Below are 113,060 nucleotides of genomic sequence, written 5' to 3' on the forward strand. Positions count from 1 at the left end.
TTCTTCAACATGTCCCAATAAATCATAAACCCCTAGCTCACGCCAGGGGTTTGTCAGCAGTCTGAGGGCGGGAAAATCCCGCCGTTGTTTTGTAAGGTCTAGGCTATCAGTAGTTATTTGGCTGCCAGCCAATATCGGCCTTGTCCCAGTCTTCCGCAGCCGAGCCGACGCTAATGTCGCCGAGTGTGCGGAAGGCGAGGCGGGCATTGATCGACCAGTCATTTGCCGCCTCGCGCACGGTGCTGAGGTTACCCTCATCCGAGTAGCTGACGGTAAAGATCGTGCACTCGTCCTGATAGAGAACACCGATACGGCGCTCGCTCGAGAACTTGTTGTTCAAATCGTAGTTGATCGCGCCGAACAGAGCCCAATTGTCGTCGAGGCGGATCTTGCCCGACGTCTGGATGATGTCACGATCACGGTCATAGCCGTAATTCGGCTGTGCCTTGACCTGCGTATAGCTGACCTTGCCGGTAAAACGGTTGTCCGTGTAGTGGACGCTGTTCTCCATCCGGTTGATCTCGAAGTTATCCTTGTCGAGACGCAGGCTGTTGGAGAAGGACAGACCGATCGGCGCATCGATCGCCGCCATCGTCACGTAGTCGGAGCGGTCTGATTCCAGACCGGAATCGGCACCGGCATTGACGAGATCCGGTGACGCGAAAGAATTCTCGCCGGCCAGATGGAAGGATTGACCCGCAATCGCGCGGATGCCGTAGCCATTGTCGAACGTGCCGTTATAGCGGAAGCCGAGATTGGCACGCGTGCCGCCTTCGACACGGTCGAAGCCCGTGAACTTGTCGCGCTCGAACAGGTTGGTCGCATCGAAGACGAAGGCCTGCGAATCTTCGTTTGGAAGGCGACCGGCGAATTGCTCATCCGGACGCACGAATACCTGAGCGATCGGTTCGATCACGTGGCTGCTGTTCTGCGCCGTGAACAAAATCGGGTAGCGTGCTTCGAGACCAAGCGTCGCCATGCCGCGGAAGGCCGCGTCATCGGCGATCGAACTGCCATAGGTGAGACCCTGCGTCGCCATATCGGTGGAGAAGATGTCTCCACGAAGGGCGCCGAGCGGTGTCAGCTGAAGGCCGCTATCGAAGGTGTAGGTTCTCTTCCACTCGGCTTCCGTCGTCAGGCGCGTATAGGTGCCTTCAAGACCCGGGAATCGGTTGGAGGTTCCGAGCGCATAGGCATCCTGATTGCGGCGCGTCAGGCTGGTGAGGTTCGTCGTCAGCGAAAGCTCGCCGCCGTAGACGGGATCGGGAAGGAAGTAGCGATAGTCAACGGCTGGATGGACGATCGCCTGCCTGCGCTCTTCCAACTCGAAGTCGTCCTTGTCCTGGACGTTGAAGTAGTAGGCATTGGCATCGAAGCTGTTACGATCACCGAGGCCGGAGAGGTAAAGCTTGTTCGTCTGGGTTTCGCTCTTATAGCCCTTGAGGTCATAGGTGCGGGCGAAGTTGTTGTCGGACTGCACCATGACGTCCCAGCCGAATGACCAGCGGGGATTGATCTTGAAGTCACCCCGGCTGGCAACCATGCCACGCCGGTCGTTCAGCGCGTCGCTGGTGCCAGGGTCGAATCGTTCTGGGTCGCGCTGGTCGATGCCGGCAAATGTCAGCGTGTGCGTTCCCATCTCGAAACGGTTGCGCAGTTCACCGTGAAGCAGAAGCCCCTGGGCCGTGTAGAAGGTCGGTGTGACCGTCAGATCCGCGCTATCGCCAAGCACCTGATAATAGGGCACGCCGATACCGAAACCGAGCTTGTCGGTTATGCTCATCTGCGGGAACAAAAAGCCCGACTTGCGCTTTACCCGATTGTCGGGAACGGTGATGAACGGAAGATAGGCGATCGGCTTGCCGAACAGCTCGAAACGAGCCTTCTCCAATCGAACCGTCTGGCTCTTGCCGTCCTGAATGACGCGCTCGGCCTTGACCTGCCAAAGCGGCGGCTTGTCCGGACGCTCGGCGCAGGGAAGGCAGGCCGTATAAACGCCGTTGTTGAGGATCATAACATCCTCATTGACGCGTTCAGCACTTTCGCCGGCAATGCGCGTGTTGTCGGTCGTTTCCACGCGCAGAGCATTCACGAAGCCCTGCGAGAAATTGTCGGTCACGTCCAACTCATCGGCGTAGATGCGGTTGCCGCTTGGCTCGATGAGTTCGATGTTTCCGCGGGCAACGACGCGACCGGTGCCCTGATTATATTCAATGCGTTGGGCCACCATGCGGTAGCCCGAATATTTCAAGCGCACGCCACCCGTCGCGATCACTTCTTGCGCGTCACGATTATAGGTGAGTTCATTTGCTGTAAGCAGGAGTTTTGATTGGTCTTGAGCGTCGCCCACAATCACCCCGTCATCAGCAAAAGCGCTGGATGCGGTAGCTACGTATGCGCACACAGAAGCCCCTGTCAGAAGGGCTGCCGCAAGCCGTCTGATATTCCCGCGGTCAAATACCGCCACTAGCCGTCCTCCTGATGAAGCAGAATGGTTGCCCCCAATGCCAACGCTACGACGACTGGAATCCAGACCGCAACGAAGGGCGGAACAACGCCGCTACTCCCGAATGCCCTTACGAGCACGGTTACCACATAAAGCACGAAGCCGGAAAGGATTCCACCCAGAATCACTGAACGGGACTGTGCAAAACGGCTGAACTTTAGAGAAACAGTTGCCGCAATGAACGTCATCGCCACCAGCAGAAATGGCATGGAGAGCAGGAAGTGATATTGCGTCTCGAGTGCCTTGGATGACAGGCCGAAGGATTTCGCCACTTCGATTTTTCGAGAAAGATCAAAGAAAGCAACGGTTTCCGGCTGAGTCAGACGCTCTTGAACGAATTCCTGTCTCAAATTGGTACTGATTCTGGCCGTCGCCTGATGAGTGGGGACGTGACCCGGTCGAATCTCCGAAACGTTGTTAAGAAGCCAGTAACCATCTTCCAACTTCGCCGAGGCGGCGTCCTGTCGGAAAAGGATGTTGCCGTTCTTGTCGAGGTGAATCAGCACCACGTCTTTCAGCAGCGCGCCGTTATCCTCGAAGCTCTTTGCTCCGATGATCGTGTCCTCTCCACCGCTGCTTTGGCGCAGCCATGGAATCACCTGCTGCTGACGCGGGCCGCTCCCATCGTTACGCCATCCCGCCTCGACGGAGAGCGACTTGCTTTCGCCCCAGGCGGCGAGCGGATTGAGCGCCGCGACGCAAAGGATGCCGAGCAGAATCGCGCCGGTGATGAAGGGCAGCATGAACTGCCAGACGGAAATGCCTGCCGCGCGCGTCACCACAAGCTCGTAGCGGCGGTTCAGCGAGATCAGCGTCGTCATGCCGACGAAGAGGGCAACGAAAGGAACCGTCTGCTGCAGGATAAGCGGCAGTCGAAGTGCCGTCAGTCCCAGTGCAGCCGGCACAGAATATCCGGGAAGGCCGGACATGCGTCGCGCAGTTTCGCTAAAATCGGCCAGAAAGATGATCGACGAGACGCCAAGCAGAAACCAGAAGGTTGTCATGGCATAGCGACGAAGAAAATAGCGGGCGAGTGTGCCGAAGATCATGCGCTCTGTCCCCCGTTACCGTTCGCCTTTGGCCGGCTGACCCGACGCTGGAGCGCTTGGGTTGCGGTATGAAGGAAGGACGGCATATGCAGCTTGCGGCCGGTCGCCAGCAGATAGGCGGCAATGAGGCCGCTGACCACCGGAACGGCATAGACGAAGGGAATGAAGGCAGCGCTCTGCTTCACCTGATTGGTGAAATAGAAGCCCAGCCAGCGCAGCATGAAGGCCGTAACCAGCGCAACCACCATGGGATGTAGCCGTGCCTCGCGGTGAGAGCGTGCATCCCCTGCGACGACCAGCGAGATCAAAGCGAACACGAAGGGGAACATCCAGTCGACGAGACGCCGGTGCAGTTCCGAACGGAAGCTTCCAGGATTTTTCTTGTAGCTTTCCAGGTTCTCGTCCGGAGACAGCAGGAAGGTCAGGCTGGCATCGCTGGCAGACAGCGACGGCTCATTGTCGGATTTCTCCGACATGGTCGAGAGATCGAAAGCGTAGGACAGGAACTTGACAACCGAAACCTTGCCGTCAGGCGTCTTCTGCTGAACCTCGCCGTCGCGCATGGTGAGCGAGGTACCACCTTCGTCGATCATGCCTTCCTTGGCATAATAAATAAGGTCGTAGTTCGGATCGCGACGGTCGGCAACGAAGAGCCCACGAAGGATTCGGCCCTGGCGCTGGCCGATTTGCACATAAAGTCCATCCTGAATAGTGCGGAAGGTCTTCTCTTCGATCACTGAGGAGAGCAGATCGGCATAGGCTGCAGCGACCATCTGGCGCGCAGCGGCACGTGCCGGCGGCTCGGCAAAATTGGTGATGCCGAAGGAGACGAGGCTCAGCACCGCGCCGAGAATGAGAACAGGCTTGTAGATGATCGTGCGGCGCGCGCCCGATGCATCGATGATGGCGAGCTCCGAGTCGGTGTTCATCGCGGTTAGCGTCTGCGTCACGCCAATGACAAGCGCAAAGGGTAGAACGACGGGAATGAGCGTCGGCAACAGCATGGTTGCGAGCGTCATGAACGAGCCCATGGACTGGCCGCTATCCGTGACGAGGTTGATTCTTTGCAGAACCTGGATCGTCCAGATGATTGCCAGCACGGGCATCAGCGCGACGAGAACCATCTGCGTCGTGCGTCGCAATATGTACCGTTCGAGAAGCGCCATTTAGTCCCTGGTAACGTTTTTCATTCTTTTTTCCCGTGCAGGGAACCGGCCCTATGTAATCGCATCGATCCCGCTTGGCGACTCTCGATGGACGACAAATTTCTTTCGCGCAGTCATTTTTCCTGCGGCTGTGGCTTTTTGTGGAGAGCTGGCAAAAAAACTTTTCGTCGAACCTTAGTCGTTGCTGTGACCATCCACAAATTTGACACTGCGAGTCGCCATGCCGGGGTTGCGTCGCGGGCGGAAAGGCCCATGATCCGCACACCCTTAAAAAACAGCAAGATGAGCATCAAGATGTCCGCCAGTTTCGATATTTCCTTCGCCGCTTCCGCCTCATGTGAAAATGCCACGGCCATTCTTCTGCGCGCTTCCGGCGACGAAGGGGCGGCGAGTCAGGCGCATGTGGATCCGGCTGGCGTGCTCGAAAAGGCCTCCAAGGTCGCAGGCTTTTCGGCAAAGTCGATGAGCGTTCTCGATGTTCTGACGCCCCAGGGTTCTGAGGCAGATCGCATCACGGTCATCGGCCTTGGCAAGGCCACGAAGCTCACAGCGCATGATTGGCTGAGGGCAGGCGGCACCGCTGCCGCCAATTTCAAAAAGGCGGAAAAGGTCGTCGTCTATCTCGATGTTCCGGGCCTTGATGTGAATGGCAAGACCGCTGCCGACTTCGCCCTTGGGCTCCTGCTGCGCGCCTATAGTTTCGATGCCTACAAGACCAAGAAGCCGTCCGACGAAGAGAAGAAGCCCAAACGTGTCGATGTTACGATCGTGACGGTTGGCCATAAGGAGGCAGAAAAGGCGTTCGAGGCTGCTCAGGCCGTCGCCGATGGCGTCATTCTGGCGCGCGATCTCGTCAATCTGCCGCCGAATGTGCTTGGTCCGGTCGAATTTGCCGAGAAGGCAGAGGGCTTGAAGAAACTCGGCGTAGAGGTTGAAATCCTTGGCGAAAAGGAAATGAAGAAGCTCGGCATGGGCGCACTTCTCGGCGTGGCCCAAGGCTCTGTTCGCCCGCCACGGCTTGCCATCATGCAATGGAATGGCGGCTCCAAGAAAGACGAGCCGATCGCCTTCATCGGCAAGGGCGTGGTGTTCGACACGGGCGGTATTTCTCTGAAGCCAGGTGCCGGCATGGAAGACATGAAGGGCGACATGGGCGGCGCTGCTGCCGTGACCGGTCTCATGCACACGCTTGCGGCCCGCAAGGCAAAGGCCAATGTGATCGGCGTTATCGGGCTCGTCGAAAACATGCCGGATGGCAATGCCCAGCGGCCTGGCGATATCGTCACCTCCATGTCCGGCCAGACCATCGAGATCATCAATACCGACGCCGAAGGTCGCCTCGTTCTGGCGGATGCGCTCTGGTACACGAACGATCGCTTCAAGCCGAAATTCATGATCAATCTTGCCACGCTCACCGGTGCAATCACAGTTGCGCTTGGCAATCTTCAGGCAGGCCTCTTTTCCAATGACGATGAACTGGCCGGTCAATTGGTCGAGGCGGGCGACACGACGCAGGAGAAGCTGTGGCGCATGCCGCTTGGCAAGGACTACGACAAGATCATCGATTCGAAGTTTGCCGACATGAAGAACAGCGCTGGCCGCTTGGCGGGCTCGGTCACGGCGGCCCAGTTCCTCAAGCGCTTCGTCGGTGAGACGCCATGGGCGCATTTGGATATTGCCGGTACGGCCATGGGCTCGCCTCTGACCGAGATCAACCAGTCGTGGGGCTCCGGCTATGGCGTTCGCCTTCTGGACGAACTGGTTCGCGCGCACTACGAGGATTGAGGTAGAAGCAAGAAGGCGGCAATCTCCCGATGACGGAAGTCCTGTTTTATCATCTGACGGAATCCAAGCTGGAGGATGCCTTACCGCCGCTTTTGGAGAAATCGCTGGAGCGCGGCTGGAAGGTCGCGGTCCAGACGGGAAGTGATGAGAAGCGCGATACGCTCGACGTCCTTCTCTGGACGTTCCGCGACGACAGCTTTCTGCCGCACGCCACTGATGCCGCCGCAACATCTGCGCAACAGCCGGTGCTGCTCACCTCAAGCGATGGCAATGCCAATGAGGCGACGGTGCGCTTTCTCGTCGATGGCGCGGAGCCGCCGGCACTCGATGCCTATGAGCGCATCGTCTTCATGTTCGATGGCTATGACGCCGGGCAGCTGGAAGCGGCACGCGCGCAGTGGAAGAAGCTGAAAGGCGAGGGCCATGCACTGACCTATTGGCAGCAATCGCCTGAAGGCCGCTGGCAGAAAAAGGCGTGAGCCTCCAGCGCATCAACGACGAAAACGAAAACCGGCAAAGCCGGTCGTCTTCGTCGGGATCATCCACACACCGCCCGATGATGGCGCCTTCTGCAACCGCTCGTCGGACATGTTGTGACGGTGGGACGTCAGGAAAAGCGTGCTGAAGTCCGACCCACCGAAGCAGCCCATGGTGGGGTGCGGGACAGGCGCCGCAATCGCACCGAGATGCACGCCGTCGGGCGAAAACGCGTTGATCAGTCCAGCCGAAACGCCAGCGCTCCAGTAAACGCCGGAACGATCGACGCAGCCACCGTCGGGCCTGCCCGTTTCCTCTGTCATCTGCGCAACCAGAATGCCTTCATCGAAGGTCCCTCGGCTCTTGTCGAATGTGCGGCGACGGATCCATCTTTGGACGGAATCACTCTGCCACATGACCGAACCATCTTGCGAGAAGGCAAGCCCGTTGGGGCAGGTGAGGCCGATCTGCATCCGTTCGGCACCACTTGCCGTGACGCGCCAAAGCTCGCCGCGCGGTTCCATCTGCGGCAATGGAACGTTATGCATCGTGCCGACCCAGAAGGCACCATCGGGCCCGATGCGTCCATCATTCAGCCGGAAAGGACCACCCTCTGGCGCAGGAATGCTGCAGAGCGTATGGGTGGCGCCACTCTCCGGATCGAGGACAACGATATCCATGCCACAGGCGACGATGAGGTCACCGTTGTCACAAAGTCCGAGGCTGGACACTGTGCTTGGGAAAGACCATTCACGATACTGACCGGGCGTGAGCGCGGCACAGCGAACCGTCTTGCCGAGAATATCGCACCAGAACAGCACTTGGCGCTTTTCGTCCCAAACGGGTGATTCCGCCAGCGTGCTGATTGTGTCGCAGAGGAGTGTTGCCTCTGACATGCCGAGCGTTTCGGCAGGCAGCAGCCCGTAGTGTGCAGTGGTCATGGTTGGGATCCGTTGTCGATGGTACCGCAGATTTACTCGAAATAGTCCTGATGGTTGGCGAAGACCTGCGCCAGAATCCCGAGCACGCGGCGCAGATGCTTACGCAACTCGTCCGCCGCAAGCGTCTCGTTGCCGTCCTTTATCGCGGCATAGACCGCCTCGTGTTCGGCAAGCAGCCCAGCCATATGCGCCTCATCGGTAATGGCGAGAGCCCGAAGGCGGTCAAGGCCTGCCTTTTCGCGGATGAGCAGCGTTTCCAGCCTGTCCATGCCGGTTGCCGCCGCAAGGGCGCTGTGAAACTGGTCGTCATGCATCCGGAAGGCCTTGCGGTCCCCGCGCTGCATCGCCTTGCGCTGACCGTTCAGCGCATGCTCGATTTCCTGCTCCGCTTCCGCCGACAGGCCGGTCTCACATAGCTTCTCGACCGCTGCGACCTCAAGCGCTTCACGGATGAATTGCGAACTACGGATACTCTTTTCAGAAAGCTTGGAGACGTATGTGCCGCGGCTGGGAAGGGTTACGATCAAGCCGTCGTCTCGTAAACGGCTCAATGCCTCCCGCACCGGCGTACGACTGGAATTGAATGATAGGCCGATCTCATTTTCGGATACCGCCTGCCCGGGAAAAAGCTCCCGCGACAGAATGGCGGACTTTAGCGCCGAGTAAATCTGATCCACTACGGGACGGTTCAGATCCAGCCTCTCCATGGTCGGGACAGAGCCGCCTGTCATCGGGATTTTGGGCATTTTCACTCCAGCGATTTCTAACCGGTATACCGGAACACAAGTCAGTTGACAACCGGCATACCGGTATGCAAATTATGCCGCATTGGGAAGGGAGGCTCCCTAAATGCAGAAGATCAAAACCTGCGTCATCATTGGCGCTGGAATGGTGGCGAAGACCCATGTGCTCGCCTGTGCAGCAAGTCCTGACAAAATTCGGCTGAAGGGTATCGTTGACAGCGGTTCCGGTCGCGCCAAGGCATTGGCCGAGGAAGCGTCGAAGCACGCGGGATATGACGTGACAGTTTATTCCTCGGTGGCTGAGGCGTCGCAGGACAAGGATGTTGATTTCGCCATTATCGCCACGCCGCCGAACGCCCGCCTCGATATCGTCGAAGCCTTCGCCCGTGCCGGCAAGCATATCCTCATGGAAAAGCCGGTTGCCCGGCACACCGATGAGGCCGAGCGTCTGGTTGCTCTGTGTCGGGACGCTGGCGTCACGCTCGGTATCATCTTCCAGCATCGCATGCGCGCGGCTTCACAAAAGGCGCGCGAGCTTGTTGACGGTGGAACGCTTGGAGAACTCGGTCTCTGCGAGATTTCCGTGCCGTGGTGGCGTGCTCAATCCTATTACGACGAACCCGGTCGCGGTACTTTGGCACGTGACGGTGGCGGCGTTCTGATTTCCCAGGCCATTCACACCATCGATCTTGCCCTCAGCCTCACAGGTCCTGTGTCGCGCGTTCAAGCGATGGCGGCAACGACTTGTTTCCATCGCATGGAAACCGAAGATTACGTTGCCGCTGGCCTTCGCTTTGCAAATGGCGCGGTCGGCTCGCTTGTCGCGAGCACGGCCAGTTTTCCAGGCTCGGCTGAATCGATCGTCCTGCACTTCGACAATGCCAGCCTCCGGATCGCTTCCGGTCTCCTGCATGTCGATTGGCGCGACGGACGCCAGGAGGTCTTTGGTGGGGCGGCTTCCGGCACTGGCGGCGGCGCCGATCCGATGGCCTTTACCCATGAATGGCACCAAGGCGTCTTCGAGGATTTCGCAGATAGCATAACCGCAGAACGTCCACCGGTTGTCACGGGCGAAGCGGCTCTTTTGTCTCACAGATTGATCGACGCGATCATTAACTCGGCCGAAACCGGCAAGGAAGTGGAACTGCAACAATGACTAAAGCAATTAAGTTCATCGCTCTGGGCATAGAGCACCGCCACATTTTTGGTATGGCACAGAACCTGATGGACGCCGGCGCGGAGTTCGTCGGCTGGTGGACGGAAGGCGAGCCCGACGTGGTCGAAGGCTTCGTCAAGCGTTTTCCCGACGTGCCGCGTTCGGCCACCAAGGAAGCGCTTCTGGCGGATGACAGCGTTGATATGGTCGTCATTGCCGATATCCCATCCAAGCGCGCAGACCTTGCGGTCGCCTCGATGGAAGCCGGCAAGGATGTCATGACCGACAAGCCAGGCTGCACCACATTCGAACAGCTCGAGCGCATTCGCCAGACGGTCAAGAAGACCAAACGCATCTGGACAGTCGATTTCTCCGAGCGCTTCGAAGTGCCGAGCGTCACCAAGGCTGCCGAGCTGGTCGCCGCAGGCGCCATCGGCCGCGTCGTCCAGACGATCGGCATGGGCCCGCATCGTCTGAACCGCCAGATCCGTCCAAAGTGGTTCTTCGAGCGTGAAGCATACGGCGGCATCATCACCGACATCGCCAGCCACCAGATTGACCAGTTCATGTTCTTCACCGGCTCCACCGAGGTGGAAATCGTGTCTGCTTCGGTTGCCAATTACGCCAACCCGGGCGACCCGGGCCTGCAGGATTTTGGCGAAGTGCTGCTGCGCGGCGACAAGGGCCACGGCTACATCCGCGTCGATTGGTATACGCCGGATGCGCTGCCCACCTGGGGTGATGGCCGCCTGACGATCCTCGGCACCGAGGGCTATATCGAACTGCGCAAATATGTCGATGTCGGCAACAGCGAAGGCACCGACCGCCTGATCCTCGTCAATGGCGATCGCTGCGAATATATCGATGCCTCCGACGCTGGCCTCCCATATTTCGGACGCGTATGCGACGACATCCGCAACCGCACCGAAACGGCGATGACGCAGGAGCATGTCTTCAAGGTTTGCGATCTGTCGCTTCAGGCACAGGCCAAGGCTGAAGGAGCAAAGGCATGATAGGCGTCGCCATTGTCGGTGCCGGTATTGGTGCCGAGCATCTGAAGGGGTATCTCGCTTTGCCGGAGCGGTTCGCCGTCAAGGCGATCTGCGATCTCGACGTGGAACGCGCGCGTGGCGTTGCCAATGGCACGTCCATCCATGTTACCGCCGATCTGGATGAGGTTCTGGCGGATCCGAGCATCCAGCTCATCGACGTCTGCCTGCCGCCGCACTTACATTTCCCAATCACGCTGAAGGCGCACGCCGCTGGCAAGGATGTGGTCTGCGAAAAGCCGCTTGTTCGTTCGCTGGAAGAGGCGAATGCGCTTCTCGAATCCGTCAAGACGACGGGCCGCAGCATCTTCCCCGTCTTCCAGTATCGCTTTGGTCCGGCCATGCGCCAGCTTCGCGCGCTGATCGATGCCGGGCTTGCCGGCAAGGCCTATGTTGCAAGCTCGGAAGTCCATTGGAATCGCGGCAAGGGCTATTACGACATCCCCTGGCGCGGCACCTGGAAAGGCGAGTGCGGTGGCGCGATCCTCGGCCATGCGATCCATGCACATGATCTGATCTGCTACGTGCTCGGCCCGGTCGAAGAAGTCTTCACCATGGCCGATACCCGCGTCAACGCGATCGAAACCGAAGACTGCGCGGCACTCAGCTTCCGCATGAAGAACGGCGCGCTGGTGACAAGCTCGGTTACGCTCGGAGCGGCCGAAGACACATCGCGTCTGCGCTTTTGCTTCGAAGGTTTCACCGCCGAGAGCGGTTCGCTGCCCTATCGCCCGGCGGAAGACAAGTGGCGCTTCATTGCGCGAGCACCGACGACGCAAGCTCAGATCGATGCGGTTCTTGCAACGGTTGGCGAAGGCGAGAACGGCTTCACCGGTTTTGTCGAGGCGATTGCTGACGCCATGGAGGGGCGCGGCGGCAAGGAGGTCACTGTAAGGGACGGTCTGCAATCGATTGAGCTCGTCACGGCCATTTATCGCTCGGCGCGCGGAGGCAAACCGGTACGGCTGGCAGAGGCGGCGGAAGGTCAGTGGATCAAGGGTTGGGCTCCGCAGCCTGCACCCACCGCAGCATCGGCCTGAAGATCGGGATCGATTTTCAGAAAGGCACGATGCGTGATTTGGAAGAGCTAGAGCGTCCTTTGTGCGTCCGAAAGGACGCACGGCGCTCTAGAGCATAATCATCGCCAAAGCATAATCATCGAATGGGAGGAAACCAGATGATCAGACAATACAGCATGGCATTGGCGCTCGCTTTGGGCGCGGCGTCTTTCGCCGGAGGCGCTCAGGCTGCCCAGGAAGTTCGCTTCACATGCGCCTATGACGGCAATGGCTGCGAAATCCTGAAGGACATTCTCGCACGCTATGAAAAGCAGCATCCGGATGTGAAGATCGTTACCGACGTGGTGCCTTATAAGGCGCTGTTGGAAGGTCTGCCCGTTCAGCTCGCGGGCGGCAGCGGTCCGGATTTCGCCACCGTCACCGACCTTGGCGGCCTCAACCGTTATTATCTCGATCTCACGCCCTATGTGGACGCGAAGAACTGGGAAGACAATTTCTCCAACGTGCTGAAGTGGTACCGCAGCGGCCCTGACGACAAGGGCATCTACGGCATGCATACGCAGCTGACCATCACCGGCGCCTTCATCAATCGCACGCTGTTCGATCAGGCCAATGTCGCCGTGCCCGGCAAGGACGCGACGATGGATGATTGGGCAAAGGCGGCGACCGCCGTCGCGAAGGCAACCGGAACACCTTATCCGATGGCAATCGACCGTTCGGGTCACCGTATTGCCGGCCCCGCCATCTCCTATGGCGCCAAGATTTTCGACGCGGAAGGTAAGCCGATCCTGGTCGATGAAGGTTTCACGACCTTCGTGAAGAAGTTCGTCGAGTGGAACAAGGACGGCACCATGGCGCGTGACGTCTGGGCCGGGCAGGGCGGTAATACCTATCGTGACGCCGCGCAGGAATTCATCAACGGCCAACTCGCTTACTACTATTCCGGTAGCTGGCAGACGGCGCGCTTCGATAGCCAGGTAGGCGATGCCTTCGACTGGGAAGTCGTGCCGCAGCCTTGCGGCGGTGCTGCCTGCACCGGCATGCCGGGTGGTACCGGCATTGTCGGCTTCAAGCAGACCAAGAACCCGAAGATCGTGGCCGATATCCTGAACTTCCTTGCCGAAGACGAGAACTATCTCGACTTCACGGTCCGCACCCGCAACGTTCCGGCCAAGAAGTCGGTCGCGGAAAAAGGCGTGACCTATACCGGTGCGACCCCTGCGACGCAGAAGGCCATGAATGCCTGGCTCGACCAGATCCCCGGCATTAGCCCGATTGCTTACGCCTACCAGGGTTACAAGAACAATCGCGCCATGTTCAACATCTCTGTTCAGCGCATCACCCAGACCATCGTCGGCGAATTGACAGTCGATGAAGCGATGGCACGCGCCAAGACGGACGTTGAGGAAATGTTGAAGCAGGCGAAATGATCCATCGCCTTCCGGCGCGACGCATCCCGTGCCGCGCCGGATCGAAGGAGGAGCCCCATGTATAAATTGATTGCGCCAGTGATGGGCATCGTTGAACTGCCGTTCGCCTTCCTGCAGAAGGTTCTCGGGCATCGACGGATTGCCTGGGTGTTTCTCACCCCAAACCTCATTCTCTTTGCTGTTTTCGCATTTCTGCCGATCCTGCTGAACGTTGCCTATTCGGTGACGGGCACCGAGCAGATCATGCTTGCCGATCGCCCCTTCGTCGGCGGCGGGAATTTTCAGGCGCTGATGTCCTGCGGCAATTATCTCGATCCGAATTCCTGTCAGCAGGACCTCTTCTGGCGCTCGGTGTGGAACACGCTCCTCTTCGTCGTGCTTCAGGTGGGCTTCATGGTTGGCTTCTCGCTGATCACGGCCATCATCCTCAACCGCGATATCCGCGCCCGTGGTTTCTTCCGCGCCGTGTTCTTCTTCCCAGTGTTGCTGTCACCCGTCGTCGTGGCGCTGATCTGGAAGTGGATCTTGCAGCGCTTCGGCGTTCTCAATGCCGCGATGGAAGGTATGGGCTTGAGCTCTGTCGACTGGATGCTGGAAGCAAACCTGGCCTTCGGTTGGTCGGTCTTCCTGTCGGTTTGGGCGCATATGGGCTTCTACACGCTCATCCTTCTTGCCGGCCTGCAGGCGATCCCACGTGATGTCTACGAGGCCGCCGAACTCGACAAGGCGAACCCCTGGCGCATCTTCCGCCGCATCACCATGCCGCTTCTGGCGCCGACCATGCTCGTCGTGCTTGTTCTGTCGCTGATCAAGGGCGTACAGACCTTCGACGAAATCTTCGCCTTCACCGGCGGTGGTCCAGGCTCGGCAACGACCTTCATCATTCAATACATCTATCAGACCGGTTTTGCCGGAACGCCCCGCAATTTCGGCCTTGCAGCCGCAGCCTCGCTGCTTCTCGCTGTCGTTCTCGTGGTGCTGACCGCTCTGCAATTCCGGGCAAACAGGAGCAAGGTCGATGGCTAGGATTGGTGCATTTCTAACCCGCACGCGCGGCCGCAATGGCAAGCTGCACTGGACCGACTGGCTGTCCTACGCCTATCTTGGCATGGCCGTTCTGATCATGTTCGGCCCGGTCGTCTGGCTCGTTCTGTCGTCCTTCAAGACGGAAGCGGACCTTCAGCGCTTTCCTCCGCGTTTCCTGCCCTATTCGCAGGAGACCGTCGTTGTGGATGGACAGCAAGCGCCGCTTCCCGTCTATACCACCAAGGACGGTCAGACGGTGGGCATGGTGCGCCGCATCGGCTTGGTAGCGCAGGTCATCGACCCAGCGAAGCCGACCGAAATCCAAAAAATGCCGTTCAACGAGTTGAAGCCGGCTGAGCGCGTGTCTCTGGCGACGGAGAACTACACCGAGCTTTTCCAGCGCTTCAACTTCCCGCTTTATTTCTGGAACTCGGTCTTCATTACGGTAACGTCCACCGTCATCATGCTGATCGTCAATTCCATGGCGGCCTTTGCCCTTTCGAAATATCAGTTCAAGGGCAGGGGTGCCGTTCTAGCCATGGTCGTCGGCACCTTGATGATCCCGCAGACGGTCGTGCTGGTGCCGCTCTTTCTCATCACCAGCCAGCTTGGCATGATCAACAGTCTCTGGGGCGTGATCATTCCCGGTGCCGCCACGCCGACCGGTGTGTTCCTGCTTCGCCAATATATGCTGACGATCCCCGATGAGATCCTCGACGCGGCACGCATGGATAAGGCCAGCGAGTGGAAGATCTACTGGCGCATCATCCTGCCGCTCTCTGCACCGGCACTTGCGGTGCTTGCGATCCTGGCGGTCATGTGGCGCTGGAACGACTTCCTGTGGCCGCTGATCGTGCTGACCCGCAACGATAATTTCACCCTGCAACTGGCACTGAATTCCTTCCAGGGAGAGATGTCGACGGAGTGGAGCAACCTGCTTGCCATGACCGTACTGACGCTCGCGCCCATCGCGCTGGTCTTCATGTTCCTACAAAAATACATCGCCACCGGCATTGCATCGACGGGCGGCAAATAATCCTTCGGGAGGAGACACGACAATGGCAAGTATTGAGCTTCGTCAGGTCAAAAAGACATATGGCGCCCTCGATGTGATCAAGGGTATCGATCTCGATATCAAGCACGGCGAATTCTGCGTATTCGTCGGACCGTCCGGCTGTGGCAAGTCAACGCTTCTGCGCATGATTTCAGGCCTGGAAGCCCTGACCGATGGCGACATCGTCATCGGTGGCGATGTGGTCAACACGGTGCCGGCTGCGGACCGCGGTCTTGCCATGGTGTTCCAGTCCTACGCGCTTTACCCGCATATGACGGTGCGCGAGAACCTCTCCTTCGGCCTTGAAAACATCGGCACGCCGAAGAAGGCGATCGCCGAAAAGATCGCGCAGGTTTCCAAGATGCTGCAGATCGATCAGCTTCTGGAGCGCCGTCCGAAGGATCTGTCGGGCGGACAGCGCCAGCGCGTTGCGATCGGCCGTGCCGTCGTGCGTGAACCGCGCGTCTTCCTTTTCGATGAACCGCTTTCCAACCTCGATGCAGAGCTGCGCGTCGATATGCGCGGCGAAATCTCCGCTCTGCACAAGCGTCTTGGCAACACGATGATCTACGTCACCCACGACCAGGTGGAAGCCATGACCATGGCCGACAAGATCGCCGTGCTGCGCGCCGGCAAGCTGGAGCAGTTCGGCGTCCCGCTCGATCTTTACAATCGCCCTGCCAATCTCTTCGTCGCAGGCTTCATCGGGTCGCCAAAGATGAACTTCTTCGCCGGCGAGGTGATCTCCGGATCGACACCTCTGCTGAAGATCGCGACGGGCGAACTGATCCCGCTGCCGCAGACCGGTTTTTCCTATGCGCCCAGCCAGAAGGTCACGCTCGGCATTCGCCCCAACCATGTGAAGCACGGCAATGAAGGACCGCTCACCATGTCGGTGCGCACAGCCGAACAGCTTGGTGGAGAATCCTATCTCTACGGCAATCTGGGCGATGGTACGCCTGTGACGCTGCATCTGTCCGGGCAGACCTCCACTGCCGCCGGTGAGGTGATCCGCATGGCCGCGCCGCTCGAGCACGTTCATCTTTTCGATACGACGAGCGGTTTGACGCTCAAGCAGGACGTTTGACATGACCGAGAAGAAGCTTCGCTCCGCCCGCTGGTTTGCCCCTGACGACCTGCGCAGTTTCGGCCACCGCTCGCGCATGATGCAGCTTGGCTATTCCGAAGAGGATTTTGCCGGCAAGCCGGTGATCGGCATCCTCAATACGTGGTCGGAGCTCAACACCTGTCACTCGCATTTTCCCGAACGAGTGAAGGACGTGAAGCGCGGCGTTCTTCAGGCTGGCGGCTTCCCCGTTGAGATGCCATCCCTCTCCGTCGATGAGAGCTTTACCAAGCCAACCTCTATGCTTTACCGCAACATGCTGGCGATGGAGACGGAAGAGATGATCCGCTCTCATCCGCTCGATGGCGTCGTGCTGATGGGCGGCTGTGACAAGACCACGCCCGGCCTCGTCATGGGTGCGATCTCCGCTGGCGTTCCGATGATCTATCTGCCCGCCGGCCCGATGCTGAGCGGCAACTATGCCGGCAAGACACTCGGTTCCGGCTCTGATGCCTGGAAATACTGGGACGAACGCCGCGCAGGCAATGTTACCGATGAAGAGTGGAGCGGCGTCCAGGGCGGCATCGCGCGCTCCGCCGGCGTCTGCATGACCATGGGCACGGCCTCCACCATGACCGCGATCACCGATGCGCTCGGTCTGACGCTGCCGGGTGCATCCTCGATCCCTGCCGTGGACTCAGCTCATCTGCGCATGTCGGCTGCCTGCGGCCGTCGCATCGTGGAAATGGTGGCCGAGGATCTGACGCCGAACAAGATTTTGAGTGCGGCAGCCTTCCGCAATGCGGCGATCGTTGCCATGGCAACCGGCTGCTCCACCAATGCGGTCGTGCATCTGATCGCCATGGCACGGCGCGCCGGCGTGCCGATGACGCTGGATGAACTGGATGCGCTCGGCCGCGTCACCCCGCTGATCGCCAATGTCCGCCCCTCGGGCAAAGACTATCTGATGGAGGACTTCTACTTTGCCGGTGGTCTGCGCGCTCTGATGAAGCAGATCGAAAGCCGTCTTGATTGTTCAGCCTTGACGGTGACCGGTCGCAGCATGGGTGAAAACCTGGAAGGCGCCAAGGTCTATAATGACGATGTCATTCGCTCGCTCGACAATCCCGTCTATGCAGAGGGCTCGCTTGCTGTCCTTCGTGGCAATCTTTGCCCGGATGGTGCCGTGATCAAGCCTGCGGCCAGCGATCCCAAGTTCCATGTCCATGAAGGTCCAGCGCTCGTTTTCGATAGCTATCCCGAAATGAAGGCAGCGATCGACGATGAAAATCTTGACGTTACCCCTGATCATGTTCTGGTGTTGCGCAATGCAGGACCACTGGGTGGCCCCGGCTTTCCGGAATGGGGCATGTTGCCCATCCCCAAAGCGCTGATCAAGAAGGGCCACCGCGATATGGTGCGCATTTCCGACGCCCGCATGTCCGGCACGTCCTATGGCGCCTGCGTGCTGCACGTCGCGCCGGAAAGCTTCGTTGGCGGCCCACTCGCCCTTTTGAAGACCGGCGATATCGTCCGCCTTGATCTGCCCGCACGTCGCCTCGATATGCTGGTCAGCGAAGAGGAGATCGAAAGCCGCCGTGCCGCCTGGCAGCCGCCAGCGCCGCGTTATGAGCGTGGCTATGGCTATCTCTTCTCCAAGCACGTGACACAGGCGGATGAGGGCTGCGACTTCGACTTCCTCCAGACGGATTTCGGCCGCAGCGCTGGCGAGCCGGACATCTACTAAAGGATTGGGTCGATGATGAAGCGTTTGCTGATCACAGGTGCCGGCGGCCAGCTTGGCAGAATGCTGCGCGGGCGCCTCGGCCAGGTTGCCGAAATCGTCCGCCTGTCGGATGTGGCGGAGATTGCCGCGCCCGCCGGACCGCACGAGGAAGTGGTGCGCTGCGCGCTGGAGGATGCTGAGGCCGTCCACGATCTGGTGAAGGATTGCGATGGCATCGTTCATCTGGGCGGCATTTCGGTCGAGAAGGCATACGACCCGATCGAGGACGCCAATCTGCGAGGAGTCTACAATCTCTATGAAGCGGCGCGGGCGAACGGCAAGCCACGCATCCTCTTCGCTTCGACCAACCACACGATCGGCTACTATCCCCAAGGGACCAAGCTTACGCCGGATATGCCCTTCCTGCCGGATGGGCTTTACGGCGTGTCGAAGATTTTCGGCGAGGCGATTGCGAGCCTCTATCATTCCAAATTCGGCCAGGAGACGGCGATCGTCCGGATCGGTTCCTGCACCGAGAAGCCGATGGATTGGCGCATGCTCTCCACCTGGCTCAGCCATGACGATTTCGTCTCGCTGATCGAGGCCGTTTTCGGCGTGCGAAAGCTTGGCTGCCCGGTGATCTGGGGTGTGTCTGCCAATGATGATGCCTGGTGGGACAACTCTCATGTCGATTTTCTCGGCTGGCAGCGGCGCGACAATGCCGCGCGGTTCCGCGAGGAAATCGAACGGACCGTGCCGTGCCCTGATCCGGAAGCGGCCATCGCGAAATATCAGGGTGGCGTCTTTATCGACGAACCCATTCACAAGGCGTGAAAAGCCTTCATCCGTCACGACGAGGAGAACACTATGAACAGCGAAACCCGCGAAAAACTATCGACGATTTCCGTCGCGACACTGGCAACGGCGCTTTACAAGCGCGGCCTGCGCAACCAGGTCATCCAGGGTGTGCGCCCGCTTGGCTACAAGGGCAAGAACATGGTGGGCCCGGCCTTCACACTGCGCTACATGCCGGCCCGTGAAGACCGCAATCAGCTCGTCGAATTCCGCAACCCTGCCCATCCGCAGCGCGTGGCGATCGAGACCTGCCCTCCGGGCCATGTGCTGGTCATGGATAGCCGCAAGGACGCGAGTGCTGCCTCCGCTGGCGATATTCTCGTCACCCGTTTGATGGTGCGTGGCGGTGCCGGTATCGTCTCCGACGGCGGCTTCCGCGACGCGGCAACCATTGCCGAGCTGGATATCCCGGCCTACCACACCCGCCCGTCCAGCCCAACGAACCTCACCAAGCATGAAGCAATCGAGATCAACGGTCCGATCGGCTGCGGCGACGCGCCGGTCTTCCCGGGCGACATCATCGTTGGCGATGCGGATTGCGTCATCGTCATCCCCGCCGGTATTGCGGATGAAATTGCGACCGAAGCCGTCGAAATGACCGCTTACGAGGACTTTGTCGTGGAACGCGTCAAGGCAGGCGAAACGATTATCGGCCTCTATCCCTGCACCAAGGACGAGCACCAGACCGCTTTTGCAGCATGGCGCAAGGCAAACGGTCGCTGACCATCGGGCAAGGCCCTACAGCATCGGCCCGAAAATCGAAGCCGATTTTCGGAAAGCACGGCGCTCTAATCAAGATCATTCATAAAGAAAATGGCCGGGTTCGTCCCGGCCATTTGTCCATCGGCTAAACGCGTCGACGACCCGCTATCAGTCGTAGAAGGAATCCACGAACTTGTGGCGACCGAGCAGGAAAGCGTCGGCGACGTGGGTCAGCGGTGCGAGATCGACGTCGGACGTCTTGGCCTTGATGATCTCGGCAAAGCGCTCGTAAAGGGCAGGGTATTCGCGCTCCGGCTCTGCAAATTTCAGTTCGCCATTGATTGAAAGCTTTGCGCCGCCTTCGGAGAGAACCATCTGACCGGCTTCGGTCTCGGCGACGATATCCCAGCTCTGCTTGCCCGTCTGGCGCCAGTCGAACTCGGCATGCACCGGCATCTTCGTCACGTCGGAGAAGTGGATGTCGGCGGCAATCGGTGCGTCGCGGTTTTCCGGGAATTCCAGCGTCGCCTTGGTGATGAACAGTGCGCGCGGCAGGATATGGGTGATGATCGACAGCGCATTGATGCCGGGGTCGAAGACACCGAGGCCGCCGGCCTGCCAGATCCATTCCTGGTTCGGGTGCCAGTGGCGCACATCTTCCTTCCAGATGACGTGAACGCTATTGATCTTGGTGGAGGCCAGGAAGCTCTTTGCTGCTTCGACGGCTGGCGCATAGCGCGAATGCCAGCTTGCAAACAGCGACAGGCCTTTGGAATCCGCCAGGCGAACAAGATCCTGCACTTCCGAAAGGGTTGCGCCGGGTGGCTTTTCAAGGAAGACATGCTTGCCGGCGTTGAGCGCCGTATAGGCTGCCTCGTAGCGATATTGCGGCGGCATGCAGAGCGAAACCGCGGTCACTTCCGGCACGGCAGCGATCAGTTCTTCGATCGTGTGGTGGGAAGGCACGCCTTCCACGGTACCATGACGGCTGGCCGTTGCGACAAGGTCGAAATCCGCATTGGCGGCGATGGCTGGAAGATGCTGGTCGCGAACGATTTTGCCGACGCCGACGATGGCAAGCTTGATGGCTGACATGCTTTTAAGACCCGTGTGATGCTCTAAAAATAATACTTTATGCCTTGTATCAGAAACAGGCCGCCGGGCAAGCCGTTGCTCGGCGCTGTCAGCTCAAAATCAGCTGGCGGATGCAACAAGCAGCGGCTTGTGGGCCGGCTTCTTGTAGACCAGATGCACCACCTTGTAGCCTTCGGCTTTCAACTGGGTCAGAAGTGCTGGCAGCATGGTGGCTGTCCGCTTGTGAATGTCATGCATCAGGATGATACCGCTGCCGCGATGGCGAAGGGCGGCAATGGTGCGCGACGCGACAAGCGCCGGGGTATCGGAGAAATAGTCCTTGGAATCCACCTGGACGTCCATGATGACGAGACCGCGCTCGGACACCATGTGTCGCAGGTTGTGGTTATCCGACAGGTAGGGGAAGCGGAAGAACATCGCATCCGTATCCGTCGCCTTCGCCACGGCCTTTTCACCCTTTGCCACTTCCGCTAGCGCCCGGTCGAAGGTAAGGTTGCGCAGGTTGGGATGGCTGAAGGTGTGGCTGCCGATCGTGTGCCCTTCGGCCACGACCTTCTTGGCGATGTTGGGATAGTGTTGCGCCATTTCGCCAACCATCAGGAAGGTGGCCTTCACGCCGAACTCGTTCAGTGTCGCAAGAATCCGCTCTGTTTTACCCGGCACCGGGCCATCGTCAAAGCTCAGCACGACTTCCTTGTTGGCAAGCGCAATGTCTTTCAGCGATGACACCTCGATGTCGCGACCGGCAAGGCCCATCGGATTGCGAGGACGCATCCATGCCGCTGGCGATAGCGCGATGGGATCATGTGCACCTGCCGCGGGATTGTCGGGCATGGTAGCGGCGAAGGAGCTTTTCAGCGACCCTTCGGCCTGTGGCTTGCCTGCGCAACTGGAAAGGCACAGCGCAATGGCTGCGGACACGAAGAGTGAGGAGAAGCGCATGAAAAGCTCGGCAAATCAGGGGTGACGTTGTTGCCGAGCTTTCTCTGATTATGGTTAACGGCCGGTTACTTCCCGTCCTGGAAAGTAAGGTTTGATTTATCCAGCCATGGCTTCTTCATATTCGCTGGACAACAACAGCCACTGTTCTTCTGCCGCGGAAAGTTTGGCAGCCGCTTCACCGCGCTGCTTGACCTTTTCTGCTGCCTTAGCCGGCGCCTTTTCATACAGCGTCGGATCGGCAAGCTCCGTGTCGAGGGCTTGAATCTGTTTCTCAAGCTTTGCCGTCAAGGATTCGATTTCGTTGATCTTTTTCTTCAGCGGTGCAAGCTGCGCGCGCTTTTCGGCATTGGCTTTGCGCTGATCCGCCTTGGACGCCTGATCGCTTGCGGTTTCGATCTTCTCATCCTTCTTCTTGCCGGAGGCGATGACGATATCGCGATATTCTTCCATATCGCCTTCGAAGCTCGTCACCGTGCCGTTGTTGACCAGCCAGAGACGGTCCACGGTGGCTTCGATGAGATGCCGGTCGTGCGAAATCAGGATCACGGCACCATCGTAATCATTCAGGGCCTCGATGAGCGCGCGACGGCTGTCGATATCGAGATGGTTGGTCGGTTCGTCGAGGATCAGCAGGTTCGGCGCGTGGAAGGCCGCAAGCCCCATCAGCAGGCGTGCCTTTTCTCCACCCGACAAATCCTTGGCAGCGGTCGACATCTTTTCCGTCGCAAGGCCCATCTGGGCAACGCGTGAGCGCACCTGCGCTTCCGCCGCCTGCGGCATCAGCTTGCGCACATGCTCAACCGGCGTTTCGTTGGGCACCAGGTCGTCCAGCTGGTGCTGGGCGAAGAAGCCTATCTTCAGGCCCGGCGCGATACGCAGATCGCCCGCCTGTGCTGGCAGGCGGCCGGAAATGAACTTGGCGAAGGTGGATTTGCCGTTACCGTTGGAGCCGAGCAGGGCGATGCGGTCGTCATTGTCGATGCGGAGGTTCAACCCTTTAAGAATGGGCTTGCCCGGTTCGTAGCCAACGACACCGCTCTGGATCGCGACAATCGGTGACGCAGGCTGCTTTTCCGGCTCTGGAAAGGTGATGGGTTGAACGTGATCCTCGATAACGGCGGCAACGGTGCCCATCCGCTCCAGCGCCTTGATGCGGCTTTGCGCCTGCTTGGCCTTGGAGGCCTTGTAGCGGAAACGGTCGATATAGCTTTGCAGATGCTTGCGCGCCGCATCGCTCTTCACCTTCGCCTTCATCTGCAACTCGTCGGCTTCCGCCTTCTGCCGCTCGAAGGAATCGTATCCGCCGCGATAGAAGGTCAGCTTCTTCTGATCGAGATGGATGATCGAATTGACGGCATTGTTCAAAAGATCGCGGTCGTGGCTGATGATGATGACGGTGTGGGGATAGCGGCGGATATAGTCTTCCAGCCAGAGCGTGCCTTCCAGGTCGAGATAGTTGGTCGGTTCGTCGAGCAGCAGAAGATCGGGCTCGGCGAAGAGAACCGAGGCGAGTGCCACGCGCATGCGCCAGCCGCCGGAGAACGAAGAGGCGGGGCGCAGCTGCGCCTCCTGATCAAAACCGAGACCGGCAAGAATGGCCGATGCGCGCGCCTCTGCCGAATGCGCGTCGATATCGACAAGTCGCATCTGGATTTCCGCAATCCTGTTCGGATCCGTCGCCGTTTCGGATTCCTGCAGCAGCGCTGCCCGCTCCTTGTCAGCCGCAAGCACGATGGAGATCAGCGAATCTTCCGTCCCCGGTGCTTCCTGCGCCACCTGGCCAATGCGCGCATGCTTTGGAATGGTGACGCTGCCGCTTTCAGAACCGAGATCGCCGGTGATGACGCGAAATAGCGTCGATTTCCCAGCGCCATTGCGCCCCACCAGACCGGCCTTCACGCCATCAGGCAGCGAGACGCTGGCATTGTCGAGAAGCAGGCGGCCTGCGATACGGGCGGAAAGGTCGGTAATCGTAATCATGCCAGCCTTTTGGCCGAGTTTCCTGGCGCTTGCAAGATGGGAGAGAGGCAAGCCCCGCGCCATCATGGCCTTCTAGACAGGGGAGGTAGCCATGCCGTCACGAAGAACCCATTCATGAGCCGAATTCTCCAGCCCATCTTGAACCTTGTCAGGCTCGTCCTGTCTCAGGCGATCGTGCTCGGTGGCTTCGTTCTCGTGCAGCGCATGGGCTGGCGGCTACCATTCGGGCTTTTCGAAATCCTGCTGATACAGGGCCTTCTGTCGGCGCTGATCGGGCGGCTCCTTGGCCTCTGGTGGTTCTGGGTGCCGGTGCAAATCCTTCTGCCCTTCGCCGTTGTCTACAATGACGTCGTCCCGGCCTGGGCTTACGGCCTGGCTTTCATCGCCTGCGTGCTGGTCTTCTGGAACGGCGCGAAGGAGCAAGTGCCATTCTACATGACCAATCGCCAGACCTGGAAGGCAATCGGCGATCTTGTGGCACGGGAAAATGCCCGCCGCGTCGCCGACCTGGGCAGTGGTGCCGGCGGTATCGTCACCTTCTTGGCAAAGCATCATCCCACCATTCAAGTGGACGGTTATGAGACCGCACCGCTCCTGACATTGGTCTCCAAGCTCTGGGTAGCGCTCATCCGCCGTCCCAATGCGGCGATCCGCTACAAGAGCCTGTGGGATGCGGATCTTTCCCAATATGATGTGGTCTACTGCTTCCTGTCGCCCGTACCGATGCCCGGCCTTTACGAAAAGGCAAAGGCGGCGATGCGTCCGGGAACGATCCTCGTCTCCAACAGTTTCGAGGTCCCGGGTGTCGCGCCGCTCAACATCCTGGAGGTCGATGATGCTCGTCGCACGAGGCTTTTCCTCTACAGGTTCTGACCTTCGCTTCCTGAGAACAACGTCTCTTCAAACTCCGTGATGGCTGGCATGAAGACTCGTGGTTTGATTTTCGCCGCATCAGCCTGTTCAATGGGGTCAGAAAACAGGAGTGACCATGTCGATTACGCTTTACACGCTCTGCGGCCGTGACATCAGCCGTCCGTTCTCGCCCCATTGCTGGAAGACCGTTTTGTCGCTGGCGCATAAGGGGCTGGATTTCGAAGAGCGTCCGCTCGCCTTCACCGCCATACCCGGCATCGAAAACGGTTTTTCGAAAACCGTGCCTGTCCTGCGTGACGGAGACAGGCTCGTAAAGGATAGCTTCGAAATCGCGGTCTATCTCGATGAGGCCTATCCCGATCAGCCATCGCTGTTCAACGGGGAGGGCGGCAAGGCGTTGTCTCGGTTCGTCGAAAGCTGGTCGCAGACGCAGCTCCATCCGGCGATCGTCAGGATCGCACTTCTCGATATTCACGACATGCTGGATGACCAGGACCAGGCCTATTTCCGCGAGAGCCGGACCAAAGCGCTGGGTGCCGCGCTGGAAGAGGTGATTGCCGAGCGCGAGGCAGAGATTGCTGCGTTTCCTTCTCGCCTTGAACCCATTCGCAAGATGCTCGGCCGCCAGCCGTTCCTTGGTGGTGAAAGCCCGCTCTTTGCCGACTACATCGTCTTCGGCGCGCTTCAGTGGTCGAGGGTCGCAAGCGGCGTTGACCTCTTCGCCGCCAAGGACCCCGTTCGCGACTGGTTCGAGCGTTGCCTTGATCTTCACGGCGCGAAGGGGCGCAGTGTGACAGCGGCGTGAAATGTCGCCCGGCGCATGCCAATTGCGGAAAGCCCCCTTGTTTTCGGGCGTTTGGGCGGGTAAACACCGCCCACTTTCTTTCTATGACAAGGAACCGCAATAATGGCGATTGAACGCACATTCTCGATGATCAAGCCGGACGCAACCAAGCGTAACCTCACTGGCGCCATCACCAAGGTTTTTGAAGAAAACGGCCTGCGCGTTATCGCATCCAAGCGCGTCTGGATGAGCAAGCGCGAAGCAGAAGGCTTCTACGCTGTTCACAAGGAACGTCCTTTCTTCGGCGAACTGGTTGAAGGCATGACCTCCGGCCCGACCATCGTTCAGGTTCTGGAAGGCGAAAACGCCATCCTCAAGAACCGCGAAATCATGGGCGCAACCAACCCTGCGCAGGCTGCCGAAGGCACCATCCGCAAGACCTTCGCTCTCTCCATCGGCGAGAACTCGGTCCACGGTTCGGATGCTCCGGAAACCGCTGCCCAGGAAATCGCTTACTGGTTCGCTGAAACCGAAATCGTCGGCTGATCCTATCGGCTGCGAAGCTGAGTGTTTCTGAAAACGGGGCCCGCAACGGCCCCGTTTTTTTGTTTTCGTTCTCTGCCGCAAATGCTGATTTGCCCAACTCTAGGACGTCGGGCAGTTTTGAACCGGCTTCATGTCCGTCGTGCCGTCACTGTGAAACACCTCTGGGTTTGGGGTATAGAGGGGACCGACCACCAGCGGCTTTGCTGGAAGCAGCGATTGATCCGTGTCGGATGTCACCTTGGTTTCAAGTGTCTGCGTCACATGCCCATCGGGCGCTCTCAAGCGGATCGTCACCTTGTAGGGCCTGTCCTGCCTGACGCATTCCACCGGTGGGCTCTGAAGAACAATCTTCGAATTTTTGGGAAAAAGCCGTTCGGATACCGTCAGTGCATCGCCGCCACGCGGGTTCTCGAACTCCGCCTCTATCACGCTTCCTTCTTCTATCGGTATCTGTGCTTGAAGCGTGACGAGATAGGTTGCCACCGCGACGCGGTAGTTGAAGACGAACATGCGCCCGGAAATTTTTGCGACATCCCTTTGTTCTTCACGCTGGCATCCTGCAAGCGCAAGCAGAATAAAGGGTAGGGCCAACCATCTCATTCTGTGGTCTCCTTCTTGCGCTTATAGTGGCGGCTCGCTTTGCGCCGGTTGCCGCAGACCGCCATGTCGCACCAGATCCGGCTGCGGTTCTTGCTGCGGTCGAGAAACAGCCAGCCGCAATTGGTGCAGATGCGCATGCGACTGCGATCAGGGCCGTGAATTAAGTGCAGCACGGAATGGGCCGTTGCCGCGGCCAGTTCGTCCGCTTTCGCCGTCCTCAGCGCCGTGGCGCAAGCGCTCAGAAGATCGGCAAGCAGCGCATTGTCTTCCGCCCCGGTCGCAATCGCAGTGCGGAAGTAGCGATCCGTCGCCTCCCTCAGATCGATCAGCACATCTTCCGATTCCACAGGCGGCGGTCGTAAGGCAGTGGGCATGCCTCCTCTTTCGGCACACATCGCACCGGCCGCCTCGCAAAAGCTTTCGATTTGCTCGCTGCTGGCGAAACGGTCGATCGAGCGGTCGGCATCACCGCGTAGAATAACGGTGTTGGCGACATCCAGAGCGAGCGCTCCGCCGGAAAATCGATGCGGTGTCCAGGTGAAGGTCATGACATAATTATAACTGGTAAAACAAATTTTACCAGTTAGATTGGCGGTAGGGAGGGCTGAGATGGCCTATTTTCTGCAGCAGATTCTGAACGCCGCTCCGATTGCAGCTCTCTACGCCGCGCTGGCATTCGGCTATGCGATCGCCTTTGCCATCACCAGGCGGGCCGATGTCACCTTCGGGGGAATTTTTGCTTTTGCCGGACTGACCTGTCTGCTCTTTGCCGATTTTGGCTGGAACCGGCTTTGGTTGACCCTTGCTGCCACATTGGCCTTCGGGACGGTCGCTGGTCTCTTCGGCGGACTATGGGCAGGCATTCTGATTGGCCGCGCCGTGATGCGGCCTCTCGCCGGGGCCACGCCCAACGCGGTCACGGTGGCATCGATCGGGGCGCTGATTGCACTGATGGAGAGTGCAAGACTTGCGGCCGACACCCGTTCGCTCTGGTTGCCTCCGCTCTTCAACGATCCCGTCCGGCTCTGGCAACAGGGGGAATTCCTCGTCACGACGACGCCGATGCAGATTTTGAACTCCACCTGCTTTTGCGCTCTGATCGCGGCTGGCTGGCTGTTCCTTCGCTCGTCTCAGTTTGGCAGGCAGTGGAGGGCCGTTTCAGAAGATGCCTTCGCAGCAAAACTAATGGGGGTGAACGCGGGCAGGGTGTTCCTGCTTTCATACTGTGCCGCAGCGCTCGTTGCCTCGGTTTGCGGGGTGCTCGCCACCTTTTATTACGGCAATATGGATTTCGGCGCGGGTCTCACCTTCGGCTTGAAAGTGGTCTTGATCTCGGCTGCCGGCGGATACTCGAGTCCACTGAAATCCGCAGCAGGCGCTGCCGCCGTTGGTGTCGGGGAGACGTTCTGGTCAGCCTACGGAGCCGTCACGTGGCGCGATGCCGGTGTCCTCCTCATGCTGATCCTGTGGCTGATCGCGGCGCGCAGCGAACGTCCTGTATTGTAACAGGGATTATTGCCCAACACAAAAAAGGCCGGCGTCCATTTGGCGCCAGCCTTTTCGAAACCAATTAGATGTCTTGCGTCAGAAGGCGCTGTTGTTGCCGCCGAGGATGCTCTTGGCTATGCCGGCACCGGCAGGGCCACCCGAAAGCAGCTGCTGCAGGAAGGTGAGGTCCTTGCCGCCCGTCGGCGTTGTGCGCGAGATGCTGTCGAAGACCTTTCCGTCCTGAAGCGTGTAGTTCGCCTTCTGGGCAACGACGCCGTTCTTGTCGAAATAGATCGCCAGAATGTTCTGCTCGACGAGCTGCGGCTTCATGAAAGCTGCCCTGCGAACGCGCTTTTGCGAGATGTAGTAGAACACCTCATTGCCGAAGGTTGCCGTCGTCGACGGCGTACCCATGGTCAGCAGCACCTGTTCGCGGCTGGAGCCGACGGGGATCAGCTGCAGCGACTGTTCGTCCAGCACATAGCCATTATGGAAAACGTCCGTGGTGCTGGAGCAGGCTGTCAGCAGGCTCGAGGCAACAACAACGGCGATGGCGGCTTTGCTCAGAAACTTGGTCTTTCCGGCCGACTTCTGCTTGTTCACCTGCGTTTCCCCGACTGCGATCATGAATGGCACCTTCCGGCATTGCGTGTTGTACCGCTTCTGTACACACGATTATGTCAATCCGGGGACAGGAATTCCCCGTTTCACCATGGAATGCAACATGTTTCAGAAACCGGCACCGCCTCCTGGCGCCTATCCTTGACTGTTTCAGCACGATGATGAACGTGACTGACACGGCATTGCAATTCTCGGATGCTTCGGTAAACCAGCTTTGACAATCATGCAACAAGTGCGATGGGCGAGACACGATTTCGTCGGTCGATATTCGGATTTTTCGATGGTTTTTGGGCTTTTCAGAAAGAAAAACAACAATCGCGCCATCGTTGACCGCCAATATTCGATATTGACGCAGGCCGCTCGTCAGCCAGGCTTCTATCTGCACATGGGCGTTCCGGACACGGTCATGGGCCGCTTCGAAATGCTGGCAGTCGTCATGATTCTGTATTTTCGCCGCACCAAAGGCGCATCGGTCAGCGGCCAGGAAATCGCCCAGGAGATCGTTGATGCCTTCTTCCAGGATCTCGACCATTCGATGCGGGAACTGGGGATCGGCGACCAAGGCGTGCCGAAGCGGATGAAGAAATTTGCTGGCATGTTTTATGGCAGGCTGGAATCCTATGCCGCTGCAATCGACGGTGCGGATGCCGATGCACTTGCGGCAGCGCTCCGTCGCAATATATATCCCCAGGCAGATGAGGCCGCGCCGGATATGCGCGCGCTTTCGAAATGGATGATGTCGGCGTCGGAGATGCTGTCTGCGCAGCCGGAAGACGCTGTAGCGACGGGAACTGTCACGCTGCCTTCACCGGATTTGTGAGGTTTTCAATGAAATCGCCCCATGCGGCCAATGATGACGCGCCCTTTTCCTATCCCGTCAAGGTAGGTCATATTTCTGCCAATCCGGTCAGGATTGGTCTCGAGGCAAGCCCGGAAGAGCTGAAGGCGCTGGCAAAATTCTGGGATGTCCTGTCGGTGGATTATCTCAAAAGCGAATTGCAGGTCACCCGTTGGAAAAGGGACGGGATCAGGATCAAGGGTCAGGTGCAGGCCGGTATCACGCAGGCTTGCGTGGTAACGCTTGAGCCCGTCCCGAGCGTGATCGACGAAAAGGTTGAGCAGATTTTCGTGCCGGAAGGTTCGAAGCTCGCGCGCATGACGACGAATGATGACGGTGAGATCGTGCTCGATCCGGACGGTCCGGATATTCCCGATCAGTTTGTCGGTGACACGATCGATGTCGGCGTGGTCGTTGCTGAATTTGCCGCTCTGGCAATTGATCCCTATCCGCGAAAAGACGGTATCGATTTCGACGGATACGGCGAGAAGACGCCGATGGAAGACAAAAAACCTTCGCCCTTCGCGGTGTTGAAAGATTGGAAAAAAGACTGAATGCCTTCGTAAGAAGCGAACAATTCAGTTGTAAGGCTGGGCGGAAACGGTATTTTCGCCCGAAAATTACCGCGCGGCGGTCAGAAGGATCAGGGACGAGTGATCAGAATAGCAATTGACGTCATGGGTGGGGACCACGGCCCTGATGTTGTCATACCTGGTGCTGCAAAGGCACTCGAGCGGCACAACGACGTGACATTCCTGCTCTATGGGCAGAAGAGCAAGTGCGATCCTATTCTGGCGCAATATCCTCGTCTAATGGAGAAGTCCGAGTTCTTCGACTGCGAAGTCTCGGTTGCCATGGATGAAAAGCCTAGCCAGGCACTTCGTCGCGGTCGTTACGTCTCCAGCATGTGGCGCGCCATTGAAGCGGTAAAGGTGGGCGAGGCGGATGTTGCCGTTTCTGCCGGCAACACCGGTGCGCTGATGGCCATGGCGAAATTCTGTTTGCGCACCATGGCGCGGATCGAACGTCCCGCGATTGCCGGAATCTGGCCCACGCTACGCGGCGAAAGCATCGTTCTCGATATCGGCGCGACCATTGGTGCGGACTCCCAGCAGCTTCTGGATTTTGCCCTGATGGGCGGTGCCATGGCGCGTGCGCTGTTCGATGTCGATCGCCCGACGGTCGGCCTCCTCAATGTCGGTGTCGAAGAGGTCAAGGGACAGGAAGAGGTCCGCGAAGCTGGTCGCCTCATTCGTGAAGCTGATCTCGCCACCATCGACTACCGCGGTTTCGTCGAAGGCGACGATATCGGCAAGGGTACGGTCGATGTCGTCGTCACTGAAGGCTTCACCGGCAATATTGCGCTGAAGGCCGCAGAAGGCACCGCACGCCAGATCACGACTTTGCTGCGTGAAGCGATTTCCCGCAGCTTCATCGCGAAGATCGGCTATCTTCTGGCCAAGAGCGCATTCGATGTGCTGCGTGAGAAGATGGATCCCCGCAAGGTCAATGGCGGCGTGTTCCTGGGGCTGAACGGCATTGTCATCAAGAGCCACGGCGGCACGGATGCGCTCGGCTTCGCCTCGGCCATCGATGTCGGCTATGACATGGTGCATAATGGCCTGACCGCCAAGATCGAAAATGATTTGAAAGCATACCACGCAAGAAGACTTCCGCCTCCGGCGCCTGAAGCTCTCGTGGTTGATGAGGAATAACCAATGATCCGCTCTATTGTACGTGGCTTCGGAGCGGCGCTGCCGAAGCGGGTTGTGACGAACCAGGAAATCGAAGGTATCGTCGAGACCTCGGACGAGTGGATCGTTCAGCGCACCGGCATCAAGCAGCGCTACATTGCAGGCGAGGGCGAGACATCGGCGTCACTGGGCGAGGCTGCGGCCCGCGCGGCATTGCAAAATGGCGGGCTGAAGCCCGAAGACATAGATCTCATCATCGTTGCCACATCCACACCGGACAACACGTTTCCCGCGACAGCGGTAAACATCCAGAACCGCCTTGGCATCACTGGCGGCTTTGCCTTTGACGTTCAGGCCGTTTGCTCCGGCTTCGTCTATGCGATGGCGACTGCCGATCTCTACATTCGTGGCGGCATGGCAAAGCGCGTTCTGGTCATTGGTGCCGAAACCTTCTCGCGCATTCTCGACTGGAAGGATCGCACCACCTGCGTTCTTTTCGGCGATGGCGCCGGTGCCGTCATCCTGGAAGCAGGCGAGGGCGAGGGCAAGACCTCCGACCGGGGCGTGCTGACCTCCCACCTGCGTTCGGATGGCGCACACAAGGAAAAGCTTTACGTCGATGGCGGACCATCGACGACTGGCACTGTCGGTCATCTGCGCATGGAAGGCCGCGAAGTCTTCAAGCACGCGGTCGGCATGATCACCGACGTGATCGAGGCAGCCTTTGAGGCAACCGGCACCACGGCAGAGGATCTGGATTGGCTCGTTCCACACCAGGCCAATCGCCGCATTATCGATGGCTCTGCGAAGAAGCTTGGCATTCCGCTGGAGAAGGTTGTCGTCACCGTCGATCTGCACGGAAACACCTCTGCGGCCTCCATTCCGCTGGCGCTCGCAACCGCTGCTGCCGACGGGCGCATCAAGCAGGGCGACCTCGTTATGCTGGAAGCGATGGGCGGCGGCTTTACCTGGGGCTCTGTGCTTCTGCGCTGGTAACGTTTCGGTGACGATCGACCGCATCGGCCCGAAAGTCGAAATCGATTTTCGGAAAAGCATGATGCGTCGATTCAAAAAGGTAAAGCGTCCTTTGTTCGTCCAGTAGGACGCACGGCGCTTTAACGTAAACCCTTGCCATCATTGCCGTAAATCCCTAAACGATTCTGGAAACATTCCTTGACCGCTGCCGTCAACGGCAATAGTCTCAGGCGGTTTCCAGAACACAACAGAGATAAGCGCGGGGAAAAATGGCCGGTAAAACTGTGACACGTGCGGATTTGGCCGAGTCTGTGTTTCGCAAGGTGGGGTTGTCCCGAACTGAATCCGCCGAGCTGGTCGAAACCGTCATTGATGAGATCTGTAATGCCATCACCCGTGGCGAGGTGGTGAAGCTCTCCTCCTTCGCAACCTTCCAGATCCGTGAAAAGAACGAGCGTATCGGTCGCAATCCGAAGACCGGCGAAGAAGTGCCGATTTCACCGCGTCGAGTCATGACCTTCAAGGCCTCCAACGTTCTGAAACAGCGCATCCTCAAGGCCCACGCATCGCGCAAGGCGAAGCAGAAGACCCAGAAGCCCGGCTCATAAAGAAGCTTCTTTCGACGCTATCCAAGCCCATTCTGATACCTCACTGCTTTTCTTCCTGTGAACATACTTGAATTTCAACCGTCAAGCCGTTGAAATAAAGACGATTCGCATCATACCTTGTCGTGTGTTTTGCAAACCTGTCATTTCGTCGGGTGGGAGTTAAGCGTGGATAAGAGTCCAGACGCCTTTAGAACGATCAGTGAAGTTGCGGACGATCTTGATCTGCCGCAGCACGTGCTGCGTTTCTGGGAAACCCGCTTTCCCCAGATCAAGCCGATGAAGCGCGGCGGCGGACGACGCTACTACCGCCCGGACGATGTCGATCTCCTGAAAGGCATCCGGCATCTGCTTTACGATCATGGATACACGATCAAGGGCGTGCAGAAACTTCTCAAGACCAATGGTAACCGCTTCGTCGCGGCCATCGCGTCTGGCGACATGGCGACCATGGAAGCCATTATGGCTGCCAGCGGGGAGAAGCAGACCGCGGAGCCGCGCGTCGTGCAGCCGGACGAAGACGAAGTGGTAGGTCGTCCCAAGGCGAGGCCGAGCGGTCGCTTCTTCGGCTTCGGCGGAGGATCATCCGACGACACGCCGGAAATTTCCATCGGCAAATCCAGCATCAGCAAGGATGATCGCGCCCTGCTGCAGGAGGCGCTCTTCGACCTTCTGGAGTGCAAGCGCCTGCTCGATCAGGTGCGTTGAACGACCAGGGGACGGATGGAGAGCGGCGTTCTCCATGACAACCGTTGCCGCAGACGTCTCAGTTTGGGCTCATGAGAGAGTTGTGGATAACGCCGCGGCTTGTGATCACAGATCGAATTTATCTCAAATGCCAACCTTTCGGAAACTCCTTCAGCGGATAATGCCCGCCTGAAAAGGAGTTGTTCTGTGAGCAAGAGAAAACCTTCAAGCCGCCGCGCCTCATCCAAGTCCAAGGGTGGAAGCGTCTGGTCCTGGTTGATCCTGTTTGGCGTGGCCGTCGGCGGGATTCAGGCCTATGAGCATCGCGACACCCTGTTGCCGAAGATGAAGAACGTCGTTGCATCGACGTCCAAGAGTAGCGCACCCTCAACCCGCGAAACCGCTTCTGCCAAGCCTCAGTCCGTGCAGAAGCCGACGCAAACCGTTGCCCTGCCAGCGTCTGGCGCACCCGTTCCTCCACGCTCGATCGCCATGGTGGGTTCGCCGTCAGGTGCCGGTCAATTGCCACCCGCAACATTGCCATCGCCAAAGCCGCAGGTGGAAAATGTTTCGCTTGGCGCAAAGGCCGGCACATTTGCTTTTTGCGGACGCTCCGGCCTCAACAACTGCGTCATGGATGGCAGCACCTTCTGGATGAAGGGCGTGAAGATGAAGCTTGCCGGCATCGAGGTGCCGCAGACAGATCAGGCCCGCTGCATGGAAGAGCGTGCCCGTGGTTTTACCGCCAAGGTGCGCCTGCGTGATATGCTCAATTCCGGCAGCTTCCAGGTGGCTGCTGGCGGGCAGGGTGCCGAAGTAAAGGCCGTGTCCAGGTCTGGCATGTCCTTTGCCGACCAACTGATTCGCGAAGGACTTGCACGTCGCGCTGGTTCCCCAAGCCCATCCTGGTGCGGTTAATTCAATTCCCCATAGACATGCAGTTGACCGGATGCGGTGACGCTGTGTAGATGGAAATGCAAGCGGGCGTGATGGAATGGTAGACATACCGGACTTAAAATCCGGAGCGAAAGCGTGCGGGTTCGAGTCCCGCCGCCCGTACCAAATCTTCAGCTTCTCCAGAACAGCGGCATCAGCAACACGAGCACGGTCAGGATTTCCAGACGGCCGAGCAGCATCATCAGCGACAGCAAATAGAGTGCGGGATCGCTGATGGTTGAGAAGTTGCCGGCCGGGCCGATAATCGGACCGACACCAGGGCCGACATTGGCAAGCGACGTGGCCACCCCCGATGTCGCCGTCAGGAAGTCGTAGCCCATCGCGCTCATCGCCAGGCTGCCGGCGATCCACAGGGCGATGAAACAGCTGAGAAACAGGAAGACGTTGCGAATGGTTTCGGCATCGACGACCTGCACGCCATAACGCACCGGATAGACGGCGTCCGGATAAATCAGCTTCCGCAGACCGGTCTTCACCACATTATAGACGATGACGAAGCGATAGGCTTTGATACCGCCAGCCGTTGAGCCGGAGCAGCCGCCCATGAAGGTGGCGAAGAAGGCGACGACCACGACAAACGGACCCCAGAGCGTATAGTCGTCGCTGGCAAAACCGCCGGTCGACAGGATCGACGTCATGTTGAAGAAGGAATGGCTGAGCGCAATGTGAAGCGACACGCCACTATGGATGTGATGATAGATGCCGACTGCCAGCGAAATCGCGCAGAGATAGCCGATGAACACGCGGATCTGCGGGTCATAGAGAATATCCATCCTGCCGCGCACGGCCAGCAAGATCATGACCGAAAAGGGCAGACTGCCGAGTATCAGGAAAAAAGTCGCGATCCACAGCAGCGCGACATTGTCGCCGAAATAGCCGAAGGATGCGTCATGGGTGGAGAAGCCGCCCGTCGCCACCGCCGACATGGCGTGATTGACCGCATCGAAATGGGTCATGCCGGCAAAATCGAAGGCGATGGTACAGGCAATCGTCATCACCACATAAATGGCGACGAAGGCGCGGGTGAAGCTCGCCAGTCGTGCGAAAGGCCTGTCGCTGGCCGTGTCTGAGGATTCCATGCGAAAAAAGGTCATACCGCCCACGCGCAGTAGTGGCAGGATGAAGAGACCGAGCGCCACGATACCGATGCCGCCGAGCCAGCAAAGAAGCGAGCGCCAGATCAAAATTCCCTGTGGTGCCTTGTCGAGACCGGAGATGACCGTTGAGCCTGTGGTGGTGATCGCAGAGATGGATTCGAACAGGGCTTGCGCAAAGGAGAGGTTGAGTTCGGAAAGATAGAGCGGCACGGCACCGACGAGCGAGAAGACCAGCCATAAGACATTCACAAGCAGGAAGCCGAAGCGCTTGTTGAAGGTCGGCATCGGACCGCGTGTGGCAAGCGCACAGGCAAGAGCAAGCCCGCCGCACATGAAGCCGGAAGCGGCAAAAACGATCCAGTCGTTATTTCCGTAGTAAAGGTCCGTCATGGCCGGCACGACCATGGAGGTTGCCATGTAGAGGCCGAAGATCGACGCAATATAGACGACGGCGCGCAGGAGATTGGCGTTCAAAAAAATCAAACCTTGATCGAGTAACGCGTACCGAAGTGGCGCAAAGAGTCTTTGTGTCGGGCTTGTTCCTATGGCATAGCGGGTGCCATCTGGAATTTCAATGGATTGAAAATCGTGGACAAACTGCTTGTAGAAGCCGCACGGCGAGAAGTTCGGGAAATCTTTCCCGAGACGCCGTTGCAGTTGAATGAACATCTCAGCCGTCGGTACGGAGCCGAGATTTGGCTGAAGCGTGAAGACCTCACGCCCGTTCGTTCCTACAAGATTAGAGGCGCATTCAATTTCCTGCGGAAGGCCGTTGCCGGTGCCGGCAAGGAGAAGATCTTTGTCTGTGCGTCAGCCGGCAATCACGCGCAAGGTTTTGCTTTCGCCTGCCGCCATTTCGGCGTGAAGGGTGTGGTCTTCATGCCAGTCACCACGCCGCAGCAGAAGATCGACAAGACACGCATTTTCGGTGCCGAATTCATCACCATCAAGCTGATCGGCGATATTTTCGACCAGTGCTATGCAGCAGCACGTGCCTATGTCGAAGAAAATGACGGCTACATGGTGCCGCCCTTCGACCATCAGGATATCATTGAAGGTCAGGCAACCGTTGCCGCTGAGGTAATGGACCAGCTTCCCGATGGCGCAAAGCCCGATTTGGTGGTCATGCCGGTCGGCGGTGGCGGACTAGCTGCGGGTCTCACCGGATATTTTGCCGGTACGGTCGCGCGAAACAACTTCGTCTTCTGCGAACCGGAAGGTGCGCCAAGCCTGAAGAAGAGCATCGAAGCAGGCGAAGCCGTCACGCTGAACAAGGTCGACAACTTCGTCGATGGGGCTGCCGTTGCCCGCATCGGCGACCTCAACTTCCAGGCGCTCAAAGATTTCCCATCCGAACAGGTCGAACTGATCCCGGAAAACGCCATCTGCGTCACCATCATCGACATGCTCAACCTCGAAGGCGTGGTGCTTGAGCCAGCGGGTGCATTGTCGATTGCTGCTCTGGAGAAGCTCGGTCGCGAGAGGCTGGAGGGCAAGCGGGTGATCTGCGTCGTCTCCGGCGGCAATTTCGACTTCGAGCGTCTCCCGGACGTGAAGGAACGCGCCATGCGTTTCACCGGGGTGAAGAAGTACTTCATCCTGCGTCTGCCGCAGCGTCCTGGCGCGCTTCGCGACTTCCTCAATATGCTCGGTCCCGATGATGACGTTGCGCGCTTCGAGTATCTGAAGAAATCGGCCCGCAACTTCGGCTCGATCCTCATCGGCATCGAAACTACGTCTCGCGACAATTTTACCACTCTGTTCGAGCGTTTCGAGGCGGCAGGGCTTGGCTATGAGGATATAACCGAGAACGAAATCCTCGCAAACCTCATTATCTGATCGAATGCATCATTACGCCGGGGGCGGTATAAGCGCTCCTGCGCAACGACAACAGGAAGGGTAAAGCATGGCCTCGTTCTTCTCGAAACTCTTTTCCGGCTTCGGCTCCGGCCAGTCGGATGCGCCAAACAAGGCGGAGACGTCCGAACCGCATCAGCATGGCGAATACACCATCTACGCCACGCCGATGAAGGAAGGTGCGCAGTACCGCTTGGCAGGCCGCATCGAAAAGACCGTCGGAGACGAGTTGCTTGTGCATGAATTCGTTCGCGCCGACGTGTTCACCAGCATGGATGATGCGGTGGAATGCACGGTACGCAAGGGCAAGCTGATCATTGACCAGAACGGTCCGAACCTGTTTGCCGACAAAAAATAACGGCCGCGACAAGCGCGACCGTTGGTATCATTCGAAAAGAAGCGGCCGGGGCGGCCGCTTTTTTATGCGGCCTTCGCCAGTTCTTCGACCTTGGCATTGGCAGCAGCAATGGCCTTTTCGGCAGCTTCCGGACCGAATGCCAGACCTTCGATACGGATGACTTCCACATCCGTCATGCCCATGAAGCCTAGAACCGTCTTCAGGTAGGGCACGGCGTGCTCAAGCGAAGCGGCAGGGCCTTCGGAATACACGCCGGCAGCGGATAGAACGATGTAGACCTTCTTGCCGGTCGCAAGGCCGATCGGGCCGGATTCGGTGTATTTGAAGGTCATGCCGGCGCGCGCGACGTTGTCGATCCAGGACTTCAGACCCGAATAGATCGAGAAGTTGATGAGGCCGGTGCCGATGATGACGGTGTCGGCTTCCATCAATTCAGCCACGCGCTTGTCGGAGTAATCGGCAGCGGAGGCCTCTTCCGGCGTGCGCTGTTCGGCAGGCTTGCGAATGGCAGAGGTTGTGACGGAATCGAGATGCGGGATCGGGTTCTGGCCGAGATCGAGATGGGTGATTTGGCCGTTCGACTGTGCGTTGATCTTGTTGGCAAGGTCGGATGCGAACTTGTTGGAGAGCGATTCATTGCCACGCGGGCTGGAAGTGACGAGCAGAATCTTCGACATTTTGGTGCCTCTTGGTCAGTCTTGGGAGGATGGTGCGGGGCGCGGCCCCGCTTGGTTGACTGGGTTATCGGCCAGTTTTGCCATCTAGAAAACTGTGATAATCTGAAATCTATCTATCGATAAAATGGATGGGACATGGACGCCAACCCGACCCTTGACCAGTTGCAGGTCTTCTTGACCGTTGCCGAAACCGGAAGCTTTTCAGCCGCTTCGCGTGTGCTTAACCGCGCGCAATCGGTGGTGAGCTACACTATTGCAAATCTTGAGGCGCAGCTTGAGGTCAGCCTTTTCGAGCGCAGCGGCCGCCAGTCGAAACTGACCGACGAGGGCCGCGCCATGCTGGAGGATGCGCGCAGAATCGTTGCCGGATTGCAGGAAATGCGATCACGCGCCAAAGGGCTGAAGCAGGGCCTGGAGGCGGAGGTCTCCCTCGTTCTTAGCACCATGGTTCCAGCCGAGGCCGTTGTTGAAGTCCTTCGTGAATTTCGGGAGGAGTTCCCGACCGTGTCGCTCACTCTCAATGTCGGTGAATTGGGCATGGTCATGGAGATGGTCAGAAGCCGTAAAGCGCTGATCGGCATTGGCGGGGCGGTCTCACAGCAGGATGATGGTCTGGTCCTCGAAAAGATCGGCCACTCCTTCATGGTACCCGTCGCGGCCGGTGACCACGCTCTGGCAAAATTGCACCGCCCGGTGACACTCGCCGATGTCCGTGAAGAGGTGCAGATGGTGGTGATGGACATGTCGGGGCTGACCAACGGCCGCGACTTCAATGTCCTGTCCTACAAGACGTGGCGGGTCAGCGACATCGCGACGAAATACCAGCTGATCAAGGGTGGTCTTGGTTGGGGTGGGCTGCCCGCATCGCTGGTCAGGACAGACATCATGAATGGCAGTCTCAAGGTGCTCGACCTCGACGCCTACGAACTCGGCGAATATCCGCTGTATTCCCTGCGAAAGGCCGATACGCCTGCCGGTCCGGCAAGCCAATGGCTGATCAATGGCTTTGAAAAGCGGCTGTCGAAATGCCCGGACAATAAGAGCTTCCTGAACATCGTCCGCCCCGTGCCCTTGAAAGACGCCGCCGAGTAGAGGCTTCTCCCTGCTCAGCAGAAAATCGAAGCTCCACAGCGTCGAGAAGTGGCGGCGACAAAACTGCCGCCGCCACGACGATTAGCCCAGCATCAGACGGAACTTGGCAAAGCCTTCGGCGCCATCGCCAGCGTCCTCGATCTTGGCACCCTTCACATCCTTGGCATATTGACGACCCTTCGGGCCTGTCTCGAAAATGGCTGTCGTATCCGCCACCTTAGCGAAAGACCAGTTGTCGTCAGCCGATGGATTGATCGTGCCTTGATTCATGATGTAGCGCACGATCACATCGCGGTTGGTATCGGGGGCGACGAAGATGATCTTGTCGCTGCCGATCGCCGGGAACTTGCCGCCACCGCTGGCGCGGTAATTATTCGTGGCAACAACGAATTTCTGTTCCGGGTCAATCGGCTTGCCCTGGAACTGCAGATTGACGATGCGGCTGCTGTCCGGATTGACCGCCTTGCCATCCTTGTCGAACTTCGCGGGCTTCGACACATCGATCTGATAGGTGACACCATCAATCACGTCGAAATTGTAGGACGGGAAGTCGCTGCTCAGCAGGGGAGCGTCCTTGGAACCGGCCTTGACGGTGTTGAACATGCCAGCCGACATTTCCAGCCAGTCCTTGACCTGCGCGCCGTTGATGAGAACGGCCTGCACCGTGTTTGGATAGAGATAAAGGTCGGCGACATTCTTGATCGCAATGTCACCGGCAGGGACATCCGTATAGTAGTCCGCTCCGCCACGACCACCCGACTTGAAGGGCGCGGCTGCGGAAAGTACCGGAAGGTCCTTGTACTGGCCTTCCTTCAGCATATCCTTGATGTACCAAGTCTGTGCATTGGAGACGATCTGCACGGACGGATCGTCGGCCACCAGCGCGAAGTAGGAATAGAGCGGCGCAGAGCTCTTGCCGACGGGACGGCGCACATAGGCGAGTGCTCCCTCGTGATCGGTCTTGACCGCCTCGATGACCTCGGGCTTGTCCTTCACATCGGCCACGATCTTGCGGTTGTCGTCGCGGTGGTAGATGGGACGGGCTTCGGAGGTGAAGTCGACGATCTTCCAGCTCTTGCCGTCCTTTTCGAGCAGGAGATCGATGAGGCCCATATGCGAGCCCCAGAAGCCCGCCATGACGGCGGGCTTGCCCATCAGCGTGCCCTTGACGGGATCGGCGCCTTCGATGCCATCCCATGTCTTGGGGCCGGGGAAGACCAGATGCTGGTGACCGGTAAAGACCGCATCGATCCCTTGAACGCCTGCGAGATAAAGGGACGCATTTTCCATACGCTCGTTCTGGCCCTTGCCCTCGATACCCGAGTGGGAAAGCGCAATGACGATATCGGCGCCCTGTTCCTTCATCACCGGCACCCAGGCCTTTGCAGCATCGACGATGTCGCGCGTCTGCGCCTTGCCTTCAAGGTTCTTCGCGTCCCACATCATGATCTGCGGCGGTACAAAGCCGATGATGCCGACCTTGATCGGGCTTGTCGTGCCGGACCCATCACGGATCTGCTTTTCCAGGATCACATAGGGCTTGAAGAAGAGCTCGTCCTGCTTCGGATCGGACGCCAATTGACCCTTGGTCAGGTTGGCGCAGACATAGGGGAATTTCGCCCCGCCCAGCGTGTTGAACATGAAATCGAGGCCGTAGTTGAACTCGTGATTGCCAAGCGTGCCGCAATCATAACCGAGCACGTTCATGGCATTGATGACCGGGTGCTTGTCGCCCGCTTTCATGCCGCGCTCATAGGCGATGTAATCGCCAAGCGGGTTGCCCTGAAGAAAGTCGCCATTATCGACCAGCATGGAATTGCCGGCTTCGGCACGCACGGCATCGATCAGCGATGCCGTCCTTGCCAGACCCAGCGTGTCGTTCGGCTTGTCGGCATAGTAGTCGTAAGGGAAGACGTGGACGTGGATATCGGTGGTTTCCATGATGCGCAGATGCGCCTGATTGCCCGCAGCACGTGCCGCAAAAGGATGCAGCATGACGAAGGCGGACGAAGCCGCAATGCCGCTGAGAAGCGAACGGCGCGTGATAGGGTGAAGGCCGATAAGGGAAGACATGGAAACTCCTGATCTCAAAATACGATGACCTGTCTCAACGGCGACAAGGTAAAACGAATTGCTGAGGAGTCTACCAGCAAAATGACGCGTGTATGACGCAACCCATCCCGACGGTCGCATGAGCGAAATTTAATGTATCCCACACCGGCCTCGTCCTGCCTCATGCTCTGTCGATGCGGCACTGGAAGCAATTGTTGCGTGCCGAGCGTACATGCACATAGGCAATGTCCGGCCTTTCAAGCAGTTCCTGCGCGCGCGACACGATTTCGGCCGTGGGTGTGACCGCACCCGTGCCGTAAACGATGCGGTCGCCCGCATCGTAGCCCCGGACAATGTAGTCCGAGCTGTTCAGCATTGGCGGTGGAACCTGTGCGGAATCATAGGACCCGCAGTCTTCGGCATGAATGAAAATCGGCCCGGTCTCGGCGTAAGGCTGCACATGACGAAAGGGCCGGTAGGAGATCAGCAGGGCCGACTGTCCACCCTTGATCTGTCCGAGGCAGGCGCGGCAGGGCAGATCTGCTGAGGCAATCATTCGTTCAGGCACTTGGCCGTTCGAATCTGGTTCTCCAAGCCTGATGGCGTCGACGTGGTCTTTGGGTATTGCGGTGAATAGGATGGCGGTCATGTTGGCTCCTTGCGACCTCGTTCAGTTGCTTCTTTGTCGCTATGGCTGCCAAACAAATCTCTATCCACCCGTTTCTTGCCGGTAAGCGAAACCAACCCATTGCGTGGACCGTTCTGTTTAGCGATCTATGCTGCGTCCTCGTTCTGGAAAGTTGACGTCAATGCTGCGAAGGTTTCGAACCGTTCTTTCGGTCGCTTTTTTAGTGTCCGCCTTGCCGTCTGCGCATGCGCAGGTTGCGCCCGCACTTGACGATCTTTCAGACGAGCAGTTGCAGCAGACGGTCAACTTCGTCATCGGCAATGCCGTATTCGGCGTCTATCACGAAGCCGCCAAGATGCTGATCTCCGATTTTAGCCTTCCCGAGCCGGACGACGGTCGCAATACCGCAGACCAGCTTGCCGGCACGATCATGCTGGAAGCCAACCAAGAGTGGCTGGATACGGCCATCGTCAATGCAACCGATAGCTGGTATCTCGCGCGTAGCTCGGGAGAGCTTCCCGAGCATAATGCGCCGCTCTATAGCGTTCTTGTCCCGAATCTCGCCCGCGACCGTCAGATGGCGTGCCTCATGGTCGGCAAGGACAACGAGGGCTACGGCGATCTTGCAGAATTGATGGGGCTGCCGAAGGACGAGTGGAAGGCCTGCGAAGTGGCCTATCCGCAGACCGTGGCGCGCTGGAGCGACTTACTCAAACCCCATGTGAAGACGCCGGGCACGACGAAATTCGACATACGATATGAGCCTGCGCGCGATCCGTTTCTGGATATCTATGCGACGATGGTGAAGGAATCGAAGGTTCTCGATCTCATCGCCCGCGAATTTAGTGCCTATGAGCTCAAGGGCACGGTAAAGCTGACGGCCAGAAGCTGCGGCCGACCGGATGCCTATTGGTCCGAGGAACGCCGCGAGATCACTTATTGCTATGAGCTTGCAAGATTTCACGGCGAGCTGATCGCGGCCCATCTTCTCGCAACCAATGGCGACCGCGGAGACGCGCCTGCGAAAGAAATCCCGACCGCCGTCAATCTCGGCCAAGAGCTTTAAGAGCTGAGGCTCGATCTCTTATAGCGAAGGCGAAATAATGCCACGCTGAATGAGCCCGCCTCATCCGATCCAGGAGAGGCGGACGCCAACTTGGCAGCTTAGCCGCGGCGCGAAATTTCGAGATACTCGCTGTCGGTCAGCGGCTCCACCCAGGCTTCATAGGTGCTGACCGGGGAGAAGCCCATCATCTGGTAGAGCTGCAAGGCGCGCGGGTGGTCCAGCGTATTGGTGGAGACGGTGACCTTCTTGGGGTTATCCTGCCAGATCGAGTAAAGCGCCTGAAGCAGGAACCATTTTCCGACACCAGCGCCGATCGCCTCTTCCATGAGACCGAAGTAGGATAGTTCGGTGACGTCGTCATTGCCTCTGTTGAACTCGAAGAAGCCAGCCGGCGAACCGTTGAGATAGAGCACTGTTACGCAGTTCTTTGGGTCGCGCAGCACGGCGGTAAGCTCGGCATCGCTCATGCGCATGCGCTTTTGCCAATGCCAGCGCTTGCCGACGCGCCAGTAGAGATAGCGATAGAAATGCAGCGGGATGTCATGCGTTCGCATGATCGCTGTCTGGATATTGACCGGCACCGCCAGGCTGACCTTTGGCGCCGATGTCATTTCAAGCTGGGTGACATGGGCTTTGAGCGGACCGTGTGGCTCCGTCTGCAGAGGCTCTGCCGGGCCAGTCACGATCGGCGTGTCCTCTTTCGATCCCCACTCCGACCATGAGCCGTCATAAAGCGAATTGTCCGAATGACCGAGCGACTCGAGCGCCAGTGTCACGACAGCGGCCGTCACGCCAGAACCGCAACTGGTGACGACCGGCTTGGAAAGATCGATGCCGGCCTCTGCAATCATCTTCCGGATGGTTGGCAGATCCTTGAAGTGGCCGTTCTCCGAAAAGGCAGTGGCAGGCAAACTGCGGGCACCAGGCATATGGCCGGACCGCATGCCGACGCGTGGCTCGGCCTCGTCTCCGGTGAAGCGGCCGGCACCTCTGGCATCCGCCACCTGCTTTTCGCCCGTCTCGACGACAGCGCGCATATCGGAGAACGAGGTCACACGGCTCGCTTTGAACTCGGCGTGAAACTCTGCTGGCTCGATCTGCGGAGCTTCCGTCTCAAGCGGTTTGCCGGCAGCCTTCCAGCCATCGAGGCCGCCATCCAGCACATAAACCGTTTCGGCACCCATGACGCGCAGCATCCACCAGACGCGCGGCGCGGAGAAGAAGCCCGGGCCATCATAGACCACGATCGTATCGGTGTCGGTAATCCCAAGCTTGCCGACTTCCTCGGCGAAAAAATCCGGGGAGGGCAGGGAGTGCGGAAGGCCCGTATCATGATCGGCAATTGCGTCCTGATCGAAGAAGACGGCGCCTGGAATGTGGCCGCTGGCGTAGTCCTGCTTTCCGTCGCGTTTGTGTGCCGGCAGATACCAGGACGCATCGACGATGCGGAAGTGCGGTGTTCCAAGCTGCTGCTCGACCCAATCCGCCGAAACGACGAAACGGCTTTTATCGGTGCTCACGATGTTTCTCCCAGAAATCAGGCGGCGTCGGCGGGTTTGCCGAAGCGAATGCGGAAACGGCGGTTTTCCTTGCCTTTCTTTTCGATCTTGGCGATGTAAATCTCGCCGACCTCCTGCGTTTCCGACACATGAGTGCCGCCGCAGGGCTGACTGTCAACCGAAGAATTCTCGCCGATGCAGACGAGGCTGACACGGCCAAGCCCGACGGGTGGCCGGACATGCTTGGACTTGACGATGCCAGGATTGGCCGCCAGCTCCTCGTCGGTGATCCATTGCAGATAGATGGGGTGATTCTGCTCGACCAGTTCCATCAGCTTGGCGGTAATCGCATCCTTGTCGATCGTCTCCGACATGTCGAAATCGACCCGCGATTCATCCTCACCAACGGCAGCACCGGTGATCGGCCAAGAGCAGACCACCGATAGGAGATGACAGGCGGTGTGCATCCGCATCAGCTTGTAGCGTCGCTGCCAGTCGATATGAAGTGTCAGCTTTTCGCCGACGTCCACAGAGGGCTGACCGTCCGGGGGCACGTGAATGATGACGCTCTTGTCCACGCCATGGCGCGTTATGCCGAGTTCGATCTTCGAGCCATCGGCCCGTTCGAGAAAGCCCGTATCGCCGGGCTGGCCGCCGGAGGTGGCATAGAAGCACGTCTGATCCAGCTCTATGCCACCATCCTCGTGCACTGCCGTGACCACCGCTTCGCAAGTTGAAAGATAAAAATCATCACGAAACAGGGCATTCACAGGCATATTGCATTGACCTCAGACGGTTTCGTACGGAACCGAAATCTCTTTCTTCTCCGTCAACCAGGCGGGAAGGGGTAGCCCCTTGGAGCGCAGGAAGTCGGGGTTGAAGAGCTTGGACTGGTAACGGTTACCGTAGTCACAAAGTATCGTGACGATTGTATGCCCGGGTCCGAGGTCGCGGGCAAGCCGAATTGCGCCGGCAATGTTGATGCCCGATGAGCCGCCAAGGCACAGGCCGTCCTTGGTGATCAGTTCGAAGATGATCGGAAGAGCTTCCGCGTCCGAGATCCGATAGGCGAAGTCCGGCGTGAAACCTTCCAGATTGGCCGTGATTCGACCCTGGCCGATGCCCTCGGTAATGGAGGATCCTTCCGACTTCAGGACACCGTTCTTGTAGAATTCGTAAAGCGCTGCCCCTTCCGGATCGGCAAGGCCGATCTTGATATCGGGGTTGAAATCGCGAAGACCGTCTGCGACGCCGGCTAGCGTTCCACCGGAGCCGACGGCGCAGATGAAACCGTCCACCTTGCCATCCGTCTGGTCCCAGATTTCCGGCGCCGTGGTCTCGATATGCGCCTGACGGTTGGCGATATTGTCGAACTGGTTTGCCCAGATCGCACCGTTCGGGTCGGTTGCCGCAAGCTGCTTTGCCAGACGACCGGAGACCTTCACATAGTTGTTGGGGTTCGAGTAGGGGGCGGCCGGCACTTCGACAAGCTGTGCGCCAAGAAGCTTCAGCGCGTCCTTCTTCTCCTGGCTCTGGGTCTCGGGAATGACGATCACCGTCTTGTAGCCGAGCGCGTTGGCAACCAGCGCAAGCCCGATGCCGGTGTTGCCGGCCGTACCTTCCACAATTGTGCCGCCGGGACGTAAGAGCCCGCGTCGTTCCGCATCTCGGATGATGAAGAGCGCGGCACGATCCTTGACCGACTGGCCCGGATTCATGAACTCGGCCTTGCCCAGAATTTCGCAGCCCGTGGCCTCGGATGCTGCCTTGAGGCGGATGAGCGGGGTGTTCCCAATTGCGGTCAGCACGGAAGAATGGATGGTCATGATCAGGCCTTCTGTCCAGTCAGCGATTCAAAGCCGTTATGTCGTTATCTAACGGCCTTGTGACAAGAAATTATCTTCTGGCGAAGAGGGTTCCAGCGCAAAATCTTGCTGATGCCCCGGTTATTCACTCTTCTTGATATGGGAGTAGGCCTCAAGCGCACGCTGGCGTGCCTCATTATGATCGACGACGGGCTTTGGATAGGTCTTGCCCAATTCGATCCCGGCCTTTTCCAGCACCTGCTTTGGCGCATCGAACGGCTTGTGAATGTACTTGGCATCGAGCTTCGAAAGCTCCGGCACGAAAGTTTTGACATAGTCTCCGTCGGGATCGAACTTCTCGCCCTGAATGATAGGATTGAAGATGCGGAAAAACGGCGAGGCATCCGCGCCTGATCCGGCCACCCACTGCCAATTGCCGGCATTCGAGGCAGGGTCGGCGTCCACAAGCGTATCACGAAACCACTTCTCTCCCTTTCGCCAGTCGATCAGCAGATGCTTGATCATGAAGGACGCTGTGATCATCCGCACGCGATTGTGCATGACGCCGTGCTTCCACAACTGCCGCATGCCAGCATCGACGATCGGATAGCCGGTCATGCCTTTCTTCCAGGCGTTGAACTTTGCCGTGTCCGTTTTCCATTCGAACGCATCGAAACTGTCGTTCCAGTTCTTCTCGTCGAGTTCGGGGAAGTGGAAGAGAAGATGGTAGCAGAACTCGCGCCAGACGATCTCCTTGCGAAACCGGCTGATGTCGTTCGAGGCGATGTGGGAGGAAAGGCCTCTGGTGGCGTGCCAGAGCTGGGCAGGCGTGATCTCCCCGTGGGCAAGGTGCGGAGAGAGCATCGAGGTTGCAGGCTGTGCTGGGAAGTCACGACCCTTCTCATACCCCTTCAGCGCGCTGTCGACGAAATCGTCCAGCCGCTCTTTGGCTCCCGCTTCGCCCGGCGTCCAGACGTCCGAGAAATCCTTTGCCCAATCCGGTTTTGTCGGCAGGAGCTTCCAACTGTCCAGCTTTTCCGACGTCGGCCAGCTGGAAGGCGTTGGTATCTGGCGCGGCTTGCCCGTGGGCTCAGGTGGCTCGTCCCCGCCTTCGATGGCGCGCCAAAAAGGCGTGTAGACGCGGTAGGGTCCGCCACTCTTGGTTTTCACCTTGGATGGTTCGTGCAGGAGATGGCCCGAGAAACTCTCGACCTCATATCCATCATCGCGAAGCTGCTTCTTGAGGTGGCTGTCGATCTCCATACCATCGGGGTCGTAACGACGGTTCCAGAACACAGCACTAGCGCCCACGTCACCAATAAGTGACTTGAGGATCTTGCTGGGGTCTCCACTGCGCAGGATGAGGCGACTTTCAAGCTTTTCCAACTGGTCGGAAAGGGCTTTCAGCGAGTGATGAAGCCACCACTCCTGCGCACCACCCAAGGGGCCGTTTGAGCCCTGTCGATCCTCGCGTATATAGAGAGGAATGATCGCTCCGCCATGCTCCCGCGCGGCTGCAAGGGCGCGATTGTCAGAAAGGCGCAAGTCCTTGCGAAACCAAAGGATTATGGGGTTGTCCTGCTTCGTCATCGGCTTTCCTTCTGCTTTCATTTGTAACGCGCGTAAGGGTGTTTTGCTCCCCTGCAACGAGGGTAATACGGTGGTGCGATACCTATGGTTTTTGAAGGGTAAATTTTGTTGGGTTTAAATCAAAACAGGTGGAACCATATGCCGGAAGTGACGTTGGAGGCACGTGAATTGAGTATGGAAGACCCACCAATGATGCTGAATGAAGTAAAATGGGATGCGCCTGTTGTGATCTCTCTTGAGAACGGCGCGCCTCGCACCTTCAACGGCGTTTATGAAGCCTTTGATTTTCTCCAACACGAGTGGCCCAGCCGCTATGGCAAGGCGTATGAGCAGGCGTTGCGCCTTTGCAGGGCGTCGCTTCTGGGAAGCGTTTCCGGCGAGATCGCGCGGACCGCTTTCGTTGAGGCGAGCCGGGATGCAAACCGCCTCGTGGAGATGCCTAAGCTCGCATCGTAAGCGACCCGTTCGATCTTCAGATTAAGAAGACCTTTTCAGCCACCCGCCGCGTTCCCGCCGGGTGGCTTTTTGCTGCGCTCTATCACTTCGATGTCGGGGTGAGGCAGCCGTCTGCGGACACATCTTCGCCTAAAAATCTTTGATCAAGCCTCGACTTAACCTCAAAAAAATGGTTGCTGAAACGTTAACGCCGACGCTCGTTTGGCTGAATGGGACTGAAATGGGGCAGGCCGATGACGCGCAAAATCCGCTACTCAACCTTCTCTACTGCCATGGGGTTTTGCGCCTTCGCATGGCATGAAGGCGGCATCTGCCGTTTCCAGTTGCCCGTTGATTTGGAAGATGATGCCAGAGTCTATCTACAACGCCGTCTGCCCGACGCCGAACATTCCGACCCGAGTGCGCAAGCAATGGATCTGCTGGAAAAGGTGAGAGCCTATTTCACAGGTCAACCGGTCCAATTTCTGGATATCCAACTTGATGTCGGCCCTCAAAGTGATTTCTTTTCAACGGTTTATGAAATCGTTCGGGCTATGCCGTGGGGAACATCGAAAACCTATGGCGAAATCGCCAAGGAATTAAATGCTCCCCCGCAAGCTGCTCAGATCGTTGGGCAGGCGATGGCAAAAAATCCGCTGCCGCTTCTGATCCCATGCCATCGGGTTCTTGCCGCTGGCGGTAAGCCGGGTGGCTTTTCTGCTGAAGGCGGCGTGAAGACAAAGTTGCAAATGCTGGCGTTGGAAGGTCTTTTCAAAATTCAGCCAAAACCCGAACAGGCTTCACTATTTTGATAACTCCAAGGGCGATTTTGGGGCATAACATACCCATAATCGCCCATGTCTCGTCAAATTCTGGCTAGATTCGGAGCATAGACGGCTCATCAGCAGTCGTCGTGAGCGAGACGTTTCGCTCCTGAGACTGCCCTACTTTGAATGTGCGCAAGGACACTTCGGCGCGGGCTGGAGCCAAGTTGTTCTGTGCTTTTAAAGGGCAAGAGAGTGAGAGTATCTGCGTTTCTTCTGGCTGTGGGGCTGTGTGCCGCGGTCATAACGCCCGCCTCTGCGGGCATGTTGAACCAAGCCGAGCAATATGCCGGTCTTCATGAAGGCAAGAACAACAAGACGCTGAAAGCAATTTTGGGCGTCAACCCTCGTAAAACTCCGTGGTGCGGCCACTTCCTCAGCGTTGTTGCCGAGAAATCAGGACGTACCCCGCCGAAATCCTCCGGCTTCGCCAAATCCTGGAAATCCTTCGGTTACGCCGTCCCTGTCGGTGCCGCCAAACCCGGTGACGTTGTGGTCGTCAGAAGCGGCAAGCGATATCACGCAGGCATCCTGAAGAGCATGAGTGGTGCCACTGCTCAAATCCTGGGCGGCAACCAGTCCGGCCGCGTGCAAGTCTCCAACTTCAGCCGCAAGTCCATCGTCTCTGTTCGTCGCTGATCGAGCTTCAGGCTAAGATGCGCCCAGTCACACCCACGAAAGCGTGGGTGGCAGCACGGCGCTGACAAGAGAATCTATGGTGGGTTTGACGTCACCCTAGATTCCCTGTCGGCACGTGGACTACGGCTGTTCACGTGTGCCTGGAGCGGCATCGCGCTGGTCGTCATCTTCCAGATCCGTTGCAACGATAAAGGCATCTTCGTGCTGGCGTGCTGCCTGCCGACGTGCTCTGAGGCTGGTCAGCTCGTCAGGGTCCAACTCTTGCTGATGTTGCGTCAGGTCGCCTTCCGTTTCGAAACGCGCGACATCTTCGTCTTTGATGTCGAGGTGATTCTTCTTGTCGATCGTCGATTTATCGTCGGTCATGGTACGCTCCCATAGATGGTGAATGATTGTCGGGAGGGAAACGGGCAGGGCGCGGCTTCGTTCCTTTTTGCGACCACTCCATCCCGTATGACAACACCGTCAAAGCACGGGCGCAGGAACCAAATAAGAGTGCCGATTGTTTTCCCGATATCGAAAACGGGAGAAGCACCATGCAAGTCGATCGTGAATCCGAAATACGCAACAAGGCCTATGAGAAGTGGGAAAGCGAAGGTCGACGCGATGGCGACCACGAGCGCCACTGGCAAGAGGCAGAATTGGAAATCGATGCGACACGCAACACATCTGTGTTGGGCGTGGAAGATGAAGACGCTGTGGGTCAATCCCCTGCCGTCGTCTCTCTGAATCGCGAGCAGTCGCAAGACAATGGCAAGTCCGATGACGAGCTTGAAGAAGGTCTGGAAGACACCTTCCCAGCGAGCGACCCGGTCTCCGCCACATCCACATCGGTTTCCGGCCGTGCCGGTAAGCGTTGAGATCCAGCCGGTTTCAACCCAAGCTGGATGTCCGAAGTATTAAGGCGATCGCCACGGCGGTCGCCTTTTTCGTGTGCGATCAGACACCTCCCGGCGACGAAGGTGTCCTAAAGCATGGTCCGCGCAAAAGCGTGCGGCGTTGCTGCGATAACAAAGGGCCTAAGGCGTAAGGCGCGAATTTGAAAGATTGCGACACGCCTTAGTGGACGGCCGGCTCCTCATCCCCGAGAAAGCTCCTGATGCCATCCCGTTCGCAAGTTGCGAGAAACTCTTCCCAGGCGTCCTTGTCGGTGGCGAAGGGCTCGTCCCAGGTCGTCACGTCGTCCTCTTCGGAGATGACCTCCAGCTGCCAGTCCTGCTGCGTTCCAGCAGGCCGGAAGATATCCACGAGGACGGTGATGCCGTCATCCTCGAACTCTCCCGAAAATTCAGAGTGTTCCAACTTTTGTTTCTTGGACATATCAGCCTCCCGCTCCGGTCGGCGCATCGGGCGCCAGATGTTCTTTATATTGGACTGTCTCAGACTGGTCGGTATCGAATTCTCCGGGCGACTTCAGAAGACGTAGACCTGGACCGCCGGCTGCAGATGTCTGATTGTTATCGATGAAGGAAATTCCGGCCTTCTCCAAAGCAGTGCGAAGCTTGTCGTTCAACTGATGATCAGAACCGCTTTGGCCGCTCTCGAAAGACGCCAGGTCAGCAGGATCGACACCAGCAGCTTCGCCAAGCTTTTCCGGGGACCAATCAAGCATTGCGCGCGCGGCTCTGAATTGCGAAGCGGTGATCGACATATCCGCAGTCTCCATTGCGACAGATGACCGAAGCGGCTGCCTTGATCCTTATTCGTCGTAACGAATATGCGATCTCGTCGCAACGATGTGTACGCTCCAGACGTTGATGGTCGGAGATTTTTCAGCAGTATTTTTGGAGAGATATCTTGCTTACAACACGGTCGATTGTGAAAATGGCTCCCCGGGTCGGATAGTCTTTAGCAACTTTACTGGCCATATCGTAAACTCATATCCAAGAAAGCCATTTAAATTCAGCAAGATAATTGACCATTCCGCCCACAAAGCCGAATATTGGCACATACCAATAGCGGGGAAATTGTGGATGCTGGGATTGAGGCGGCGATAGATCGAAGCTTTGCTTTTGCCGTAGGCGGCCAGGTCAGCGTAAAGGCGCTTCATGCCAAAACTAATATTCAAACTGGGGATTCGACACGCGTAAATTGGGCCGATAGATTCACGCTTTATCCTGTGTCATGATCCGCGAAGATTGTATCATCTCTCATGTTGACGAGTTGAAGTCGGATGCCCGAGACTACTAATCAAGTTCGCCTAGAAAGCTGTCTTCAGGTTCTCGTGGGGCTGCAACTGAGCATTGCCCGTAACGCTGCGGATATGAAGGTCTTCCATTTTGGACAGATAGTGCCGCATCCCTCAGGTAGAGGAACTGTCGGCTCGTACGCGCTACATATTCAATGTCCGTGGCGTCTGGTTGCTGAGGAGACAGTATTTACTGGGGCATCAGATCGCTTTGTCGGTCCTTTTGAAGGGACAGAAGTACATGATGATGACCACAAATCGGGAAATCGACAGCTCATCAAAATTGCATCTCTGCTGAAAGGTTACGACGCGGAGACAAAATCCTTCGTGAACGCCACGAAGCAACTCTTCGTCACAGCGGTCCACACCGACAACTACGGCGGGGCCGACCTGTCGCTGTCTGGCGGCTACCGCCTGCAGATTTTCCCGGACGGTTCATTCGAGGAGGATTGGCGTTTCGTGGAAATTCAGGGCCGTCATGTCGTCGTCGAAGGCGGTCACATACGAGTAGACGAATAGCGATCTGACCACGGCAATCAAGTGCCACTATCAGCACAACGAAGCCCTAACGTTCAGGAAGCTAATCCCGAAGTGGAAGTTCGACCACGAATGTTCAATATAAAGGGAGTAAGTCGGAGAGAGGCAAGCATTATGATGGCGGTGAATGCCTCGCTGTTATACCTGGTGGTTGCCGAGTCCAATATTGAAGCAATATCCCTTCTGGGAATAATTTCTTGTGGTTTCGTTTGGTTCAAGAGAGCGAAGTATGTGGGGTATACAGTTCGCTTGATTGGTGGCTCCTGGAGCAAGAACACTAGGGACGAAGAGCTTCGCTGGGGAGTATTCGTTGCGCCTGTGATTTATTCTGCCGGCGAGACCTTCATGAGGTTGGCAAATCAAAACTCACTCGCGCTTACCGACGCCGTCCCTATAATTTTCCTAGTCTTTTCAGGTGCGTGGACTGTATCAGAATTCTTTCGAAGAGTTCGGGTCTGATATCTCTGTAAGTGAGGGAGTGGCGGGATTTTGGAAAACATCGCGCGCCTAATGGCTCATGACAAGGCAGGAGAGTTGTCTTCTTTAACGCCGCTTTCGAATGAGCGAGTTGCTGCTATCGCCGCGCGATTTCCAGGCATATCTAGCCAATACCTCGAGTTTATTGAAAAGATTGGTGTCGGCTCGACGACACGAGGTCAATACGTTTACGAGCCCGAACCTGCTTCAAAAGCTGAAATGCATCCTTCGTACCAAGCTTATCAATCTGCGAGTTATAGAACACTGACCGGACGCCCGGAACCGGTAGAGAATCCGTTTCCTTCAGACGCGGTTGCCGTTGCGGATGGCGGAGCCTCGTGGTGGTACTGCCTTTGCCCGTCACGAGGCCCCGGAGTTTTCTGTCTCGATATGGGCGGTCCAAGCTTTGAGCTGGAGTGTGATGATTTCTTTTCGTTCGCGGCGCAAACCTTAGTACTAGGTGGGACTTCGGGTTAGCTGTCATGTCTATTGAATCGCACTTCCTCACTCGATAGTCATCTCGAAGCTGAGACAACCAGGCGCCTCAGGTCCCCGACTTCATCTAGCATCGTCTCGATTTTCCATCGTTCCTCATCCTCAATAGCGTCTATAGATTCAATGAGCGCGGTCTCGACCTCTGTGCTCGCAATCCATTGAAGGATTGCCTCGCGACTGACTGCCGAGACATCTTCCCAGCGCCCTTTGCCCTTCCTGAGGTGCTTAATCTCAGTCACTCCCTCAGCAAGTTGAAGCATAGCGTCAGGAGTCGGCAAAACGGTCCAAAGATGAAGACATGCTTCGAATTGGAGGTTCAAAAGTGCCATTGCCGCGATCCAGTTCCAGCACGAATTTCGCAGACTGGTGGCTTGGAGCCGCTCATAGGCCCACGCAGAATAGATGAAGCTCGCAATTGCTGACCGCTCATTTAAGGGCCATTTAACCCACTCAGCCAAGCGCAGTTTTCCCGCAATAACGACGGGGTCAAAACCAACGCAGGAGTTAGATATAGTAGATAGCGCTAATATCCTCGGAAGGTAATATTTGTAGTCCGATACCTCCCCGACGGTGGTCAAAGCGTAAGCAGCGAACGGGCCAAGAGCATCCTCGCCGAGGTCCGCAAGTGGTGCAGAACTTAGCGCTGCTAAGATTTTTGCCGCGTCGCGGAGCGGAGATGCATCAAGCGTTGTTGGCGGCGAATAAGAAGAGAACGAGGCATACAGCTCCTTTACTCTTTCAGATAAGTCGATCTCCGCAGACAGCCTTATGGAAACATCGAGCATCTCACTGGTTGCCTATCGATTTCATTGCTACCGCTACCAGCACGATAGCTAAAGCAAAGGACCAAAGCACCAACCGCTTCCTTGCACGCGAGTACCGCGGCTTGACCCCTGAAGTCGTGGATGGTCCAGCAGATACTGCTGACAGTTTCTCGAACAAACGCATGGTACTGACGTAATTTATAATCACGAACTGCCCGATGGCCAGTCGCCTCACGGCAAGGAAAAGGTATTCGTTGCCCATATCGATTTTGATAACGGTGCCGACCTTGTGCGGGCGAGCTAAAGTGATACCGTAGAACTGTTGGCCACTCAGAGTCAAACTCTCCGTAGGTCCCGACAGCGTGATTGATGAGCCATTTAGCGAAAGGCTCGCTTTCTGACCTTTAGTCCTAAGCGTCAGCTCCGGGCCTGCGTTGTAGAAAATCGGGAATGTCTCGTTCATCTGTGCTTAACCTCATGCTTCACGGGTAAAAAACATAAGCACAATCAAAAGTCGAGCCGAACCGTCTTCCGCATCTCGCTCCTTGCCGACTCCGCCCGGTCACCCAGATAGTGCAGATCCAGCATGGCTTCGAAATCCCTTAAGCTATGGCCAGTGACGACCGCGATCTCAGGAACGGTGCAGCCAGCCACTGCCATCCTCGTTACGGCGGTACCGCGGAGGTCGTGAAAGGTGAGGGCGGTTATCCCGGCACTCCCCCAGGCGCGCCCTTCGACCTACCAAGTCGGCATGTTTTCTATTTCATTTTATCTAAGACCCCCACAACTCAAATGCTAAACTGCGTGGGGCGCTTTACATAGTCGTCGGCGGTCCTCCAGAGCACTGCCACCAGCATAGGGCTTCTTGGAGCGACCCGGTCGTTGTCCGTGGGGTATCTTATTGGATAATGTTTTTGCTCAGCGTGCAAAGCGCCTAAAGCGGCACGGTACTCTTCAAAAAGCGCAACGGGGTCATCTACTTTGTGAGCGTCGGGAAATCGCTTGCTGTGTAGTGCTATCTCGAAGCTGATCCATGCATTCTCCCGCGTTGACTGCCGCACCAACGCGACAAGGTCATGATCCCACATCTCGTTCACGTTGTGACCGAACGCCACGACTTTTTTCCTCTCCATCCCATTGTGTAACAAGCAACCCTTCAGCAACAACTCAAGGCCGTGTCCGATCAGGTGGAGCGTGGGACTGAAGAGCATGCCGCTTTGACCGTCATGCATTTTGTCATCAAGGACAGAAGCCGCTTCTAGGAAGCACTTCGCCCTACTTATAAACTTCCCCGCATCGGTATCCCAAAAGTCGGTGAACATACTCTACGACCAATTGCATAAGTGTCCGACGTTTCTTTGAGCAAATTGCCAGCCTCTATTGAGTCGAAACTTTTCCCACGATCATGACTTGAATCGGAGTCGGGCCATTCAACAGGGTGACTTCGCCAGTCAAACGAGATTGAGCCCATGCGGTCACAGGTTCACCCTTCAAAGCTATAACTGCCAAAAAAATGCTATCACTGTGAGAATGCACTTCGTGTACCGGTCAACCATATCAACCCCCATTCTGATCAGCTACGATGATGAGGAGGATCTCACAAGGTTCTATGAGAAGGGCAGTCGATGACAAGGTTTTCCACAGCCATTAAGAGGCGTCGAAAAGCGGGTAGGGGATGTGGGGAAATTTCAGCGGTATCAAAATCTTCAAGCAAAATTAAACTTTTACAAGAAGAAATGGCTCCCCGGGCCGGATTCGAACCGGCGACCTGTCGATTAACAGTCGAATGCTCTACCGCTGAGCTACCAGGGAACGTGCGCCGCTTGGCGTGGCGTGAGCGGGGTAATACAAACGCTTTGACGATTTGCCAAGCGCTTTTTTCAAAAAAAATGAATTCCTCTTGTTTTATCCACCGAAGGCCCCACGTTTCCGGGCATGACGATGTTAAAAAAAATTTCCCCAACCCTGTCGAGCTGAGGTGATCTGGCGTGAATTTCGGTATTCACCCCAAAACGGGGCGGCTTCACATGGGCAAATGGAGCGTGGCGATGCCGCGCTCGCGTATCGGACGCATCGTTATCGGCACGGTGCTCGTGATTTGCGGCCTTCTCGGCTTCTTGCCAGTCCTCGGCTTCTGGATGGTTCCGCTCGGCCTTTTGGTGCTGTCTCAGGATCTGCGCTTCGTTCGCCGCAAGCGCCGTCAGTTGGCCATCTGGTGGGAATATCGCAAGCGCGCCCGCCAGGCGCGCCGCGACGAAGCCGAAGGCATCAAGCGCCCGTAAGCGAGTTGCTAAGGCCCTGGCCGGCCCACACCGCCGCATAGGCCAATGCTGCGAAGTAAATCGTCGTCAGCGCAAGAAACAGGTAGCCACCAAGCACGGTCGCTCCGTCACGCTGGATCATGCCCGCGGAGAACAACAGGATAGCGATCCCCGGCAGGGTATTCGAGAAGGGGATGAAGCCGAGCGGCATCATCAGCAGCAGGCCTGCCACCATGATGGCGATGCCGTTTACCCGGTTCATGATTGCGCCGGTCGTCAAGGAGAGCAGACGGGGGCGGATATACTTATCCAGCCAGGACACGATATTGATGCCCTTTTGCAGCGCAGGGACAAGGCGCGCCGTCTCCATCTGCCGATCCAGAATGCGTTTGGGCAACCATGGCAGCCGGTTCAGAATGATGGCGAGGCTGATCATGATGATGGCTGCCCCAAACACCGTGCTGACGCCTGGAATGGAAACAGGGATCAGGAAGGGCAGGGAGGCGATGGCGCACATGAGAAGGAGGCCTTGTTCCCCGATGGCCTCCATCAATTCCCGCAAAGTGATCGTCTTTCCGCCAAGCTGATTGATCAGCTTTTGCAAAACGGAACTTAGATTTTCAGACGTGTCTTTGAACGCGAAGTCCTGCGTCATGCCTTCTCCCGAAATCAATTGAACTCCGGGATTGATATCATTCGCTCCCGCAAGTGACTATCCGCAAATGCTCAGGGCATAAGCGGTCAGCGTCACACTTACGGCAATGGACGACTTAATTCGTCAGCGAGAAACCCACTTGTTGTAAGCACCCAATAGAAGAACAACCATCAAGATGCCGAGAATAAACGGGTTCAGCGAAGTAAAGAAATTAACGTAGTCCATAACTGTCTCCTCCTCAGTATGTCCTCGCCCTTCCATTCTACGCCGAATTAGCGGAAACGCCAGAATAAAAGAAATTCAGACTGCGCTGCAGCACGGCACGCCGCAGATATTCGATAAACGAAAGCATTTTGACCTTTCGCGCCGCAGTAATTTTGTATATCGAGCATAATGATGCTGCGCTGCGTCATTTGCCATTCATGCATTTGATCGGTAAGGCAGGCACGAAAGCCGCTATGAAGTCGCAGCGGCGACAAGCGCAGGCCGTGGTTGGGCCGACCCAATGCAAAAATCGCTGGATTAAACGGAGAAGAAAATGCTGAAGGGTCTTTATGCCTGGGCGATGAACCTTGCGGCGCGCAAAACCGCCGTCTGGTGGCTGGCCATCATTGCCTTTGTCGAGAGCTCCATCTTCTTCCTGCCAGCAGATGTCCTATTTCTGCCCATGGTTCTGGCAAAGCCACGCAAGGCAATGTTCTATGCGACAGTCGCGACGGTCGCATCGGTTCTTGGCGGAATCGCCGGGTGGTATCTCGGCCATTACGCCTTCGAAAGCGTTGCTCGTCCGCTCCTGGAGTTCTACGGCAAGCTGGATGCGTTCGAGCATCTGAAGGCCTCGGTCGATTATGAAACGATCGTCCTCCTGTTGATCACCTCCGGACTTGCGCACCTCCCGCCGATCAAGGTGGTGACGATACTGTCCGGTGCCGCAAATATCAGCCTTGGGCTTTTCATCGTTACGGCCATCGTGACGCGCGGTGCGCGATTCTTCATTCTGGCGGGTCTTCTGCAGCGTTACGGCGAAAGCATCCGGCACTTCATCGAGAAGCGCCTTGGCATGATCGCAGCACTCGTTGCCAGCGCCCTGATTGCTGTCTACGCCGTCTATATCTTTGTGCGGTGACATCGTCTGCGCCTGCGTGCTCGCAGGTCAGAAACGTTCATCTTGATGTCAGCCTCAGCATCTATCCCTTCCGTCAATAGCAGTTGGAAGATGGATAGAATGCGCAAAAAAATGATCACGCTTGGGAGCGCCTTGGCGGTCCTGCTGTTGAGCTTCTTCGCCTATCTCGGCTTCCTGCAGCTTTCCGGGAATTTTCATGAGGTGTTGGCCGGCGAACTCTATCGTTCGAACCAGCCCAGCGCCGAGCAACTGGCGCTTTATGTGAAGCAGCACAACATCAAGACCGTCATCAATTTGCGCGGTAAGAATGATGGCTCGACCTGGTACAAGGACGAGGTTTCCGAGTCTAAAGCACTCGGCGTAAATCATGTCGATTTCGCCATGTCGGCGCGTGAGACGCTATCGATGGACAAGGCCGAAGCGCTTGTCGAAATCATGCGCACATCGCCGAAGCCGATCCTCATCCATTGCCGCTCGGGATCCGATCGTACGGGCCTCGCCTCCGCGATTTATCTGGGCAAGATCGCCGGTGTCGATCCTGAAACCGCGGAAAAGCAATTGTCCATTCTCTATGGCCACCTGAGTGTGCCGGTCATTTCCGCGGCTTATCCTATGGATGAGAGCTGGGAGCGGATCGAAAATGGTTTGGCGCAAATGTAACCGCAACGACCCATAGTGCCATCGCTGCGATTGGCTCATCTCCATAAATTTCACATCTCGCTTTTGCGCCTTTTTCAAGAGCGGTACTCATCCCGTGTCCAGGAAGTTCGCCAAGACAGAGCCTCCAGGTGGCGGGTCGATTCGTCCTTTACCCGTCTTTCGCTGAAGCACCTTCCTAAGCCAAGCGTGATTGATTCCGCGAACAATCTTTCGCTGTAAGATGGGTTAGCCTTGCAGGTTTGGCATCCAATCATAAAAATGTGCGACATGACGTGACGCAACGATCCTCGCATAGAGGTCTTGCCAAACAGGATGCGCCCATGACCAAGTCTCAGATACCCGCCTTACGCCCCACTGCCGCTTGCCTTGCTGTTGGGCTGACCCTTGTGATGAGCTCGGCGGCTGGTGCGGCCGTGACCGGCGATCGCCGCGTGGTATCGGAACCGACCTTGCCCACACAGCTCTGCGCCACGCTTTCACCGCAGCCAGCGGCGCAAAGTGCACCGGCGCAACAGGTGCTGGATACACAGCGGCTTCAGGCGGCAATCGATGCATGCCCCGCAGGTCAGGCCATCAAGCTGGTCGCCGGCAATACTGGGGGCCGGTTCGCTAGCGGCCCGCTGACAATTCGCTCCGGTGTCACCCTCTGGCTCGACAAGGGCGTCGTATTGGCCGCAGTCGCTGATCCTCAAGCCTATGACCGCGGCAGCGGCACGTGCGGAACGATCGATACGAAAGGGGATGGCTGCCGCCCCTTCCTTCTGTTTGAGAAAGCGCAAGGCGCGGCCCTGGTCGGTGACGGCCTCATCGATGGTCAGGGTGGGGAGGTCATGGCTGGCGGCAAGGAGACCTGGTGGCAACTTGCACGCAGAGCCCAAAGCCAGGGCGGCAAGCAGAACAATCCCCGGTTGATCCAGGTCGATGACGGCGCAGACATCGTTTTCTACCGCGTGACGCTACGCAATGCACCGAACTTCCACATTATACTGAACCGTGTGAAGGGCGCTACGCTTTGGGGCGTGCGCATCGATACACCCGCCGATGCGCGCAACACGGATGGCATCGATCCTGCCGGTTCGCAGGACGTGACCATCGCTCACAGCGTCATCCGTGCCGGGGACGACAATATCGCCATCAAGGGTGGAAGCGCTCCGACCCGATACGTCTCGATTATAGACAGTCACCTCTACTGGGGCCATGGCCTGTCGATCGGCAGCGAGACCGAATCGGGTGTGAGCGACGTCCTCGTCCAAAACGTCACCATCGACGGCGCGACGTCGGGACTGCGTATCAAGAGCGATAGCAGTCGGGGTGGGCTCGTCACTGGCATCCAATATGAGAATGTGTGCCTGCGCGGCAATCTGCGCCCGATCGACTTTGACACGCGTTACGACAAACAGGCTCACGGCTCTGACATACCGGTTTACCGAGACATCATGCTGCGCAGTGTAACAGGAGAGACGGGAACGCTGGTTCTCCGAGGCTATGATGCCGCCCACCCGCTCGAAGTGACGTTCGACGGCGTGCGCTTCGATCCCAAAGCAAGCTGGCAGATTGACAACGCCACCTTATCTGTCGGCCCGGGCGGCCTCATACCCCCACCGCCTGTAAAGGTGTCGTCTGCCTCTCAATCGTCGGCCCCGTCTGACCAATCATCGCCACCCGATTGCACCGCACGCTGGCTGGATTTCCCGAAAACGAACTGACCCGCCAACCTCACCGGCTGCAAACGCAGATTTTCCGTTTTTGTCCTGCGGACTTTATTTTTAGGGTTGCGTGCGACACGCCTTCTATATAAACGCGGCTCCCTGTCAGAGAGTAGCGCGGCCCGTTGCGCACTTTACTGAGAAAATGTGTTCGACAGCAAATGTGAGGTAGTTCGGGCGAGACGATCCAACTTCGTTACGCAAAGCGTGTAGCCTGATCGAATGAACTCCATAGCTGCTCTCAACTACTGCAATGCAAGCTCCTCGTTGAAAATTTTGTGCAATTTGTTGCGACGAGATCGCGGCTTTGAGCTCGTAGTCCAGCATCGAATTTAGCCGTAGAAGTCCTGGCATAGCCGATCAACATTCTGTGCGTTGTTGGTGTTCGTATGCTTTGAACACAACGAGAAACTGTTACCGACACTCAAGAAATAACTTCAGAGAGAAGCACAGAAACGCTTTAAACTGTTTCACTACGGCAAGGTTCATCGGTACATGTGATGAAGATTACCAAAGTTGTGGATGGCCTCTTCCAGTCGCAATGTCAGGGAGTTGTAGAAGTTCTGCGGTTCCACTATGGGTCGATTTAGACAACTATGATCGAAAGGGGAGAAAAGTGCTACCAAGAGTGTTTATTGGGTCATCGCGAGAAGGGCTCCCGATCGCGAATGCAATCCACACTAATCTTACTTATGATGCGGAATGCACCGTTTGGGACAAAGGCCTCACAAAATTGACGGCCTACACGCTCTCCGAGATCATCCAGAACCTTCGGAAAAGCGACTTTGGTATCTTTGTTCTTTCTCCCGATGATGTTGCAACTATTCGCGGTCAAAAAAACTTAGTAGCTCGAGATAACGTCATTTTCGAACTGGGGCTATTCATTGGAAGATTAGGACCAGAACGATGCTTTTTTCTAATGCCACGTGGTCAAGATGACTTACATTTGCCGAGCGATTTGGCAGGCTTAAATGCAGGGCAGTATGAAAATCGGCAAGATGGAAATCTACTTGCGGCTGTCTCGCCCGTTTGCGTACAGATAAGCCAACAAATGAAGGAGTTGAAGTCTTTCCAAGACGCTGCCAGTCAAGTTAAGCCGACCGCGGCGAATGCAACTAACGTCCTATCTGCTAATGTCACTCCTGTGAAACCAACGATCACAGCTGAGACCTACAAGAATGGGATATTAATCAAGGGCGACACAAAGCCGTTCAAGGAAGAATTAAAAGGACTTGGTGGACGATGGAACGGTGCACTTGCAGGTTGGATCATCAGTCCCAAACGATTTGCAGAGGCATGCACGTTGATGCCTTTGATGGAGGATAAGACTGGAAATAACGACTGACGCCGTGTGAAGTTGGTTAGCATCTCCCGGTTAGTTTTTCCCTAGAAATAATGCATCTTCCAACTGTGTTTTGTTGCAAGTAACACCGCCGGATGACTACTCTGATCATGTCGTGAAGAATACCCGAATAGGAGACGCTACTTTGGACATCGAAACCCTGTTTAAACTTATCGAACGACAGGGCACGCTAGAGCAAGTGAGTAATTTCTTGCGGCAGCTCGGCCTTCCGTATTCCGGTAGTTCGTGGAAGGACATGGTAAATCTACGTTTGCGTACAGCGGTCGAGAAGGGAAGGCTGACTGATGACCAATTGCTCGACCTTCTTCGTCAAACCGAAGAGCACGGAAGTCAGCATATATTTCTGTTCACTCTTATCGAAGGTCGAAGCGTTTCAAAACTGTTTTCTGACGGTCTACCTGCGGTTCTGAGTGCATCGGGTTTTCCGCCCTTGGGCCACGTCTCAGTTGTCGATATGCCAGATGATCCCCAAATTGTCGAAGTCCGTGAAGAGTTTGGAGAAGCGCGCACTTTAGTCTTCAAAATAGTGGAGCAGAGATCGAGTTTTGAGAAGGTGTCTGATCAGAATGATAATGGTCAGAAGGTGGTGACTTACTCCGAAATTCCGTACCGTGCAGTAAATATCATGCGCATTTCTGAGGATGGTCGAGCTGAAATTAGGCTTCAGTCACACAGTGACGCCATCAGCTATAATGGAATAGCTGAGGCGACCTTCAAAATCCTAAGTCCAATCATTAATCGGCTCGACTGGAAGGACGATAAGCTTGACAAATTCAAAAACAGTTTGCTGGATATAAGCAAACGGTCCTCAATGTCTGAAGTGTTTGGCTTGCGACATACTCAATTGACCAACATCGAGGGTACGAGGTTGTCGGCAGCTGCTGGCTTACCCGGAGCTAGTATGTACGATGATACCGAGGTTGTAGCGAGTGTTGATCGTTTCTTGGAAAAAGAAAATCATGCTCATTGCGACCGGGCCAGTGTCAGTGTGAAGAAACGAGGAACCCTCAGCCGTTCGATCAACTTGGTCGTAAGCGGAGAGCCTAACGAATTTGCAATCACTAGCAAGGTGTCCAAAAGCGAGTATGATTACATACTCAATGCAGTGCTAGAGCATAACATATGATGAAGCGGAAGGGATGGCGCGAAAGGCTTAGAACTTTGGTCTCAGAGATGGGCCGAGGCAGGCAGCATATTGAGTATCCCTTCAATCGTGTCCTCGAGATCGTAGACGCGCCGACGGCAAGAGCGTTGAACGAAGAACTTACGAGATTGGTCGGCAATGGTGAGCTGGATGCTGTCTATCGTATAAGATCACAAGAGACAGGCGTAGGCTTGGCCGAATTCCACAATTTAATGGAAATACCATCTCGCGTTTTCGATGACACTGCGGACCGTTACCAGAACGTTGTGCTCGGACGCGACGTTGAATTGGTTTATCGAGCTCCTGAATGAGTAAAAAGGAAAGCTGGCGTTTAGCTAGCGACAACATTATCAGAGAGCTGGCCAATGTTGCGCCGGAGGACCGGCTAAAATGTCTTCAGGAGAGGGTTGCTTCTCTCCCCGACGGGGATAGAGAGATGGTCGCGCATTTCGTGTCACTGACAGCATTAATCGTTTCAACTCCCGGGCAGGAGGCACCCACAATGAGCCGGCACCGTCACATCTCATTGATAACGGCGATGTCCCTCATGGCCATGGTGATCCTTATCGTAGCAGGTATCTACCTCGTAGTTATTAGAGGTGGCGACGATGGAAGCTCTAAATTTCACATCCTGGGTTCTGGAGTTGAGACGAGCAGCGTCGGTGTAGGATGCTTCACATTGGCGGGTTTGGTATTCTTATTCGTTGCCCGTAAGGCGCTAAACAGGATTTAGATTGAGAGTGTCAGTAAGGCGTAGCAACTTGCCATCGAAGATGGTTTCAGTCTCCTGCAAAGTCGACCGATGCCTCCTGCTGCTGAACCAAGCGATGTCTCGAGAACAAATAGTAAACATGCGTGGGACTTTGCGCATAAAAACTCCCACCGGTGGGATATTCTTGCTGATTTGTTCTCTTTTTCTGATGGAAGGGGCTTGCTTCCAGAATGCCGAAAGTCTAAGTGGTGCATGCCTTTACGGCGGGTCGGAGCGTAGCGCAGCCCGGTAGCGCACTTGACTGGGGGTCAAGGGGTCGCAGGTTCAAGTCCTGTCGCTCCGACCATTTTTGAGGTTCTCCCCAAGCCTCGATTTTTCTGAGAAATACCTTGTGATCAGCCCTTTGACCATCTCCGCATGGAGATGGCGCGGCTCTTTATCTTCACCCATTAATCCACCGAACCGTTCATTTTTGAATTTTCTAATGGAACGCTCAAGCGGGGCGACGTGTTAGTCCATCGTAACAAGACGAGGCGTCGCTGGGGATGCATCGAAAGAGATGGAGAGAGAAATGAACAGCATTATCTATATTGTCGGTCTGGTTGTAGTCGTTGGCATGATCCTGTCTTTCGTGGGCTTGGCCTGACAGGACAGGCGTCTCTAATGTGTATGAGGCGCCGATGCGCGCGAGGTAGCGCAGCAAGATAATGTGCTGCGCCCCTCCCGAAGACGATCAGTTTTCCTGAACGGACACGCCGTTTGGTCCGATGTTCATTTCGATGCCCTTAGGCTTCGACTCTTCGTGCCACACATAGATGCCAAGAGCGGCGACGAGTACGACCAGCGCGCCAATGATGAAGTAGAGATTGTTAGACCGCGTCATTCGGATTCCCCTGAAAATGAAGATGTACGGCTGAACAACGCGGAAAATCCTGCCCGGTTCCACCGGCTAGGTGGTAATCGGCTACAGGTCCATCAGTAAGCGTTTTCTGACTTCAACAGGCGGATCGGTGTCAGGAAAAGAATCTTGAGATCGAGCCAAAGAGACCAGTTTTCAATGTAGTAAAGATCGAAAGCGGTGCGCTGCTTGATCTTGTCGCTGTTGTCGATTTCGCCGCGCCAGCCGTTGATCTGCGCCCAACCGGTAACGCCTGGCTTGACCTTGTGACGGGCGAAATAGTGTTCCACGACCTCGGTATATTTCAGGTCGCCCGTCTGGGCATGGACGGCGTGTGGCCGGGGACCGACGAGGGACAGATCTCCCGCCAACACGTTGAAAAACTGAGGCAGTTCGTCCAGCGAGGACTTGCGTAGGAAACGTCCCACCGGCGTGACGCGCGGGTCATTCTTGGTGACCGCCTTGACAGCGCTCGGATCGCTCATTTCGGTATACATCGACCGGAACTTCCAGACGTTGATGGTCTCGTTATTGAAGCCGTGGCGCTTCTGCCTGAAGAACACCGGACCTTTCGACGTTGATTTAACCGCGATCGCGGCTCCGATCATCACCGGCCAGAGCAGGAGCAGAGCGATGACGCTGAAGAGAATGTCGAACATCCGTTTCGCCACGCCGTCCCAGTCCCGAATGGGCTTGTCTACGACGTCGAGCATAGGCACGCCGCCATCGCGGGAATAGGAACGGGGTCTGAAACGCAGCTTGTTGGCATGGGCCGCGATGCGAATATCGACGGGCAGCACCCAAAGCGTTCGAAGAAGCTCCATGATGCGCGCTTCGGCGCTGATGGGTAGCGCGATGATCAGCATATCGAGTTTCGTCAGTCGCGCGAACTCGACTAGTTCTCCGAACGTGCCGAGCTTCGGGTAACCTGCGACGATATCGGGCGAGCGGTTACCGGTGCGGTCGTCGAAAATACCGCAGATACGGATATCATTATCGTGGCGTTCCAGAGAACGGATCAGATCTTTGGCTGCCTGACCCCCGCCGACAATGACGGCGCGGCGCTCCATGACCCCGTTGCGGCCCCAGTGCCGAATAGCGAGCCCGACGATCGATCGTTCCAGGAGAAGAAAGACTGATCCCGCGGCGACCCACCAGGCAAAGCCTGCCCAGGAGTAGCCATCCTCCCGTAACAACATGTACATTGCGCCGGCTGTCACGGCGCATGCGGTGACGTATGAACCGACGATGCGCGCGGCCATGGCTAGAGGGCGGCGCAGTGAGGGGAGCTGGTAGGTATCGGTCAGCTGAAGCAGAAGAGCGGTGAAACCTGCGTTGAAGAGGCAGGTGACGACAAGCGCCAGATGGACCCGCCAGCTGCCGGAGATTTCCATGCCGTTGAGGACGAGCGCAATGATCGAAAGGCCGATGAACTCGAAGAGGCGCAGCTGACCGATCACCATATTCGGTGAGTGGCTGGTATCGCGAAGTTGATTGGCGACCTGCCGGGCGAGGGGATTGAGGGTCGGCTTACTGCCGTCGCCTGCCGCTTTCTGAGAGAGCTGCAACCGCACGACATCGAGATCGGAGCTTCGTCCGTCTCTTTCTTGATCGCCCATAGACTTATCCCGCCATCATTTTCAGATACAGATAAGCCATAGATACTAAAAGAAGCGTTGACGACTGCCATGCAAGAATCGCTTCACACTTTTGATTTCACTGAAGCGCTGACAAGAAGTATCAGGCCGCTACAGCAGTAAAGGGGGCGGGATACGCAATACCAGTTTACCCGCAACTATGGACAGAGGCTTAGGCTGCCGGATCGGCGCCTGCCGCTTCTGCCGCTGAACTTGAATTTCTGGCTTTAGCTTTGGTGAAGCCAGGGAGCGCTACGACGCAGTTTCCTCAAAAGAAACGTTCCCGCACATAGATGGTGTCGCCCCCCAGCACAGGTGCTGAGATCAGCACGCGTCCGGTGTTGACGTCGGCGTTGAGTTTACGCGTCACATCGACGTCGCGCTGGTTTGCACGTGAGGTGAAGCCTCCCGCAATGGCAATGGCGTTCTGGATCGTCATCCCGGGGACGTAGGAATACTGCCCCGGTCTGCCCACTTCACCCATCACGAAGATCGGACGATAGCGATCGACCTCGATGCTGACATCGGGGTTGCGCAAATAGCCTTTGCGGAGCTGGGCAGCGAGCGCTGCTTCAACCTGCTTGGCCGTTCGGCCGCGTGCCGGAATTTGCCCGACGAGCGGGAAGGCGATGTAGCCCGCCTGGTCGACAGTGTAGGTGTTGGTGAGGCCGGCTTGATCGAAAACGGTAACGCGCAACCTGTCGCCGCTATCCAGACGATAGGGCTGTAGGGCAGCGGCATTGATGGCGGAGGGCGCGGGTTGATAGGCAGCGCAACCACCAAGCGTCATCGTCGCGGCGAGGGCAAAAGCTGATATCAAACGTGGGATGGCGAAATTCATTCGCAATCATGCTCCGGGGACATTTCTTGACCCCAGTTATCCGTTCGTCATGGTTAATTCCCGGTAAAGAAAACTTTTTTTGGAAGAATTTCCCTTAGGACCGTCGGAAGTACCGCGTGGCGTCGACTGTTTAACGCTTGTGTTACTGCGACGCGGTTAGAAGGGAAGAACGGTAACCGTGCGAGCAAAAGCTGCCGGCGATGAGAAAATGAAGGCGCCATGACCGCGAACGACAATGCGACCGAACCACAGGATGATCTTGATCCCGCCTCTGCGGAAGCTGGGCTTCCGATAGCCTATGTTGCGGATCTTCTCGTCATGCCAGGCGCCAAGCCCGTTGCGGTTGTTGCGTCACCCAGTGGGGCGGATGGATCGACAGCGACCGTCATGCTGGCAAGAGCGATTGCCGAGCTGGCGCGATCCGTGGTGCTTGTGGACATGACCGCGACGGGGGCTCCTTCGCGGCTGATGGTGTCGGACGAATCGCTCCCGGGCATCATGGATCTCCTGACGGGGGATGCAGCCTTCGGCGAAACCATCCATCGTGACCGTCTCTCCACGGCGCATATCGTTCCGCAAGGCGTGGGCTCGGGACATCGCGTCAGCGGCGTACTCGAGCGGCTCGTGATGGTACTCGGCGCATTGTCGGGGAGTTACGATACTGTGCTGCTCGAGTTCGGCGCAGCCAATCCCGCTGAAATCTCGCGCATCCTCAAATATGTCGATGCGGATATCTTGCTTTCCGTTCCGGATGGTGATCCTGAGGTGCTTCGTGAGGCAGAGACGGCGTTCCGGGCGAGCGGACACAGCCAGATCATTCCGATGGTATCGGCAGCAAAGCCCTGACCAGACCGCAACACTGACAGCCTGAAACGCGTCGTTTTCCACGCTTTCAGTGAAACGGGCCTATTTCTGCCGTTTCGGACCGGCCATCCATTTGATGATCAGCATGGCAGGCAAGATCCACAGAAGACCGGACAGCACGAAATAGCCGAGGTGAACCCACCACGGCGAGTTTGCGAGCGTTGCCGAGGCGAAGGCCGTCGCAACAACCGCATAGGTCACGACCAGCAGAATGATGATGATAGTGCCGATGAATGATCTAAGGCGGGGATGCATGGCTAATGTCTCGTCCGTCACGTGTTCCTGAGACTCCTCTATAGCAGCGCCCGTCAAAAACGGTATCGCTTTTCGCAAGCGCATCTGCCGCGACCCGATGCCGCAAAGGCTAACCCCTTGTTTTGCCCAGCCGCTTGAGGCAAACCAATGTTAGGAATTGTGGAGTGTCAAGAATGCGATCCGATACGCTGGCGACGGCGGATGCCTCTGTCGAAAAACGGGTGAAAACGGCTTTGCAGAAGCAGGAGAGCAACCGCAAGCTTCTGCGCATCTGGCTGCGCGTCGTGCTGTTTACGCTGTTCTGTCTCGTCCTCGTGGGCGGTGCCACACGCCTGACCGAATCGGGTCTGTCAATCACCGAATGGAAGCCGATTCATGGGGCTATCCCACCCTTGACGGTCGCCGAATGGGAAGAGGAATTCCAGCTCTACAAGCGCATACCTCAATATCAGGAAATCAATCGCGGCATGTCGCTGGACGAGTTCAAGACCATCTTCTGGTGGGAATGGGCGCATCGTCTGCTGGCGCGGGCCATTGGGTTGATCTTTGCCTTGCCGCTTGCCTATTTCTGGCTTACAGGGCGCATCGAGAAACGATTGCGCCTGCCACTGGTCGGCCTTTTGGCACTTGGAGGTTTTCAGGGCTTCGTCGGCTGGTGGATGGTGTCGTCCGGCCTGGTCAACCGCACAGACGTGTCCCAGTACCGGCTCGCGACCCATCTGACGATCGCCTGCCTGATTTTTGCAGGCTGCATGTGGATATTACGCGGTCTTTCCTACCACTCTCCAGAAGCATCACATGAGCGCGAGGGCAGGCGATTCGCGGCCGTTTTGGCGGTGCTCTGTCTCGCCCAGATCTATCTCGGCGCGCTCGTTGCCGGCCTCAATGCCGGTCTCTCCTATAACACATGGCCGCTGATGGATGGTTCACTCATTCCGGGCGATCTCTTCATCCAGCACCCTTGGTGGATCAATCTCTTCGAGAACCCGAAGACGGTCCAATTTGTCCACCGACTGGGTGCCTATACGCTGTTTGCGGCGACACTCTGGCACATGGTAAGCCTCTGCCGCAGATTGCCGAACACGCCACATGCGAGGCGTTCCGTGCTGTTCTTCGTTCTGGTCTGTGTGCAGGCGTGCCTCGGCATCACCACGCTTCTCACCCATGTGGATATCCATGTGGCGCTTGCTCATCAGGGCATGGCGCTGATCGTCCTTGGTTTTGCCATCGCCCACTGGCGCGGTTTCATCGGGGAATATCCCGCGCCGGTATCCGTCGAAGTCAGGGACTGAGATCGCTCAATAGGCCGCGCGCAACGGTGAGAAAGGCGAGACGCTCCAAAGCGTTCTCGCTTTCATTGAGGACGCTGCCATCATCCTCGAGGGACCAGCAGATCGATGCTCCCGCATGCGCAATGGCGTAGCGGAGGATTTTCTCTCGCGAGCAGTCCAGCGTTTCTGAAAAAATGTCACAGAGCCTTCTGATCCGTTGCGGATCGATGATGTCCGGCAGGGCGTTCAGAGGATTACCGAAGATGTTTGCGACATCATAGGCGGGATCACCGACGAGTCCTTGAGGATCGATTGCCAGCCAGCCGCGTGAGCCACCCGTGACGATGTTGTCGTGGTGCAGGTCTCCATGCAGTGGCTTTATCATCTGCTGACGAGCGAGCAATTCTCGAGTGATCTCGGCACTGTACTGCAGAGGCTCGCGCAGGCGTTGATCGCTTTCCGTTTCGGCCCGGGCAAAGAGAGAGCGGAAATGCTGGTCCAACGTCGTGAGCCCAACCGGGGGGGCTCCGCCTGACGTGTGAAGTCTCTGGAGAATATCGCAGATGATTTCGTTCGCGGCGCCTTCCCCGTGCTGAAGGCGGTAAGCGCGAAGCGTCAGATCACCCGCATCTTCCAGCAGGCATTCTGTGCCGTCTTTCTGCAGGAGATGCACGGCGCCTTGGCCCTGCCGCCACTCCAGGAAGGTCATACCGGGAAGCTCGCCCAATCCCCGCGGCGTCAATCGCTTCAAGATCGCTGAGGAGCCATCCGTCAAACCAACTCGGTGGACCATGCTGCTCGCTGTATCGGCAAGAAAAAAGGCGGAGGAAATGCTCCACCGCCTTTTAATCTCATCCGGAATGTCTGACGTGAGACCGCTTTCGCTCATGCAGACAGCATCAGCTCCATGTTTTGAACGGCCGCGCCCGATGCGCCCTTGCCGAGATTATCGAGAACCGCGACGAGGTTGATATGCTCTGCGTTGCCGAAGACGTGGAGCTTCATGATATCCTGGTTTGCGAGTTCTTCCGCATCGATACGCGCGATCGACTTGCTCTCTTCCATAGGCACGACCTTGACGATGTCCTGTCCGGCATAATGCTGAGTGAGGGCAGCGTGAACCGTTTCCACAGTCGTGCCGTCCTTGAGGTTTTCGACAAACAGCGGAACCTGAACGATCATGCCCTGCGGGAAGCGACCGACCGAAGGTGAAAAGAGCGGTGCGCGGTCCATGAGCCCATGGCTCTTCATTTCCGGCACGTGCTTGTGCTTCAGGGTTAGGCCGTAGAGGAAGTTGTTGGCACTGATCGCATCCTCGCGGCTCTGGTCTTCCATCTGCGCAATCATCTGCTTGCCGCCGCCGGTATAACCGGAAACGGCATTGACGCTGACGGGATAGCCGTCCGGCAGTATGCCTGCGGCACGCAAGGGACGGATGAGAGCGATGGCGCCGGTGGGGTAGCAACCGGGATTGGCGACGAAGCGGGCGGAGCGAACCTTTTCCGCCTGATCCTTGTCCATTTCGGCAAAGCCGTAGGCCCAGTCCGGGTGGATACGGAAAGCGGTAGAGGTATCGATGATCCGAACCTTGTTGTTGCCGGACACCATGGAAACAGCTTCCTTGGACGCATCATCCGGCAGGCAGAGGATCGAGATATCGGCGCTGTTCAGCATATCCTCGCGCATGGATGCATTGCGGCGCTCGGCTTCAGGAATCGACAGCAGCTCGATATCGCGGCGGTCGGCCAGGCGCGTGCGGATCTGCAAGCCTGTAGTGCCGTGTTCGCCATCGATGAAGATTTTCGCTGCCATGTCCTTAACCTTACATTTTCAATGTGTTGTGGGAGTTTTCAGACTCGATTTGTTAGCGCGTGGGATGCGGATCAGGTTGATCTTGCAAGCCGCTCGGCACGCAGCCCAAGCATATACATCGCAACCGTTGCCCCGGCAATGGCGGTGATATCCGCATGATCATAGGCCGGCGCCACCTCCACCACGTCGGAACCGCGAATGTCGAGTTGCCCAAGGCCGCGTAGGACCGAGAGGATTTTCGCGCTCGATGGCCCGCCAGCCACGGGCGTGCCGGTGCCGGGCGCAAAGGCTGGGTCGAGGCAGTCGATATCGAAGGTCAGATAGGTCGGCAGGCCACCCGTGTGCCTGACGATCAGTGAGGCAATGTCGGCGGCGCGCATATCCTCAAGCTCGTAGCCATAGAGGATCTTGATGCCGCAATCTTCGGGCGCATGCGTGCGGATACCGATCTGGATCGAACGATCCGGGTCGATCAACCCATCTCGCACGGCGCGCACGACAAAGGAGCCATGATCGATGCGCTTGCCATCATCGAACCACGTATCCTGATGGGCGTCGAACTGCACCAGCGCCAAAGGACCGTGTTTGGCCACATGCGCTTTTAAAAGCGGCCATGTGATGAAGTGGTCGCCACCCAGCGTCAGCAGATAGTCGCTGTTTGCGATGATCTTGCGTGCTTCCTGTTCGATGGTCTCCGGTGTCTGCCAATGATTGCCGTAATCCAGCAGGCAGTCTCCATAGTCGATGGTCGGCATGGAATCGAAGAGATCACGTGCGAAGGGATATTGCGGATCGTTGTCGAAAATGGCTGAAGCGCGACGGATCGCCTGAGGTCCGAAACGAGCGCCGGGCCGGTTGGATGTGGCAGCATCGAAAGGAATGCCCCAGACCACGGTGGAAGCGCCCTCCAGGTTCTTGCTGTAGCGACGACGCATGAAGGACAGCACGCCCGCATGGGTCGGATCGCTGGCCGCCGAGGTGAGAGAAGGGGCCATGAAGGCGTGATCGATCGTCTTTTTAGCCATTGCTCATCCTTCAATGGAAATATCGAGAATATTCAATATCGCATTAAGCAGTTCGGGATAAGATTGCCTCGTGGTAAACACCTCGTAAACAACTAATCTGATAGTATATCCGCCAGCTTCACCGTCGTGTTCGGGTCTTTTGTCCCCGGCATCTCCAGCAAGCCATGCGTCGTTGCCGATCACTCTGGCGCTTCAGGGGTTCGGAACTGCGCCTGACTCTGTGATCGCCGCTTCTCGAAGGCTAGCTATACGCAACGTGACATGTGGTTTTTATGAACTATCGACCCGAAATTGACGGTTTGCGCTCCTTGGGATTGCTGGCCGTCATTTTTGCCCATGCGGGTTTCGCAGCCTTTGACGGCGGCTATATCGGCGTCGATATTTTCTTTGTCATCAGCGGTTATCTGATTACCAAGGTGATTCTGCGCGAATATGCGGAGGGGCGTTTTTCGATCGGCCGTTTTTATGCGCGCCGCGTACGCCGCATTCTTCCCGCGCTATTCTTCGTCCTCATCTGTACAATACCCTTTGCCTGGATGTGGTTGCTGCCGGACGCCTATGAGCAGTTTTCCAAGAGCCTGATGGCGGCGACGCTTTCACTTTCCAACATCTACTTCCTGAGAAATACCGGATACTTCTCCCCCGAGACGGCAGAAGTCCCGCTGATCCACACATGGAGCCTCGGTCTTGAGGAGCAGTTCTATCTGCTTTTCCCGCTGCTCTTTCTGTTCCGGCTCAAGATCAGGACGATCTTCTCCATTGTGCTCGCCCTTGCCTTGGGCAGCCTGCTTTTGAGCGAAGCCGGCTCCCGCTTTTTTCCCGTCGCCAATTACTACCTGTTGCCGACCCGGGTCTGGGAGATTCTTCTCGGCTCGATCTGTGCATTCCAGGTCTTTGGCAAAGACCGGCGCACAAGCGATGTTCTGGCGGCAGCGGGCCTGTCCCTCGTCATTCTGTCGATCTTTCTGTTCGATCCTTCGCTCAACATTCCCTCGCTGGTGGCTCTGCTCCCCACGGGAGGCACAGCTCTGATTTTGCTGTTTGCCTCGCAGACCAGCGTCGTCGGACGTATCCTCGCCCTGTCTCCTTTGGTGTGGCTCGGTCGGATCAGCTTCAGTGCCTATCTCTGGCATCAACCCGTCTTTGCATTCTGGCGCATCCGCAGCCCCCAGCCGCCATCGACGATCGTCATGTGCGGATTGATCGCTCTTGTTCTGCTGCTCTCGGCCCTCAGCTGGTATTTCGTCGAACAGCCATTTCGCGGCCAACGGGTACGCTTTGCCAAACTCGCATGTGCGGCCTGCGCACTGGCTGTCGGGCTGGTTGGTTTCGGCGCCTGGGGCGATGTGAAAGAGGGCTTACCCTCCAGGCTGCCCAACAATGTCAGGGAATTCGTCGATCGCACCACCTGGAACGACAACTGTCTTTTCCAAAGAGAAGACGGCATTCCAGCTCTTCCCAGCATGGAATGCATGTTCAATATCGGCAGCGGCCGGACCATTGCCGTCTGGGGCGATTCCATCGGCGCGTCGATTTCTCCGGCCTTGCAGGAGGAGTTCAAGCGCCGCAACATCGGTATGGTACAGCTGACCCATGGCTTCTGTGCGCCTATCCTTGGCGTCTCTGTTGCAAGAGACGAAGGCGCTGCCAATTGTGAAGAGTTCAACAGGCGCGCATTGGATTATCTGGCGGCCAGCAATGTCGAAACCGTCATCCTGTCAGCCTCGTGGGTAAGCTTCCTCGCGGCACCCTATATGCAGATCGACAGCGAGGTATACGCCAATGGAGCGATCCCGCTTCAGTCGATTGCCGACAATCTTCGTGAGACTGTCCAGCGGCTGGAGGCGACCGGAAAACAAGTGGTGATCGTCTATCCGGCTCCGCGTTTCGACAAGCCTGTGGTCGACCTCATGGCCTCGCGCATGTTGCGGGGCGACCCTACGCCAAGCTTCGAGTTTTCGAAAGCCGATTTCGAGGCGAACACCGGTCGTGCCTACCAGCTCCTGAACTCGGGTTTGCCTCAGGACGTCAGCAAGGTGCTGCCGGAGCAGCTCTTCTGTGATCCTACTTCAAAGGGTGGCTGTTACTTTGGGCTGGACGGTGTGGCCTATATCGCCGACAGAGGCCATTACACCAGAGCAGGGGCCGAACGGATTGCCGCCGCGGTCGCGGACGAATTGTTTGGTGCCGATGGCATAACCGGATCCATACCGCTGCCGCTCAACTGACAGCCTGTGTCATCACCACTGAGAGATAACCACCAACAGAAAAAGGCGGAGCCGAGGCCCCGCCTTTTCGATTTTTGCATTCCAGAAGCGATTAGCGCTTGGAGAACTGGAAGCTACGGCGAGCCTTGGCCTTACCGTACTTCTTACGTTCAACAACGCGGCTGTCGCGGGTCAGGAAGCCACCCTTCTTCAGAACGGGGCGCAGGCCCGGTTCGAAGTAGGTGAGAGCCTTGGAAACACCGTGACGAACGGCACCGGCCTGACCGGAGAGACCACCACCGGCAACAGTCGCGATGATGTCAAACTGACCTGCACGTGCTGCTGCAACGAGCGGCTGCTGCAGGATCATCTGCAGAACCGGACGTGCGAAATAGGCAGTGAAGTCACGGCCGTTGATGATGATCTTGCCGGAACCAGCCTTGACCCATACGCGGGCTACGGCGTTCTTGCGCTTGCCGGTCGCGTAGGAGCGACCGAGAGTGTCAACCTTGCGGACGTGTACGGGAGCCGAAGCTTCCGATGCCGGGGCGAGGTCTTTCAGGGAGGAAAGATCGGCCATTATCAGGCGCTCCTTACGTTCTTCTTGTTCAGCGATGCAACGTCGAGAGCGACAGGCTGCTGTGCTTCGTGCGGGTGGTTCGAACCAGCGTAAACGCGAAGGTTCTTCATCTGGCGACGACCGAGCGGACCACGCGGGATCATGCGCTCGACAGCCTTTTCAACGACGCGCTCCGGGAAGCGACCCTCGATGATCTGGCGAGCCGTACGCTCCTTGATGCCACCCGGGTAACCGGTGTGCCAGTAGTACTTCTTGTCGGAATACTTCTTGCCGGTGAAGACAACCTTTTCCGCATTGATGATGATGACGTTGTCGCCATCATCGACGTGGGGGGTGTAGGTTGCCTTGTGCTTGCCGCGCAGGCGGGTAGCAACGAGGGTGGCGAGACGACCAACAACGAGGCCTTCGGCGTCGATGATGACCCACTTCTTCTCCACCTCAGCGGGCTTCTGAACGAAAGTAGACATTCTTTTCACTTTCTTTAGGACCCGTCATCCGGCTGTTGCCAGATTGGATGCGGGCGTTTCTTGTTGCTTGATTTGGCCGCATTTGCGCGTGCCGGAAGACATGTATTCCAGGAGAATTCAGTCTGGCGCGCTTATAAGCGGTGCGCCGCAAACCGTCAACAGGCGCAAAAACGCAACCTTCAAAAATAACGTATAAAAAACAGCATGTTAATGATGTGGTTTTATAATACCACACAAAATCATGGCGTTCTTAGCCCAAGCGCATGATGAGAACGCCCATCGCGATGATGCCGCCGGCGACGTAGCGCCAGAGGCTGGCCTTCTCCTTGAGCAGGAAAACCGAGATCAGGATGGCGAACAGAATGGAGGTTTCGCGCAGGGCTGCGACCACCGCCACCGGCGCCTGCGTCATTGCCCACAATGCAAGGCCGTAGGACAAAATCGATCCGCCGCCACCGGCAAGACCGCGCCACCAGTTGCGCCTCACATGCTGCACGACCGGCAGATAACCACGTTGATAGAAGGCATAGGAGAAGAGCAGGACAGGCGGGAGCAGGGACATCCACAGCGTATAGGAAATGGCATTGCCCGAGGTCCGCGCACCAACACCGTCCACGAAGGTGTAGCCCGCAATGACCACTGCATTGGCGAGCGCCAGCAAAATCGCCTTTCGACCGCCGCGGCGTGCTTCGAAGGCAAGGGTGAGGATGCCCGCCGAAATGACCGCAATGCCGGCGAAGGCAGCGGTGCTCAGCGTTTCATCGAGAAACAGGCTGCTGCTCGCTGCCACGATCAGAGGCGCAACGCCGCGCATAACGGGATAGACGAGGCCGATATCGCCGACCGTATAGGCTGCGGCGACCAGCCGGAAGTAAGCGAACTGCAGGATGGCGGACGCCACCAGAAAGGGCAGCGCGACGAGCCCGGGAAGGGGCAGGAACGGCAGGAAGGGAACACAACAGATGGCGGCACCCGCAGCGATCAACGATGCATCCAGCGCCTTGTCCGATCCGGATTTGACGAGGGCGTTCCACGAGGCATGCAGAAGGGCGCCGAAGAGGACAAGAAGCAGGACATCAAGGGACACGGGCGACTCATGAAGCGTCTGGATGGAAATCCGACCTTAGAGCATGTGGCGCGAAAGTGTTACGCGGTTTTGCGATGATGAGATGCGACAAAACAAGGCGCTAAAGCTTACAAAGCGAAGCGGAAACAGCGAGCGACGCCTATGATTCCTTGGCCATCTACTCTGTCAAACGGGGTGAGGGAGGTCCGCTTCCGCACGACGTTGCGACAAGGTTGAACCTCTCGGTGGTCCTCGCTAGGGTTGATGACCACCGAGAGGTTTTCGCGCCGGGACGCACAAGGACGTCCTTCACTGTTGAAACGATGCATCGTGCTTTCCGACGATCGATTCCGATGTTAACGGCTTATGCCGTTGCAGTAGACGGCGTCACGCGTCCACCATGTGACGTTCCACTTTCGCAAGAGCGGCTTCTAGCTCGGCTGCGGTCATTCGCACGCAATAGGCTGGTGTGCCACGTTCAAAACGCCAGCCTTCGGCCAAATTACCTGCGTCCACTGCATCGAATCCGAACTGGTTATAGAGCGTTTTGCCGATCGTCTTTCCCTCTTCATCATCACCGGCGATAGGCAGAGCCCGACGCTCGCCAGCCCGCGCAGGCAGGCCATCCTTTTCCAGATCGTTCATGGTGATGGCGTTGAAGGCCTTGATGATCCGGGATTGCGGCAGATGCCGGGCAAGCAATTCGCTCGTTGTGATCTTGCCGTCATCGAGTTCGACGATCCGCCCATCACGATCGGGATAATAATTATCTGTGTCTATGACCACCTTGCCGTTGAGAACTGCGACGGGAACCGAGCGGTAGGCGGCAAGGGGGATGGCGATGACGACGATGTCGCCGAATGCCGCTGCCTCATCGACCGTTCCGACCTCGCAACCCACGGCGTGACGCATACTGAACAAGGTGTGCGGTCCGCGTGAGTTGCTCAACATCACCTGATGGCCCGCGCGAACGGCTAGCTTGCCGATGGCTCTGCCGACAAAGCCCGCACCGATGATTCCGATTTTCATATCTCGTCTCCGTGTTGATGGTGAGGGAGGTTTAATTTGCGTCGGACATGCGTTAAATCACCATGATGAGATGACATTCCCAACCAATAAGAGGCAATCATGGATAGGCTCACCAGCATGGCGGTCTTCGTCAAGGCGTCCGAAGTCGGGTCCTTCGCTGCCGCTGCGGAGGCGATGGGCATGTCACCGCAAATGGTTGCCAAGCATGTCGTCTTTCTCGAAGACAGGCTCGGTACAACGCTTCTCCACCGAACGACGCGACGGCAGAGCCTGACGGACGTCGGTCGCGCCTATTACGACCGCTGCAAGCTGGTTCTGGCAGAGGCCGAGGCGGCGGAAACGCTGGCCCAGGACATGCGGTCTCTGCCGAGCGGCGTCTTGCGCGTCAATGCGCCGATGACCTTTGGCGCTTTTAGCCTGGCACCCTTTGTGACGCGCTATCTCAGGCGATATCCGCAGATGCAAATCGATCTGACACTCAACGACCGGTTCGTCGATCCCCTGGAAGAAGGCTTCGAGGTAATGGTGCGGATCGGGGAGGTCGAGGACACCTCTCTTGTCGCACATGCACTGGCGCCCTATCGGTTGATTGCCTGCGCGTCGCCGGACTATCTAGCCAAACGCGGGACGCCGCGAACACCATCGGAATTTCAACACCACGATTGCCTGGCCTATGCCTACTGGTCGCCCTCCATCCCTTGCCGATGGCAGTTTACACGAGCAGGGCAGGTCGAAGAAATTCAGGCGACAGGGAGGATCCGTAGCAACGACTGGAAAACGCTTCTGCATGCTGCAGTGGAGGGCTATGGCATCACGCTCGGACCGGAGGGCGTCCTCAGCGGCGAAATCGCGGCTGGCCGGCTTGCGCGAGTCCTGCCCGACTACGAGGGTCCCTCTCGCCCCATGCATGTTCTCTATCCAGCAGGACGTCGTCCCACGGTGAAAGTGAAAAGCTTCATTGACGCCATTGTTGACGAATTCGGTTTGAAATGAGGTCGTCGATCGCGACGATCCCTTCGTCATCCGATAAATGAAGCCGCATATCTGCTGAAGGGAATTGCTGGAATTATGAGCCAAGACAGCCGGTAATCTGGGGAAAACGGCGTGTTTTGAAAGGCCGCGGGCATCATCGACACGCGCAGATTATACAACCCAAGAATGCATGAAGTACTTCATCAAACATCCAAAAAAGTAAGATCGTCACTGAAACTTTGTTTTTATTGAAGCTCAAACGTTTCAGATTGGGATTTGTTATAGACGCGACGTAAATTGCTAATGTAACTATAAGTAGTTGCTAAAGTGATGGTGAACGAAGTTCGAACAAAGGCGGTACGATCGGGCATTTGGCCTGTTGCCGTATTAAAGGGCAGCGCGAGATGCAAATTTACGCATCCTTTTCTGCGCCAGGGAATTCATGCTTTATCCGTTACCATCTCGATCTAGAGTTGGATCAGCCACCAAAGGGAGGATGACGATCATGGATCACGACAATTATACCGACGAGGACATTCGTCGCATTTTGACCGACACGACAACGATCGCGCTGGTTGGCGCTTCTCCAAATTCCGCACGCCCCAGCCATGGCGTCATGTCGTTTCTTCTTTCGAAGGGCTACAAGGTTTTCCCGGTCAATCCAGGCCATGAGGGCAAGGAAATCCTTGGGCAAAAGGTCTATGCCAAGCTCGCTGATATTCCTGAGCCCGTCGACATGGTCGATGTGTTCCGCGCATCGGAATATCTCTCAGGCGTCATGGAAGAGGTGATCCACATGTCGCCCCGCCCCAAGGTCGTCTGGGCACAATTGGGCGTGAAAGATTATGATGCCGCGGCGAAGGGGGAGCATTACGGCGTGGAAGTGATCATGGATCGCTGCCCGGCCATTGAGCATCCTCGTCTCAATATCGGACGATAGTTAGGATAGTTCGCACTTATCTTTCGCCGTCGAAGCGATATGATCCTTTCTGTGCTCGTTTAAAAAGACAGTCGGAGGGACACCATGTCAGACCACACGCCGGGCTTTTCTACCCTTGCTATCCACGCCGGTGCGCAGCCAGACCCGACCACTGGCGCGCGCGCCACGCCGATCTACCAGACCACGGCCTACGCGTTCCGTGATTCCGACCATGCGGCAGCGCTTTTCGGCCTGAAGGAGTTCGGCAATATCTACACGCGCATCATGAACCCGACGCAGGCGGTTCTCGAAGAGCGCGTTGCAGCCCTTGAGGGCGGAACCGCGGCGCTCGCCGTGGCGTCGGGCCACGCAGCACAGTTGCTGGTCTTCCACACGCTTCTGCAATCCGGAGACAACTTCGTGGCCGCCCGCCAGCTTTATGGCGGCTCGATCAACCAGTTCGGCCACTCCTTCCAAAACTTCGGCTGGCAGGTGCGCTGGGCGGATGCCGCTGATCCTGCGAAATTCGAAGCCCAAATCGATGAGAAGACGAAGGCGATCTTCATCGAGAGCCTCGCCAATCCCGGCGGCACATTTGTCGATATCTCTGCCATTGCAGAGGTGGCGCACAGGCATGGGCTGCCACTGATCGTCGACAACACAATGGCGAGCCCCTATCTCATTCGGCCGATCGAACACGGTGCCGACATCGTCGTCCACTCGCTGACCAAGTTTCTCGGAGGCCATGGCAACTCCATGGGCGGCATCATCGTCGATGGCGGTACATTTGACTGGTCCGCATCGGACAAGTTTCCGGCTCTCTCGCAGCCGCGTCCGGAATATTCGGGTGTCGTCCTGCACCAGACCTTCGGCAATTTCGCCTTTGCCATTGCCACCCGCGTTCTCGGCCTTCGCGATCTCGGACCTTCGATTTCCCCCTTCAACGCCTTCCTGATTCTCACCGGCATCGAAACGCTGCCGCTGCGCGTCCAGCGCCACTCGGACAATGCGCTTGCGGTTGCCAAATGGCTGAAGGCGCATTCGAAGATCGGTTGGGTGCATTATGCGGGGCTGGAAGACAGCGACAATCACGCTCTGCAGCAACGCTATTCACCAAAAGGCGCGGGGTCCGTCTTCACCTTCGGTGTGAAAGGCGGATACCAGGCCGGTAAATCGCTGGTGGAAGGATTGCAGCTCTTCTCGCACCTTGCCAATATCGGCGATACCCGCTCTCTCGTCATCCACCCTGCATCAACGACCCATGCTCAGCTGACGCCCGAGCAGCAGGTTGCGGCGGGTGCGGGTCCAGACGTGGTGCGTCTTTCTATCGGCATCGAGGATGTCAAGGACATCATCGCTGACCTGGAGCAGTCGCTGGCAAAGATCTGACGACCGAAAAACTTGAGAAGCCACAACACGAGAGGACAAGATCGCCCATGGCCCTGACACTGAATTTCAAGCCTGACGGCGATCTTTCCACCATTCAGCCGGAGGAGGGCGCTCCGGCGCCCGACAGGCTGATTGCTGGCGATCCGAAATTCACCAGCTGGAACCTGGAGGAGGCCGAAGGCGGTCTCTATGCCGGCATCTGGCAATCGACACCCGGCAAGTGGCGGGTGGAGTATGATGAATGGGAGTACTTCAACATTCTGGAGGGCCACTCGATTCTGACGGTGGATGGTGGAGAACCTATCCACCTGAAAGCGGGCGATCGCCAGATCATCCGTCCAGGCTTTAAAGGCACCTGGGAAGTGGTAGAGACGACGCGAAAGGACTATGTAGTCCGGCTATAGACCAGCCGCGGCCACACGCATCGTCTCCCTTGCTCATCACGACATTGGCTTGCTCAGCGCGGCGGCGGCAGCTTCATGCTCTGCGGCCATGGTGGCGTCATCGGCGGTCACTGTCTGCACGCTCTGACGAGCACCGATGCGATCCATGTAGCGCTGAAAGGCGGGCCGGGCTTCCACAAGGCCGAACATCGTCGTCCAGGTAAGCGCTATCCCCCACAGAAGATCGGCGGCCGTGAACCGCTCGCCAAGCAGGTAGGGTCTCTTCTCCAGCTGCACTTCCAGCATGTCGATCAGCGAGTCGTAACTCGCATAGGGTGTTTCATTGAGAGAGCCCGGCTCGCGTTTCATATAGCGGTCATAGATGGCCGGTTCAAAACAGCTGCCATAGATGAACAGCCAACGGACATAGGCGCCACGATCCGGGTCGGTGAGGGAAGGGGCAAGCCCGGCTTGTGGGAATAGGTCGGCGAGATAGAGATAAATCGCGCCCTGTTCGGTGATAAGCGTATCACCGGCGCGCACCGCCGGCACCTTGCCGAGCGGGTTGATGGTCAAATACTCCGGCCGTCTTTGTTCGCCTGCCTTCATGTTCAGGACGTGCAGCTCATAAGGCACGTTCAACTCCTCCAGCAAGATGCGGGTACCGGTGGCACGTGTCTGCGGTGAGTAGAAAAGTGTGATTTCTTGGTTCGTCGTCATCGGTCGTCTCCCGTGCTGATTAATCTCGCGATTTCGCGATGACGAGAGATTGCGCTTCCATACCTGTCAGATCATGTCAGGTTGGATTACACATAGATCGAGAAACGGGATTTTTCGATGCGTGCGAGCCGGCTGATCAACATCCTCACCACCCTTCAAGCGAAAGGGCTGGTGACGGCTGAAGTGCTGGCTGCGGAGAACGATGTCTCTGTGCGAACGATCTATCGCGATATCGATGCGCTTTCGCTCTCAGGTGTCCCAGTCTACAGCGAACGAGGCTCGGATGGCGGGTATCGTCTTCTTGATGGGTATCGTGTGCGCCTCAACGGGCTGACACCGTCCGAGGCGGAAGCCATGTTTCTGTCGGGTATTCCCGGCGCTGCCGCAGATCTCGGCTTGGGGGCGCTGATGGCGGGCGCGCAGAAGAAACTGACGGCCGCCTTGCCGGAGGATTTGCGCGAAAGCGCGCGACGCCTGCAGACGAAATTCTATCTTGATGCACCAACTTGGCTCGCCGAAGGAGAGCAGCCGCATTATCTGCAAGCCATCGCCGGTGCCGTCTGGAGTTCCAAGCGCATCCGCATCCGCTATCGGTCATGGACGGCTGAGAAAAACCGGGTCGCAGATCCGCTTGGCATCGTCATGAAGGGTGGTGCCTGGTACGTCGTCGCAAGCGTTGACAACACACCCCGCACCTACCGCATATCCCGCGTCCTCGATCTCATCGTGACCGATGAAGGCTTCGACTGGCCGAAGGGTTTCGACCTGGCGGACTATTGGAACGAGAACACGAGAAGGCTCGAGCTCGATCTTTATCCGAACTGGGCGACGATACGAATTTCACCCCACGGCTTGAAAGAGATCGAGCATACCGCTCCACCTTATGTCCGCGCCAATATCGGTTTTGTTGCAGAGGCCGACGAGGCTGGGTGGCAGACGGTGCGGCTGCCGGTGGCGCATAGGCGTATGGCCATGCATGAAATGTTGAAGTTGGGGCCGGAGGTCGAAGTGATCGACCCGCCGGACTTGCGAGACGCCATGCGTCAAGCGATCGAAACGCTGATGAACCGTTACGCGCAGGGAGAAGACGACCTCACCAAGTGAGGTCGAGCCGTTCCAGGCCGTGAAAGTGATAGACGTCCTTGACATTCGGCTGGCTCGCCAGCTTGAGATGCGGCAGGCGCTGGAAGAGCAGAGGCAGGACGATATTCAGTTCCAACCGCGCCAGCGGCGCGCCGATGCAGAAATGGATGCCCGCACCAAAGGAGAGATTCGGGGCCTCGGCACGATCCGGCTTGAAGGTGAGGGGATCGCTGAATTTTAGCGGATCGAGATTGGCGGCGGCGAGGATGAGGCTGACCTTGTCGCCCCGCTCGAATTTTACGCCATCGATTTCCACCGGCTCCAGAGCCCAGCGCTGGAAGATATGGACGGGTGCACCGATGCGAAGCGTCTCTTCCACGGTCCGTTCGGTCGTCTTCTCGTCGCCGAAGAGCGATTGAGGGTTGAGCCCGCTTTCCAGAATGACGCGCACCGAGTTGCCGATCTGGTGGACGGTTGCTTCGTGGCCGGCGTTGAGAAGGACGATCGTTGTGGAGATCAGTTCATCATCGGTCAGAAACTGGCCCTTATGCTCCGTATGGATCATGTGGCTGAGCAGATCGTCCTTCGGCTCAGCCCGGCGTTCGGCAATCACGCTGCGCACATAATCGGCGAATTCCTTGGCCGCGCGGTCGGCGGCAAGCTCATCTTCGCGGCTGCGCTTGAACATGTACATGCCGACATAGGCATGCGACCATTTGAGCAGCTGCGGTCCCATCTCCTCAGGGATCCCGATCATCCTGGCAATCATCGTCACGGGAATGATATCGGCAAAAGAGGAGAGAAGCTCCGTTTGACCATCCTTTTCGAAGCGGTCGATAAGCCGGTGGGCCAGCGTCTCGATCTCAGGCTTCATCTTCTCCACGTGGCGGGAGACGAAGGCACGGTTCACCAGGGTGCGCAGCCGGGTGTGTTCCGATGGCTCGATCTCGAGCAGGGAATGACGCTCTGCTGCATCGAAATTCTGAGTGTGTTCGAGCGGCTCGGGCAGGCCGAGTTCTTCGCGTGTTGCGATGTGAAGGATCTGGCGCCCGAAGCGACGGTCACGCAACAGCGCGTTGACGTGATCATAACCGGTGAAGAACCATTGCTTCTGTTCCTTCCAGTAGAAGGTTGGACAGTGTGCGTGGAAAAGAGCGTATGTGGCGTTTGGATTGCCATAAAACGCCGGGTTACGAGCGTCGAGCGAAACGGAGCGCTGTTGCGCGTCGATGTGGAGAAAGTCGGGCATCGTGTTCATGCCCAACCTCTACAGCATCGGCCCGAAAATCGGAATCGATTTTCGGAAAGCACGATGCGTAGATTCAAAAAGTTAGAGCGTCCTTTGTGCGTCCTAAAGGACGCACGGCGCTCTAGCGAAAACAAAGCCGACGGGAAAGAGAGGCGAGACTGAGAATAGGCAGTCAGTTGCTACCCATAGCCGCGATGCGGTTGAGTGCCGCAACCTGCCGGTCGGCATTGTTGTCATGCGGGTCTTCGCCGCGGTCGTCGGCCGGGAGCACGACATTGGCAATGCCGTCATTGACGACCGTGCGATTGCGGCCTGCGGATTTCGCTGCATATAGCGCCCGGTCCGCCATCTTCAGCATCAGATCCAGTTCCGCCTCCGCGATCGGGGCAGAGTAGATGCCGATACTCACCGTGGAGGTAAAGCTTTCCTCTCTTCCCTCGGTGGACAGACGAGCGAAATAGACACGCACGCCATCGACGACCCTCAGCGCAGCGTTCAGATCGTCGTGGGGCAGCAGATAGGCAAACTCTTCGCCGCCCATGCGCACGAAGATGCCCTTTTTGCCGACGATGCGATTGACGAGATCGCAGAACTGAACCAGCACCTCGTCACCGCACTGGTGACCATGGCGGTCGTTGATTTTCTTGAAATGATCTATGTCGAACAAAGCAAGCAGGAGTTGTGATGAGCGATGTTCCGGCGCCTTCCTGATCTCAGAATAGGCTTCCATCAGTCCGCGCCTGTTAAGAACGCCTGTCAGATGATCGGTTATTGAAAGACGGTGCAATCGCCGCTCATTGTCCTCCATGAACATCTTCAAGGCAATCATCATCAGCACGACGAAGCTGAAAGCGGCCGAGTAGGCGACCGGTGCTGTCAGCGGCAGCGTCTGGCCGGCAAGCGAATCGTAGGGAATGATCAGGGCTGCGGTCAGAGGACCGATCAGCGCGTGCACGACGAGGGCTACGGCAAAGATCTTGCGCGTCGTTGAGACCGGCTCTTTGGAGGTCAGCACGACGCCGGCGATGGTGAAGTAACCGACTGCCGCGCAGCCATGATAGACGAGAACGCGTGCCAGCATGCTGTCGTACACCGCCGGCAGAAACATGAAGGCCAGCCACAAAAGCGGTGGAATGAAAATCCACCCCTCGATCTTCCGCTGTTCAAGGCGAAGCAGGCCGGCGAGCCAAAAGCCGAAGGCCGAAAGCGCAAGCGTGTTGCCAACGGTGATCGTCCAGAAATCAGCGAGATAACCCCGTTGCGCTACGAGCGCAGAACCGGCGCCCACAGCCGCAAAACCGCAGGCGAAAAACAGGTGATGTTTCTTGGAGGACGAATGAAGCCAGAGCACGGCCAGCAATGCAGCGAGAGTCGATGTTTCCAACGACCAGAGAAGCATGCCTGTTTGGGCCTGGAACACAGCTCAATCCTAGTTAAATTTCAACGAGTCGCTTCGTCTGACCGTCGAGTGTGATCGAGGAGTATGGTCGAGAACGCCACTTCGACGTGTAGTCCTGCGACAGGCAACTTTCAACGAAAAACTCTCACGCAAAGTATCTTCCTTACGTTACGTAAAGAATTCGTCACCTCTCGTTCCGCTTAACCGCTTGTTGACCAGTCCGGCTGTTCGTCGTTGATCAGGAACCGGCGCAAGCCACGAGAGGCTGGTCTGCAAGGGATTTCATCTTTAAAGCGGTGCAAGAATTGGCCTCGCTATTAAGGATATCCACTGCCTCAGTCTTGAAGTGCCGACCAAGGACACTCTATGTAGTGAGTTGACGAATAATGATTCCGGGCGCTCGGAGCTTCCGGGCTAGAATTGGATAAAGGACGGACATGACAAATCCAGTTGATACCGCCATGGCTCTGGTGCCGATGGTCGTGGAGCAAACCAACCGCGGTGAGCGCTCCTATGACATCTACTCCCGTCTTCTCAAAGAGCGCATCATCTTCCTGACAGGTCCTGTCGAAGATCACATGGCTTCGCTCGTTTGCGCCCAGCTTCTGTTCCTCGAGGCCGAAAACCCGAAGAAGGAAATCGCGCTCTACATCAATTCCCCGGGCGGTGTCGTAACCGCCGGCATGGCGATCTATGACACGATGCAGTTCATCCGTCCTGCCGTCTCCACGCTTTGCGTTGGCCAGGCGGCCTCGATGGGCTCGCTGCTTCTGGCAGCCGGCGAAAAGGGCATGCGCTTTGCAACGCCCAACGCCCGCATCATGGTTCACCAGCCGTCCGGCGGCTTCCAGGGCCAGGCATCCGACATCGAGCGTCATGCCCGAGACATCATCAAGATGAAGCGTCGCCTGAACGAAGTCTATGTGAAGCACACTGGCCGTACGTTGGAAGACGTTGAAAAGACGCTCGATCGCGACCATTTTATGGATGCCGGAGAAGCGAAGGACTGGGGCGTGATCGACAAGATCCTCACCTCTCGCCAGGAAATCGAAGGCGTTTCCGCGAATTAAAGCGACTGCTTGACGATGCCGGTTTATTGGCCTGATCGTAATTCTGGGCTTTAAACCGGCGAATAAAGCGATAATAGTACATATTAAGGCTATGTTGAATTTTTATGACGTAGTCTGAACCAAGCTCTCCCGAACGACGTAAAGCTTTGAGGGAGAGCATCGGAGACATACCGGAGCACGCGTGTTCCGGGGTTTTAAGGGGAATTCGTTGCCGCCGTGCGTCAGTTCATATATCTGATACGGCTAGTACCCCGGGAACGAAGCGGATGCGAAAGCCCGAAATGGCAGTCGCATTTGCAGGCGGTAAGTTGACCGCGATCCGCTTTGCGGACCTGCGGCGTGCTGGAAGGAAAGAGATATGAGCAAAGTCAGCGGCAGCAACGGCGGCGACTCGAAAAATACACTCTATTGTTCATTCTGCGGCAAGAGCCAGCACGAAGTCCGGAAGCTGATTGCCGGGCCGACAGTGTTCATCTGCGATGAATGCGTCGAATTGTGCATGGACATCATCCGCGAGGAGAACAAGAGTTCGATGGTGAAGTCGCGTGAGGGTGTTCCCACCCCGCAGGACATCATCAAGATCCTCGACGAATACGTCATCGGCCAGAAACAGGCGAAGAAGATCCTGTCTGTTGCCGTTCACAACCATTACAAGCGCCTCGCGCACGCGTCCAAGAACGGCGATGTCGAGCTGGCGAAATCGAACATCATGCTGGTTGGCCCGACCGGTTGCGGCAAAACCTATCTTGCCCAGACGCTCGCGCGCATCATCGATGTTCCCTTCACCATGGCGGACGCAACGACACTGACCGAAGCCGGTTATGTCGGTGAAGACGTCGAAAACATCATTCTGAAGCTGCTCCAGGCTGCCGACTACAATGTCGAGCGCGCCCAGCGCGGTATCGTCTATATCGACGAGGTGGACAAGATTTCCCGCAAGTCGGACAATCCGTCCATCACGCGCGACGTATCGGGCGAAGGCGTTCAGCAGGCGCTTCTGAAGATCATGGAAGGCACGGTCGCATCGGTTCCTCCGCAGGGTGGTCGCAAGCATCCGCAGCAGGAATTCCTGCAGGTGGATACGACCAACATTCTCTTCATCTGCGGCGGCGCATTTGCTGGCCTCGACAAGATCATCTCTGCCCGTGGCGAGAAGACATCCATCGGCTTCGGCGCGACGGTCAAGGCAGAAGACGATCGTCGCGTTGGCGAAGTGCTGCGTGAACTGGAGCCTGAAGATCTGGTCAAGTTCGGTCTCATCCCTGAATTCATCGGTCGTCTGCCGGTTCTGGCAACGCTCGAGGATCTCGACGAGGATGCGCTGATCCAGATCCTGTCCGAGCCGAAGAACGCTCTGGTCAAGCAGTACCAGCGCCTGTTCGAGATGGAAGATGTTGAACTGACATTCCACGAGGACGCGCTTCGTGAAATCGCCCGCCGGGCCATCACCCGTAAGACAGGCGCCCGCGGTCTGCGCTCGATCATGGAAAAGATCCTGCTCGACACGATGTTCGACCTGCCGACGCTGGAAGGCGTCCGCGAAGTGGTGATTTCGGACGAGGTCGTCAGCGGCCTCGCTCGCCCGCTCTACATCTACGCCGATCGTCAGGACGAAAAGGCGAATGTGTCGGCCTGATTACCAGAGTTGATCGCAATCAAATGGAAGAGGCTCGCCACTGGCGGGCCTTTTTTCTGTTTTAAACCTCGAAATAGCGAATAACCGTGACCGTATCCGATTTTGAGTTGGAGCGGATTATGCTTTGCTGATAGAGTCTTACCAGTGATTTGTGTGATGGCGTGACGTTTTGGTGAAGGTCGCTCATCGAATCCACCTTCGTGGGGCTCGACAGGGGTGGAAAGTAAAAAGCGTATTCACGCCCATCGTTTTTTCAAAGGTATGCGGCCCCACGATAGACAGCGGGTTGCTGGTTTCCGTGACTTGAAAATGACAGTGCGAAACTCCACTTTCAGTCACGAATAAGAATATGCCGGAAACTTCCCAAGACGTCCGGCAAGCGTCCCGAATAGGGACCATGGAAAGGAAATGATATGACGAACATCACGTCTGCTGCATCTGGCGGTACCTATCCCGTACTTCCTCTGCGCGACATTGTCGTTTTCCCACATATGATCGTTCCATTGTTTGTCGGACGCGAAAAGTCCATTCGCGCACTGGAAGAGGTCATGGGCTCCGACAGACAGATCATGCTTGTCACGCAGATCAACGCGAGCGATGACGATCCGGATCCGTCTGCGATTCACAAAGTGGGCACGGTTGCCAACGTTCTTCAGTTGCTGAAGCTGCCCGACGGTACCGTCAAGGTTCTTGTCGAGGGCAAGGGCCGCGCGCAGATCGAAGAATACACCGGCCGCGAAGACTTCTACGAAGCGACCGCAACGATCCTGCACGAGCCGGAAGAAGATGCCGTTGAGATCGAGGCTTTGTCTCGTTCCGTGGTGTCCGAGTTCGAAAGCTACGTAAAGCTCAACAAGAAGATTTCGCCGGAAGTGGTTGGCGCTGCTGGACAAATCGACGACTACTCCAAGCTCGCCGATACGGTTGCCTCGCACCTCTCCATCAAGATCACCGAAAAGCAGGAAATGCTCGAAACGGTGAGCGTGAAGCAGCGCTTGGAAAAGGCTCTTGGCTTCATGGAAGGCGAAATTTCCGTTCTGCAGGTTGAGAAGCGCATTCGCTCGCGGGTCAAGCGCCAGATGGAGAAGACCCAGCGCGAGTATTACTTGAACGAGCAGATGAAGGCGATCCAGAAGGAACTCGGCGACGGCGAAGACGGCCGTGACGAAATGGCCGAACTGGAAGAACGCGTCGCCAAGACCAAGCTCTCCAAGGAGGCCAAGGAAAAGGCCGAGGCGGAGATGAAGAAGCTTCGCCAGATGAGCCCGATGTCGGCGGAAGCCACCGTCGTGCGCAACTATCTGGACTGGCTGCTTGGTCTTCCATGGGGCAAGAAGTCCAAGGTCAAGGTTGATCTGAATGCTGCCGAGCAGGTTCTGGATTTGGATCACTTTGGCCTCGACAAGGTCAAGGAACGTATCGTCGAATATCTGGCCGTACAGGCCCGTGCGACGAAGATTCGCGGCCCGATCCTGTGCCTCGTCGGACCTCCAGGCGTCGGTAAGACCTCGCTTGCGAAGTCCATTGCCAAGGCAACTGGTCGCGAATATGTTCGCATGGCGCTTGGTGGCGTTCGTGACGAAGCGGAAATCCGCGGTCACCGCCGGACCTATATCGGCTCCATGCCGGGCAAGATCGTCCAGTCGATGAAGAAGGCCAAGAAGGCGAACCCGCTCTTCCTGCTCGATGAAATCGACAAGATGGGCATGGATTTCCGTGGCGACCCGTCGTCGGCTCTGCTCGAGGTGCTGGATCCGGAACAGAACGCCACCTTCATGGATCACTACCTGGAAGTGGAATACGATCTGTCCGACGTAATGTTCGTGACGACCGCCAACACGCTCAATATTCCTGGTCCTCTGATGGACCGTATGGAAGTGATCCGTATTGCCGGTTACACCGAAGACGAAAAGCGCGAGATCGCCAAGCGGCACCTGCTGCCTAAGGCAATCAAGGAACATGCCCTGCGTCCGGAGGAATTCTCCGTGACGGATGGCGCCTTGATGGCCATCATCCAGCAGTACACCCGTGAAGCCGGTGTTCGTAACTTCGAACGTGAGCTGATGAAGCTCGCCCGCAAGGCCGTCACCGAGATCATCAAGGGCAAGACCAAGTCGGTCGAAGTCACGGCTGAAAACATCAACGACTATCTGGGGGTGCCGCGCTTCCGTCATGGCGAGGCAGAGCGTGAGGATCAGGTCGGCGTCGTAACGGGTCTGGCCTGGACCGAAGTGGGTGGCGAATTGCTCACCATCGAAGGCGTGATGATGCCGGGCAAGGGTCGTATGACCGTGACCGGTAACCTGAAGGAAGTGATGAAGGAGTCTATCTCGGCGGCGGCATCCTATGTCCGTTCGCGCGCGGTCGATTTCGGCATCGAGCCTCCACGCTTCGACAAGAGCGACATCCACGTGCACGTGCCGGAAGGTGCGACGCCGAAGGACGGTCCGTCTGCAGGTGTCGCCATGGCAACGGCCATCGTCTCCATCATGACAGGTATTCCTGTCTCGAAGGATGTAGCGATGACGGGCGAGATCACGCTTCGCGGTCGTGTCCTGCCGATCGGTGGATTGAAGGAAAAGCTGCTTGCAGCGCTTCGCGGCGGCATCAAGAAGGTGCTGATCCCGGAAGAGAACGCCAAGGATCTGGCGGACATTCCGGACAATGTGAAGAACGGCATGGAGATCATTCCGGTGTCCCGCATGGGTGAGGTTCTTGAGCATGCTCTGACCCGTAAACCCGAGCCTATCGAGTGGGATGGCAGCATCGAAACGCCGGTGATTGCGACTGTTGAGGGTGTTGATGACGGCGGCCAGACGATCGCCCATTAAGATTTTGAGCGATCTATGATGCTAAATTAGCACAGAACTTCTGGAAGGCCGGCGGAAATGCCGGCCTTTTTTGTGAAAAAACCACGAGACCTCTTGTTTTTCAGGCGATTCCATCGCTTTTGGGTGGCGGTGCGCAAATAGAACTCTATTCTGCGCGGACCTGATTTTGAGTCGTTTCATACCACTGAAAGGGATGGAAACATGAACAAGAACGAGCTCGTTTCCGCAGTTGCCGAGAAGGCTGGCCTGTCCAAGGCTGATGCCGCTTCTGCCGTTGACGCCGTATTTGAAACTGTACAGAACGAACTGAAGGCTGGTGGCGACATCCGTCTCGCTGGCTTCGGTAGCTTCAGCGTCAGCCACCGCAAGGCAACCAAGGGCCGCAACCCGGCGACCCGCGAAGAGGTCGATATTCCTGCTCGCAACGTCCCGAAGTTCTCTGCAGGCAAGGGCCTGAAGGACGCGGTCAACAGCTGATCCGTCCCGACCTCATCTCGCATGAGGTCAATGACAATTCGATATCCTGCAAGCCCGGCCTCCGCGCCGGGCTTTCTTTTTGACCATCTTGCGTTGTGGCTTGGCGTACCATATTTCTATTCCGCCGGTCCTTCCGGCATTCGTTCTCAGGGCGGGGTGTAATTCCCCACCGGCGGTAAGAGGGAAACCTCCAAGCCCGCGAGCGCCTGTTTTCGAAAGAGGGCAGGGTCAGCAGATCCGGTGCAACTCCGGAGCCGACGGTATAGTCCGGATGAAAGAGAATGAGGTCAGGCTGCGCTCTCATCTGCGAAAGCAGGGGGAGGCAGTGCGCGTTTCATCGTGTCCTTGCCGATGCGGTTTCCGTCGTCCTCATCTGTCCTGATTTGTGTTGGTCCTTTGGAAAAGGAAACATGACATGAATCAGAGCTCCGTTTCGCTCTTCCGCTCCCGGGCCGTTCTCGGCGCCGGTTTTATGGTTCTGGCGGGTATCGCCTTTGCCGCACTCAACGTCGTCACCCAGGAACTTGCAATGACGCTCGGCTTTCCGCCGGCGTCCACAGCTTTCTGGCAATATGGTTTCGCACTCATCCTCTCGCTGCCCCTGCTGGTTCGGCTAGGCCTGCGCGCAATGAAGACCGACTATCCCTTCCGCCACATCTTCCGTGTCCTGCTTGCTGCTTTCGGTGTTCAGGCCTGGGTGACGGGGCTGGTGACAGTGCCGATCTGGCAGGCGATCGCGCTTGTCATGACCTCCCCCTTCTTCATCATCATCGGCGCTCGGCTCTTCCTGGGTGAAACCGTCGGCCGCGACAGATGGCTTGCAACACTCACGGGCTTCATCGGCGCGATGATCATCCTGCAGCCATGGTCGGACAGCTTTACCATTGCCGCGCTGCTGCCTGTGCTTTCCGCATTGCTGTGGGGTGGATCGTCGTTGATCATGAAGAACCTCACACATCACGAGCCGCCCGAGACGGTGACCGTCTGGCTCCTCGTCCTGCTGACGCCAATCAATGCGGGCCTCGCCGCAGCCTCTGGCTTTGCTGTTCCGGAAGGTCTTGCGCTCTGGCTGCTGGTTGCGGCAGGGCTGCTGACGGCGCTCGGGCAATATCTCCTGACGCTCGCTTACAACGCCGCTGATGCGGCCTACGTGCAGCCCTTCGACGATCTGAAGCTACCGTTGAACGTTCTCGCAGGCTGGCTGGTGTTTGGCTACGCGCCGAGCGGCTATCTCTGGCTCGGTGCCACTCTTATCCTCTTCGCGTCACTCTTCCTCATGCTGCGTGAAGCAGGCAAGGAAGCGGTGGTCGTCTCGTGAGGAGGAGTTGCAACCACACCGGGCGCGCTACGCCCGGTGCCATGGCTAAACGCCTAAGGCATCGGCATGAAAATCGGAATCGATGTTCGAAAGGCGATGCATACAGTCAAAAAGTGAGACGCGTCCATTGTGCGCCCCACAGGGCGCATGTCACGCCACGCTTCGTCAGGCGTCGAAGGTGCTCTTCTCCGATGGGATTCGCTGGGGGGAGGGCACGCATAGGACTTGAGCGGCGGCAAGCTGTCCACAAGGCACATGCGAATGACCTTCGATCAATGCGAAAACGTCTGTCGGAAAGGGCGTCGTTTTTTAAAGTGAGGTGAGTTTCATAAGCTCATCGCTGCTTGTCCTGATTCTCCGAATCGTACTGAACCCATCGGAAAAAGAAATAAATCGGCAAGGCAATAAGCGCCAGGGTGGCGAGCGTGTGTACTGACATGGTTCATCCCATTACTCGCGTCTTCATCATGAGGACGACGAGATACTTATGGTGCGAAACCTCTTTATAATTCTTGAATCGCTCGATGAGCGAACTGTCAGATTCTGGGACAGGGCGTGGAGCGACAAACGCGGTGTCAAACTGAGCTGGCTCAAGCATCGCCGGTTGCTCGGATCATCATCGAGCGACACACAACAGCACCAGCAGAGCTCGACAAGACAGCGCAACATCAAGGCTGTCGAAGAGGCAGCCATTTAAGTTTTAAGTGGTGACATCTGGGAAGAAAATGGTGGGCGATGAGAGACTCGAACTCCCGACATCCTCGGTGTAAACGAGGCGCTCTACCAACTGAGCTAATCGCCCTTCGCGTCTTGCAGGTCGTGTCTGCCGCGTCGGTGGCCGTGATCTATTCGGATCGGATGGAAACCGCAAGAGCCTTTGTGAAGTTTTTTTGTTTTTTCCGATTTTTTGTCGCGGTGCAAAAAGCAAGTGATTTAGCAGCCACGCAAATTTCCTACGCTATATCAGCTCTTTACAATCCAGGGACCAGCCAGCTGGTTCTGATAAACTCAACCGCTCGACGCCAGTGACCTTTTAAGCCTGCGATAGCGCAGCCACCACTCTATCCTCGGATGGACCAGTCTTTCTTTTCCGCGCGATGACGAGTCAGGCACAGGAAAATCTGGACGTGCTAAGGTCCGAGACGGCACAATGTTAGAAGAAGGGAAGGGGAGGCGCCCTCGTCAGGGGTTCGCATCACTGGTGGCGACTCGAGGATGGTCTCCAGGAGGAATAGCGCGGTCTGTGGATAAGATGCCTGAGGTGCACAATTGCAGGTGCTTCATCGATTGCCCGGAAAGCCGGGCTTTTGGAAGCTGGTCCCATGGCAAAATGCACAAGCTTATTCTTTTGTCGTGAAAGCTGCTTGACACCCCCACACGAACGCCTTAGTTAGCCGCTCAACGAACAGCCGAGGCGGTTCGTGCAGCGAGGTGAAAGCCTCCTGTCAGGAGATGCGGGTGTAGCTCAGTCGGTTAGAGTGCCGGCCTGTCACGCCGGAGGTCGCGGGTTCGAGCCCCGTCACTCGCGCCATCCTGTCCCTCGGAACTCTACGAACGCCGAGCGTTCGTCATGCGCGGGTGTAGCTCAGTCGGTTAGAGTGCCGGCCTGTCACGCCGGAGGTCGCGGGTTCGAGCCCCGTCACTCGCGCCACTTTTTTCTACCTCCATTGCTATATCTGCCATCAGCAGGGCGCGGTTTGCACCGCAAGATTTAGCCCATTCCGCCTCACTCAACCGGTCAAATTGTTCCGCCGGAAAGTCCAGTTTTCGCTCTTCCCCGGTGTCATAAAACGTTACCGCATGGCACAAAAATATGTGACGATTTAAAAGAGCGGTTTAAACGATTTTTGTCGATGTTTCTTAAGTATTTAGCTATATGTCGAATGGCCAGAGCATCGGCTGTTTGACATTACCGTGTCTAATCCGTGGCGGGATTGGCGCGAAAAGGTGCTTAAACCCTTGCAGAGATGGCGCGGCTGCGCTAACCACTGCGGCGTTGCAACACAATTCGGCCCTGCGGAACGTCAGTTCCAAATGGGTGCCCGACGCTCGGTCGGGCAAGGAAGAGACAATGACTGAACTCCTCAGTTCCTATATTCCGATCGCAATCTTCATCGGTATCGCACTCGTCATCGGCCTGGCGCTGTTGATCGCGCCTTTCGCGGTTGCTTACAAGAATCCCGATCCTGAGAAGCTTTCCGCATTCGAATGCGGCTTCAACGCGTTTGACGACGCGCGCATGAAGTTTGACATTCGATTCTATCTCGTTTCGATCCTTTTCATCATCTTCGACCTGGAAGTCGCCTTCCTGTTCCCGTGGGCAGTCTCCTTCGGTGAAATCGGCTGGTTCGGTTTCTGGTCCATGATGGTGTTTCTGGCCGTTCTGACCATCGGCTTCATCTATGAATGGAAGAAGGGAGCGCTGGAATGGGCGTAGTTCAAAACGACTCGACGCTTGTCGCGCAAAAGCCCAAGGGCATTATCGATCCATCGACCGGCAAGCCGGTCGGTAGCGATGATGCTTACTTCAGCGAAATCAATGACGAGCTTGCCGACAAGGGCTTTCTCGTCACCTCGACCGACGAGCTCATCACCTGGGCGCGCACCGGCTCGCTGATGTGGATGCAGTTCGGTCTGGCCTGCTGCGCCGTCGAAGGTCTGATGCAGGCCTCCGGTCCGCGTTACGACATGGAGCGCTTCGGCGTTGCCCCGCGCGCCTCACCGCGCCAGTCGGACGTCATGATCGTTGCCGGCACGCTCACCAACAAGATGGCGCCCGCACTGCGCAAGGTCTATGACCAGATGCCGGAGCCGCGCTACGTCATCTCCATGGGCTCCTGTGCCAATGGCGGCGGCTATTATCACTATTCCTACGCCGTCGTTCGCGGTTGCGACCGTGTTGTGCCAGTCGATATTTACGTGCCGGGCTGTCCCCCCACGGCGGAAGCGCTGCTTTACGGCGTGCTTCTGCTGCAGAAGAAAATCCGCCGCACAGGCACGATCGAGCGTTAAGGGCAGAGGACTGAAGAATGAGCGAAGCTCTTAACGATTTCGCGGCCTATGTGCAGGAAGCGCGCGGCTCTCTTATCGAGTCGCATGCCATCGCTTACGGCGAGTTGACGCTGAACACGACGCCGGCAAACATCATCGCGCTTCTGACTTTCCTGCGTGACGATGTGCAGTGCGGGTTCGTCAACATCATCGATATTTGTGGCGTTGACTGGCCGCAGCGCGAAAAGCGCTTCGATGTCGTCTATCATCTGCTGTCTCCGCGCCAGAACCTGCGCGTTCGCATCAAGCTGCAGGTGGCCGAAGACGAAGGCGTACCGTCTGCGACGTCGGTTTTCTACGGCGCTGAGTGGTTCGAGCGCGAAGCCTGGGACATGTATGGTATTCCGTTTGAAGGCCATTCCGATCTTCGCCGTATCCTGACGGATTATGGCTTCGAAGGTCATCCGCTTCGCAAGGATTTTCCGCTCACCGGTTTCGTCGAAGTGCGCTACGATGACGTCCAAAAGCGCGTTCTTTACGAGCCCGTGGAGTTGAAGCAGGAATTCCGCAGCTTCGATTTCCTCTCGCCTTGGGAAGGAACGGATTACGTTCTTCCGGGTGACGAAAAGGCCAAGCAATGAGCGAAGCAGTTTCCACAGAGCAGGGACAATGTCTTTGCGGCGCCGTTCGCATGCAAGTGACGATCGGCGCCCGGGAAATGGGTGCATGCCATTGCTCCATGTGCCGTCGCTGGTCCGGCGGTGTTTTCCTCGCTGTTGAATGCAAGTCCGTCTCTGTAGAGAATGCTGAGGCGCTCGGCGTCTATTCGTCGTCCGAGTGGGGCGAGCGCTGCTTCTGCAAGACATGCGGCAGCACGGTAATGTGGCGCTCCAAAGATGGCGCGCATTTTGCCGTTTCCGCCCAGCTCTTCAACGATCCGTCCAGCTTCACGCTGGCATCCGAGATCTTCATTGACGAAAAGCCGACAAGCTATTCGTTCGCCGAGGCCACCAAGAAAATGACCGGCCCCGAATTCATCGCCATGATCACGTCGGCGGAGCAACACTGATGACTGAACATAATGTTCGCAATTTTACGATCAACTTCGGTCCGGAACATCCGTCCGCGCACGGCGTGCTGCGTCTCGTTCTGGAACTCGACGGCGAAATCGTTGAGCGCGTCGATCCGCATATCGGCCTGCTGCATCGCGGCACGGAAAAGCTGATCGAAGCCAAGACCTATCTTCAGGCTGTTCCTTACTTCGATCGCCTCGACTACGTCGCGCCGATGAACCAGGAGCACGCCTTTGCGCTTGCCGTCGAACGGCTGCTCGGGCTTGAAATCCCGATGCGCGGTCAGTTGATCCGCGTTCTCTATTCCGAAATCGGCCGCATCCTCTCGCACATCATGAACGTCACGACTCAGGCCATGGACGTCGGTGCCATGACGCCACCGGTCTGGGGCTTCGAAGAGCGCGAAAAGCTGATGGTGTTTTACGAGCGTGCGTCCGGTGCACGCATGCACGCTGCCTATTTCCGTCCAGGCGGCGTCCACCAGGATATTCCGCAGGAACTGGTCGATGATATCGGCAAGTGGTGCGATCCGTTCATCACGGTTCTCGACAACATCGAGGGCCTGCTCACCGACAACCGCATCTACAAGCAGCGTAACGTCGATATCGGCGTCGTGTCGCTCGAAGATGCGTTCGCCTGGGGTTTCACCGGCGTCATGGTTCGTGGTTCGGGTGCTGCCTGGGACCTGCGCCGTGCGCAGCCCTACGAGTGCTATTCCGATCTCGACTTCGATATTCCGGTCGGCAAGAATGGCGACTGCTACGACCGTTACCTGATCCGCATGCAGGAAATGCGCGAATCGGTGAAGATCATGAAGCAGTGCGTCGAGCTTCTCTCGGGCAAGCATCGCATCGGTGCGGTTTCGTCGCTCGACGGCAAGGTCGTGCCGCCGAAGCGTGGTGAGATGAAGCGTTCGATGGAAGCACTGATCCATCACTTCAAGCTCTATACCGAAGGCTATCACGTTCCGGCCGGCGAAGTGTATGCGGCCGTCGAAGCGCCGAAGGGCGAATTCGGCGTCTATGTTGTGGCCGATGGCACCAACAAGCCGTATCGTTGCAAGATCCGCGCTCCGGGCTATGCCCACCTGCAGGCGATGGACTTCCTCTGCAAGGGCCACCAGCTCGCTGACGTGACCGCCGTTCTCGGCTCTCTCGACATCGTGTTCGGGGAGGTCGATCGCTGATGATGCGTCTGCCGCTCGCCATATCGGCTTTGCTTGCAGCCACGGGACCGCTCTTCGCCCAAACGGCGACGAACGAGGTTTCGTCTGGCGCAAGCGGCGGCAGTTCCACCATCAAGCAGCTGCTGGATCTGGGATACGAGATCAAGTCCTCGCTTCCCAACGGCAGCAAATTCATTGTGTTTATGCAAAAAGACAAAGCGGCTTACGCTTGCGAGTTCGTCACGGTGGCGAGATCGCGGTGTGAGTCGTTAAATTGATGAGGCGTGAGGAAGTATGTCCGTTCGTCGACTAGCCGAAGATCAGGTCCAGCCCGCAAACTTCGCATTCAATGCGGAGAACACGACGTGGGCGGAAAAGACGATCAAGAAATATCCGGAAGGACGCCAGCAGTCTGCGGTCATCCCGCTGCTGATGCGCGCCCAGGAGCAGGACGGCTGGGTCACCCGCGCCGCCATCGAGAAGGTCGCCGAGATGCTGGATATGGCCTATATCCGCGTTCTCGAAGTGGCGACATTCTATACGCAGTTCCAGATCAAGCCGGTGGGCACCAAGGCTCATATCCAGGTTTGTGGCACGACGCCTTGTATGCTGCGTGGCTCTGAAGCGCTGATGGATGTCTGCCGCCACAAGATTCATCACGATCCGCTGCACACCAATGAGAGCGGCACGCTCTCCTGGGAAGAAGTGGAATGTCAGGGCGCCTGCGTCAACGCGCCGATGGTCATGATCTTCAAGGACGCCTATGAGGATCTGACGCCTCATCGCCTGGAAGAGATCATCGATGCTTTCGAAGCAGGCAAGGGCGATACCGTCAAGCCCGGTCCGCAGATCGACCGTCATCTGTCGGCACCCGTTGGTCCGCTGACGACGCTGACCGAAGAGACCAAGCCGGATCGCTCCAATCTCGACAAGAAGGACGAGCCCGCGCCAGACGCTGCGCAAACGCCGCCTTCCAACGCCGCAAAGCCGAAGACGGATACGCCTGAAACAGATCCGAAGCTGAAGACACCTGCGACGGAGCCTAAGGCTGCAGCGGAAAATGCCAAGGCTGCCGACACCAACAGCGATGCCAAGAAGTCGCAGTGAGAGGTTGAACCATGCTGAAAGATCAAGATCGTATCTTCACCAATCTCTACGGCCTTAAGGACAAGTCGCTTAAGGGCAACATGGCGCGCGGCCATTGGGATGGCACAAAGCAGATCATCGAAAAGGGCCGTGACTGGATCATCAACGAGATGAAGGCTTCTGGCCTTCGTGGTCGTGGTGGTGCGGGCTTCCCGACCGGCTTGAAGTGGTCCTTCATGCCGAAGGAAAGCGATGGCCGCCCGCATTACCTCGTCGTCAACGCTGACGAGTCCGAGCCCGGCACCTGTAAGGACCGCGAAATCCTGCGCCACGATCCGCATACGCTGATCGAAGGCTGCGTGATTGCCGGTTTCGCCATGGGCGCTCACACGGCTTATATCTATGTGCGCGGCGAATATATGCGTGAGCGCGAAGCGCTTCAGGCAGCCATCGACGAGTGCTATGACGCCGGCTTGCTTGGCGTAAACAACAAGAACGGCTGGGATTTCGACATCTACGTTCACCACGGCGCAGGTGCCTATATCTGCGGCGAGGAAACAGCACTGCTCGAAAGCCTCGAAGGCAAGAAGGGCCAGCCGCGCCTGAAGCCGCCATTCCCGGCGAATATGGGTCTTTATGGCTGCCCGACCACGGTCAACAACGTCGAGTCGATTGCCGTTGCGCCAACGATCCTGCGTCGCGGTGCGTCCTGGTTCTCGTCGATCGGCCGTCCGAACAATGTCGGCACCAAGCTGTTCATGGTCTCCGGCCATGTCGAGCGCCCATGCACCTTCGAGGATGCACTGGGTGTGTCCTTCAAGGAACTGATCGAGCGTCACTGTGGCGGTATTCGCGGCGGCTGGGACAATCTTCTCGGCGTCATTCCAGGCGGCGCATCCTGCCCCATCGTTCGCGGTGAGGACATGAAGGACGCCATCATGGACTTCGACGGCATGCGCGAAGTGAAGTCGTCCTTCGGTACCGGCGGCATGATCGTCATGGACAAGTCGACTGACGTCATCAAGGCGATTGCCCGTATCGCGGCCTTCTTCAAGCATGAGAGCTGCGGCCAGTGCACCCCTTGCCGTGAAGGCACGGGCTGGATGTGGCGTGTTCTCGAGCGCATGGTCAAGGGCAACGCACAGAAACGCGAAATCGACATGCTGTTCGAAGTGACGAAGCAGATCGAAGGCCATACCATCTGCGCGCTCGGCGATGCGGCCGCGTGGCCGGTTCAGGCGCTGATCCGTAATTTCCGTCCGGAAATCGAAAAGCGCATCGACCAGTATACCTACAGAGCCATGGATGACGGCGCTGTAATGGAAGCTGCCGAGTAACGTGTACGGCGGCTGACAAGGCCAGGGACCGGGTTTCACCGATCCCGAAAATCATTTAAGCATCCGGTCGAATCTCAATGATGCGGCAAGATGCGATCGGGATTTGTCGTGGACCGCGGTTTTGGCGGGACGGACAGGCAACAGGACGTAAGTAGAACCATGACAAAGCTCAAGGTTGACGGTAAAGAGATCGAGGTTCCGGATCATTTCACGCTGCTTCAGGCGTGTGAGGAGGCTGGTGCCGAAGTTCCGCGCTTTTGTTTTCATGAGCGTTTGTCGGTAGCCGGTAACTGCCGCATGTGTCTGATCGAGGTGAAGGGCGGACCGCCCAAGCCCGCAGCCTCCTGCGCCATGGGTGTGCGCGATATTCGCGGCGGCCCTAATGGCGAACTGCCGGAAGTGTTCACTAACACGCCGATGGTCAAGAAGGCCCGCGAAGGCGTGATGGAATTCCTGCTCATCAACCACCCGCTGGATTGCCCGATCTGCGACCAGGGCGGCGAATGCGATCTGCAGGACCAGGCTATGGCCTTCGGTATCGCCGGTTCGCGCTACTCTGAAAACAAGCGTGCGGTTGAAGACAAATATATCGGCCCGCTCGTCAAGACGGTGATGAACCGCTGCATTCACTGCACGCGCTGCGTTCGCTTCACGACGGAAGTCGCCGGCATTTCCGAACTCGGCCTGATCGGCCGCGGCGAGGATGCCGAGATCACCACCTATCTCGAGCAGGCCATGACCTCCGAGCTGCAGGGCAACGTCGTTGATCTCTGCCCGGTCGGCGCCTTGACCTCCAAGCCCTTCGCTTTCACCGCGCGTCCTTGGGAACTCGGCAAGACCGAAACCATCGACGTGATGGATGCGCTCGGCTCTGCAATCCGTGTGGATACCCGCGGTCGTGAAGTCATGCGTATCATGCCGCGCGTCAACGAATCGATCAATGAAGAGTGGATTTCCGACAAGAGCCGCTTCATCTGGGACGGCTTGAAGACGCAGCGTCTCGATCGTCCTTATGTTCGCAAGGATGGACGTCTGCAGCCTGCCACCTGGGGCGAAGCCTTTGGTGCCATCAAGGCTGCCGTTTCGGCGACGTCTGGCGAAAAGATCGGCGCCATTGCCGGCGATCTTGCCTCGGTCGAGGAAATGTTTGCGCTGAAGTCGCTTCTCGCGTCGCTCGGCTCGACCAATGTCGATTGCCGTCAGGACGGTGCAGCACTCGATCCGTCGCTCGGTCGTGCAAGCTACATCTTCAATACGACGATCCAGGGTATCGAAAAGGCCGATGCGCTGCTGATCATTGGTTCCAACCCGCGCTTCGAAGCGGCCGTTCTCAACGCTCGCATCCGCAAGCGCTGGCGCCGTGGCGGCTTCCCGATCGGAGTGATCGGCGAAGCAGGCGAACTGCGTTACGACTACGAATATCTCGGTGCTGGGACCGATACGCTGACCGATCTGGTCAACGGCTCGGGAAGCTTCCTTGAGAAGCTGAAGCTGGCGAAGAACCCGATGATCATCGTCGGCCAAGGCGCTTTGACGCGCGAAGATGGTGCAGCAATTCTGGCCGATGCGGCAAAGCTTGCAGGAAACATCGGTGCGGTCTCCGAAGCCTGGAACGGCTTCTCTGTTCTGCACACGGCAGCATCGCGCGTGGGCGGTCTCGATCTTGGCTTCGTTCCGGCGGACAAGTCTGCAAACGCCGCTTCGATCGTTGCCTCTTCCGACGTGCTCTTCCTGCTCGGCGCAGATGAGATCGATCTTTCGGCCAAGGCTGCAAAGCTCACCGTCTATATCGGTTCGCACGGCGACAATGGCGCGATGAATGCCGACGTGATCCTGCCGGGTGCTGCCTATACCGAAAAGTCCGGTATCTGGGTCAACACCGAGGGTCGCGTCCAGCTCGGTAACCGCGCGGGCTTTGCTCCCGGCGAAGCGCGCGAAGACTGGGCGATCCTGCGTGCGCTGTCCGATGTCCTCGGCAAGAAGCTGCCATTCGACAGCCTGTCTGGCCTGCGCGCACAGCTTTACATTGCACATCCGCATTTTGCCGATACCGATGAGATTGCCGCGGGCAACGTCCACGACCTGACGGCACTCTCCGGCAAGACCGGCGCTCTTAACAAGGCGGGTTTTGCAACGCCGGTTAAGGATTTCTATTTGACGAACCCGATTGCGAGAGCGTCCGCCGTGATGGCCGAATGCTCCGCATTGGCCCGCAACAACTTCAAGGCTGCGGCAGAGTAAGGGTAGGGTATTATGGACTCGTTTTTCTGGAGCTATGTCTGGCCAGCGCTGATTATTGTCGGCCAGTCTCTGCTGCTTCTCGTTATACTTCTGGTCGCGATTGCTTTCCTGCTTCTGGCGGACCGCAAGATCTGGGCTGCCGTTCAGCTGCGCCGTGGCCCGAACGTCGTTGGTCCCTTCGGTCTCTTCCAGTCCTTTGCTGACTTGTTGAAGTTCATCCTCAAGGAGCCGGTCATTCCGTCCGGTGCCAACAAGGCAGTCTTCCTGCTTGCGCCACTCGTCGCAGTGACGCTCGCCCTAGCCACTTACGCCGTCATCCCGTTCAACCAGGGTTGGGTGATTGCCAACATCAATGTCGGGATTCTCTACATCTTTGCGATTTCGTCGCTCGAAGTGTACGGCATCATCATGGGTGGCTGGGCGTCCAACTCGAAGTACCCGTTCCTCGGCGCGCTTCGTTCCGCCGCGCAGATGGTTTCTTACGAAGTCTCGATAGGTCTCGTCATCGTTACCGTCCTGCTGTGCGTTGGTTCGCTGAACCTGACGGATATCGTCAATGCCCAGCATTCGGGGATCGGTACATCGCTCGGTCTGCCGGCATCGTTCCTCGACTGGCACTGGCTCCCGCTCTTCCCGATGTTCATCGTCTTCTTCATTTCGTCGCTGGCTGAGACCAACCGTCCGCCCTTCGATCTGCCGGAAGCGGAATCGGAACTTGTAGCCGGTCACATGGTGGAGTATGGCTCCACCCCGTACATGATGTTCATGCTGGGCGAATATGCTGCCATCGTTCTGATGTGCTGCCTGACGACCATCCTGTTCCTTGGCGGCTGGCTGCCGATCGTCGATGTGTGGTTCCTGAATTGGGTGCCGGGCATTGTCTGGTTCGTGCTGAAGGGCGTCCTGGTGTTCTTCATGTTCGGCCTGGTGAAGGCATTCGTCCCGCGTTACCGCTATGACCAGCTGATGCGTCTCGGCTGGAAGGTCTTCCTTCCGCTGTCGCTTGCCATGGTCGTGATTGTTGCATTCGTACTCAAGCTGACGGCAGGGGCATGATGATGTCCGAACTCCGCGCTTGCAGATTTGGAGGTTGAGATGGCCAGTCTTTCCCAAGCCGTCAATTCGCTGTTCCTCAAGGAATTCGTTGGCGCGATCTTTTTGACCATGCGCCACTTCTTCAAACAGAAGGCAACGGTGAACTATCCTTTCGAAAAGGGCCCGGTCAGCCCGCGCTTCCGTGGTGAGCACGCTCTGCGTCGCTATCCGAATGGCGAAGAGCGCTGCATCGCCTGCAAGCTGTGCGAGGCGATCTGTCCCGCTCAGGCGATCACCATCGAGGCCGGCCCGCGCCGCAACGATGGCACCCGCCGCACGGTTCGTTACGACATCGACATGGTGAAGTGCATCTATTGCGGCTTCTGCCAGGAAGCCTGCCCGGTGGACGCGATCGTCGAAGGCCCGAATTTCGAGTTTGCGACGGAAACCCGCGAAGAGCTCTATTTCGACAAGCAGAAGCTTCTCGACAATGGCGATCGCTGGGAGCGTGAAATCGCGCGTAACCTCGCTCTGGATGCGCCTTATCGTTAAGGCTCACTCCATGTCTTCGGAGCTTTTCTCCGGGGATCAAAAAAGATGAAATGCCTGTCGGCGATCGCTGGCGGGAACGAAACGGGCAGGGCGGTCTGAAGGCCGCTTTTGTCCGGTGAGGACAAAAAGGCACCAACATGGGTCTGCACGCTGTATTCTTTTACATCTTCGCTTTCGTCGCCGTGGCGTCTGCGTTTCTGGTCATTGCATCCAAGAACCCGGTTCACTCGGTTCTGTTCCTGATCCTGACCTTCTTCAACGCGGCGGCGCTGTTCCTGCTGACGGGCGCCGAGTTCCTCGGCATGATCCTGCTGGTCGTTTATGTCGGCGCTGTGGCGGTGTTGTTCCTCTTCGTCGTCATGATGCTGGATGTGGATTTTGCCGAGTTGCGTTCCGGTGTGCTGCAATATGCGCCGATCGGTGCCTTGATCGGGGTTATCCTGGCGGCGGAACTGATCGTCGTCATTGGCGGCAGCGTGCTGAACCCGGAGGCGGCGAAGTCGATCACGATGCCGATCCCGAACCCGGTCGAGCGCGCCAACACTGCCGCTCTGGGCGACGTCCTCTACACGAACTACGTCTACTTCTTCCAGCTGGCAGGTCTCGTGCTGCTTGTGGCCATGATCGGCGCCATCGTGCTGACGCTGCGTCACCGCACGGACATCAAGCGTCAGGACATTTCAACGCAGGTCGCCCGCGATCCGAAGACCGCCGTTACGACGGTCAAGGTCAAGCCGGGTCAGGGCCTCTGAGGCGCGAACGGATCCAAGGAACATAGAATATGGAAATCGGTCTTTCCCATTACCTGACGGTCAGCGCGATCCTCTTCACGATCGGCATCTTCGGTATCTTCCTCAACCGGAAGAACGTCATCGTCATTCTCATGTCGATCGAACTCATCCTTCTGGCGGTGAACCTCAACCTCGTCGCCTTCTCATGGGTGCTCAACGACATGGTTGGTCAGGTCTTCGCCCTGTTCATTCTGACTGTTGCTGCTGCAGAAGCGGCCATCGGTCTTGCAATACTCGTAGTCTTCTACCGCAACCGCGGATCGATCGCCGTGGAAGACGTCAATATGATGAAGGGCTGATAAGGCTATGATCTACAAGGCTATCGTCTTTCTTCCGCTGATCGGCTTCCTGATCGCTGGTCTCTTTGGCCGGTCCATCGGCGCCAAGGCCTCGGAATATGTCACCACCGGCCTGATGGTCGTGGTGGCGATCCTCTCCTGGATCGTGTTCTTCGACGTCGCGCTCCTGACCCATGAGGCTGGTGAGGTCATCAAGGTGCCGGTGCTGCGCTGGATCCAGTCCGGCGGCATCGACGTAGAGTGGGCGTTCCGCATCGACACGCTGACCGCGGTCATGTTCGTCGTGGTCAACACGGTGTCCTGTCTCGTGCATCTGTACTCCATCGGGTACATGCATCACGATCCACATCGTCCGCGCTTCTTTGCCTATCTCTCGCTCTTCACATTCGCCATGCTGATGCTGGTGACCTCCGACAACCTGCTGCAGATGTTCTTCGGCTGGGAAGGCGTGGGTCTGGCGTCCTATCTGCTGATCGGCTTCTGGTTCAAGAAGCCGTCCGCATCGGCTGCCGCCATGAAGGCCTTCATCGTCAACCGTGTCGGTGACTTCGGCTTCATTCTTGGTATTTCCGGTCTATTCGTCCTGTTCGGCTCGATCAACTTCGAAACGATCTTCGCGGCTGCTGGTTCCTACCTGCCTGCCGATGGCGCAGCCTCTACCGAAGCGGTCATCAACCTCTTCGGCATGCAGCTCGACAAGGCGCATGCACTGACGGCGGTCTGCCTGCTGCTGTTCATGGGCTCGATGGGTAAGTCGGCTCAGTTCCTGCTGCACACTTGGCTGCCGGACGCCATGGAAGGCCCGACGCCTGTGTCGGCGCTGATCCATGCCGCAACCATGGTGACGGCCGGCGTGTTCCTGGTCGCGCGCATGTCGCCGGTCTTCGAACTGTCGCCGAACGCTTTGATGTTCGTCACGCTGATCGGTGCCATCACGGCCTTCTTTGCAGCGACCGTTGGTCTGGTGCAGAACGATATCAAGCGCGTCATTGCCTATTCGACCTGCTCGCAGCTCGGTTACATGTTCGTGGCGCTCGGCGTCGGCGCTTATGGCGCGGCTATTTTCCACCTCTTCACGCACGCATTTTTCAAGGCACTGCTGTTCCTTTGCGCCGGTTCCGTTATCCACGCGGTGGATGGCGAGCAGGACATGCGTCACATGGGTGGTCTGCGCAAACATATCCCGATCACCTTCTGGACGATGACCGTTGGCAATCTGGCACTGACAGGCGTCGGTATCCCCGGAACGATGATCGGCTTTGCCGGCTTCTTCTCCAAGGACGTGATCATCGAGTCGTCGTTTGCGTCGCATAGCCCGCTCGCAGGTTTTGCGTTCACCATGCTGGTGGTCGCAGCGCTGTTCACCAGCTTCTACTCTTGGCGCCTAGCGTTCATGACTTTCTTCGGCAAGCCGCGTGCTTCCGCCGATGTCATGCACCACGTCCATGAATCGCCGATGGTAATGCTGATCCCGCTCTTCGTCCTGACGATCGGTGCGATCTTTGCCGGTGTCGTGTTCGAAGGCTACTTCTTCGGCCATGAATATGCGGAATTCTGGAAGGGTGCGCTCTTTACGCTTCCGTCCAATGAAATCCTCGAAGAGTTCCACCACGTGCCGCTTTGGGTGAAGTGGAGCCCCTTCATTGCCATGGTTCTCGGTTTCGTCACCGCCTGGTACTTCTACATCAAGTCGCCGGAAACGCCGAAGCGTCTGGCAGAGACCCATCGCGGCCTCTACCAGTTCCTCTTGAACAAGTGGTACTTCGACGAACTCTACGATTTCCTTTTCGTTCGTTCCGCAAAGGCGCTCGGTCGCTTCCTGTGGAAGAAGGGCGACGTGGCAGTCATCGACGCCTATGGCCCCAACGGTATTGCAGCGCGTGTGGTTGATGTGACCAACCGTGTCGTCCGTCTGCAGTCCGGTTACCTTTATCACTATGCCTTCGCGATGCTGATCGGCATCGCAGCACTAGTCACCTGGATGATGCTCGGGAGTGCCCTCTGATGACCGATTGGCCCATTCTTTCCACGGTCACCTTCCTGCCGCTCGTCGGCGTGGTGCTCCTGCTTCTGACCAATGAGAACGGCCCCTTCGGGCGCCGCAACATTCTCAATGTCTCGCTTCTGACGACGGTGTTCACCTTCATCGTCTCGCTTTTCATCTGGATCGGCTTCGATAATTCGAACCCCGGCTTCCAGATGATCGAGAAGCACAACTGGTTCGGTACCATCGCCGCCTATCACCTGGGCGTCGACGGCATCTCCATGCTCTTCGTCATCCTGACGACGTTCCTCATGCCGTTTTGCGTTCTCGCAAGCTGGGATTCCGTCCAGAAGCGTCTGAAGGAATACATGATTGCCTTCCTTCTTCTGGAAGTCGTCATGGTAGGCGTGTTCGTTGCGCTCGACACCGTTCTCTTCTACGTCTTCTTCGAAGCGACGCTGATCCCGATGTTCATCATCATCGGCGTCTGGGGCGGCAAGGATCGCGTCTACGCGTCCTACAAGTTCTTCCTCTACACGCTTCTCGGCTCGGTTCTGACCATGCTCGCAATCATGGCGATGTACTGGCAGGCTGGCACGACGGATATGACCGAGCTTCTCAAGCACGGCTTCCCGGCTGGCATGCAGACCTGGCTCTGGCTTGCCTGCTTCGCGGCCTTTGCCGTCAAGATGCCGATGTGGCCGGTTCATACCTGGCTTCCGGATGCACACGTTCAGGCACCGACCGCAGGTTCGGTCATTCTGGCGGGCGTCATGCTGAAGCTCGGCGGTTACGGTTTCATCCGTTTCTCGCTGTCGATGTTCCCGCTGGCATCGGAGCATTTCGCGCCCTTCGTCTTCACGCTGTCGGTGCTTGCCATCATCTACACTTCGCTGGTGGCGATGATGCAGGAAGACATCAAGAAGCTGATTGCCTATTCCTCGGTTGCCCATATGGGTTACGTGACGATGGGGATCTTCGCGGCCAACGTGCAGGGTCTGCAGGGCGCGATCTTCCAGATGCTGTCTCACGGCATCGTGTCGAGTGCACTCTTCCTCTGTGTCGGCGTCGTCTATGATCGCCTCCATACCCGCGAGATCGCGGCCTATGGTGGTCTGGTCAACAACATGCCGAAATATGCCGTGGCTTTCATGGTCTTCACCATGGCCAATGTCGGCCTGCCTGGCACCTCGGGCTTCGTCGGCGAATTCCTGACCATCATCGGCGTTTTCCGGGCCAACACCTGGGTTGCCCTCTTTGCCGCAACGGGCGTCATTCTCTCGGCATCCTACGCGCTGTGGCTCTATCGCCGCGTGATTTTCGGTGCGCTTGAGAAGGAAAGCCTGAAGGCAATGCTCGATCTCAACACCCGTGAAAAGGTCATCCTTTATCCGCTGGTGGTGCTGACGATCTTCTTCGGCGTCTACCCGGCACCGGTCTTTGATGCGACGGCGGCATCGGTGGACCTCGTGATCAATAATTATACCGCCGCATTGCAGGCAGCGCAGAATGTTGCGCTCTCGCTGAACTGACGACAGGACCCGTTGGATATGACCGCTGAACTTCTTTTTGCCAGTCTGCGCATCGCGACGCCCGAGCTGATCCTTGCGGTCGGTGCGCTGGCGCTGCTCATGATCGGCGTCTTCTCCGGCGACAAGTCGACCAACACTGTGACGGGTCTTGCCGTCGCGCTTTTGGTCGTCGTCGGCCTGTGGATCATCTTCGCTCCTGCAAGCGGAGAAGCCTTTGGTGGCGTTTACGTCGCCGATGCCTTCGGCAACTTCATGAAGATCCTGGCGCTGATCGGTTCCATCGTCGCCATGATCCTCGCGGTTGGCCACAGCCGTGTCGAGCCGATCGGTCGTTTCGAATATCCGGTGCTTCTGGTTCTGGCGACACTCGGCATTCTGCTGATGATCTCCGCCAACAACCTGATCTCGCTTTACATGGCGCTCGAGCTGCAGTCGCTGGCACTCTACGTCATCTGCGCGATTAACCGTGAGAGCCTGCGCTCGACCGAAGCCGGTCTGAAGTATTTCGTTCTTGGCGCGCTGTCTTCGGGCATGCTGCTCTACGGCATGTCGCTGATCTATGGCTTCACCGGCAATACTGGCTTCCAGGAAATCGCGGCTGTACTGTCCGCCGAAACCCGTTCGCTTGGCGTCGTCTTCGGTCTGGTCTTCGTGCTGGCCGGTCTGGCATTCAAGATTTCCGCCGTTCCCTTCCACATGTGGACGCCGGACGTCTATGAAGGCGCGCCGACCCCGGTCACGGCCTTCCTTGCCGCAGCCCCGAAGATCGGTGCCATGGCGATTTTCGTTCGCGTCGTTGTCGACGCATTTCAGCCTGTCTTCGCCGATTGGCAACAGATCGTCGTTTTCGTGTCAATCGCATCCATGCTGCTCGGCTCCTTTGCCGCAATCGGTCAGAAGAACATCAAGCGCCTGATGGCCTATTCGTCGATCGGTCACATGGGTTACGCCCTTGTCGGTCTCGCTGCCGGAAACGAATCTGGCGTCGCCGGCGTGCTGATTTACATGGCCGTTTACATGGGCATGACGCTCGGCACCTTTGCCTGCATTCTTGCAATGCGTCGCAAGGAAGTCGGCAATGTCGAGAATGTCGACGATCTGGCCGGGCTTTCTTCGACCAACCCCTTTATGGCGCTGGTCTTGACGGCTCTGATGTTCTCGCTGGCCGGTATTCCGCCGCTCGCAGGCTTCTTTGCCAAGTATTACGTCTTCCTCGCAGCCATCGAAGCGAAGCTGTATGCGCTGGCGGTTATCGGTGTGGTCGCATCGGTCGTGGGTGCCTACTACTATCTTCGCATCGTCAAGCTCATGTGGTTCGATGATGCCAAGGGTGGCTTTGAAAAGGCCGCTGGCGAGTTGCGGATCGTTTATGCACTCTCCGGCCTCTTCGTCATCGCGTTCATCTTCTTCGGTGGCATGCTCGGCAACGCCGTGACAGCTGCGGCAAAGACGTTCTTTTGAGCGAAAACGCCATGAAACAGCGCCGGATGTCTCTCGACGACTTCCGGCACGAGGCATTGGTGGAGACATCCTCCACCAATGTCGAATGCCTCGCCCGGGCGCGTTCCGGCGATAGCGGCAATCTCTGGATGACCGCAGTCCGTCAGACCGGTGGCAAGGGCCGCCGAGGCAGGCCATGGGTCTCCGAGCCCGGAAATCTTTACGCCTCTCTTCTTCTGACTGATCCCGCACCGACGGACCGTCTTGGCTCCTTGCCTCTTGCATTTGCGCTTGCCGTCTACCGCGCAATCCGCGCCGTCCTGCCCTTCGGTGGCGCGCCACTGGAAATCAAGTGGCCTAATGATATTCTCATCGGCAGAATGAAGACCTGCGGCATTCTGATGGAAGCGGAGCAACTTGCCGATGGGCGCCGCGCGATCGTCATCGGCATCGGCATCAACATCGCCCACAAGCCTGACAATCCGCTCTATCCCGTCACCATGCTGTCGGAGCATGGCGCGTCCTGCGGACCGGACGAACTCTTTGCTCATCTTTATCGCGAGACTGCAGAGGTTCTCTCTGTCTGGAACGAGGGCAGGGGCGTGAGCGATGTCATGAGGGACTGGCGTGCAGCCGCCTGCGGTATTGGTGAGCATATCACCGTGAACTTTCCAGATCGCTCCATCGGCGGACGCTTTGCCGGGATAGACGATCAAGGTTTTCTGTTGCTGGATGAGGATGACGGCCCGAGACGGGCGATCGCCGCCGGCGACGTTTTCTTCGGCTGAAGGTTCTCGCGCGATCGACCTGCGCGGCCTCGGCTTTTGAGTTTGGAGCATCCCTGCTGCTCGTAGAATCAGGGCGTCCATCCGGTCCGCGTCGGCCCGGCATCTCGGCGTTTCATCAAGTCCGGCGCGGTTGAAGGCAATGGTGGAGCGTGGCGTAAGCGCGCGGCCATTGCCTGTTGCAGATTGGATAATGACATGTCTCAACAAGACGAACTGGTCTTCCTGCCGCTTGGTGGTGTCGGCGAAATCGGCATGAACCTGGCGCTCTATGGTTATGGTCCTGCCGCCAAGCGGCAATGGATCATGGTGGATTGCGGCGTCACCTTCGCGGGCCTCGATCTGCCCGGCGTCGATCTCGTTCTACCCGATATCCGCTTCATCGAGGCCCAGCGACAGAACCTCAAGGGTATCATCATCACCCACGCCCATGAGGACCATTACGGTGCGCTGAACGATCTTTGGCCTGGCCTCAACGTCCCGGTCTATGCGTCGGGCTTCACCGCGGGCATGCTGGAAGCCAAGCGCAACTATGAGGGCACGCGCGCCGAGATCCCGATCTCGCCATTCAAGGCAGGCGATCGCATCAATCTCGGCCCGTTCGAGATCGAGGCCATCGGCGTCAACCACTCGATTCCCGAACCCATGTCGCTCGTCATCCGCACGCCGCTTGGCAATGTCGTCCACACAGGCGACTGGAAGATCGATGACGCGCCGTCGCTTGGGCCGCTGACAGATGAGGCACGCTTCCGCGCCGTTGGCGAGGAAGGCGTTCTGGCGCTTCTGTGCGATAGCACCAATGCGGTGCGCGATGGTGTATCTCCGTCGGAGGACCAGGTTTCCGAAGGTCTGCGCCAGATCATCGAAAATGCCGAAGGGCGTGTGGCGATCACCACCTTCTCGTCCAATGTCGGCCGTATCCGCTCCATCGCCCAGGCTGCGGAGCGCGCGGGTCGCGAAGTGCTGCTGCTCGGCTCGTCGCTGAAGCGTGTCGTCAACGTCTCGCAGGATCTCGGCATCATGGAAGGCATCAAGCCATTCTTGGCCGAAGATGAGTATGGCTATATCCCCCGCGACAAGGTGGTTGTCATTCTCACCGGCTCGCAGGGAGAGCCGCGTGCCGCACTTGCAAAACTGTCACGCGATGAGATGCGCAATGTGGCGCTCGCCAAGGGCGACACGGTGGTCTTTTCCTCGCGCGCCATTCCA

111 protein-coding genes, 6 tRNA genes, 1 pseudogene and 1 riboswitch (1 of these 119 running past the window's edge) are annotated in these 113,060 nt (G+C 57.4%); of the genes and pseudogenes, 75 read left to right on the top strand and 43 right to left on the bottom strand.

Features of this window, described 5'->3' with window-relative positions:
• Positions 1–106: 106 nt before the first annotated feature.
• Genes EYC79_RS05330 through lptF form a run of 3 tightly spaced genes read right to left on the bottom strand, consistent with a single transcriptional unit; the run spans position 107 to position 4,721 of the window.
• Positions 107–2,467 carry an LPS-assembly protein LptD gene (locus EYC79_RS05330; RefSeq protein WP_130977374.1) on the bottom strand — a complete coding sequence of 787 codons (2,361 nt, stop codon included), beginning with the start codon at positions 2,465–2,467 and terminating at the stop codon, positions 107–109.
• Positions 2,467–3,555: an LPS export ABC transporter permease LptG gene (gene lptG, locus EYC79_RS05335; RefSeq protein WP_062425614.1), complete on the bottom strand. Its 1,089-nt coding sequence runs from the start codon at positions 3,553–3,555 to the stop codon at positions 2,467–2,469. Before lptG ends, EYC79_RS05330 begins: the two co-directional genes overlap by 1 nt.
• A complete protein-coding gene (gene lptF, locus EYC79_RS05340) occupies positions 3,552–4,721 on the bottom strand; it encodes an LPS export ABC transporter permease LptF (protein WP_130977375.1) in 1,170 nt (389 codons plus the stop codon). Before lptF ends, lptG begins: the two co-directional genes overlap by 4 nt.
• A gap of 294 nt (positions 4,722–5,015) precedes the next feature.
• Between lptF and EYC79_RS05345 the strand changes: the two genes are divergently transcribed.
• A complete protein-coding gene (locus tag EYC79_RS05345) occupies positions 5,016–6,506 on the top strand; it encodes a leucyl aminopeptidase (protein WP_130977451.1) in 1,491 nt (496 codons plus the stop codon).
• A 29-nt stretch (positions 6,507–6,535) separates the two neighbouring features.
• Entirely contained in the window at positions 6,536–6,985 is a 450-nt protein-coding gene (locus tag EYC79_RS05350; RefSeq protein ID WP_130977376.1) for a DNA polymerase III subunit chi, read from the top strand.
• A gap of 12 nt (positions 6,986–6,997) precedes the next feature.
• On the opposite strand, the gene EYC79_RS05355 is transcribed toward EYC79_RS05350, so the two are convergent.
• Complete coding sequence (locus EYC79_RS05355; RefSeq protein ID WP_130977377.1) at positions 6,998–7,924, bottom strand: SMP-30/gluconolactonase/LRE family protein; 927 nt, start codon at positions 7,922–7,924, stop codon at positions 6,998–7,000.
• A gap of 32 nt (positions 7,925–7,956) precedes the next feature.
• Positions 7,957–8,670, bottom strand: a complete 714-nt coding sequence (locus EYC79_RS05360; RefSeq protein WP_165456966.1) for a GntR family transcriptional regulator — start codon at positions 8,668–8,670, stop codon at positions 7,957–7,959.
• Between the two features lie 103 nt (positions 8,671–8,773).
• Here EYC79_RS05360 and EYC79_RS05365 point away from each other — a divergent pair, with 103 nt between their 5' ends.
• From EYC79_RS05365 to EYC79_RS05410, 10 genes are all read left to right on the top strand, one after another.
• Entirely contained in the window at positions 8,774–9,823 is a 1,050-nt protein-coding gene (locus EYC79_RS05365; RefSeq protein WP_130977378.1) for a Gfo/Idh/MocA family protein, read from the top strand.
• The gene (locus EYC79_RS05370) at positions 9,820–10,836 is read left to right on the top strand and encodes a Gfo/Idh/MocA family protein (RefSeq protein ID WP_113265966.1); all 1,017 of its coding nucleotides are present in this window, start codon (positions 9,820–9,822) and stop codon (positions 10,834–10,836) included. Before EYC79_RS05365 ends, EYC79_RS05370 begins: the two co-directional genes overlap by 4 nt.
• On the top strand, positions 10,833–11,912 hold the full coding sequence (locus tag EYC79_RS05375; protein WP_130977379.1) for a Gfo/Idh/MocA family protein: 1,080 nt from the start codon (positions 10,833–10,835) through the stop codon (positions 11,910–11,912). The genes EYC79_RS05370 and EYC79_RS05375 overlap by 4 nt, the downstream gene beginning before the upstream one ends.
• Before the next feature lie 137 nt (positions 11,913–12,049).
• On the top strand, positions 12,050–13,321 hold the full coding sequence (locus tag EYC79_RS05380; protein WP_130977380.1) for an ABC transporter substrate-binding protein: 1,272 nt from the start codon (positions 12,050–12,052) through the stop codon (positions 13,319–13,321).
• A 57-nt stretch (positions 13,322–13,378) separates the two neighbouring features.
• The gene (locus EYC79_RS05385; protein ID WP_130977381.1) at positions 13,379–14,347 is read left to right on the top strand and encodes a carbohydrate ABC transporter permease; all 969 of its coding nucleotides are present in this window, start codon (positions 13,379–13,381) and stop codon (positions 14,345–14,347) included.
• Positions 14,340–15,383 (top strand): carbohydrate ABC transporter permease, encoded by a 1,044-nt coding sequence (locus EYC79_RS05390; protein ID WP_130977382.1) that lies wholly within the window; start codon positions 14,340–14,342, stop codon positions 15,381–15,383. Before EYC79_RS05385 ends, EYC79_RS05390 begins: the two co-directional genes overlap by 8 nt.
• A gap of 22 nt (positions 15,384–15,405) precedes the next feature.
• On the top strand, positions 15,406–16,488 hold the full coding sequence (locus tag EYC79_RS05395; RefSeq protein ID WP_130977383.1) for an ABC transporter ATP-binding protein: 1,083 nt from the start codon (positions 15,406–15,408) through the stop codon (positions 16,486–16,488).
• Position 16,489: 1 nt separating this feature from the next.
• Positions 16,490–18,214, top strand: a complete 1,725-nt coding sequence (gene araD / locus EYC79_RS05400) for an L-arabinonate dehydratase (RefSeq protein ID WP_062425602.1) — start codon at positions 16,490–16,492, stop codon at positions 18,212–18,214.
• A 12-nt stretch (positions 18,215–18,226) separates the two neighbouring features.
• Positions 18,227–19,027: an NAD-dependent epimerase/dehydratase family protein gene (locus tag EYC79_RS05405; RefSeq protein WP_130977384.1), complete on the top strand. Its 801-nt coding sequence runs from the start codon at positions 18,227–18,229 to the stop codon at positions 19,025–19,027.
• Between the two features lie 33 nt (positions 19,028–19,060).
• On the top strand, positions 19,061–19,771 hold the full coding sequence (locus EYC79_RS05410; RefSeq protein ID WP_130977385.1) for a ribonuclease activity regulator RraA: 711 nt from the start codon (positions 19,061–19,063) through the stop codon (positions 19,769–19,771).
• 147 nt (positions 19,772–19,918) lie between these two features.
• Here EYC79_RS05410 and EYC79_RS05415 read toward each other — a convergent pair whose 3' ends face one another.
• The 3 genes from EYC79_RS05415 to EYC79_RS05425 form a co-directional block, all read right to left on the bottom strand.
• A complete protein-coding gene (locus EYC79_RS05415; RefSeq protein ID WP_112518968.1) occupies positions 19,919–20,845 on the bottom strand; it encodes a Gfo/Idh/MocA family protein in 927 nt (308 codons plus the stop codon).
• A gap of 99 nt (positions 20,846–20,944) precedes the next feature.
• Positions 20,945–21,787, bottom strand: a complete 843-nt coding sequence (locus EYC79_RS05420; protein ID WP_130977386.1) for a polysaccharide deacetylase family protein — start codon at positions 21,785–21,787, stop codon at positions 20,945–20,947.
• Positions 21,788–21,883: 96 nt separating this feature from the next.
• Complete coding sequence (locus EYC79_RS05425; protein WP_130977387.1) at positions 21,884–23,767, bottom strand: ABC-F family ATP-binding cassette domain-containing protein; 1,884 nt, start codon at positions 23,765–23,767, stop codon at positions 21,884–21,886.
• Between the two features lie 114 nt (positions 23,768–23,881).
• Here EYC79_RS05425 and EYC79_RS05430 point away from each other — a divergent pair, with 114 nt between their 5' ends.
• The 3 genes from EYC79_RS05430 (at position 23,882) to ndk (ending at position 25,970) form a co-directional block, all read left to right on the top strand.
• Positions 23,882–24,640: a class I SAM-dependent methyltransferase gene (locus tag EYC79_RS05430; protein WP_130977388.1), complete on the top strand. Its 759-nt coding sequence runs from the start codon at positions 23,882–23,884 to the stop codon at positions 24,638–24,640.
• Between the two features lie 115 nt (positions 24,641–24,755).
• The gene (locus EYC79_RS05435; protein WP_162741854.1) at positions 24,756–25,445 is read left to right on the top strand and encodes a glutathione S-transferase family protein; all 690 of its coding nucleotides are present in this window, start codon (positions 24,756–24,758) and stop codon (positions 25,443–25,445) included.
• Positions 25,446–25,547: 102 nt separating this feature from the next.
• Positions 25,548–25,970, top strand: a complete 423-nt coding sequence (ndk, locus tag EYC79_RS05440) for a nucleoside-diphosphate kinase (protein WP_062425595.1) — start codon at positions 25,548–25,550, stop codon at positions 25,968–25,970.
• Between the two features lie 99 nt (positions 25,971–26,069).
• On the opposite strand, the gene EYC79_RS05445 is transcribed toward ndk, so the two are convergent.
• Positions 26,070–26,570 carry a hypothetical protein gene (locus EYC79_RS05445; protein WP_130977389.1) on the bottom strand — a complete coding sequence of 167 codons (501 nt, stop codon included), beginning with the start codon at positions 26,568–26,570 and terminating at the stop codon, positions 26,070–26,072.
• Positions 26,567–27,118, bottom strand: a complete 552-nt coding sequence (locus EYC79_RS05450; RefSeq protein ID WP_130977390.1) for a CGNR zinc finger domain-containing protein — start codon at positions 27,116–27,118, stop codon at positions 26,567–26,569. Before EYC79_RS05450 ends, EYC79_RS05445 begins: the two co-directional genes overlap by 4 nt.
• Before the next feature lie 61 nt (positions 27,119–27,179).
• On the opposite strand from EYC79_RS05450, the gene EYC79_RS05455 reads away from it, so the two are divergent.
• Entirely contained in the window at positions 27,180–28,076 is an 897-nt protein-coding gene (locus EYC79_RS05455) for a branched-chain amino acid ABC transporter permease (protein WP_130977391.1), read from the top strand.
• Between the two features lie 78 nt (positions 28,077–28,154).
• On the opposite strand, the gene EYC79_RS05460 is transcribed toward EYC79_RS05455, so the two are convergent.
• Complete coding sequence (locus EYC79_RS05460; protein ID WP_062598204.1) at positions 28,155–28,685, bottom strand: outer membrane protein assembly factor BamE; 531 nt, start codon at positions 28,683–28,685, stop codon at positions 28,155–28,157.
• A gap of 274 nt (positions 28,686–28,959) precedes the next feature.
• On the opposite strand from EYC79_RS05460, the gene EYC79_RS05465 reads away from it, so the two are divergent.
• The 8 genes from EYC79_RS05465 (at position 28,960) to EYC79_RS05500 (ending at position 34,540) form a co-directional block, all read left to right on the top strand.
• Positions 28,960–29,499 carry a ubiquinol-cytochrome C chaperone family protein gene (locus EYC79_RS05465; protein ID WP_062598203.1) on the top strand — a complete coding sequence of 180 codons (540 nt, stop codon included), beginning with the start codon at positions 28,960–28,962 and terminating at the stop codon, positions 29,497–29,499.
• 8 nt (positions 29,500–29,507) lie between these two features.
• Positions 29,508–30,071 carry a YceD family protein gene (locus EYC79_RS05470; RefSeq protein WP_062425589.1) on the top strand — a complete coding sequence of 188 codons (564 nt, stop codon included), beginning with the start codon at positions 29,508–29,510 and terminating at the stop codon, positions 30,069–30,071.
• Positions 30,072–30,170: 99 nt separating this feature from the next.
• Entirely contained in the window at positions 30,171–31,232 is a 1,062-nt protein-coding gene (gene plsX, locus EYC79_RS05475; RefSeq protein ID WP_062425588.1) for a phosphate acyltransferase PlsX, read from the top strand.
• Positions 31,233–31,235: 3 nt separating this feature from the next.
• Complete coding sequence (locus EYC79_RS05480; protein WP_062425587.1) at positions 31,236–32,207, top strand: beta-ketoacyl-ACP synthase III; 972 nt, start codon at positions 31,236–31,238, stop codon at positions 32,205–32,207.
• A gap of 248 nt (positions 32,208–32,455) precedes the next feature.
• A complete protein-coding gene (locus EYC79_RS05485) occupies positions 32,456–32,794 on the top strand; it encodes an integration host factor subunit alpha (protein WP_062425586.1) in 339 nt (112 codons plus the stop codon).
• A gap of 165 nt (positions 32,795–32,959) precedes the next feature.
• Positions 32,960–33,499, top strand: coding sequence for a MerR family transcriptional regulator (locus EYC79_RS05490; RefSeq protein ID WP_062425585.1), 540 nt, complete (start codon positions 32,960–32,962; stop codon positions 33,497–33,499).
• Between the two features lie 186 nt (positions 33,500–33,685).
• Complete coding sequence (locus EYC79_RS05495) at positions 33,686–34,396, top strand: nuclease (RefSeq protein ID WP_130977392.1); 711 nt, start codon at positions 33,686–33,688, stop codon at positions 34,394–34,396.
• 62 nt (positions 34,397–34,458) lie between these two features.
• Positions 34,459–34,540, top strand: a tRNA-Leu gene (locus tag EYC79_RS05500).
• A 5-nt stretch (positions 34,541–34,545) separates the two neighbouring features.
• Here EYC79_RS05500 and EYC79_RS05505 read toward each other — a convergent pair.
• On the bottom strand, positions 34,546–36,006 hold the full coding sequence (locus EYC79_RS05505; RefSeq protein ID WP_165456967.1) for a TrkH family potassium uptake protein: 1,461 nt from the start codon (positions 36,004–36,006) through the stop codon (positions 34,546–34,548).
• A 114-nt stretch (positions 36,007–36,120) separates the two neighbouring features.
• On the opposite strand from EYC79_RS05505, the gene ilvA reads away from it, so the two are divergent.
• A complete protein-coding gene (gene ilvA / locus EYC79_RS05510; protein WP_062425583.1) occupies positions 36,121–37,371 on the top strand; it encodes a threonine ammonia-lyase in 1,251 nt (416 codons plus the stop codon).
• A 67-nt stretch (positions 37,372–37,438) separates the two neighbouring features.
• Positions 37,439–37,747 (top strand): HlyU family transcriptional regulator, encoded by a 309-nt coding sequence (locus tag EYC79_RS05515; protein ID WP_112359628.1) that lies wholly within the window; start codon positions 37,439–37,441, stop codon positions 37,745–37,747.
• A 62-nt stretch (positions 37,748–37,809) separates the two neighbouring features.
• Here the strand turns inward: EYC79_RS05515 and EYC79_RS05520 are convergent, their stop codons facing one another.
• Complete coding sequence (locus EYC79_RS05520; protein ID WP_130977393.1) at positions 37,810–38,424, bottom strand: FMN-dependent NADH-azoreductase; 615 nt, start codon at positions 38,422–38,424, stop codon at positions 37,810–37,812.
• Positions 38,425–38,559: 135 nt separating this feature from the next.
• On the opposite strand from EYC79_RS05520, the gene EYC79_RS05525 reads away from it, so the two are divergent.
• On the top strand, positions 38,560–39,516 hold the full coding sequence (locus tag EYC79_RS05525; protein WP_130977394.1) for a LysR family transcriptional regulator: 957 nt from the start codon (positions 38,560–38,562) through the stop codon (positions 39,514–39,516).
• An 81-nt stretch (positions 39,517–39,597) separates the two neighbouring features.
• Here the strand turns inward: EYC79_RS05525 and EYC79_RS05530 are convergent, their stop codons facing one another.
• Positions 39,598–41,589 (bottom strand): bifunctional 2',3'-cyclic-nucleotide 2'-phosphodiesterase/3'-nucleotidase, encoded by a 1,992-nt coding sequence (locus EYC79_RS05530; RefSeq protein WP_130977395.1) that lies wholly within the window; start codon positions 41,587–41,589, stop codon positions 39,598–39,600.
• 160 nt (positions 41,590–41,749) lie between these two features.
• Positions 41,750–42,217: a DUF1203 domain-containing protein gene (locus EYC79_RS05535; RefSeq protein WP_130977396.1), complete on the bottom strand. Its 468-nt coding sequence runs from the start codon at positions 42,215–42,217 to the stop codon at positions 41,750–41,752.
• A gap of 202 nt (positions 42,218–42,419) precedes the next feature.
• On the opposite strand from EYC79_RS05535, the gene EYC79_RS05540 reads away from it, so the two are divergent.
• Entirely contained in the window at positions 42,420–43,262 is an 843-nt protein-coding gene (locus EYC79_RS05540; protein WP_245495200.1) for a DUF4344 domain-containing metallopeptidase, read from the top strand.
• A gap of 98 nt (positions 43,263–43,360) precedes the next feature.
• On the opposite strand, the gene sseA is transcribed toward EYC79_RS05540, so the two are convergent.
• From sseA to EYC79_RS05560, 4 genes are all read right to left on the bottom strand, one after another.
• The gene (gene sseA / locus EYC79_RS05545) at positions 43,361–44,782 is read right to left on the bottom strand and encodes a 3-mercaptopyruvate sulfurtransferase (RefSeq protein ID WP_130977398.1); all 1,422 of its coding nucleotides are present in this window, start codon (positions 44,780–44,782) and stop codon (positions 43,361–43,363) included.
• 17 nt (positions 44,783–44,799) lie between these two features.
• Entirely contained in the window at positions 44,800–45,537 is a 738-nt protein-coding gene (locus EYC79_RS05550) for an alanyl-tRNA editing protein (protein ID WP_130977399.1), read from the bottom strand.
• A 12-nt stretch (positions 45,538–45,549) separates the two neighbouring features.
• On the bottom strand, positions 45,550–46,587 hold the full coding sequence (locus EYC79_RS05555; RefSeq protein WP_062437857.1) for a cysteine synthase A: 1,038 nt from the start codon (positions 46,585–46,587) through the stop codon (positions 45,550–45,552).
• A gap of 120 nt (positions 46,588–46,707) precedes the next feature.
• Positions 46,708–48,156: a cryptochrome/photolyase family protein gene (locus EYC79_RS05560; RefSeq protein WP_130977400.1), complete on the bottom strand. Its 1,449-nt coding sequence runs from the start codon at positions 48,154–48,156 to the stop codon at positions 46,708–46,710.
• 189 nt (positions 48,157–48,345) lie between these two features.
• On the opposite strand from EYC79_RS05560, the gene EYC79_RS05565 reads away from it, so the two are divergent.
• The 3 genes from EYC79_RS05565 (at position 48,346) to EYC79_RS05575 (ending at position 50,054) form a co-directional block, all read left to right on the top strand.
• On the top strand, positions 48,346–48,612 hold the full coding sequence (locus EYC79_RS05565; RefSeq protein ID WP_130977453.1) for a DUF982 domain-containing protein: 267 nt from the start codon (positions 48,346–48,348) through the stop codon (positions 48,610–48,612).
• A 233-nt stretch (positions 48,613–48,845) separates the two neighbouring features.
• Positions 48,846–49,403, top strand: coding sequence for a methylated-DNA--[protein]-cysteine S-methyltransferase (locus EYC79_RS05570; protein WP_062425572.1), 558 nt, complete (start codon positions 48,846–48,848; stop codon positions 49,401–49,403).
• Between the two features lie 207 nt (positions 49,404–49,610).
• Positions 49,611–50,054, top strand: a complete 444-nt coding sequence (locus EYC79_RS05575; protein ID WP_111847849.1) for a TIGR02594 family protein — start codon at positions 49,611–49,613, stop codon at positions 50,052–50,054.
• Positions 50,055–50,174: 120 nt separating this feature from the next.
• Here EYC79_RS05575 and EYC79_RS05580 read toward each other — a convergent pair whose 3' ends face one another.
• Positions 50,175–50,420, bottom strand: coding sequence for a hypothetical protein (locus EYC79_RS05580; protein ID WP_062425570.1), 246 nt, complete (start codon positions 50,418–50,420; stop codon positions 50,175–50,177).
• Positions 50,421–50,590: 170 nt separating this feature from the next.
• Here EYC79_RS05580 and EYC79_RS05585 point away from each other — a divergent pair, with 170 nt between their 5' ends.
• A complete protein-coding gene (locus EYC79_RS05585) occupies positions 50,591–50,914 on the top strand; it encodes a DUF2934 domain-containing protein (protein ID WP_062425569.1) in 324 nt (107 codons plus the stop codon).
• 199 nt (positions 50,915–51,113) lie between these two features.
• Here the strand turns inward: EYC79_RS05585 and EYC79_RS05590 are convergent, their stop codons facing one another.
• Together EYC79_RS05590 and EYC79_RS05595 are read right to left on the bottom strand one after the other, a co-directional pair.
• A complete protein-coding gene (locus tag EYC79_RS05590; RefSeq protein ID WP_062425568.1) occupies positions 51,114–51,374 on the bottom strand; it encodes a hypothetical protein in 261 nt (86 codons plus the stop codon).
• Between the two features lies 1 nt (position 51,375).
• Positions 51,376–51,705: a helix-turn-helix domain-containing protein gene (locus tag EYC79_RS05595; RefSeq protein ID WP_082546439.1), complete on the bottom strand. Its 330-nt coding sequence runs from the start codon at positions 51,703–51,705 to the stop codon at positions 51,376–51,378.
• 522 nt (positions 51,706–52,227) lie between these two features.
• Between EYC79_RS05595 and EYC79_RS05600 the strand changes: the two genes are divergently transcribed.
• Together EYC79_RS05600 and EYC79_RS05605 are read left to right on the top strand one after the other, a co-directional pair.
• Positions 52,228–52,761 (top strand): hypothetical protein, encoded by a 534-nt coding sequence (locus tag EYC79_RS05600; RefSeq protein ID WP_130977401.1) that lies wholly within the window; start codon positions 52,228–52,230, stop codon positions 52,759–52,761.
• A 507-nt stretch (positions 52,762–53,268) separates the two neighbouring features.
• Positions 53,269–53,733, top strand: coding sequence for an SMI1/KNR4 family protein (locus tag EYC79_RS05605; RefSeq protein WP_130977402.1), 465 nt, complete (start codon positions 53,269–53,271; stop codon positions 53,731–53,733).
• Positions 53,734–53,771: 38 nt separating this feature from the next.
• Here the strand turns inward: EYC79_RS05605 and EYC79_RS05610 are convergent, their stop codons facing one another.
• The 4 genes from EYC79_RS05610 to EYC79_RS05630 all read right to left on the bottom strand — a co-directional run bounded on the left by EYC79_RS05610 (position 53,772) and on the right by EYC79_RS05630 (position 56,327).
• On the bottom strand, positions 53,772–54,536 hold the full coding sequence (locus tag EYC79_RS05610; RefSeq protein WP_130977403.1) for a hypothetical protein: 765 nt from the start codon (positions 54,534–54,536) through the stop codon (positions 53,772–53,774).
• A gap of 1 nt (position 54,537) precedes the next feature.
• Positions 54,538–54,978 carry a hypothetical protein gene (locus tag EYC79_RS05615; RefSeq protein ID WP_130977404.1) on the bottom strand — a complete coding sequence of 147 codons (441 nt, stop codon included), beginning with the start codon at positions 54,976–54,978 and terminating at the stop codon, positions 54,538–54,540.
• 325 nt (positions 54,979–55,303) lie between these two features.
• Positions 55,304–55,837 carry a hypothetical protein gene (locus tag EYC79_RS05625; RefSeq protein ID WP_130977405.1) on the bottom strand — a complete coding sequence of 178 codons (534 nt, stop codon included), beginning with the start codon at positions 55,835–55,837 and terminating at the stop codon, positions 55,304–55,306.
• A 415-nt stretch (positions 55,838–56,252) separates the two neighbouring features.
• Positions 56,253–56,327, bottom strand: a tRNA-Asn gene (locus tag EYC79_RS05630).
• 176 nt (positions 56,328–56,503) lie between these two features.
• Here EYC79_RS05630 and EYC79_RS05635 point away from each other — a divergent pair.
• Entirely contained in the window at positions 56,504–56,797 is a 294-nt protein-coding gene (locus EYC79_RS05635) for a PGPGW domain-containing protein (protein ID WP_062437848.1), read from the top strand.
• Here the strand turns inward: EYC79_RS05635 and EYC79_RS05640 are convergent.
• Positions 56,784–57,431, bottom strand: coding sequence for an exopolysaccharide biosynthesis protein (locus EYC79_RS05640; protein ID WP_062598189.1), 648 nt, complete (start codon positions 57,429–57,431; stop codon positions 56,784–56,786). The genes EYC79_RS05635 and EYC79_RS05640 overlap by 14 nt on opposite strands.
• Positions 57,432–57,969: 538 nt before the next feature.
• On the opposite strand from EYC79_RS05640, the gene EYC79_RS05645 reads away from it, so the two are divergent.
• The 3 genes from EYC79_RS05645 (at position 57,970) to EYC79_RS05655 (ending at position 60,923) form a co-directional block, all read left to right on the top strand.
• The gene (locus EYC79_RS05645; protein WP_062425564.1) at positions 57,970–58,557 is read left to right on the top strand and encodes a YqaA family protein; all 588 of its coding nucleotides are present in this window, start codon (positions 57,970–57,972) and stop codon (positions 58,555–58,557) included.
• A 132-nt stretch (positions 58,558–58,689) separates the two neighbouring features.
• Complete coding sequence (locus tag EYC79_RS05650; RefSeq protein WP_130977454.1) at positions 58,690–59,217, top strand: dual specificity protein phosphatase family protein; 528 nt, start codon at positions 58,690–58,692, stop codon at positions 59,215–59,217.
• 320 nt (positions 59,218–59,537) lie between these two features.
• Positions 59,538–60,923, top strand: coding sequence for a glycoside hydrolase family 28 protein (locus EYC79_RS05655; RefSeq protein WP_245495197.1), 1,386 nt, complete (start codon positions 59,538–59,540; stop codon positions 60,921–60,923).
• Positions 60,924–61,057: 134 nt separating this feature from the next.
• On the opposite strand, the gene EYC79_RS23950 is transcribed toward EYC79_RS05655, so the two are convergent.
• The gene (locus tag EYC79_RS23950; RefSeq protein ID WP_335625455.1) at positions 61,058–61,156 is read right to left on the bottom strand and encodes a recombinase family protein; all 99 of its coding nucleotides are present in this window, start codon (positions 61,154–61,156) and stop codon (positions 61,058–61,060) included.
• A 308-nt stretch (positions 61,157–61,464) separates the two neighbouring features.
• On the opposite strand from EYC79_RS23950, the gene EYC79_RS05665 reads away from it, so the two are divergent.
• The 4 genes from EYC79_RS05665 (at position 61,465) to EYC79_RS05680 (ending at position 64,488) form a co-directional block, all read left to right on the top strand.
• Entirely contained in the window at positions 61,465–62,268 is an 804-nt protein-coding gene (locus EYC79_RS05665; RefSeq protein WP_245495201.1) for a nucleotide-binding protein, read from the top strand.
• 142 nt (positions 62,269–62,410) lie between these two features.
• Positions 62,411–63,412: a hypothetical protein gene (locus tag EYC79_RS05670; RefSeq protein ID WP_130977407.1), complete on the top strand. Its 1,002-nt coding sequence runs from the start codon at positions 62,411–62,413 to the stop codon at positions 63,410–63,412.
• A gap of 325 nt (positions 63,413–63,737) precedes the next feature.
• Positions 63,738–64,163, top strand: a complete 426-nt coding sequence (locus tag EYC79_RS05675; protein ID WP_130977408.1) for a hypothetical protein — start codon at positions 63,738–63,740, stop codon at positions 64,161–64,163.
• Positions 64,164–64,411: 248 nt separating this feature from the next.
• Positions 64,412–64,488, top strand: a tRNA-Pro gene (locus EYC79_RS05680).
• A gap of 387 nt (positions 64,489–64,875) precedes the next feature.
• Here the strand turns inward: EYC79_RS05680 and EYC79_RS05685 are convergent.
• From EYC79_RS05685 to EYC79_RS05695, 3 genes are all read right to left on the bottom strand, one after another.
• The gene (locus EYC79_RS05685; RefSeq protein WP_111847855.1) at positions 64,876–65,025 is read right to left on the bottom strand and encodes a hypothetical protein; all 150 of its coding nucleotides are present in this window, start codon (positions 65,023–65,025) and stop codon (positions 64,876–64,878) included.
• A gap of 92 nt (positions 65,026–65,117) precedes the next feature.
• Positions 65,118–66,659, bottom strand: a complete 1,542-nt coding sequence (locus tag EYC79_RS05690) for an undecaprenyl-phosphate glucose phosphotransferase (protein ID WP_130977409.1) — start codon at positions 66,657–66,659, stop codon at positions 65,118–65,120.
• Between the two features lie 286 nt (positions 66,660–66,945).
• Positions 66,946–67,518, bottom strand: a complete 573-nt coding sequence (locus tag EYC79_RS05695) for a polysaccharide biosynthesis/export family protein (RefSeq protein WP_062437808.1) — start codon at positions 67,516–67,518, stop codon at positions 66,946–66,948.
• A 219-nt stretch (positions 67,519–67,737) separates the two neighbouring features.
• On the opposite strand from EYC79_RS05695, the gene EYC79_RS05700 reads away from it, so the two are divergent.
• A complete protein-coding gene (locus EYC79_RS05700; protein WP_130977410.1) occupies positions 67,738–68,364 on the top strand; it encodes a tyrosine-protein kinase family protein in 627 nt (208 codons plus the stop codon).
• 60 nt (positions 68,365–68,424) lie between these two features.
• Here the strand turns inward: EYC79_RS05700 and EYC79_RS05705 are convergent, their stop codons facing one another.
• Positions 68,425–68,637 carry a DUF2842 domain-containing protein gene (locus tag EYC79_RS05705; RefSeq protein ID WP_062426135.1) on the bottom strand — a complete coding sequence of 71 codons (213 nt, stop codon included), beginning with the start codon at positions 68,635–68,637 and terminating at the stop codon, positions 68,425–68,427.
• Between the two features lie 173 nt (positions 68,638–68,810).
• Here EYC79_RS05705 and EYC79_RS05710 point away from each other — a divergent pair, with 173 nt between their 5' ends.
• A complete protein-coding gene (locus EYC79_RS05710) occupies positions 68,811–69,929 on the top strand; it encodes a COX15/CtaA family protein (RefSeq protein WP_130977411.1) in 1,119 nt (372 codons plus the stop codon).
• On the opposite strand, the gene EYC79_RS05715 is transcribed toward EYC79_RS05710, so the two are convergent.
• The 3 genes from EYC79_RS05715 to speB form a co-directional block, all read right to left on the bottom strand.
• On the bottom strand, positions 69,919–70,797 hold the full coding sequence (locus tag EYC79_RS05715; RefSeq protein ID WP_130977412.1) for an aminoglycoside phosphotransferase family protein: 879 nt from the start codon (positions 70,795–70,797) through the stop codon (positions 69,919–69,921). The two genes, EYC79_RS05710 and EYC79_RS05715, sit on opposite strands and share 11 nt — an antisense overlap.
• Entirely contained in the window at positions 70,794–71,720 is a 927-nt protein-coding gene (gene argC, locus EYC79_RS05720) for an N-acetyl-gamma-glutamyl-phosphate reductase (RefSeq protein WP_130977413.1), read from the bottom strand. The genes EYC79_RS05715 and argC overlap by 4 nt, the downstream gene beginning before the upstream one ends.
• A gap of 71 nt (positions 71,721–71,791) precedes the next feature.
• Complete coding sequence (gene speB, locus EYC79_RS05725; RefSeq protein WP_130977414.1) at positions 71,792–72,745, bottom strand: agmatinase; 954 nt, start codon at positions 72,743–72,745, stop codon at positions 71,792–71,794.
• Between the two features lie 272 nt (positions 72,746–73,017).
• Here speB and EYC79_RS05730 point away from each other — a divergent pair, with 272 nt between their 5' ends.
• Positions 73,018–74,973, top strand: a complete 1,956-nt coding sequence (locus EYC79_RS05730) for an acyltransferase family protein (protein WP_130977415.1) — start codon at positions 73,018–73,020, stop codon at positions 74,971–74,973.
• A gap of 91 nt (positions 74,974–75,064) precedes the next feature.
• Here the strand turns inward: EYC79_RS05730 and rpsI are convergent, their stop codons facing one another.
• The 4 genes from rpsI to EYC79_RS05750 form a co-directional block, all read right to left on the bottom strand.
• Entirely contained in the window at positions 75,065–75,532 is a 468-nt protein-coding gene (rpsI, locus tag EYC79_RS05735; RefSeq protein ID WP_045018729.1) for a 30S ribosomal protein S9, read from the bottom strand.
• 2 nt (positions 75,533–75,534) lie between these two features.
• Positions 75,535–75,999: a 50S ribosomal protein L13 gene (gene rplM / locus EYC79_RS05740; protein ID WP_062425555.1), complete on the bottom strand. Its 465-nt coding sequence runs from the start codon at positions 75,997–75,999 to the stop codon at positions 75,535–75,537.
• Between the two features lie 250 nt (positions 76,000–76,249).
• Positions 76,250–77,086, bottom strand: coding sequence for a DMT family transporter (locus EYC79_RS05745; RefSeq protein WP_130977416.1), 837 nt, complete (start codon positions 77,084–77,086; stop codon positions 76,250–76,252).
• Positions 77,087–77,452: 366 nt separating this feature from the next.
• Positions 77,453–78,130 carry an NADPH-dependent F420 reductase gene (locus tag EYC79_RS05750; protein WP_280956448.1) on the bottom strand — a complete coding sequence of 226 codons (678 nt, stop codon included), beginning with the start codon at positions 78,128–78,130 and terminating at the stop codon, positions 77,453–77,455.
• 63 nt (positions 78,131–78,193) lie between these two features.
• Between EYC79_RS05750 and EYC79_RS05755 the strand changes: the two genes are divergently transcribed.
• The 4 genes from EYC79_RS05755 to EYC79_RS05770 all read left to right on the top strand — a co-directional run bounded on the left by EYC79_RS05755 (position 78,194) and on the right by EYC79_RS05770 (position 81,778).
• Positions 78,194–79,087 carry a LysR family transcriptional regulator gene (locus tag EYC79_RS05755; RefSeq protein WP_130977418.1) on the top strand — a complete coding sequence of 298 codons (894 nt, stop codon included), beginning with the start codon at positions 78,194–78,196 and terminating at the stop codon, positions 79,085–79,087.
• A gap of 484 nt (positions 79,088–79,571) precedes the next feature.
• Positions 79,572–80,006 (top strand): CoA-binding protein, encoded by a 435-nt coding sequence (locus tag EYC79_RS05760; protein WP_113272303.1) that lies wholly within the window; start codon positions 79,572–79,574, stop codon positions 80,004–80,006.
• An 84-nt stretch (positions 80,007–80,090) separates the two neighbouring features.
• A complete protein-coding gene (locus tag EYC79_RS05765; protein ID WP_130977419.1) occupies positions 80,091–81,374 on the top strand; it encodes an O-acetylhomoserine aminocarboxypropyltransferase in 1,284 nt (427 codons plus the stop codon).
• A gap of 47 nt (positions 81,375–81,421) precedes the next feature.
• The gene (locus EYC79_RS05770; RefSeq protein WP_130977420.1) at positions 81,422–81,778 is read left to right on the top strand and encodes a cupin domain-containing protein; all 357 of its coding nucleotides are present in this window, start codon (positions 81,422–81,424) and stop codon (positions 81,776–81,778) included.
• Positions 81,779–81,814: 36 nt separating this feature from the next.
• On the opposite strand, the gene EYC79_RS05775 is transcribed toward EYC79_RS05770, so the two are convergent.
• Positions 81,815–82,477, bottom strand: a complete 663-nt coding sequence (locus EYC79_RS05775) for a glutathione S-transferase family protein (protein ID WP_130977421.1) — start codon at positions 82,475–82,477, stop codon at positions 81,815–81,817.
• Between the two features lie 117 nt (positions 82,478–82,594).
• Between EYC79_RS05775 and EYC79_RS05780 the strand changes: the two genes are divergently transcribed.
• Positions 82,595–83,581, top strand: coding sequence for a helix-turn-helix transcriptional regulator (locus tag EYC79_RS05780; protein WP_130977422.1), 987 nt, complete (start codon positions 82,595–82,597; stop codon positions 83,579–83,581).
• Here EYC79_RS05780 and EYC79_RS05785 read toward each other — a convergent pair.
• The gene (locus tag EYC79_RS05785) at positions 83,571–84,818 is read right to left on the bottom strand and encodes a cytochrome P450 (RefSeq protein ID WP_130977423.1); all 1,248 of its coding nucleotides are present in this window, start codon (positions 84,816–84,818) and stop codon (positions 83,571–83,573) included. The genes EYC79_RS05780 and EYC79_RS05785 overlap by 11 nt on opposite strands.
• Positions 84,819–84,981: 163 nt before the next feature.
• Positions 84,982–86,229: a GGDEF domain-containing protein gene (locus EYC79_RS05790; protein WP_130977424.1), complete on the bottom strand. Its 1,248-nt coding sequence runs from the start codon at positions 86,227–86,229 to the stop codon at positions 84,982–84,984.
• 416 nt (positions 86,230–86,645) lie between these two features.
• Here EYC79_RS05790 and clpP point away from each other — a divergent pair, with 416 nt between their 5' ends.
• The 5 genes from clpP to EYC79_RS05815 all read left to right on the top strand — a co-directional run bounded on the left by clpP (position 86,646) and on the right by EYC79_RS05815 (position 93,540).
• The gene (clpP, locus tag EYC79_RS05795; protein WP_062437784.1) at positions 86,646–87,278 is read left to right on the top strand and encodes an ATP-dependent Clp endopeptidase proteolytic subunit ClpP; all 633 of its coding nucleotides are present in this window, start codon (positions 86,646–86,648) and stop codon (positions 87,276–87,278) included.
• A 358-nt stretch (positions 87,279–87,636) separates the two neighbouring features.
• Complete coding sequence (gene clpX / locus EYC79_RS05800; protein WP_062425546.1) at positions 87,637–88,914, top strand: ATP-dependent Clp protease ATP-binding subunit ClpX; 1,278 nt, start codon at positions 87,637–87,639, stop codon at positions 88,912–88,914.
• Between the two features lie 413 nt (positions 88,915–89,327).
• Positions 89,328–91,745 carry an endopeptidase La gene (gene lon, locus EYC79_RS05805; RefSeq protein WP_062425545.1) on the top strand — a complete coding sequence of 806 codons (2,418 nt, stop codon included), beginning with the start codon at positions 89,328–89,330 and terminating at the stop codon, positions 91,743–91,745.
• A 201-nt stretch (positions 91,746–91,946) separates the two neighbouring features.
• A complete protein-coding gene (gene hupB / locus EYC79_RS05810) occupies positions 91,947–92,222 on the top strand; it encodes a DNA-binding protein HupB (RefSeq protein ID WP_062425544.1) in 276 nt (91 codons plus the stop codon).
• Positions 92,223–92,360: 138 nt separating this feature from the next.
• A riboswitch (FMN riboswitch) is annotated at positions 92,361–92,509 on the top strand.
• 128 nt (positions 92,510–92,637) lie between these two features.
• On the top strand, positions 92,638–93,540 hold the full coding sequence (locus EYC79_RS05815; protein WP_130977425.1) for a DMT family transporter: 903 nt from the start codon (positions 92,638–92,640) through the stop codon (positions 93,538–93,540).
• Positions 93,541–94,266: 726 nt separating this feature from the next.
• Here the strand turns inward: EYC79_RS05815 and EYC79_RS05820 are convergent.
• A tRNA-Val gene (locus EYC79_RS05820) sits at positions 94,267–94,342 on the bottom strand.
• A gap of 652 nt (positions 94,343–94,994) precedes the next feature.
• On the opposite strand from EYC79_RS05820, the gene EYC79_RS05825 reads away from it, so the two are divergent.
• The 20 genes and pseudogenes from EYC79_RS05825 to EYC79_RS05920 all read left to right on the top strand — a co-directional run.
• A tRNA-Asp gene (locus EYC79_RS05825) sits at positions 94,995–95,071 on the top strand.
• Between the two features lie 43 nt (positions 95,072–95,114).
• Positions 95,115–95,191, top strand: a tRNA-Asp gene (locus tag EYC79_RS05830).
• Between the two features lie 420 nt (positions 95,192–95,611).
• Positions 95,612–95,977, top strand: a complete 366-nt coding sequence (locus EYC79_RS05835; RefSeq protein ID WP_062425542.1) for an NADH-quinone oxidoreductase subunit A — start codon at positions 95,612–95,614, stop codon at positions 95,975–95,977.
• Positions 95,968–96,552: a NuoB/complex I 20 kDa subunit family protein gene (locus EYC79_RS05840; protein WP_062437779.1), complete on the top strand. Its 585-nt coding sequence runs from the start codon at positions 95,968–95,970 to the stop codon at positions 96,550–96,552. The genes EYC79_RS05835 and EYC79_RS05840 overlap by 10 nt, the downstream gene beginning before the upstream one ends.
• A gap of 17 nt (positions 96,553–96,569) precedes the next feature.
• Positions 96,570–97,172: an NADH-quinone oxidoreductase subunit C gene (locus tag EYC79_RS05845; protein WP_111847870.1), complete on the top strand. Its 603-nt coding sequence runs from the start codon at positions 96,570–96,572 to the stop codon at positions 97,170–97,172.
• A complete protein-coding gene (locus EYC79_RS05850) occupies positions 97,169–97,600 on the top strand; it encodes a GFA family protein (protein ID WP_113260735.1) in 432 nt (143 codons plus the stop codon). Before EYC79_RS05845 ends, EYC79_RS05850 begins: the two co-directional genes overlap by 4 nt.
• Complete coding sequence (locus EYC79_RS05855; RefSeq protein ID WP_062425538.1) at positions 97,600–98,790, top strand: NADH-quinone oxidoreductase subunit D; 1,191 nt, start codon at positions 97,600–97,602, stop codon at positions 98,788–98,790. The genes EYC79_RS05850 and EYC79_RS05855 overlap by 1 nt, the downstream gene beginning before the upstream one ends.
• Positions 98,791–98,792: 2 nt before the next feature.
• Complete coding sequence (locus EYC79_RS05860) at positions 98,793–99,047, top strand: hypothetical protein (RefSeq protein WP_062426132.1); 255 nt, start codon at positions 98,793–98,795, stop codon at positions 99,045–99,047.
• Positions 99,048–99,063: 16 nt separating this feature from the next.
• A pseudogene (gene nuoE, locus EYC79_RS05865) lies at positions 99,064–99,849 on the top strand (NADH-quinone oxidoreductase subunit NuoE); the annotation flags it as partial.
• A gap of 38 nt (positions 99,850–99,887) precedes the next feature.
• On the top strand, positions 99,888–101,192 hold the full coding sequence (nuoF, locus tag EYC79_RS05870) for an NADH-quinone oxidoreductase subunit NuoF (protein ID WP_062425536.1): 1,305 nt from the start codon (positions 99,888–99,890) through the stop codon (positions 101,190–101,192).
• Between the two features lie 159 nt (positions 101,193–101,351).
• Positions 101,352–103,433 carry an NADH-quinone oxidoreductase subunit NuoG gene (gene nuoG / locus EYC79_RS05875; protein WP_062437772.1) on the top strand — a complete coding sequence of 694 codons (2,082 nt, stop codon included), beginning with the start codon at positions 101,352–101,354 and terminating at the stop codon, positions 103,431–103,433.
• A gap of 12 nt (positions 103,434–103,445) precedes the next feature.
• Entirely contained in the window at positions 103,446–104,489 is a 1,044-nt protein-coding gene (nuoH, locus tag EYC79_RS05880; RefSeq protein WP_130977427.1) for an NADH-quinone oxidoreductase subunit NuoH, read from the top strand.
• Positions 104,490–104,528: 39 nt separating this feature from the next.
• Positions 104,529–105,020, top strand: coding sequence for an NADH-quinone oxidoreductase subunit NuoI (gene nuoI / locus EYC79_RS05885; RefSeq protein ID WP_003502385.1), 492 nt, complete (start codon positions 104,529–104,531; stop codon positions 105,018–105,020).
• Between the two features lie 137 nt (positions 105,021–105,157).
• The gene (locus tag EYC79_RS05890) at positions 105,158–105,772 is read left to right on the top strand and encodes an NADH-quinone oxidoreductase subunit J (RefSeq protein ID WP_062425533.1); all 615 of its coding nucleotides are present in this window, start codon (positions 105,158–105,160) and stop codon (positions 105,770–105,772) included.
• A gap of 29 nt (positions 105,773–105,801) precedes the next feature.
• Positions 105,802–106,110 carry an NADH-quinone oxidoreductase subunit NuoK gene (gene nuoK / locus EYC79_RS05895; protein ID WP_062425532.1) on the top strand — a complete coding sequence of 103 codons (309 nt, stop codon included), beginning with the start codon at positions 105,802–105,804 and terminating at the stop codon, positions 106,108–106,110.
• A 7-nt stretch (positions 106,111–106,117) separates the two neighbouring features.
• A complete protein-coding gene (gene nuoL, locus EYC79_RS05900) occupies positions 106,118–108,115 on the top strand; it encodes an NADH-quinone oxidoreductase subunit L (RefSeq protein ID WP_062437769.1) in 1,998 nt (665 codons plus the stop codon).
• Positions 108,115–109,626 carry an NADH-quinone oxidoreductase subunit M gene (locus EYC79_RS05905; RefSeq protein WP_112952407.1) on the top strand — a complete coding sequence of 504 codons (1,512 nt, stop codon included), beginning with the start codon at positions 108,115–108,117 and terminating at the stop codon, positions 109,624–109,626. The genes nuoL and EYC79_RS05905 overlap by 1 nt, the downstream gene beginning before the upstream one ends.
• A gap of 18 nt (positions 109,627–109,644) precedes the next feature.
• Positions 109,645–111,087 (top strand): NADH-quinone oxidoreductase subunit NuoN, encoded by a 1,443-nt coding sequence (gene nuoN, locus EYC79_RS05910; RefSeq protein WP_062426130.1) that lies wholly within the window; start codon positions 109,645–109,647, stop codon positions 111,085–111,087.
• 26 nt (positions 111,088–111,113) lie between these two features.
• Positions 111,114–111,854: a biotin--[acetyl-CoA-carboxylase] ligase gene (locus tag EYC79_RS05915; protein WP_130977456.1), complete on the top strand. Its 741-nt coding sequence runs from the start codon at positions 111,114–111,116 to the stop codon at positions 111,852–111,854.
• 195 nt (positions 111,855–112,049) lie between these two features.
• Positions 112,050–113,060, top strand: partial view of a ribonuclease J gene (locus tag EYC79_RS05920; RefSeq protein ID WP_130977428.1) — the 5' portion only. Its footprint extends 657 nt past the window's final position; 1,011 of the gene's 1,668 nt are visible here — the first part of the coding sequence; it begins with the start codon at positions 112,050–112,052; its stop codon lies beyond the right edge, outside the window.

Origin of the sequence: Agrobacterium cavarae (genome assembly GCF_004310285.1) — a bacterium.
Lineage (GTDB): Bacteria > Pseudomonadota > Alphaproteobacteria > Rhizobiales > Rhizobiaceae > Agrobacterium > Agrobacterium cavarae.

Bases quoted from the DNA above. Each gene is read 5' to 3' on its own strand.
- lptG (WP_062425614.1), bottom strand. From the start codon at position 3,555: ATGATCTTCGGCACACTCGCCCGCTATTTTCTTCGTCGCTATGCCATG.
- lptF (WP_130977375.1), bottom strand. From the start codon at position 4,721: ATGGCGCTTCTCGAACGGTACATATTGCGACGCACGACGCAGATGGTT.
- EYC79_RS05345 (WP_130977451.1), top strand. From the start codon at position 5,016: ATGTCCGCCAGTTTCGATATTTCCTTCGCCGCTTCCGCCTCATGTGAA.
- EYC79_RS05350 (WP_130977376.1), top strand. From the start codon at position 6,536: ATGACGGAAGTCCTGTTTTATCATCTGACGGAATCCAAGCTGGAGGAT.
- EYC79_RS05355 (WP_130977377.1), bottom strand. From the start codon at position 7,924: ATGACCACTGCACACTACGGGCTGCTGCCTGCCGAAACGCTCGGCATG.
- EYC79_RS05360 (WP_165456966.1), bottom strand. From the start codon at position 8,670: ATGCCCAAAATCCCGATGACAGGCGGCTCTGTCCCGACCATGGAGAGG.
- EYC79_RS05365 (WP_130977378.1), top strand. From the start codon at position 8,774: ATGCAGAAGATCAAAACCTGCGTCATCATTGGCGCTGGAATGGTGGCG.
- EYC79_RS05370 (WP_113265966.1), top strand. From the start codon at position 9,820: ATGACTAAAGCAATTAAGTTCATCGCTCTGGGCATAGAGCACCGCCAC.
- EYC79_RS05375 (WP_130977379.1), top strand. From the start codon at position 10,833: ATGATAGGCGTCGCCATTGTCGGTGCCGGTATTGGTGCCGAGCATCTG.
- EYC79_RS05380 (WP_130977380.1), top strand. From the start codon at position 12,050: ATGATCAGACAATACAGCATGGCATTGGCGCTCGCTTTGGGCGCGGCG.
- EYC79_RS05385 (WP_130977381.1), top strand. From the start codon at position 13,379: ATGTATAAATTGATTGCGCCAGTGATGGGCATCGTTGAACTGCCGTTC.
- EYC79_RS05390 (WP_130977382.1), top strand. From the start codon at position 14,340: ATGGCTAGGATTGGTGCATTTCTAACCCGCACGCGCGGCCGCAATGGC.
- EYC79_RS05395 (WP_130977383.1), top strand. From the start codon at position 15,406: ATGGCAAGTATTGAGCTTCGTCAGGTCAAAAAGACATATGGCGCCCTC.
- araD (WP_062425602.1), top strand. From the start codon at position 16,490: ATGACCGAGAAGAAGCTTCGCTCCGCCCGCTGGTTTGCCCCTGACGAC.
- EYC79_RS05405 (WP_130977384.1), top strand. From the start codon at position 18,227: ATGATGAAGCGTTTGCTGATCACAGGTGCCGGCGGCCAGCTTGGCAGA.
- EYC79_RS05410 (WP_130977385.1), top strand. From the start codon at position 19,061: ATGAACAGCGAAACCCGCGAAAAACTATCGACGATTTCCGTCGCGACA.
- EYC79_RS05415 (WP_112518968.1), bottom strand. From the start codon at position 20,845: ATGTCAGCCATCAAGCTTGCCATCGTCGGCGTCGGCAAAATCGTTCGC.
- EYC79_RS05420 (WP_130977386.1), bottom strand. From the start codon at position 21,787: ATGCGCTTCTCCTCACTCTTCGTGTCCGCAGCCATTGCGCTGTGCCTT.
- EYC79_RS05425 (WP_130977387.1), bottom strand. From the start codon at position 23,767: ATGATTACGATTACCGACCTTTCCGCCCGTATCGCAGGCCGCCTGCTT.
- EYC79_RS05430 (WP_130977388.1), top strand. From the start codon at position 23,882: ATGAGCCGAATTCTCCAGCCCATCTTGAACCTTGTCAGGCTCGTCCTG.
- EYC79_RS05435 (WP_162741854.1), top strand. From the start codon at position 24,756: ATGTCGATTACGCTTTACACGCTCTGCGGCCGTGACATCAGCCGTCCG.
- ndk (WP_062425595.1), top strand. From the start codon at position 25,548: ATGGCGATTGAACGCACATTCTCGATGATCAAGCCGGACGCAACCAAG.
- EYC79_RS05445 (WP_130977389.1), bottom strand. From the start codon at position 26,570: ATGAGATGGTTGGCCCTACCCTTTATTCTGCTTGCGCTTGCAGGATGC.
- EYC79_RS05450 (WP_130977390.1), bottom strand. From the start codon at position 27,118: ATGACCTTCACCTGGACACCGCATCGATTTTCCGGCGGAGCGCTCGCT.
- EYC79_RS05455 (WP_130977391.1), top strand. From the start codon at position 27,180: ATGGCCTATTTTCTGCAGCAGATTCTGAACGCCGCTCCGATTGCAGCT.
- EYC79_RS05460 (WP_062598204.1), bottom strand. From the start codon at position 28,685: ATGATCGCAGTCGGGGAAACGCAGGTGAACAAGCAGAAGTCGGCCGGA.
- EYC79_RS05465 (WP_062598203.1), top strand. From the start codon at position 28,960: ATGGTTTTTGGGCTTTTCAGAAAGAAAAACAACAATCGCGCCATCGTT.
- EYC79_RS05470 (WP_062425589.1), top strand. From the start codon at position 29,508: ATGAAATCGCCCCATGCGGCCAATGATGACGCGCCCTTTTCCTATCCC.
- EYC79_RS05480 (WP_062425587.1), top strand. From the start codon at position 31,236: ATGATCCGCTCTATTGTACGTGGCTTCGGAGCGGCGCTGCCGAAGCGG.
- EYC79_RS05485 (WP_062425586.1), top strand. From the start codon at position 32,456: ATGGCCGGTAAAACTGTGACACGTGCGGATTTGGCCGAGTCTGTGTTT.
- EYC79_RS05515 (WP_112359628.1), top strand. From the start codon at position 37,439: ATGGCCTCGTTCTTCTCGAAACTCTTTTCCGGCTTCGGCTCCGGCCAG.
- EYC79_RS05520 (WP_130977393.1), bottom strand. From the start codon at position 38,424: ATGTCGAAGATTCTGCTCGTCACTTCCAGCCCGCGTGGCAATGAATCG.
- EYC79_RS05525 (WP_130977394.1), top strand. From the start codon at position 38,560: ATGGACGCCAACCCGACCCTTGACCAGTTGCAGGTCTTCTTGACCGTT.
- EYC79_RS05530 (WP_130977395.1), bottom strand. From the start codon at position 41,589: ATGTCTTCCCTTATCGGCCTTCACCCTATCACGCGCCGTTCGCTTCTC.
- EYC79_RS05535 (WP_130977396.1), bottom strand. From the start codon at position 42,217: ATGACCGCCATCCTATTCACCGCAATACCCAAAGACCACGTCGACGCC.
- EYC79_RS05550 (WP_130977399.1), bottom strand. From the start codon at position 45,537: ATGCCTGTGAATGCCCTGTTTCGTGATGATTTTTATCTTTCAACTTGC.
- EYC79_RS05555 (WP_062437857.1), bottom strand. From the start codon at position 46,587: ATGACCATCCATTCTTCCGTGCTGACCGCAATTGGGAACACCCCGCTC.
- EYC79_RS05560 (WP_130977400.1), bottom strand. From the start codon at position 48,156: ATGACGAAGCAGGACAACCCCATAATCCTTTGGTTTCGCAAGGACTTG.
- EYC79_RS05565 (WP_130977453.1), top strand. From the start codon at position 48,346: ATGATGCTGAATGAAGTAAAATGGGATGCGCCTGTTGTGATCTCTCTT.
- EYC79_RS05570 (WP_062425572.1), top strand. From the start codon at position 48,846: ATGACGCGCAAAATCCGCTACTCAACCTTCTCTACTGCCATGGGGTTT.
- EYC79_RS05580 (WP_062425570.1), bottom strand. From the start codon at position 50,420: ATGACCGACGATAAATCGACGATCGACAAGAAGAATCACCTCGACATC.
- EYC79_RS05585 (WP_062425569.1), top strand. From the start codon at position 50,591: ATGCAAGTCGATCGTGAATCCGAAATACGCAACAAGGCCTATGAGAAG.
- EYC79_RS05590 (WP_062425568.1), bottom strand. From the start codon at position 51,374: ATGTCCAAGAAACAAAAGTTGGAACACTCTGAATTTTCGGGAGAGTTC.
- EYC79_RS05595 (WP_082546439.1), bottom strand. From the start codon at position 51,705: ATGTCGATCACCGCTTCGCAATTCAGAGCCGCGCGCGCAATGCTTGAT.
- EYC79_RS05600 (WP_130977401.1), top strand. From the start codon at position 52,228: ATGCCCGAGACTACTAATCAAGTTCGCCTAGAAAGCTGTCTTCAGGTT.
- EYC79_RS05610 (WP_130977403.1), bottom strand. From the start codon at position 54,536: ATGCTCGATGTTTCCATAAGGCTGTCTGCGGAGATCGACTTATCTGAA.
- EYC79_RS05615 (WP_130977404.1), bottom strand. From the start codon at position 54,978: ATGAACGAGACATTCCCGATTTTCTACAACGCAGGCCCGGAGCTGACG.
- EYC79_RS05625 (WP_130977405.1), bottom strand. From the start codon at position 55,837: ATGTTCACCGACTTTTGGGATACCGATGCGGGGAAGTTTATAAGTAGG.
- EYC79_RS05640 (WP_062598189.1), bottom strand. From the start codon at position 57,431: ATGACGCAGGACTTCGCGTTCAAAGACACGTCTGAAAATCTAAGTTCC.
- EYC79_RS05645 (WP_062425564.1), top strand. From the start codon at position 57,970: ATGCTGAAGGGTCTTTATGCCTGGGCGATGAACCTTGCGGCGCGCAAA.
- EYC79_RS05655 (WP_245495197.1), top strand. From the start codon at position 59,538: ATGACCAAGTCTCAGATACCCGCCTTACGCCCCACTGCCGCTTGCCTT.
- EYC79_RS23950 (WP_335625455.1), bottom strand. From the start codon at position 61,156: ATGGAGTTCATTCGATCAGGCTACACGCTTTGCGTAACGAAGTTGGAT.
- EYC79_RS05665 (WP_245495201.1), top strand. From the start codon at position 61,465: ATGTCAGGGAGTTGTAGAAGTTCTGCGGTTCCACTATGGGTCGATTTA.
- EYC79_RS05675 (WP_130977408.1), top strand. From the start codon at position 63,738: ATGAGTAAAAAGGAAAGCTGGCGTTTAGCTAGCGACAACATTATCAGA.
- EYC79_RS05685 (WP_111847855.1), bottom strand. From the start codon at position 65,025: ATGACGCGGTCTAACAATCTCTACTTCATCATTGGCGCGCTGGTCGTA.
- EYC79_RS05690 (WP_130977409.1), bottom strand. From the start codon at position 66,659: ATGGGCGATCAAGAAAGAGACGGACGAAGCTCCGATCTCGATGTCGTG.
- EYC79_RS05695 (WP_062437808.1), bottom strand. From the start codon at position 67,518: ATGAATTTCGCCATCCCACGTTTGATATCAGCTTTTGCCCTCGCCGCG.
- EYC79_RS05700 (WP_130977410.1), top strand. From the start codon at position 67,738: ATGACCGCGAACGACAATGCGACCGAACCACAGGATGATCTTGATCCC.
- EYC79_RS05705 (WP_062426135.1), bottom strand. From the start codon at position 68,637: ATGCATCCCCGCCTTAGATCATTCATCGGCACTATCATCATCATTCTG.
- EYC79_RS05710 (WP_130977411.1), top strand. From the start codon at position 68,811: ATGCGATCCGATACGCTGGCGACGGCGGATGCCTCTGTCGAAAAACGG.
- EYC79_RS05715 (WP_130977412.1), bottom strand. From the start codon at position 70,797: ATGAGCGAAAGCGGTCTCACGTCAGACATTCCGGATGAGATTAAAAGG.
- argC (WP_130977413.1), bottom strand. From the start codon at position 71,720: ATGGCAGCGAAAATCTTCATCGATGGCGAACACGGCACTACAGGCTTG.
- speB (WP_130977414.1), bottom strand. From the start codon at position 72,745: ATGGCTAAAAAGACGATCGATCACGCCTTCATGGCCCCTTCTCTCACC.
- EYC79_RS05730 (WP_130977415.1), top strand. From the start codon at position 73,018: ATGAACTATCGACCCGAAATTGACGGTTTGCGCTCCTTGGGATTGCTG.
- rpsI (WP_045018729.1), bottom strand. From the start codon at position 75,532: ATGGCCGATCTTTCCTCCCTGAAAGACCTCGCCCCGGCATCGGAAGCT.
- rplM (WP_062425555.1), bottom strand. From the start codon at position 75,999: ATGTCTACTTTCGTTCAGAAGCCCGCTGAGGTGGAGAAGAAGTGGGTC.
- EYC79_RS05755 (WP_130977418.1), top strand. From the start codon at position 78,194: ATGGATAGGCTCACCAGCATGGCGGTCTTCGTCAAGGCGTCCGAAGTC.
- EYC79_RS05760 (WP_113272303.1), top strand. From the start codon at position 79,572: ATGGATCACGACAATTATACCGACGAGGACATTCGTCGCATTTTGACC.
- EYC79_RS05765 (WP_130977419.1), top strand. From the start codon at position 80,091: ATGTCAGACCACACGCCGGGCTTTTCTACCCTTGCTATCCACGCCGGT.
- EYC79_RS05770 (WP_130977420.1), top strand. From the start codon at position 81,422: ATGGCCCTGACACTGAATTTCAAGCCTGACGGCGATCTTTCCACCATT.
- EYC79_RS05775 (WP_130977421.1), bottom strand. From the start codon at position 82,477: ATGACGACGAACCAAGAAATCACACTTTTCTACTCACCGCAGACACGT.
- EYC79_RS05780 (WP_130977422.1), top strand. From the start codon at position 82,595: ATGCGTGCGAGCCGGCTGATCAACATCCTCACCACCCTTCAAGCGAAA.
- EYC79_RS05785 (WP_130977423.1), bottom strand. From the start codon at position 84,818: ATGAACACGATGCCCGACTTTCTCCACATCGACGCGCAACAGCGCTCC.
- clpP (WP_062437784.1), top strand. From the start codon at position 86,646: ATGACAAATCCAGTTGATACCGCCATGGCTCTGGTGCCGATGGTCGTG.
- clpX (WP_062425546.1), top strand. From the start codon at position 87,637: ATGAGCAAAGTCAGCGGCAGCAACGGCGGCGACTCGAAAAATACACTC.
- lon (WP_062425545.1), top strand. From the start codon at position 89,328: ATGACGAACATCACGTCTGCTGCATCTGGCGGTACCTATCCCGTACTT.
- hupB (WP_062425544.1), top strand. From the start codon at position 91,947: ATGAACAAGAACGAGCTCGTTTCCGCAGTTGCCGAGAAGGCTGGCCTG.
- EYC79_RS05815 (WP_130977425.1), top strand. From the start codon at position 92,638: ATGAATCAGAGCTCCGTTTCGCTCTTCCGCTCCCGGGCCGTTCTCGGC.
- EYC79_RS05835 (WP_062425542.1), top strand. From the start codon at position 95,612: ATGACTGAACTCCTCAGTTCCTATATTCCGATCGCAATCTTCATCGGT.
- EYC79_RS05840 (WP_062437779.1), top strand. From the start codon at position 95,968: ATGGGCGTAGTTCAAAACGACTCGACGCTTGTCGCGCAAAAGCCCAAG.
- EYC79_RS05845 (WP_111847870.1), top strand. From the start codon at position 96,570: ATGAGCGAAGCTCTTAACGATTTCGCGGCCTATGTGCAGGAAGCGCGC.
- EYC79_RS05850 (WP_113260735.1), top strand. From the start codon at position 97,169: ATGAGCGAAGCAGTTTCCACAGAGCAGGGACAATGTCTTTGCGGCGCC.
- EYC79_RS05855 (WP_062425538.1), top strand. From the start codon at position 97,600: ATGACTGAACATAATGTTCGCAATTTTACGATCAACTTCGGTCCGGAA.
- EYC79_RS05860 (WP_062426132.1), top strand. From the start codon at position 98,793: ATGCGTCTGCCGCTCGCCATATCGGCTTTGCTTGCAGCCACGGGACCG.
- nuoF (WP_062425536.1), top strand. From the start codon at position 99,888: ATGCTGAAAGATCAAGATCGTATCTTCACCAATCTCTACGGCCTTAAG.
- nuoG (WP_062437772.1), top strand. From the start codon at position 101,352: ATGACAAAGCTCAAGGTTGACGGTAAAGAGATCGAGGTTCCGGATCAT.
- nuoH (WP_130977427.1), top strand. From the start codon at position 103,446: ATGGACTCGTTTTTCTGGAGCTATGTCTGGCCAGCGCTGATTATTGTC.
- nuoI (WP_003502385.1), top strand. From the start codon at position 104,529: ATGGCCAGTCTTTCCCAAGCCGTCAATTCGCTGTTCCTCAAGGAATTC.
- EYC79_RS05890 (WP_062425533.1), top strand. From the start codon at position 105,158: ATGGGTCTGCACGCTGTATTCTTTTACATCTTCGCTTTCGTCGCCGTG.
- nuoK (WP_062425532.1), top strand. From the start codon at position 105,802: ATGGAAATCGGTCTTTCCCATTACCTGACGGTCAGCGCGATCCTCTTC.
- nuoL (WP_062437769.1), top strand. From the start codon at position 106,118: ATGATCTACAAGGCTATCGTCTTTCTTCCGCTGATCGGCTTCCTGATC.
- EYC79_RS05905 (WP_112952407.1), top strand. From the start codon at position 108,115: ATGACCGATTGGCCCATTCTTTCCACGGTCACCTTCCTGCCGCTCGTC.
- nuoN (WP_062426130.1), top strand. From the start codon at position 109,645: ATGACCGCTGAACTTCTTTTTGCCAGTCTGCGCATCGCGACGCCCGAG.
- EYC79_RS05915 (WP_130977456.1), top strand. From the start codon at position 111,114: ATGTCTCTCGACGACTTCCGGCACGAGGCATTGGTGGAGACATCCTCC.